We start from the raw sequence: 115343 nt of genomic DNA, 5'->3' as shown, positions 1-115343 counted from the left end.
CACGCGCTGGCCAGCGGTCGGCCGGGGCGCAACCTGGATCCGGTACTCGTCGGCGCGGATCTGATCGGTCCGTTGTTTCGGTACGGCTCGCGTGGGTGCGACATCGCGGTCGTCGAAGGTGTGATGGGCCTGTTCGACGGAAAAATCGATCCCTCGTCACCCGACCCGACCGCCGCAGGATCCACCGCTCAGGTTGCGGCCCTGCTCGGTGCGCCGGTTGTGCTCGTCGTCGATGTGCGCGGACACAGCCAGAGCCTTGCGGCGTTGCTGCACGGGTTTGCCACCTTCGATCCGAACGTGCGTCTCGGTGGTGTGATCCTCAATCGCGTCGGCAGTCCACGGCACGAGCAGGTGCTTCGCGACGCGGCGGCCCGCGTCGGTCTGCCCGTGTTGGGTGCGCTACCGCGGATGGCCGAATTGGCAGTTCCCTCACGACATCTCGGATTGATTCCGGCGATCGAACACGGTACCGAAGCGGTCGACGCCGTCGACGCCATGACTGCGCTCGTTGCCGCACACGTCGATGTGGAAGCCATCGCCGGACTTGCGCTCGGTGGCGTCACCGGGCCGCAATGGGATCCCGCTGCGGCAGTTGGTGATGCGGTATCGGCGGCGCCGCGGATTGCGATCGGCGGTGGGGCTGCCTTCACGTTCGGCTACGCAGAACATCGCGAACTGCTAGAGGCAGCAGGCGCGGAGGTCGTGACCTTCGACCCACTGCTCGACGAATTGCCCGACGACACAGGAGGTCTCGTCCTGCCCGGCGGATTTCCCGAGGAGCACGCCGCGGCCCTGTCGGCCAATGTGGTGCTGCGTCAACAGGTCCGGAGTTTCGCCGACGCGGGGATGCCCGTGCATGCGGAGTGTGCCGGCCTGCTGTATCTCGCCGCCAGCCTCGACGGCCATCCGATGGCAGGCGTCGTCGACGTCGAAGCAAAGTTCGGCCCGCGGCTCACGCTCGGTTACCGCGACGCTGTCGCACTGTCCGATTCGCCGCTCTGGACAGCAGGCGAGCGGGTGACTGGACACGAGTTCCACCGCACCGAATTGGTCGGCACCGGAGCATCGATCCCAGCATGGGGCTGGCGCAAGGACCATGGTGAGGTCGTCCGCGAAGGGTTCGCGAGCGCCAACGTCCACGCGTCCTATCTGCATACGCACCCCGCCGGCAATGCCTCTGCGGTACGCCGATTCGTGGGCGCCGCAGCGGCTTTCAGCCACCCACGCCGTGGCGGCTGACCTCGTCGTCGGCTTGGGTCTGCGGCCGTCGACCGAAGCCGCAGCAATACTCGACGCAATAGCAGTTGCGGTCGGCGACGAACCGATCCGTTGTCTGGCAACCATGGATCGCAGAGCGGCGGATCTTGGGTTGCGCACTGCAGCAGCGACTTTGGGAGTATTCATCGTTGCTTTCGATCCGGGCGAGCTGGCCGAGGTCGACGTCGAATCCCCGTCGACACGGGTGCAGGACGCACTCGGCACACCGAGCGTGGCCGAAGCCGCGGCGCTACTCGCGTCCGGGCACGGTCAGCTGGTTGTCGCGAAGCGTGTGGTGAATGGTGTCGTCGTCGCTGCTGCCCGTAATGTCTGAGCCGTGTTGCCCGAGACCCAGCCAGCTGACGAGCCCAACCACGAGCCCACCGACGTTACTGCCGACGAGACGAACTATCTGGTCGGCTTGAACCTCACCGACCGGCGCGTCGTCGTTGTCGGCGGTGGCACCGTCGCCCAGCGGCGGCTCGGACTCCTCGTCTCCTCTGGCGCCAAGGTTCATGTGATCAGTCGTGTCGTGACACCTGCGGTTGAAGGTATGGCAACCGCAGGCCAGATCACCGTCGAACTCCGGCCCTACCGCGACGGCGACCTCGCCGATGCCTGGTACGCGATTGCCTCCACCGACGAACCGGAGACCAACGCAGCCATCGTCGCCGAAGCCGAACGTCGTCGAGTGTTCTGCGTCCGCGCGGACATCGCTCGCCTCGGCACTGCCGTGACGCCCGCAAGCGCCCACTACGACGGACTCACGATGGGCTTCCTTGCCGGTGGCCAGCATCGCCGTTCGGCCGCCGTCCGAACAGCCGTGCTCGAAGCGTTGCAAGCCGGGGTTGTCACCGACAACACCGAACCCGTCGAACCAGGCGTTGCCCTCATCGGCGGTGGACCCGGTGATCCCGACCTCATCACCGTTCGTGGCAGGCGCCTGCTCGCCCGTGCCGACATCGTCGTCGCCGATCGGCTCGCGCCGCCGGAATTGCTCGCCGAACTGGGTCCGCACGTCGAGGTGATCGACGCCGCCAAGATTCCGTACGGCCGCGCGATGGCGCAGGAAGCGATCAACCAGGCGCTGATCGACGGAGCGAAAGCAGGGAAGTTCGTCGTTCGGCTCAAAGGCGGCGACCCCTATGTGTTCGGTCGGGGTTTCGAAGAACTGGAAGCGTGCGTCGCGGCGGGCGTGCCGGTGACGGTTGTGCCAGGGATCACCAGTGCGATCTCGGTGCCATCAGCAGCCGGTATCCCCGTTACGCACCGAGGCGTGACACACGAGTTCGTCGTCGTCAGCGGACACGTCGCACCGGACCACCCGGATTCCCTTGTCGACTGGTCGGCGCTGGCAAAGCTGAAAGGCACGCTTGTGCTGCTGATGGCGGTCGAGCGGATCGGGCAGTTCGCCGACGTGTTGATCGCGGGAGGTCGGGCCGCCGAGACTCCTGCGACGGTCGTTCAGGAAGGAACGCTGCGGACGCAACGTGTCCTTCGGGCCGACCTCGCGACCGTCGCGGCGCGCGTGCGTGAGCAGAACATTCGGCCGCCCGCCATCGTCGTGATCGGGTCGGTGGCTGGTTTCTCCAGCGACGCGCAGTAACGTCAACCACCGTGTCAGACCACAGCGACGTGAAATACCCGGTGACCGACCGAGCCTTCGGGCTCGCCCTGATCGTGCTCAGTGGCCTGCAATTGATGGTCGTGCTCGACGGAACGGTCGCCAATCTGGCGCTCGCCCGGCTGCAGGACGACCTCGGTCTCAGTGACGCTGGCCGCAACTGGGTGCTGACGTCGTACGCCCTCGCATTCGGCGGGCTGATGCTGCTCGGCGGCCGAATCGGCGACGCCTTCGGTCGCAAGAAGATGTTCATCGCAGGCGTATCGCTGTTCACGGTGTCGTCGCTGCTGTGCGGCCTCGCCTTCAACGAAGCCACGCTCGTCGCGGCTCGCGCCCTCCAGGGAACAGGTGCTGCGATCGCGTCGCCGACCGCCTTCGCGCTGGTTGCCACGACGTTCGCGCCGGGTCCGGTCCGCAATCAGGCGATCGCGGTTTTCGCGGCGATGACCGGTATCGGGTCGATCGCGGGCCTGATCATCGGCGGCGCGCTCACCGAGTTCTCGTGGCGCTGGATCTTCCTCATCAACGTCCCGATCGGCATCGCCATCGTCGCGCTCGCTGTCGTCGCGCTTCGCGAGACCGCACACGAGCGGCTGTCCCTCGACATTCCGGGCGCTGTTCTCGCGACGCTCGGCTGCACGGCGATCGTCTTCGGCATCAGCGAAGGACCCGAGATGGGCTGGGCATCGCCGGCCGTGATCGGCAGCCTGATCGCCGGTTTCGCCTTGCTCGGCATGTTCCTCGCAGTCGAGCGCACGGCCGACAATCCGCTGCTGCCGTTCTCGTTGTTCAAGGACCGCGATCGCGTCGCGACCTTCATCGCCATCTTCTTCGCCAGTGCCGTCATTTTCTGTATGGCCGCCTACGTCGCATTGTTCGTGCAGGACATCCTCGGTTATTCACCGCTCAAGGCAGGCCTGGCGTTCATTCCGTTCGCGGTCGGTCTCGGCAGTGCCGCATTCGTGTCGTCGAAGCTCGCCGTACACATCCAGCCGCGCTGGCTGGTCGTCGCCGGTGCCCTGATCATGGTCCCCGGGTTGCTGTACGGATCGACGCTCGACGGCACGGCGACCTACTTCGGAAACCTGTTCGTGCTGGTCATCGGCATCGGGTTCGGCGTAGGGCTCGCGGTCGTTCCGTTGCCGCTCTGTGCGGTCGCTGGTGTCGGACCCGCCGAGATCGGCCCACTCACGGCCATCGCGCAGGTCGCGCAGACCCTCGGCGGTCCGCTTGCGCTTTCGGTCGTCGGCGCGATGGCCACGTCGCGGACGTTGTCGCTCGGCGGCACGAACGGCGCGGCTGTGGACATGAACCCGACCGAACTCGCCGCACTGGGGGAGGGCTACACGTTCTCACTCGTCGGCTGCGCGGTCTGCGCCGTGATCGCGGGCATTGTCGCGCTGTTCATCCGCTTCACCCCGCAGCAGGTCGCTCAGGCCCACGAGGCGCAGGAGGCAGCGCAGCGGGGGTAGTGACGGTGCCTCAGTGCGTGAGGACAACCAGTTCGGTCGGCGAGGCAATCTCCACCCGCAAGCCCGCCTTCGCTGCTACCCGCGCGACACCCTTGACGTCGCTCGGCTCCGCACGCGACAGGACAAGTGCTCGCGCGAGCAGACCCTTGTGGTGCTTGTTGAAATGGCTTACGACGGTTCGTGATCCGTCCGGTCCCTCGGTCAGTACCGTCGCGGTGACAGCTCCCGGAACCTTGCCGAGTTGCTGGTAGGTCCCAGAGCGCAGATCGACGACCAGTCCGCCGTCGGCTTCGTCGAGCAGCGCGTCGGTGAGGTCGGGCTTCCACACGGACCCGAGAGTGCCGAAGCCGGGGAGCTTCGATCCGCCGGACAACCGGTAGGCGGGTATCGGATCCTCCGCGCGGACCGCTCCGAACAGCGCCGACCCGATGGCCAGTCGGGCATATGCCTTCGTCCGCTGAGCTTTCGTGAAGCTCTTCGCGGCCAGCGCGTCGAACAGGACTCCCGTGTAGCGATACAGGGCGGGTGCGGTCGGGCTCGTCCACAGCGCGGAGTTGCGCCTGACCTCGTCGAGTTGGCTCGGTCCGAGGCCGAGCACGCGAAGCGATTCGTCGGGATCGGCGGCAAGGTCAACGACAGCACGGACCAACGCTTCGCGGGTCGCGGTCAGCTTCGGCATCGACAGTGTCGTGAGGTCGAGGGGAGCGAGTCGTCCACCGTCGGCCTTGGTCTCGGAGGGAGGCAGCAATACCAGCACGGGTAGGCAGCGTAGCCTGGCTGTTCGTGATTACCCGTCTCTCACAGCTGTTCCTGCGTACCTTGCGTGACGATCCCGCCGATGCCGAAGTGCCGAGCCACAAATTGCTCGTGCGTGCCGGCTACGTGCGTCGTATCGCGCCCGGCGTCTACTCGTGGCTCCCGTTGGGCCTTCGGGTGCTTCGCGAGGTCGAGCGGGTCGTCCGCGAAGAGATGAATGCCATTGGCGCACAGGAGATCCTGCTACCGGCGTTGCTGCCGCGGGAACCGTACGAGTCGACCAAGCGCTGGACCGAATACGGCGATGCACTCTTCCGTCTGAAGGACCGAAAAGGTGCCGACTACCTGCTCGGCCCGACCCACGAGGAACTGTTCGCCCTGATGGTCAAGGGTGAATACAACTCCTACAAGGACCTTCCGGTCATGCTGTACCAAATTCAGACGAAGTACCGCGACGAGGAGCGGCCGCGGGCCGGCATCCTGCGTGGCCGCGAATTCGTCATGAAGGACTCGTACTCGTTCGACCTCGACGATGACGGTCTCGAGAAGTCGTACCACGCTCATCGTGAGGCCTACCAGCGCATCTTCGCCCGCCTCAGCGTCAAGTATGTGATCGTGGCCGCGACGTCGGGTGCGATGGGTGGCAGTGCATCGGAAGAGTTTCTCGCCGAGAGTCCGGTGGGCGAGGACACCTATGTGCGGTGTGTCGAGTCGGGCTATGCCGCCAACGTCGAAGCCGTCGTCACGCCTGCTCCCGCGCCGCTGCCGGTCGACGGTTTGCCGGACGCCGTTGTCCACGACACCCCCGACACCCCGACGATCGCAACACTCGTCGAGTGGGCGAACGGCGCGCTTGGCCGTGAGGTCATCGCTGCGGACACCCTCAAGAACATCCTCGTCAAGCTGCGCTACCCGGACGGCAAGACCGAACTGCTCGGCATCGGCGTGCCGGGGGACCGCGAGATCGACGAGAAGCGACTCGGCGCATCGGTCGAACCTGCGGAATTCGAACTGATCACCGAAGCGGACTTCGCTGCCAATCCGTTCCTCGCCAAGGGTTACGTCGGCCCGAAGGCGCTGCTGGACAACGGTATTCGCTACCTCGTCGATCCGCGAGTCGTCACGGGAACGTCGTGGATCACGGGTGCGGACGCACCGGGCAAGCACGTCGTCGGGTTGGTCGCCGGTCGTGACTTCACACCCGACGGAACGATCGAGGCCGCCGAGGTTCGTGACGGCGATCCGTCACCGGACGGTGCTGGTCCGCTGGTCGCCGCCCGCGGCATCGAGATCGGTCACATCTTCCAACTCGGGTACAAGTACACCGATACGTTCAACGTCGACGTTCTCGGCGAGAACGGGAAGCCGGTGCGCCTGATCCAGGGCTCCTACGGAGTCGGCGTCTCGCGACTCGTCGCCGTCATCGCCGAGCAACAGCACGACGAGAAGGGCCTGCGTTGGCCGGCCGAGGTGGCCCCCTTCGACGTCCACGTCGTCATCGCGAACAAGGACGACGCTGCCCGAGCCGGTGCCGAGTCCCTGGCGGCGGAGCTCGATGCAGCAGGTCTGTCGGTCGTTCTCGACGATCGCAAAGCCTCACCCGGCGTCAAGTTCAAGGATTCCGAGTTGATCGGCGTTCCGCTCGTCGTCGTCGTCGGCCGTGGTTGGGCAGAGGGCAATGCCGAGATCCGCGACCGCTTCACCGGCGAGAGTGTCGAGGTTCCTGGCTCCGAGGTTGTCGCGCGGGTGCAGGCGCTCCGCGCCTCGTGAGTCTTTTCGGAGGGTCCGCCCGCCGAAAAGACTCACGAGCGGCGTAGCCGCAACAAGTTACTCGCTGCTAGGGTCGTGGCGATTCCTACGAAAGGCGACGCTGTGGCCACCTCGGGCGAGCTGCTGTTCAACCCCATCAAATCCGACTATTCCGAGTTCGATGCCGAGACGCGCAGGCAGTTGCTCGCCCTCATCGAATGGTTCGAGAGTCGCGGAAAGACACAACTCCTGCAGGACGATCTCGACGCGGTCTGGGTGTCGGACTTCCTCGAATTCATCAAGCAGGAGAAGATCTTTGCTACTTTCCTGACGCCGTCGGCCTACGCGAACGGCGACCCGAACAAGCGCTGGGACGCATCACGCAACGCGGCGCTGAGCGAGATCTTCGGTTTCTACGGACTCGCCTACTGGTACGCCGAACAGGTCACCATCCTGGGCTTGGGCCCGATCTGGATGAGCGCCAACGAAGATGCGAAGCGCAAGGCCGCGCAGCAGCTCGAAGACGGCGGCGTCATGGCGTTCGGTCTGTCCGAGCGGGACCACGGCGCGGACGTCTACTCGACCGACCTCATCCTCACCCCAAGCGACGAAGACGGCATCGCCTTCCGCGCGAGCGGAACGAAGTACTACATCGGCAACGGAAACGTCGCAGGCATGGTGTCGGTCTTCGGTCGACGTAACGACATCGAGGGTGCGGACGGCTACATCTGGTTCGCCGCGGACAGCCAGCACGACGCGTACGAACTGATCGACAACGTCATCCACGGTCAGTTGTACGTTTCGACATTCACGCTGCACGACTACCCGGTCCGCGAAGAAGACATCTTGCACACCGGGCCCGAAGCGTTCTCGTCGGCACTCAACACGGTGAACATCGGCAAGTTCAACCTGTGCTCGGGTTCGGTCGGCATGTGCGAGCACTCGTTCTTCGAGGCAATCACGCACTCGCAGAACCGGATTCTCTACGGCAACCCCGTCACCGACTTCCCGCACGTTCGCGGCAACTTCGTCGACGCCTACAGCCGCCTGATCGCGATGAAGCTGTTCAGCGCTCGTGCCGTCGACTACTTCCGCAGCGCAAGCCTCGAAGATCGTCGCTATCTGCTGTTCAACCCGGTCACCAAGTCCAAGGTGACGTCCGAGGGTGAGAAGGTGATGACGTTGCTGCTCGACGTCATCGCGGCCAAGGGTTTCGAGAAGACGACCTACTTCTGCGAAGCAGCCCGCTACATCGGCACGCTGCCGCGACTCGAAGGCACTGTGCACGTCAACGTTGCGCAGATCCTCAAGTTCATGCCGAACTACCTGTTCAACCCGGCGGAGTACCCCGAGATCGGGACTCGCAACGACCCAGCGGACGACGTCTTCTTCTGGGCGCAGGGTCCCGCTCGTGGCGCGGCCAAGGTGCAGTTCGCCGATTGGCTGCCCGTCTACGAGCGCAATTCCGAGATTCCGAACGTCGGGTTGTTCTTCGAGCAGGCCAAAGCCTTGAAGGAACTGCTCGCTACTGCGGCGCCGGATGCGGCTCAGCAGAAGGACCTGGACTTCCTGCTCAACATCGGGCACCTGTTCTCGCTGATCGTGTACGGCCAGCTGATTCTCGAGCAGGCCGAGATCACCGGCCTCGATCGTGACGTCGTCGATTCGATCTTCGACTTCCAGGTGCGCGACTTCTCGGCGTACGCGATCGCCGTTCACGGCAAGGCGTCCTCGACCGATGCTCAGCAGGAGTGGGCCATCGGCGCGGTTCGCAAGCCCGCAGTCGATCAGGAGCGTTTCGATCGAGTGTGGGCGCAGGTCAAGGCGTACGACGGCGCGTACGAGATGCGTCCGTAAGAACTGGTGACAACGGGCTCGTGAGCGGAAAGTCGCCCCCAACGGACGACTTTCCGCACACCAGCGCGTTGGTCCCGCCCCCAGCGAAATTGGTCGATCGACCATAACGATTCAGTGACGGTCGCACAAGTCGTCGTCGTTTTGCGAGGAAAATCGACGAACCTACCAACGGCCTGCTGGACAGCTGTCCTGGTGTCACAATCGACGTCATGACGACACCGAGCTGGGGCGATGTAGACAACTATCTCGTCGAGACGCTCGTCGGCGACGATCCGACGCTGACCGACGCACTTGCCGCAAATGCTGCCGGTGGTTTGCCGGCGATCGACGTATCGCCTGCGCAGGGCAAATTTTTGCACCTGCTCGCCAAATCGATCGGTGCGCGGCGGATCCTCGAGATCGGCACCCTCGGCGGGTACAGCACGATCTGGCTGGCTCGGGCAGTAGGCCCGGACGGCAAAGTCGTGACGCTCGAATACAGCCCGCAGCACGCCTCTGTTGCGCGCGCGAACCTCGGCCGTGCGGGGGTCGGCGACCGCGTCGAGGTCCGTGTCGGAGCCGCACTCGAGACGTTGCCGGTTGTGGCTGCCGACATTTCCACCGACGGATCAGGTCCGTTCGACCTCGTGTTCATCGACGCGGACAAGGTCAACAACTCCAACTACGTGAACTGGGCGCTGCGGCTGACCAGACCGGGGTCGGTGATCGTCGTCGACAACGTCGTTCGCAACGGTGGGGTAGCAGACCGGGAGTCGGCAGATCCGAATGCCGAGGCGAGCCGCGATGTGCTCGAATTGCTTTCTGCGGAGCCGCGATTGGAAGCTACGGTCGTGCAGACCGTCGGATCCAAAGGTTGGGACGGCTTCGCCTATGCCCTTGTGATCGGCTAGGGCGCTCCGCGCCTCGTGAGTCTTTTCGGCGGGCCCAACCACCGAAAGGACTCACGAGGCCGAAGGCCCCAACGTGTCCCCGAAGGCGCAGGACGACAGCTCGGCAAGGGCTGGATCCTGGTGCGCGTGCTCCGGCGCCTGCATGGCGAGCAGCACATTCAGCAGCATGCCCTGAGCGATGAATTCCCGCGCGCGCTCGGGCGTGCAACCGGTCCTTCGGACGAGTTGCTGATAGATAGCTGACATGCAGTCGCGAGCCTGGGCGCCGATCTCGGGCACCGCACCACCGGTGAAACCGTGCATCATCACCAGAAGGAGGTCGCGGTCGGTGACGAGTTCACTGTAGGCCGAAGCAAGGGCATCCCAGATTTCATCTCGATGCGGGTCGGCCTCGAGTTTGTCGAGCTCGGCATCGAACGCTGCCATGATCGCGTCGCCGGCTCGACGGAACACTTCGAGGAAGAGTTCGACCTTGGATCCGAACATTCGCACGACGTAGGGCTGGGACACGCCGGCCTCGCGTGCGACGGCATCGGTGCTGGTGCCAGCGTATCCACCAACGGCAAACGCCCGAGACGCCGCGGCAAGAACGAGCTCACGCCGCTCGGGGGCGCTCATTCTGGTCGCGGGCTTTGTCGAGGTTTCTACGCTTGCCATATTGACATGTTATCAGTTGATTACTACCTTCGACATTACTAGTTATCATTCGATGCTTACAAGGAGTGGTCATGACGATCGTCTCGGATCCACCTGATCTACTGTCGGACCGCGGGGCGTCATCGGACGCTCCCGGAAATCCGTTCGAGCCGTCCAAGCGACGGGTTCCCGTGTGGCTCGCCCTGGTAGCGGCGTCGTTGCCGATGTTCATGGCGACACTGGACAACCTCGTCATGACCAGCGCACTGCCTGTCATCCAGGCCGATCTCGGTGCCACGGTCGGGCAGCTGTAGTGGTTCGTGAACGCCTACACACTCGCTTTCGCGACGTTGATGCTTGCGGCAGCGACGCTCGGAGACAGGCTCGGCCGCCGCAAGCTGTTCGTCGGCGGCATCACGGTTTTCACGCTGGCCTCCATCGCATCCGCACTCGCGACCACCTCGGCAATGCTGATCGCAGCGCGAACAGTGCAGGGAATGGGAGCGGCCGCGATCATGCCGCTGTCGCTAGCGCTGCTCGCCGGTGCTGTCCCTGCAAGCAAACGCGCGCTTGCCATCGGCGTCTGGGGCGGAGTGTCGGGTCTGGGTGTTGCACTCGGGCCGGTCGTCGGCGGAGCCGTCGTGGACGGTGTGTCATGGCAGGCCATCTTCTGGCTCAACGTGCCCGTCGCCGTCGTCGCCATTCCGCTCGCGCTGTACGCACTCGGCGAGTCCCGCGGTCGCAAGGTGCCGCTCGACGTCGTCGGCGTTCTGCTCGCCGGAGCTGGCATCTTCGCCGGTGTCTGGGGCATCATCCACGGCAACGACGACGGCTGGACCTCGACGTCGGTGCTCACGACACTCGTTGCTTCCGGTGCACTTCTTGTCGCGTTCGTTGTCAGGGAATCGAGGATCCGCTTTCCTGTGATGCCGTTGCGGCTCTTCGGATCTCGAAGCTTCTCCATGGCAAACATCATCGGCCTGACGTTCTCGCTCGGCATGATGGGCGCGGTCTTCCTGCTGTCGCAGTACCTACAGATCGTCATGGGATACACACCGTTCGAGGCAGGTGTGCGGACGCTGCCGTGGACCGCGGCGCCCATGATCGTCGCGCCGATCGCAGGCTTGCTCGTCGAACGTCTCGGGCTGCGGACCCTGCTCGTCACCGGTCTCGGACTGCAGGCGGTCTCGCTCGCCTACATGGCTGCGGTGACTGTGCCCGGCGCTACCTACTCCGACTTCGTTCCCGGCTTCATCATGGCCGGCGTCGGAATGGGGCTGACGTTCGCGCCGAGCGCTACCGCCGTTCTCGTCGACATGGCCGAAGCCGACCACGCGACAGCGAGTTCCGCGAACTCCACGATTCGTGAGATCGGCATCGCGCTCGGTGTGGCAGTCCTGACCGCGGTGTTCCTCGGGTCGGACGGTTCGTTGACGCCGACCGGCTACACCGACGCGCTCCGGCCCGCACTCCTGGTGGGCATGGCCTCGGTGTCGGTCGCCGTCGTCGCCGCGTTCTTCGTGCCGAGCCGCCGAGCCGTTCGAGTTGCACTGTGAGCGTCGACAATTGACCTGGATCGTCAGGGCTGACCTGGGAACGGCACCGTCGGGGGTGCCGTTCCCAGTATTGTCTGCCAATTGGCAAGTCGCAGAGTGGCTTCGGTGAGCGCTTCGACACCGGTGCCGCGGGTGTGGTCGGACTGGGCACGCTCGATGACCGAGCGCCATGCGATCGCGGTCTCTGCTTCGACCTCGGCCGCGAGTCGCGCAGCGGAGACCGGATCGACAACCGGGAACGGCACCGTGTAACCCGCTTCGGCGGTCGGCGCGTCGACGCTGGCCGCGGTCAGTGCGTCGATCGTCGCGTCCCGCCGCGCGCGATGTGCCGCGGCATTCGTCGCGATCAGTTCTGCGCGTTCCGGATTGGAGAAGGCGGCCGCGAGACCATAGGCGAACACGGCGGCGTGTTCCGCCTTCAGAGCGTCGACGAGCGCTTGCTGCTCGGTTCCGGTCATCGCAGCAACACCCCGACCTGAGTTGTACAGCAGGCGCTGATCGAGCCGAGTAGTCCTGCCCGATAACCCGATTCGGTTCGAGCGAGATTCGACGCGCTGCGTGCCGATTCGGTGAGCCTGGTACGCAATTCGTCCAGGTTCGGGGGAGTCACGGGCGTAGCGTTGCTGCCGGTGGTCGCGCCGCGGTTGGCCGCGGGCGTCGATCCGTCATCGTATGTCCCTGCTGCTCTTGCTATTTCGGTGTCGAGAGCGTCGCGGTGAGCTGTTCGTTCGGCGGCGATCGACGTGAGTGCCTGCCCACGCTCTGGCATCGTCGCGACCGCCGCGTTTGCGAGGTTCGAGTCTCTGTCTGCTCGATCGCGCTGTGCGATAAGCACATCGACAGGTGCCGGGGCACTGTCGTCGGCACCTGCTCCACAAGCCGGCAACGACGCGACGCCGGCAGTCCCGAGCGCGCCGAAACCCGCGAGCCGCAGGGCGGACCGTCGCGATACCGATCCAGTGGTGAACGAGGTGAGCACGGTTACATCGTGCCAGGAACGCGGGCGTCGACGTAGCGCGGCTGGACACCACACCCTGAAATCAGCGTTAGGCTAGACGTCCGACCAACGCTCGTGAGCACCGCACACAACTGAACCTAGGAGCCTTTTCAGATGCCGATTCCGTCGATCGAGAGGGTGAGCCAACTCGTCGCAGATCCCGTCGCAGCGCACGGATTGGATCTCGAGGATGTGTCGCTGATATCAGCAGGCACCCAATCCACAGTTCGTGTGATCGTCGACCGCGAAGGTGGCGTCAGTCTCGACGCCATCGCAGCCGTCAGTCGTGACATATCCGCTGCTCTCGATGCCGCAGACGAATCGGACGACGACGCCTACACCCTCGAAGTGACCACGCCCGGCATCAATCGTCCGCTCACCCAGCCGCGGCACTGGCGTCGCGCCCGTGGCCGGAAGGTGCGGGTCAGGACACCAACGGAGAAGTTCGACGCACGTGTCGGTGAGGTGTCGGAGGGTCCGGAAGGCTCAGAGGCCTCCGAAGGCTCCGAGGGTGAAGGACCGCACGTTGCGCTCGTCGTCGTCGCCGACCCGAAGGTCGGTCCGGTCCTGCGTACGGTGCTGCTCTCCGAAGTCACCGAGGCTGTTGTGAAGGTCGAATTCTCGCCGCCCAATCCGCGGGAACTCGAGTTGGCGGGCGGCGTCACACCCGGGCGGCCGACACCAGGCACAGTAGACGATTCGATCGAAGTAGAGGAAGCCGACAAATGAATATAGACATCGCCGCATTGCGTGCCATCGAGGCTGAAAAAGGCATCTCGATCGAGACCGTCATCTCGACGATCCAATCCGCACTGCTCACTGCCTACCGCCACACCGAGGGGCACCAGTCGAACGCCCGCATCGACGTCAACCGCAAGTCCGGCGTCGTCCGGGTCATGGCGATCGAGACCGACCAGGACGGCAACCTGATCTCCGAATGGGACGACACGCCTGAAGGCTTCGGCAGGATCGCGGCGACGACCGCGCGTCAGGTAATCCTGCAGCGCCTGCGTGATGCCGAGCACGAGCGCTCGTTCGGCGAGTACTCGACCCACGAGGGCGAGATCGTCGGCGGCGTCATCCAGCGCGACACCCGAGCGAATGCGCGTGGCACTGTCGTCGTCCGAATCGGCAGCGATGCCAACGGCGCCGACGGTCTCATTCCTGCGGCCGAGCAGGTGCCGGGGGAGACCTACGTGCACGGCGAGCGGCTCAAGTGCTACGTCGTCGGCGTCACACGCGGTCAGCGTGGTCCGCAGATCACGCTGTCGCGCACCCACCCGAATTTGGTTCGCAAGCTGTTCGCACTCGAAGTTCCCGAGATTGCCGACGGCTCGGTCGAGATCGTTGCAGTAGCTCGCGAGTCGGGCCACCGTTCGAAGATCGCAGTGAAATCCAACATCAACGGGCTCAACGCCAAAGGTGCGTGCATCGGACCGATGGGACAGCGGGTCCGCAACGTGATGAGCGAACTGGCGGGCGAAAAGATCGACATCATCGACTTCGATGCCGATCCTGCGCGATTCGTCGGCAATGCGCTGTCGCCGTCGAAGGTCGTTTCGGTAACCGTCGTCGACGCAGATGCCCGCGCTGCGCGCGTCGTCGTACCCGACTTCCAGCTCTCGCTCGCCATCGGCAAAGAAGGCCAGAACGCGCGTCTCGCAGCACGGCTGACCGGGTGGCGGATCGACATCCGCAGCGATGCAGCACCCACCGCGGACAGTCCTGCGGGACCCGAAGCAAATCGGGTCCAGGGAGGGATGCGGGATTCTCCGGCGATCAGCGGTAGAGTGGACGATGGTTCAGCACGAGCCTGAAGTTTCTGTGTCACAGCCGTCCCGGTCCCCGGTTCGGACGTGTATCGGATGCCGAGAGCGAGTGCAAGCTGTCGACCTGCTCAGGGTCGTAGCGCGCAAGTTCGAAACCGACGGCAGCACGCAGGCCGCAAGCTTCGAATTGGTGCCAGACCCTAAGCGCAGACTTCCCGGACGGGGTGCTTGGTTGCACCCCGATTCGAGCTGTCTGGCACTTGCAGAGCGGCGCCGAGCATTCGGCAGAGCATTGAGAGTGTCCGGAATTCTGGATAACTCCGCATTGGTTCGGATGATCGACGCCGTACCGGCCGGAGGCCAGGCGCAGTAGTAGGCCCGAGTAACAGATCTCGAGAAGAACAGGCACGAGCACTCATGAGCACACCGTGAAGCACCAGCGATGAACGTCCGTCGGAGATAACCCGAGGTCGTGCGGGCCCCCATCAGTGGGGACGCCACGCTCGACCTCTCAGTGAGGAGAGCAGTGGCAGGCAAGGCCCGCGTGCACGAGTTGGCAAAAGAACTCGGTGTCACAAGTAAGGAACTACTCGCAAAGCTCAAAGAGCAAGGCGAGTTCGTAAAATCGGCGTCCTCGACAGTAGAGGCGCCAGTCGCACGCCGTGTGCGTGAATCTTTCGCCGCACCGAAGGCACCAGCCAACGGCAGCGCAACCAAGCCGAGTGCAACCGCATCGGCACCGTCCACGTCGGCAGCATCGACGACATCGGCCAAGCCCGGCGGACCCCGCCCGGGCCCGAAGCCTGCACCGGCTGCACCGAAGGCTCCGGCCGCGGCGGCACCACAGGCCCCGGTCGAGGCTCCGGTCGCAACCCCCGCAGCGGCAACCGAGGCTCCGGCCCCGAGTCGTCCCGCTCCGAGTGCACCGCGTCCCGCTCCGCGAACCGCAGCCCCTGTTGCCGAGGCTCCCGAAGCGAGCGCAGCTCCCGCCCCGGCGGCAGCAGCTCCGGCCGCTCCGGCCGCACCAGCTACTCCGGGCGGACCGAAGCCGGGTCCCAAGGCTCCTCGCGTCGGCAACAACCCGTACTCCTCTGCACCCACCGAGCGTCCGGCTCCTCGTCCGGCTCCCGGCGCACCGCGTCCGGCTGCAGGTCGTCCGGCACCCGGTGGCACCCGTCCGGCTCCCGGCCAGGGCGGCGCCCGTCCGGCTCCCGGTCAGGGTGGTCCGCGTCCGGCCCCCGGCTCTCGTCCCCCCGCAGGTCAGGGCGGTCCCCGTCCGGCTCCGGGCCAGGGCGGTCCGCGTCCGAGCCCGGGTTCGATGCCTCCTCGGCCGAATCCAGGCGCAATGCCGACCCGCTCGGCTCGTCCCGCACCAGGAGCAGGTAGGCCCGGCGGCGGTCGTCCAGGCGGCGCTCCCGGCGGTCGTCCGGGTGGTCCCGGTGGCGGCGGCGGTGGCGGCGGTTACCGCGGCGGCGGCGCAGGTGGCGGCGGCGGCGCTCCGGGTGCTCCCGGTGCAGGCGCACCCGCAGCAGGTGGCTTCCGTGGTCGTCCAGGTGGCGGCGGCGGTGGCGGTCAACGCCGTGGCGGCGGTGCCGCAGGTGCCTTCGGTCGTCCGGGCGGCGCAGTCCGTCGAGGACGCAAGTCGAAGCGGGCGAAACGCGCCGAGTACGAGAACATGCAGGCGCCGGCAGTCGGTGGCGTTCGGCTGCCACGTGGCAACGGCGAGACCATCCGTCTCGCTCGCGGCGCATCGCTCGTCGACTTCGCAGAGAAGATCGACGCGAACCCCGCTGCATTGGTCCAGGCCCTGTTCAACCTCGGCGAAATGGTCACCGCGACACAGTCGGTCGGCGACGAGACGCTGGAGCTGCTCGGCGGCGAGATGAACTACGTCGTCCAGGTCGTCAGCCCCGAGGACGAGGATCGCGAGCTGCTCGACAGCTTCGACCTCACCTACGGCGAAGACGCAGGTGACGAGGACGATCTCGAACAGCGTCCGCCTGTCGTGACCGTCATGGGTCACGTCGACCACGGTAAGACGCGACTGCTCGACTCGATCCGTAAGGCCAACGTCCGTGAGGGCGAGGCCGGCGGCATCACGCAGCACATCGGTGCCTACCAGGTGCTGACCGAGCTCGAGGGCAACGAGCGTCTCGTGACGTTCATCGACACCCCCGGTCATGAGGCCTTCACGGCCATGCGTGCCCGTGGTGCCAAGGCCACCGACCTCGCGATCCTGGTCGTTGCCGCCGACGACGGCGTCATGCCGCAGACGGTGGAAGCGATCAACCACGCCCAGGCGGCCGACGTGCCGATCGTGGTCGCGGTCAACAAGATCGACAAGGAAGGCGCGAACCCGGACAAGATCCGGCAGCAGCTGACCGAATACGGTCTGGTCGCAGAGGAATACGGCGGCGACACGATGTTCGTCGACATCTCGGCGAAGCAGGGCACCAACATCGATGCACTGCTCGAGGCTGTCCTCCTGACCGCGGATGCCGCGCTCGATCTGCGCGCCAACCCGGACATGGATGCACAGGGTGTTGCCATCGAGGCGCACCTCGACCGTGGCCGCGGACCTGTCGCGACCGTCCTCATCGCACGCGGAACCCTGCGTGTGGGTGACTCGATCGTCGCAGGTGACGCCTACGGACGCGTTCGTCGAATGGTCGACGAGCACGGCGAGGACGTCGCGGAAGCACTGCCTTCACGGCCGGTCCAGGTCATCGGTTTCACTTCGGTGCCAGGCGCAGGCGACAACCTCCTCGTCGTCGACGAGGACCGCATCGCCCGTCAGATCGCGGACCGTCGTAATGCGCGTAAGCGCAACGCGATGCAGGCCCGTAGCCGCAAGCGCATCAGCCTGGAAGACCTGGATGCGGCGCTCAAGGAGACGAGCGAGCTCAACCTCATCCTCAAGGGCGACAACTCCGGAACAGTGGAGGCCTTGGAAGAGGCACTGCTCGGCATTCAGATCGACGACGAGGTGCAGTTGCGCGTCATCGACCGCGGCGTCGGTGGCGTCACCGAGACCAACGTCAACCTGGCGTCGGCGTCCAACGCGATCATCATCGGCTTCAACGTCCGTGCCGAAGGCAAGGCGACCGAGCTGGCGAACCGCGAAGGTGTCGACATCCGGTACTACTCGGTGATCTACCAGGCCATCGACGAAATCGAGAAGGCCCTCAAGGGCATGCTCAAGCCGGTCTACGAAGAGGTGGAGCTCGGCCGCGCCGAGATCCGCGCTCTGTTCCGGTCGTCGAAGGTCGGCACGATCGCAGGTTGCATGGTCACGTCGGGCTCGATCCGCCGCAACGCCAAGGCGCGCTTGCTGCGTGACAACGTCGTTGTTGCCGAGACCGTCACGATCTCCTCGCTCAAGCGCGAGAAGGACGACGCAACCGAGGTGCGCGAAGGCTTCGAATGTGGTCTCACGTTGACGTATTCCGATATCAAGGAAGGCGACATCATCGAGGCCTACGAGCTGCGCGAAAAGCCTCGCGACTAGTCCGTGTCTTGCAGGTCGGCGGGGTCTTCGGACCTCGCCGACCGTGCACGGCTCGACCGGAGGAGGGCCCCACCGCACATGTATCTGGGTGCACTGGAACTCGACATCCTGCTCGGGGATGTCCGCTCGCTCAAGGAAAAACGGTCCGTGATCAAGCCCATCGTCGCCGAGCTGAAACGCTTCGGTGTCTCGGCTGCCGAAACCGGCGAGCAGGACAGATATCGACGGACCATGGTCGGCGTCGCGATCGCCAGCTCGGGCGCAACGCATGTGCACGAAGTGCTCGACAACTGCGAGAGACTGGTCGCACGGCGACCCGAGATTCAGCTTCTCGCGGTGCGTCGACGCATTTTCGGACCAGAGGATTGATTTCGGACAAGTCGGACTCGAAACGGTCCGAGCTTCTGCCCACCGGCAGAATCTTCTAGACTCGAACGCCTGCCCATCGGCAGGTGTTCCACAACTTCGGACACCGCATCACATGGTGGTTCGAGAGGGGGTGATTGCGATGGTCGATCAGGCCAGAGCACGGCGACTCGCCAAACGAATCGCAGCTATCGTCGCAACGGCAATCGAGTACGAGATCAAGGATCCGCGATTGCGTTTCATCACCATCACCGATGCCAAAGTGACCGGTGATCTGCGTGATGCGACGGTCTACTACACGGTGATGGGCGAAGACCTCAATACGCCGCCCGACGTCGAAGCAGCGGCAATCGGACTCGAAAAGGCCAAGGGCGTCCTGCGTTCGAAGGTCGGCGCAGGTACCGGCGTGAAGTTCACGCCGACGCTGGCGTTCGTCGAGGACAAGGTGCCCGACACGGCTCGGCAGATGGAAGAACTGCTCGCCAGAGCGCGTGCTGCCGACGACGAGGTCGCTCGGGCCCGAGCAGGCGCGAAGCACGCAGGCGACGCCGACCCGTACAAGACCGATGCGGACAAGCTGGACGCCGCGTCGGAAAACGCTGCAGATGCCGACTGAGTCCGGCCAGGAGGTGTCCGAACTGTCGGACGCCGATCTGGCCCCCGCCATCGACGCCCTCACCTCGGCGTCGTCGGTGACGGTGCTGTGTCACCTGCAACCCGACGCGGACACCATCGGTAGTGGTTTGGCGCTGGCCATCGCCCTCGATCGGCGCAACGTGCCGGTTCAGGTGTCGTTCGCCGAGCCCGCGATATTGCCGGACTCGCTGCAGACGTTGCCGGGTGGCGATTTTCTCGTCGCACCGGACGAGGTTGCCGACGAGGTCGATCTGCTCGTCACGGTCGACTGCGGCAGTGTCGGGCGACTCGGTCGCCTACGTGACCGGCTCGACGGCGCGCGTCGCACAGTGGTCGTGGATCACCATCGTTCGAATACGTGCTTCGGCGAGATCAATGTCGTCGACGCGGCAGCCGAGTCGACGGCGAGTGTCATTGCGCGACTGCTTGATCTGATGGGTGCCGAGATCGACAAGGATGTCGCCCACTGCCTGTATGCCGGACTTGTCACCGACACCGGCTCGTTTCGGTGGGTCAGACCGGGTACTCACGCTCTTGCCGAACGGCTCCTCGAGACGGGGATCGACGGCGGCCGAATCGCGCGCGCTTTGCTCGACACGCACCCGTTCGGCTGGCTGCCGATGTTGTCCCGGGTACTCGGATCTGCCGAACTCGTGCAGGAATGCGCGCAAGGTCGCGGCCTGGTGTACGCGGTGGTCGAGCGATCCGACGTCGGGGACCTCCGTTCCGAAGAAGTCGAAAGTGTCATCGACATCGTCCGTACGACCTCCGATGCCGAGGTCGCCGCGGTGTTCAAAGAGATGCCCGACGGCGATGCCACCGACGGTCCGCTGTGGTCGGTGTCGTTGCGATCCAAGGACTCTGTCGACGTATCCGCTGTCGCTGCACAGCTCGGTGGCGGTGGGCATCGGTTCGCCGCCGGCTACACGACCCGAGGACCGATCGCCGAGCTGGTGTCGGCACTGACCGATGCCCTCGATTGAGCATTCCGAGGCCGTCGCAACCGGTGCGGTAAAACCACGCCGGATCGCCGAGTTGGCGTTGCCCGCGTTCGGTGTCCTCGTCGCCGAGCCCGTCTACCTGTTGTTCGATCTCGCTGTCGTCGGCAGGCTCGGAGCGCTCGCGCTCGCAGGCCTCGCTGTCGGCGGGCTGATCCTCACGCAGGTCAGCACTCAGTTGACCTTTCTCTCCTACGGCACGACCGCACGATCCGCGCGATTTCACGGCGCAGGCGATCGAAAGTCGGCGGTGAGCGAAGGCGTCTCGGCAACCTGGTTGGCCATCGGAATCGGCGTCACGATCGTCGTCGTCATGCAATTGCTCGCACGGCCGGTGACCGAACTGATCGCGGGTGGATCCGATATCGCTGGCGAAGCAGAGGCATGGCTGCGCATCGCGTTGTTCGGTGCGCCGCTGATTCTGATCAGCATGGCGGGCAACGGCTGGATGCGTGGTGTGCAGGACACGATGCGGCCCTTCCGCTATGTGGTCGTCGGGTTGGCGGTGTCTGCGGTGTTGTGTCCGTTCCTCGTGCACGGCCTGTGGATCGCTCCGCACATGGGTCTGCCAGGGTCCGCGGTGGCCAATGTGATCGGGCAGGGCATTGCGGCCGTGTTCTTCGTCTACGCGCTGATCCGCGATGGCTCGGATCTGCGTCCGCATCCGGCCGCTATGCGTGCCCAACTGGTACTCGGCCGGGATCTGATCGCGCGAAGTCTCGCGTTCCAGGCCTGCTTTCTGTCGGCAGCGGCAGTTGCGGCCCGATTCGGTGCCGCCTCTGTCGCGGCGCATCAGCTGGTACTGCAGTTGTGGAACTTCGTTGCACTTGCCTTGGATTCCCTGGCCATCGCCGCTCAGTCGCTGATCGGCGCGGCGTTGGGCGCTCGCCACGCGGATGCGGCGCGAACGCTGGCGTGGCGGATCACCCGCTGGTCGAGTGTGTTCGCCGTGGTGTTGGCTGCCGGTTTCGCGCTCACCAACTCGGTTCTGCCGGGTGTATTCACCACCGACGACGACGTGATCGCTCAGACCCAGCTTGCATGGTGGTTCTTCGTCGCGATCGTTCCGATCGGTGGTGTCGTCTTCGCCCTCGACGGAGTACTGCTCGGCGCGGGCGACGCACCCTTCCTGCGCACGGCGACGCTCGGCAGCGCGGTACTCGGGTTCTTGCCCGTGATCTGGCTGTCTCTCGCGTTCGATTGGGGGCTGGTGGGAATCTGGGCAGGGTTGACGGCGTTTATGTTGCTGCGGATGACTGCGGTCGTGCTCCGGACCGTCTCGGGTAAATGGGCGATCCCGGGATCCGACATCCAGACCCGAGCTACGGCCGGGGTGGGCGAGCTGCCTGAGACGAAGTAGGGAAAGGTAGGACGAGTGAGTCCCAAGCTGATGGCCGTGAGCGATATCCATGTCGGGCACCGTGGAAATCGCCCGGTAACCGAATCGATCGAGGCTGATTCGCCGCAGGACTGGCTGATTGTCGCTGGTGACGTATCGGAGAAGACCGACGACATTCGGTGGGCGCTCACTCTGCTCCGCAGTCGTTTCGCAAAGGTGATCTGGGTCCCTGGAAACCACGAGTTATGGACCACGGCAAAGGATCCCGTCCAGATACACGGTGCGGCGCGCTACGACTACCTGGTGAACATGTGCCGCGATATCGACGTCATCACCCCCGAGGATCCGTATCCCGTGTGGGACGGAATCGACGGCCCGGTCACGCTCGTGCCGATGTTTCTGCTCTACGACTACTCGTTCCTGCCCAAGGGTGCGAAGACGAAGGCCGAAGGTCTGGCGATCGCGCGTGAGCGCAATGTGGTGGCGACGGACGAATTTCTGCTGTCGTCGGAGCCGTATGCGACGCGTGACGCGTGGTGTCACGACCGCGTCGCCGCCACCCAGCGCCGGCTCGACGAACTGCACCCCGACATGCCGCTTGTGATGATCAACCACTTTCCGCTCGTACGCCAACCGACCGAGGTGCTGTTCTACCCCGAGTTCGCGCTGTGGTGCGGCACCGAACGGACGGCCGACTGGCACAAGCGCTACAACGTGCTGTGCTCGGTCTACGGACATCTGCACATCCCGCGGACGACGTACTACGACGACGTTCGATTCGAAGAGGTCTCCGTCGGCTACCCGAGGGAATGGCAGCGACGCGGGTTGCCCAAGAAGATTCTTCGCCAGATCCTCCCGGTGCCCGAGTACCCACCGGGCTCGCTGAACAGGTTCGGTGGGCATTTCGAGCTGACGCCCGAGATGGAGGCCGAGGCCGCGAAGATCAAAGCCAAAGCGCAGGGGGACCGTACGTGATCGAGGCGATACTGCCTGCAGGCGTGGCGGCAGCCGAATTGTTCGCCGATCCGCCCGGTCTGACGCCGCATCCGCGCGAGGAGTCCCTGATCTCGCGTGCGGTCGAGAAACGTCGGCGCGATTTCATCGGCGCTCGGCACTGCGCGCGGCAGGCGCTGGTACAGCTCGGTGAACCCGAGGTTGCGATCCTCAAAGGCGAGTCGGGCGCACCGATCTGGCCGAAAGGCATCGTCGGCAGCCTGACCCACTGCGACGGGTACCGGGGTGCCGTCCTTGCACACGCGATGGCGTTTCGGTCGATCGGCATCGATGCCGAACCGCACGGTCCGTTGCCGGACGGTGTGCTCGACGCGGTGAGTTTGCCCGCCGAGCGGGACTGGCTTGCAAGCACGTCCGGCGACCTGCACCTGGACCGTCTGCTCTTCTGCGCGAAGGAAGCGACGTACAAGGCGTGGGAGCCGCTGACGGGACGGTGGCTCGGCTTCGAGGACGCGCACATCACCTTCACCGTCGACGGTTCGGGCGGGACGTTTCACAGCGATCTGCTGATCGACGGCAAGACGACCGACGGTGGCGCGCCTTTGGCCTCCTTCGACGGTCGCTGGCTGATCGCCGACGGGCTTGTCGTGACTGCGATCGTGACGCACTAGATGAGCACTCTCGAAGGTGCAGGTCTGTTGATCGTCGACAAGGCCGCGGGTATGACCAGCCACGACGTGGTTGCACGGTGCCGAAAACTGTTGCATACGAAGAAGATCGGGCATGCAGGCACGCTCGACCCGATGGCGACTGGGGTCCTCGTGCTCGGCGTCGACCGAGCGACGAAGATGCTCGGTCTTCTCGCTCTGACGACGAAGTCCTACACCGCGACGATTCGACTCGGCGCGGCGACGACTACCGACGACGCCGAAGGTGAGGTCGTGTCGACCGCGTCGGCGTCGCACATCACCGATGCCGAGATCGCTGGACACGTCGCGGCGCTGACGGGGGAGATCGCACAGGTTCCGTCCAGTGTCAGCGCGATCAAGATCGATGGTCGCCGCGCGCATGCGCTTATTCGTGCGGGCGAAGAGGTTGTACTTCCGCCACGGCAGGTTGTCGTGTCGAAGTTCGACGTGCTCGCTCGGCGCGATGAGGCAGACGGTTTCGTCGATCTGGACGTGGAGGTCGACTGTTCGTCGGGCACCTACATCCGCGCATTGGCGCGCGACCTGGGCACTGCGCTCGGCGTCGGTGGTCATCTGACGGCATTGCGGCGAACAGTGGTGGGACCATTCACGCTCGAGCATGCGCGAACGCTCGAGGAGTTGGCCGACGAACCTGCCGTGAGCCTGGATATCGACACCGCTGCGCTGACCGCCTTCCCGCACAGGACGATCGACGCCGACGAAGCCGAATCACTCAGTCAAGGCAGATGGTTGGAGCCGATCGGGCTGAGCGGCGTCTATGCGACCGTCGACTCCGAAGGCCGTGCCATCGCGCTCGTCCAGGAGAAGGGCAAGCGCGCGGCATCCGTCATGGTCGTGCGGCCGGCGACGTTGCGCTGAATGTGGGGCCTGTCGGGTGGCGTGAGGGGCACCTTGACGCCGTTCGATGGTGGCTGGGGCACCCTCATTCCGCGAGAGGCTGATCGGGTGGAGCCAATGTCGCAGCGGTACCGCATAGGGGTACGAGTGTCACATTCGCTCCGGGTGGGTGGCGCTACTCGTGGACCAGCCAGATCGCCTGGGCTGCAATACTTCCTAGATCGATCGGTGCTGCCGAATCGGAACCGATTCGCACCGAGACAGTGCCCGCGAAGTCGCGTCGCTCGATGATGCAGACGTCGGTGTCGAGCGCGATACCGACCGAGTCGAAGTAGCGCAGCATCGCCGGATCGGAGTCCGAAATTCTGGCCACCCGGCCCGATTCGCCGTCGACGAAATCGCTCAGCTGCTTCGCTGCCGGCGTTGGCACCGCCCCGTCGACCGAGGGGATCGGATCGCCGTGCGGATCACGTTCGGGATAGCCGAGTTTGGCGTCGATACGCGACATCAGCAGGTCCGACACAGCGTGTTCGAGCACCTCGGCCTCGTCGTGCACTTCGTCCCAGCCGTAGCCGAGTTCGTTGACCAGAAACGTTTCGATCAAACGATGCCGACGAACCATCGCGATCGCCGCAGCACGACCTTCGTCGGTGAGGGTGATGGAGCCGTACTTGGCGTGATCGACCAAGCCCTGGTCGGCCAGTTTGCGAATCGCCTCGGACACCGTCGACGCCGACACGCCGATCCGCTCGGCGACGAGTTTGGTGGAGACACGCTCCGGCGACCACTCCTGAGCAGTCCAGATGACCTTGAGGTAGTCCTGCGCGACGGGGGTCAGCTGGGTCGATGGCGTCGCGTTGTCCGTGGTCGACGCAGTGCCGACCGGGGAGGCGTCGTTTCCGCTCGCCTCGTCTGCCGTTGCCTCGCGCTTACCCGCCACGGTTAGAGCTTAGGCAAACCAATGCGGAAAGACACATCGTGACGGGGTGAAAGGTTAGTGTCGCGAACATGATCGCAACGATGCGAGTCCGGGCGAGCGCACTGTTCGTAGTACTCGTCGCAGGTTTGGTGGCTGCGACGGTCCCGGCATCCGCCGAGCCGCCGACCGTCCCGCCGCTCGGGAGTAGCTTTCTGTTCGGCGTCAGCTCGTCGGGATTTCAGTCGGAAGGTTCTGCGCCGGATAGCAATTGGAGTCGCTACGCAGCCTCGGGCAAGGCAAAGGATCCGTACCTGAACTCGGTCGAGTTCCTGAACCGGGCAAGCTCCGATATCGAGCTCGCGAAGGATCTCGGTGTCGGCGTGTATCGGTTGACGGTCGAGTGGGCGAGGGTGCAACCCCGCCCGGGAGTCTGGGTGGACGGTGATTTCGCGTTCTACGACAGCGTGATTCGCCAGATCCGCGCCGCTGGCATGCGGCCGATGATCACTCTCGATCACTGGGTGTATCCGGGTTGGGAAGTCGACCGGGGTGGCTGGCGGAACCCGCAGATGGTTGCTGAGTGGTTGGCGAATATGCGCCGCGTCGTCGATCGATACAAGCAGTTCGATCCGTTGTGGGTGACCATCAACGAGCCAACCGCCTACGTCGGGCAGGAGCTTGCGACCGGCGGATTGGGGCCGCAGGACGTGCCGGCGATGTTCGACCGACTTGTGCAGGCGCACAACGGAATCTACGACTACATCCACAGTGTGATGCCTGGCGCGATGGTGACCAGCAACGTTGCGCATATTCCCGGCGGTGCCGAGCCCGTGATCGCCACGCAGTTCGTCGACCGGGTGCAGCTCGACTACGTCGGCATCGACTTCTACTACGGTGCGTCGCTCACCAATCCGCCGTCGCTCGACCCGTTGATCGGCACGCACTGGGACGCGACGATCGAGCCGGAAGGCATCTACTACGCGTTGCGGTACTACGCCCGCAAGTATCCGACGCTGCCGCTCTACATCGTCGAGAACGGAATGCCGACCGACAACGGCACAACCCGAGCGGACGACTACCACCGTGCCGATCATCTGCGCGACATCGTCTACTGGCTGCAGCGGGCGAAAGCCGACGGTATCGACGTCATCGGCTACAACTACTGGAGTCTGACCGACAACTACGAATGGGGAAGCTACGCATCACGGTTCGGCATCTATACCGTCGACGTCGAGACGGATCCGACGCTGACCCGCAAGCCGACCGACGCAGTGCCCGCATACCGGGAGATCACCCGAAACGGGGGAGTACCGGCGGACTATCGACCGACCCGGGCGCCCGGGCTGTGCTCGATCATCGCGCCGCCCGCGAGCTGTCTGGAACCGGTGCGGTAGAAACCGACTCCCGGCGCCGCAGATAGCGCGGCACGATGCCTTGGTTCGGGCTGAAGAGGTATGCGACGGTGAAGACGGCTCCCTGTGCGAGCACCACGCAGCCGCCGGACGATACGTCCAGGTGATAGCTGACGTAGATTCCGACGACGGCACAGGCGGCCGACACCGCGGGCGCGATCAGCATCATCCGGCCGAAACGGTCGGTCAGCAGATACGCCGTCGCGCCCGGTGTGATCAGCATGGCGACCACGAGAATGACTCCGACCGCCTGCAGCGTGACCACCGTCGTCAAGGCGAGCAGGCCGAGTAGAAGTGCCGACAACACCGGCGGCGACAACCCGACGGCTCGCGCGTGGGTTTGATCGAACGCGTACAGAATCAGGTCGCGACGCTTCAGTACAAGCACCGCAAGGACGAGTAGCCCAAGTCCGAGGACCTGCCAGAGATCCTCACGGGTGACGCCGAGCAGATTGCCGAACAGGATGTGGTTGAGGTCGATCTGGCTCGGATACTTGGAGACGAGGACGACGCCGAACGCGAAGAGTGTGGTGAATACGACGCCGATCGCGGCATCTTCCTTCACGCGAGACGTGTTGCGCACCACGCCGATCGACGACACCGCGACCACGGCGAACACGATCGCACCGATCGCGAACGGCAAACCGAGCAGATATGCGAGCGCAACTCCGGGCAGCACTGCGTGGGAAATGGCGTCGCCCATCAGCGACCACCCGATGAGGACCAGCCAGCAGCTGAGGACCGCACCGACGATTGCGGCGGTCACGGTGACGAGCAAGGCGCGCTGCATAAATGTGTACTGCAGCGGTTCGATCAGAACGTCGAGAAGATTCACAGGTGTTGTCCGTCCGCAGTCGTCCGGTTGTCGCGTGAGCTGCCCGCGAGCGGGTCCGCGCCGAATGCGCGTGCAAGGTTTTCGGGTCGCAGCACTTCGTCGGGCGTTCCGTGCACAAGGACGCGTTTCTGAATCAACACCGCCTCGTCGCACAACTCGGGTAGTCCGTGCAGGTCGTGTGTCGAAACCAGGACCGCGGCACCGTCGGCGGCGAGGCTGCGCAGCAACCGGGTGATCGTCGCTTCGGTGCGTTTGTCGACACCGGCGAAAGGTTCGTCGAGCAGCAGAACCGACGCCTCCTGGGCGATTGCCCGCGCGACGAACGCGCGTTTGCGTTGCCCGCCGGACAGCCGGCCGATCTGACGGTCGGCGAGATCGGTGAGCTCGACCTGTTCGAGCGCCATCGCAACCGCGTCGCGGTCGACCTGACGCGGCCGGCGCAGCCAATTCTGTTTGCCGTAGCGGCCCATCATCACCACTTCGCGCACGCTGATCGGAAACGTCCAGTCGACCGATTCGCTTTGCGGCACATAGCTGACGAGGGCGCGACGACGGGCGATCGCGGGTGCCACGCCACGGATGACGACGTCGCCGCTCGACGGCTTCACGACGCCCATCACGGCTTTGAACATGCTCGACTTGCCCGAGCCGTTCATGCCGACCAGCCCGCAGACGCGGCCCGAGTCGAGCGTCAGCGATGCGCTGTCGAGGGCGAGCACCTCGCGATAGCGAACGGTGAGATCGGTGATGCGCAACGCCGGCTCGGCGCTTCGTGCTGCGGTGTCTTGCGTTGTCGTCATGGCCGAGTGAGTCCTTGGGCGATCGTGTGGGTGTCGAATCGAAGGAGATCGAGGTAGGTGGGGACGGGTCCGTCGGCTCCGGACAGCGAATCGACGTAGAGCTTGCCCGCTATCGGTGCGCCTGTGTCTTCGGAGACGGCGGTCTGGGCTTTGTCGGAGACGGTCGATTCGCAGAAGATCGCGGGAACCTTGTTGTCCCGGACGAACTCGATCGTCGCGACGACCTGCTTCGGTGTGCCTTCGTGTTCGGCGTTGACGGGCCAGAGATACGCCTCGCGAAGGCCGACATCGCGTGCGAGATAGGAGAACGCACCCTCGCAGGTGACGAGAGCGCGCTGGTTCTCCGGTACCGGCGCCAGTTCGCGGACGAGGTCTTCGCGGACCGACCGCAGTTGCGCCTTGTAGGCCTCGGCGTTGGCCCGATAGTCGGCCGCATTGGCAGGGTCGAGATCGGCAAATGCCGTCACGATGTTGTCTACGTAGCGTTGCGCGTTGGTCGGCGACATCCACGCGTGTGGGTTGGCTTTGCCCGAGTACGCGCCGTTGGTGATGGTGATCGGCTCGACGCCGTCGCTGAGTACGGCATGCGGAACCTCGAGATCTGCCACGAACTGACCGAACCACGATTCGAGTCCGAGCCCGTTGTCGAGAATCAACGACGCGCTCGCCGCATTCTTCAGGTCGCCAGGGGTGGGTTCGTAGCCGTGAATCTCTGCGCCTGCCTTGATGATCGACTCGACCCGCAGATGCTCGCCTGCAACGTTGCGCGCGATGTCGGCGAGCACGGTGAAGGTCGTCAGCACCAGCGGACGCGGATCGTTGCTCGATGCTGCGGTAGAGGTCGACGTCGTGCAGCCGGTGCCTACGGCGAGGACGACGGCACCGGCGGCCAGGGCACGGACGAGGGCAAATGCCTTGATTTCAACCCCTCCAAGATAAAAGTTCGGGTTACCGAATTCTGAGTGTAGACGAGTCGAGCCGTCCCGCGAACTCCCCGGTTGGGCAGGTCCGGGGATGACCCGCCCAGAGGCTTTGACCTAGGCTTCGTAGTTGTGCAGAGATGGCGAGGTCTCGACGACGTTCCGGCCGATTGGGGTCGCTGCGTTCTCACGATCGGTGTCTTCGATGGCGTGCACCGCGGCCACAGAGAACTGATTGCCCGTGCGGTCGAATCCGCGCAGCGCCGCGGCATCCCGAGCGCGTTGATGACATTCGACCCACATCCGATGGAAGTTGTTCGCCCAGGCAGTCATCCGGCCCAATTGACGACACTCACCCGACGTGCAGAACTGGCCGAAGAACTCGGCATCGATGTCTTCTGCGTCATGCCGTTCACCCACGAGTTCATGAAGCTCACGCCGGCTCGGTATGCACACGAAGTCCTTGTCGAACGGATCCACGTCGCGGAGGTCGTGGTGGGCGAGAACTTCACCTACGGCAAGAAGGCCGCGGGCACGATCGAGACCCTCGAAGAAGCCGGCCAGCGGTTCGGCTTCGCGGTCGACGCGGTGAAACTGCTCGGCGAGCACGCTGTCACGTTCTCTTCGACCTATATCCGCGCCTGCGTCGACGCCGGCGATGTCGCGTCGGCCGCCGAAGCATTGGGTCGACCGCATCGTGTCGAAGGTGTCGTCGTGCACGGTGACGGTCGCGGGCGGGCGCTCGGCTATCCGACCGCCAACATCGCGCCGCCGATGTACGCCGCCATCCCAGCCGACGGCGTGTACGCGGCGTGGTTCACGGTGCTCGGTCCCGGTCCGACGATCGGTACGGTAACGGCTGGTCAGCGCGCCAAGGCCGCGGTTTCCGTCGGCACCAACCCCACCTTCTCCGGCCGCACCCGAACCGTCGAGGCTTTCGTTCTCGACGGCGAGGCCGACCTGTACGGCCAGCACGTTGCCGTCGACTTCGTCGAACACCTGCGGGGGATGGAGAAGTTCGACTCCATCGACGACCTGATCGGCGAAATGGGTCGCGACGTCGAACGTGCGCGAGAAGTACTCCGCTGAGCTGGTAATATTCTCGGCTGGTGTGCGCTGCGGTCCGCGGTGGCTACACCTGTGTGTGCAAAACCCTGCACCAACCAGCGCGCGGACGTAAACACCAGGAGTAGACGCGTGGCATTGACCACCGAGCAGAAAAAGGCCGTCCTTTCCGAGTACGGAATTCACGAGACGGACACCGGTTCGCCGGAGGCCCAGGTTGCGATGCTCACCAAGCGCATCGTCGATCTGACCGAACACCTCAAGAAGCACAAGCACGATCACCACTCCCGCCGCGGCCTGTTGCTGCTGGTCGGACGTCGTCGTCGCCTGCTGAAGTACGTCCAGAAAGTGGACATTGCGCGTTACCGTTCGCTGATCGAGCGGCTCGGACTTCGCCGCTGATCGAGCTGAGCGGCACGGACGACAAATTTGCGATCTGACACAGAAGCCAACGGGGCAACGCCTAGACTTGCCCCGTTGGCTACTCGTGTTTGTCGAGTAGTTTGTCAACCCAGTTGGACAAATCGAGTCGGTCAGCGACACGTGGGTGGGGGCCATCCACACGCAACACCTGAACACCTGAACACCTGAACGACGGACTCGAGTCCGTAGCTAGAGAAGATGTGGACACGAGTCCACAGCAATGCCGTATGTACCTGCCAGTCGTGGCGTCGGTCTTCGGTAGTGGCTTTTCGGTAGTGGCCGTTCCATCGGGAACGAACCGGCCGGCGAGCTTCGATCGATGACCGCCACCGCGCAGCCGCGTCCAAGGGGACACGAGCCAGGTGCGCGCACCGCAGCCAGGAGGGCTGCGACGCGTCCGCGTGGGTACGGCGAAGACGAGAGGTAAGAGAAACACATATGACAAATGCAGAATCCCCAACAACGAGCGGCGCCGTAGAGGTCGACGAAGGCGTGTTCGAATCGACCGCTGTCATCGACAACGGTAGTTACGGAACCCGCACGGTCCGCTTCGAAACCGGACGCCTCGCCCAGCAGGCCGCAGGCGCCGTCGTCGCGTACCTGGACGAAGAGACCATGCTGCTGTCGGCGACCACCGCAAGCAAGCACCCCAAAGAGCACTTCGACTTCTTCCCGCTGACGGTCGACGTCGAAGAGCGTATGTACGCCGCAGGCCGGATCCCCGGATCGTTCTTCCGTCGTGAAGGACGTCCGTCCACCGACGCGATCCTCACGTGCCGTCTGATCGACAGGCCGCTGCGCCCGTCGTTCGTCGACGGACTGCGTAACGAGATCCAGGTCGTCGTCACCGTCCTGAGCCTCGACCCGAACGATCTGTACGACGTCGTCGCGATCAACGCGGCATCGGCGTCGACGCAGATCGCCGGCCTGCCGTTCTCCGGCCCGGTCGGTGGCGTTCGCGTCGCGCTCATCTCCTCCGAGGAGAACAAGGCCGGCCAGTGGGTCGCGTTCCCGAAGGTCGATCAGCTCGAAAATGCCGTCTTCGACATGGTCGTTGCCGGTCGGGTCGTCGAATCGGGCGATGTCGCGATCATGATGGTCGAGGCGGAGGCAACCGTCGACGTCATCGCGAAGATTGCGGACGGCGCGCAGGCGCCGACCGAAGCGATCGTCGCCGAGGGCATCGAAGCCGCCAAGCCGTTCATCGCTCGCCTGGTCAAGGCACAGCAGGACCTCGCCGAGAAGGCCTCCAAGCCGACCGGTGACTACCCGGTGTTCCCCGCATACCAGGACGACGTCTACGCCGCCGTCGAGGCAGCAGCCTCCTCGGCACTGTCCGACGCCCTGACCATCGCGGGCAAGAAGGAGCGCGACGACAAGACCGACGAGGTCAAGGTCGAGGTGCTCGCATCGGTTGCCCCGAACTTCGAGGGTCGCGAGAAGGAAATCGGCGCAGCATTCCGCTCGCTGACGAAAAAGCTTGTGCGCCAGCGCATCCTGCGCGATCAGTTCCGCATCGACGGCCGTGGCATCACCGACATCCGGTCGCTGTCGGCCGAGGTCGCGATCATCCCGCGCGCACACGGTTCGGCACTGTTCGAGCGTGGCGAGACCCAGATCATGGGCGTCACCACCCTCGACATGGTCAAGATGGCGCAGCAGGTCGACTCGCTCGGACCCGAGACGAGCAAGCGCTACATGCACCACTACAACTTCCCGCCGTACTCGACCGGTGAGACCGGCCGTGTCGGCTCGCCGAAGCGTCGCGAAATCGGCCACGGTGCCCTCGCAGAGCGCGCCCTGATGCCGGTGCTGCCGAGCCAGGACGAGTTCCCGTACGCGATCCGTCAGGTCTCGGAAGCGTTGAGCTCCAACGGTTCCACCTCGATGGGTTCGGTCTGCGCATCGACCCTGTCGTTGCTCAATGCCGGTGTGCCGCTGCGTGCCCCGGTCGCAGGCATCGCCATGGGCTTGGTCTCGGACCAGGTCGACGGCGAAACCCGCTACGTCGCCCTCACCGACATCCTCGGTGCGGAAGACGCTTTCGGCGACATGGACTTCAAGGTCGCGGGTACCAAGAACTTCGTCACGGCACTGCAGCTGGACACGAAGCTCGACGGCATCCCGTCGCAGGTGCTTGCCGGTGCGCTGTCGCAGGCACACGATGCGCGTACGACGATCCTCGAGGTTATGGCCGAGGCCATCGACACCCCGGACGAGATGAGCCCGTTCGCGCCTCGCGTGACGGCCATCAAGGTCCCCGTCGACAAGATCGGTGAGGTCATCGGGCCCAAGGGCAAGATGATCAACTCGATCACCGAGCAGACCGGTGCCAACATCTCCATCGAAGACGACGGCACCGTGTTCGTCGGCGCCACCGATGGACCGTCTGCCCAGGCCGCGATCGACATGATCAACGCCATCGCCAACCCGCAGCTCCCGAAGGTCGGCGAGCGCTTCCTCGGCACGGTCGTCAAGACCACCGCCTTCGGCGCGTTCGTTTCCCTGCTCCCGGGTCGCGACGGTTTGGTGCACATCTCGAAGCTCGGTAACGGCAAGCGGATCGCCAAGGTCGAAGACGTCGTCAACGTGGGCTCCAAGCTCCGCGTCGAGATCGCCGACATCGACAATCGCGGCAAGATCTCGCTGATCCCGGTTCCCGAAGAAGAAACAGCAGAGACTGCGACCCCCGCCGACGCTCCCGTCGCCGACGCGCCAGTCGCAGACGCTCCCGCAGAGACCGTCGAGGCGGCCTCGGCTGAGTAAGAAAACTCGATCGACGGCCCCCTTGCGCAGTTCCGCTGCGCTTGGGGGCCTTTCGGTCACGACGGAGCACGCCGAAGCAGGCGTGCGGCGCACGGTGCTGCCCGGTGGGCTGCGCGTGGTCACCGAACATGTTCCCGGCGTCAGGTCGGCGTCGGTCGGTGTGTGGGTCGGCGTCGGCTCTCGCGACGAAGGCCAGACCGTCGCCGGTGCGGCGCATTTCCTCGAACATCTGCTGTTCAAGTCGACGCCGACGCGGTCTGCGTTGGACATCGCGCAGGTCATGGATTCGGTCGGTGGCGAGCTGAACGCGTTCACCTCGAAAGAGCAGACGTGTTTCTACGCTCACGTCATCGACGACGACCTCCCGCTCGCCGTCGATCTGGTATCCGACGTGGTGCTGCGCGGCCAATGTCGTAGTGCCGACGTGGATGTGGAACGGCAGGTCGTTCTCGAAGAAATTTCGATGCGCGACGACGACCCCGAGGATTTGCTCGGCGACGCGTTTCTGAGCGCTCTGTTCGGTGATCATCCGATCGGACGACCGGTCATCGGCACAGTCGAGTCGATCGAAGAGATGCGACGAGCACAGCTGCACTCGTTCCATACGCGTCGCTACACGCCGGACCGGATGGTCGTCGCGGTTGCAGGCAACATCGAGCACGAGCACACGGTCGAGCTGGTGCATCGCGCTTTTTCGGGCCACTTGAATCCGGCGGTCGAATCGGCTCCGCGACGAGAAGGCACGATCCGGCTCAAGACCCCACCGAGCCTGAGCCTCACCACTCGTGACAGCGAACAGGTGCACATCGCACTGGGTGTGCGGGCGTTCGGACGGCACGAGGGCAAGCATCGCTGGCCGCTGTCGGTATTGAACACCGCGGTCGGTGGCGGGTTGAGTTCTCGTCTGTTCCAACAGATTCGCGAAGAGCGCGGACTTGCCTACTCGGTCTACTCGAGTGTCGACACGTTCGCCGATACCGGCGCTTTCTCCGTGTACGCGGGGTGCCAGCCGGAGAATCTGGTCGAGGTGACCACCCTCGCACGCGAGGTGCTCGCCGAAGTAGCGGCCAACGGCATCACCGATTCCGAATGTGCGCGGGCGAAAGGCTCGTTGCGCGGCGGACTTGTTCTCGGACTGGAGGATTCGGGGTCACGGATGAACCGAATCGGTCGGAGCGAACTGAGCTACGGCAACCATCGCAGCATCTCCGAGACACTGGCACGCATCGATGCGGTCACCACAGAGCAGGTCGCCGACGTCGCAGCCGAGTTGTTGAACCGGCCGTTCGCCGCGGCGGTGGTCGGTCCGTACAAACGTAAACGTGATCTGCCTTCGGCAGTGCGGGGCATCGTCAAGTAGGTCCGCTTCGTGCTGTGGCTAGGGTGGCGGTTATGAAGATTCGTGGCGCCGTGCTCGAAGCGATCGGCAGTTCGCAGCCGTTCGCAGACTCCAAGCCCATCTCGATCTCCGAGCTCGAACTGGACGCGCCAAGGAGCGGCGAGATTCTGGTGCGGCTGGAGGCGGCCGGGCTGTGCCATTCGGACCTGTCCGTCGTCGACGGCAATCGGGTTCGGCCTGTGCCGATGCTGCTCGGTCACGAAGCGTGCGGGCGGATCGAAGAAGTCGGTCCGGGAGTGGACGACCTCGCGGTCGGTCAGCGGGTTGTCATGACCTTCCTGCCGCGCTGCGGCAACTGTGCCGGCTGCGCCGCCGATGGTCGAATGCCCTGTGGCCCAGGCAGTGTCGCCAACAATGCCGGCGTGTTGCTCGAAGGTGGCCGGCGGCTGCACCGCGACGGTGCCGAGGTTCATCACCATCTCGGTGTGTCCGGGTTCGCGACGCATGCCGTCGTCGATCGGCGTTCGGTCGTTGCGATCGACGACGACGTCCCACCGGAGATCGGTGCCGTTCTCGGGTGCGCGGTTCTCACCGGAGGCGGCGCAATCCTCAACGCAGGCAAGCCCGTTGCGGGCAATTCGATCATGGTCGTCGGGCTCGGGGGCGTGGGCATGGCGGCAGTGCTGACGGCCGTATCCCTCGGCCTCGGTGAGGTGATCGGGGTCGACGCGGTGCCTGCGAAACTCGACACGGCGCGATCGCTCGGGGCAACGCAGGTGTATTCGCCCGCCGAGGTCGTCGAGCAGGGCATCGTCGCGGACCTCGTCGTCGAGGCTGTCGGCAACGTCCGCGCGTTCGAGGCGGCGGTCAAGGCGACCGCCCCGGGTGGCACGACAGTGACGGTCGGCTTGCCTGCACCGGATGCAGTGGCGTCCATTTCGCCGTTGGGACTTGTTGCCCAGGCTCGCACCATCGTCGGCAGCTACTTGGGGTCGGCCGTGCCGGAACGCGACATCCCTGCCTACGTGAAGCTGTGGCGGGAGGGCAAACTGCCCGTGGAGAAGCTGATTTCGTCGCAGATCGAACTCGACGGCATCAACGAGGCGATGGACGAACTGGCTGCCGGCAACGCGATTCGACAGGTGATCGTGTTCGATTGAGTGCCGGCAGGGTGTTCGGACCCGCCAAGTAAGCTTTGTCGAATGGACGACAGGGCTAGAGTTCGCGTCGGTGTGCTCGGCGCCAACGGCAAGGTTGGCAAGGCGATCTGCGACGCGGTCAATGCTGCCGCAGACCTCGAGTTGGTAGCCACGGTCGACCAAGGCGACGCCATCGATTCGTTCGTGAACTCCGGAACCGAGGTCGTCGTCGACTTCACTCACCCCGATGTGGTGATGGACAACCTGAAGTTCTTGGTGGAGAACGGCATTCACGCGGTCGTCGGCACCACCGGCTTCGACGACGCCCGGCTCGCTACCGTCACCGAATGGCTCGACGCGAGCCCAGGAACGGGCGTGTTGATTGCACCCAACTTCGCGATCGGTGCCGTCCTGCTGATGCGCTTCTCCGAACAGGCAGCACGTTTCTTCGACTCGGTCGAGGTCATCGAACTGCACCATCCGAACAAGGCCGATGCGCCGTCGGGTACCGCCTACCGGACCGCGGGCTTGATCGCGGAGGCACGTGCGAAGGCCGGCGTTGGCAAGAGTCCCGACGCGACGACAACCGAATTGGAAGGTGCACGCGGCGCCGACGTCGACGGAGTACGGGTGCACTCCATCCGTCTCGCGGGACTCGTCGCCCATCAGGAAGTGCTGCTCGGGACGCAGGGTGAAACCCTCACGATTCGTCACGACTCGATGGATCGGACGTCGTTCGCTCCGGGTGTTCTGCTGGGCGTCCGAGAGATCTCGACGCGTCCCGGTCTCACAGTTGGACTCGACCCACTCCTCGACCTGTGAGTGGCGCGGTCGCCCGCAGAGTCGCGGTCATCGTTGCGCTCGTCGGCGCACTCCTCTTCTACTTCGTCGTACTCGGTAGTCGTGGCATCACGATGATCCAAGACGGTCGGGCGACGTCGATCGGCCTCGGTATTGGTCTGCTGATCCTGCCGTTCCTCGGCCTCTGGATCGTGGTCGCGACGCTGCGAGCAGGTCTGGCGCACCAACATCTGGCGAAGCGCATCTTCGACGAAGGCCGCGAACTGGACGTCTCCGATCTCCCACGCAGACCATCGGGCCGAATCGAGCGCGAAGCCGCCGACACCCTGTTCGCGCAGGTCAAGGCTGAATGGGAAGCCGACCCGGACAATTGGCGGAGCTCGTATCGGCTTGCCCGCGCCTACGACTACGCAGGTGACCGAGGCCGCGCACGCGACACGATGCGCCGCGCTGTGCGCCTGGAACAGCTAGAGGCACGCAAACAGTGAGCAAGACACTGCTCGTCGTTCATCACACGTCGTCACCCGCGATGCGTGAGGTCCTCGAAGCGGTGTTGCGGGGTGCGAACGATCCGGAGATCACCGGCGTCGACGTCCGACATGTTCCGGCGTTGTCGGCGACCGCATCCGACGTTCTCGCCGCCGACGGCTACCTGTTCGGTTCCTCGGCCAACTTCGGGTACATGTCGGGGGCATTGACGCATTTAAGTCACCCAAACTCGCCCGCTATTAATCATTCACCGAGGTCAGCGGCATGACACAGCTCCTGATTGTCCATCACACGCCCTCGCCGTACTGTCAGGCGATGTTCGAGGCAGTGCTCCGCGGCGCAACCGACCGCGAGATCGAGGGCGTCGAGGTCGTGCGCCGACCGGCCCTGTCGGTGTCGGCGAGTGACTTCTTGCAAGCTGAGGGGTACGTGCTCGGCAGCCCCGCGAACCTCGGGTCGATTTCCGGTGCCCTCAAGCACGCGTTCGACCAGAGTTACTACCAGATTCTCGACTCGACTCGGGGCCGTCCGTTTGGGTTGTACCTGCACGGCAACGAGGGCACTGAGGGAGCTGAACGCGCAGTCGATTCGATCACTACCGGCCTCGGGTGGGCGAAGGCGGCCGACAACGTCATCGTGTCCGGCAAGCCTGAGAAGGCGGACCTGGAGAGGTGTTGGGAGCTGGGAGCAACGGTTGCCGCGCACCTCATGGGGTAGTGATCTCGATCCGGATGTCGCACGTTAAACGCAGAGTTATCCACAGGTGTGATGGAGGTTGTCGGAGCCGCCGCTTACGATGGCAACGGCAGGCTTACCCGGGTCTGCTCAGAGACGCCGAAGGCCCTGCCAAAGCGGACTCCGACAGGGCTCGACGCGTATTTGGCGATACGGCTAGAGCCTAGAGGGTGGCCCGCGCCCCGCAGTAAAGGGTCGGTCACATTGGGGTCGGTGATGTCTTGGTCGCGTAGACGCACCAGGAGGATTACCCCTTGTCCGGTGAACCCTTGCCATGTCGAACAGTCCGTGAGTTTTGCCAGCACTACGGCCTGAACCGAAACGCCTACCTCACAGCGCGCGCGAAGGCGAAAGTCAATGCGCGCGACTGGGCCACGCCCCTTTCCGCTGCCGTTCAGCTCAGGCTTCTCCGCCACGTGAGCGTCGACCGCCGCGTCGACCACATCCGTCGCGAACACCGAATTAAGGTGGTAACGACGCCTCGGCGGCCAATCAAGCCGTTGCCGCCGCCTAGACCAGCGATCGACGTCGACGCCGAGATCGAGCGCATGGCTGCGTCGCTGGAGAAGTGGAGCAGGGCGCTCGTCGACCTGACCAAAGAGCACATCACCAACGACGGCACCGGGAAGTGCGGAAAGTGCCACGAGGCCGTACCGTGCAGGTTCGAGCGGACGCTGACCGATCTCGATATGGGTCTCGTCGAGGAGATCACGCTGTGGGAAGCGGGCGGAGGTTCGCCGACCTCGGGTGACCCTGAACAGCGGTTACGGCTCCTTTACGCTGCTCGCAATCGGTGGCGTGAGGTACTAGTCCGGTACACAGTCGACCACATGCTTGAGGGAATTGATCGCAAGTGTGGGGTGTGCCAGACCGATGCGCGGTGCGAGATCAAGACGACGCTGACGCGGATCAACAAGGGCATCGCGCGCCAGATCGAGAATGACTACGCCATCCTGGACGACGAGGAACTGAACGCCGCGTTTCGCATCCGGCGTCGGTTCGACGACGGCGAACGGGAGGCGCAATAGGCGCTGCACCTCTGAACGGCTGGGCGCGACGACCGGTTACGCCTTCGGCGTGCACCCATCGTTGACGTCCTTCTCGTGTGCGGAGGCGATGTAGCCGACGGCGGTGACCACGGCTGGGCAGACCTGGTTCATCGCGTCACCGAGCGGTAGCCAGCGTTCATCACCAGCCGGATCGATGTATCGAAAGACCTGTTCGAATGCGAACGTCGGCACCAGTTCGACCTCGCTCTTGTCTACGGGGCGGATGAACTCGGCCCTTGCTAGAACCACCCCAGGGGAGACGACTCCCTCGTGAACCGCCGACTTCACGCCGCCCGGCGGGTGCGGATAAACGCGGACCTCGCTCATTGCGACGGCGTTGTTCGCAACCACGTTGAGTAGCTGGTGCTTGTCGGTGTTCGAGAGGTACTGGAGGATATGAAGCGGATGGAGTTTGGCAGTTCCGGCATGGTAGGGCTGCTGGGAATCAAGGACCTCGACCACGGTCGGCCCGTACCACGTCTTTCGCTTGCGCAGCCACTTCTTGAACCCTTCCTCCGACGTGTGGAGAGGGAACGCAACATCACGCGGGCAGGTCCCTTGGATTCGCGACGGGGTAACTGCCCAAACAGCGTGATCCATTGCTGCGCGGAGGTTGTGGATCGTGTCGCCCATCAGAAGCGATGACTGCGTGTAGTCAGGCACCTCGTCGAGGGTCCACTCTGCCCAAACTGTGCGGGAGTAGCGCTCTGAGTTGTTGTCACGCCGCGTATACTTTCTGTCCGCGGTCAGGAGTTTTTCGAGCAAGTCTCGCAACTCATCTCGAACCTGGAAAGCGCGACGGATTTTGGCTAGGCCTGCGAGGTTCGAGCCTTCGTCGTCGCTCATCCGCCGATCGTATCGGCTCGTCCACAATGCGTACGCGCAGTTCGGTTCGCTACGAACACGATCAAGATTAGGGCCGGGCCGTAATCAGTCGCCCAACCCCATCTCGACCGTGAAAACGCCAGGGAGTGAACTACGGCAGGGTCCGCAGACCACACCGCATTTCGCGAGATAGATTTCACCACCGGGGTCAGCCGGGACGTCGAGCGCGCGACCGGGATGCAGCTCTCTTTCCTTGGCGGTCTGCTGACCCGGGAGGAGCTCGAAAGGGCACTCCGCAACGGTTCTTCTACTCCTGGTGCAAAGCCCAACCTGGCAGAAGTCACCGCCGAGTCCATCGCCGCCGTTATGCCCAGAGTGCCCGCTGGAAGTGATGATCCCGACGCGCGGATTACGGTTGTGCGCTGAGTACGCGGGTGCTGGCCGACGATAGCCATCAGGCGGCGCGGCCGATTGAGTCGCAGAAGCCCGCGTCGATCGCCCGGCTTATGGAATTGAGCGTCTTTGGGGCTGGGCTCGTCGTCGCTTCTCCTCCATGCCGATACCCAGAAGGGCGAGGGTGCGCGGACGGCATCGGGTCGTCCGCCGTAGTGGCGGTCGCGGTGGGGTTCACATCGTGCGCACTAAGGACCGCGGCGCGGACGCTGTGTACCTCAATCGGCGCTCGCGGATGCCTAGCGGTAGCTACTTGACGTCATGAACACGTCGGCGTTACCAGGTCCAACGAGTTTTTCGACGAGCGAAGAGGTCGCGAACTTGACACTCTCGGGGTGAGCGTTAGGACCGATTCGGACGGAGGGGCGCGGCGTGTCTGGAAAGCACTTGGCGTGGCCATCCATGAAGTCGAACGGGAGGAACACGCGCACGCCGTCTGTGCCTGACTTGTAGCGGAGATCGTCGGCGTCGTGGTCATGGTCAAAAGCCAGTAAACGCCACTCACACTCCGCTTCGAAGGTGGGGTTCTTGATGAAGTGGCCGACGAGCCGGGCCTCCTCGACCATCACGCGGACGGCCTCGGTGACGCCGTCGGTAAAGGAGTCGTTGTCGGGGTCGAAAGGCGCACCGGGGTCGATTGTCGAGAACCACTTCGTCATATGGTGCTCGAACAACTCGCGCATGATGGCTTCGACGTCGGACTCGTCGTAAATGCAGGGGGCTAGCAGCCACCCCGAAGATGACGCGGCGTCTCGGATCAGCACGCCGGGTAAACCTAAGCAGTAGCCGCCGCTGCGGGGACAGTAGGCCCGCCATTGCGAGAGTGAGTCGCCGTCTTGGGAGAGCGATACCAGATACGTCTTTGGTGAGTCTCGCATTAAGTAGCCAAAGTCCTTGTCCGAAGTTCTACCTTCGGCCCAGCTCGCGAAATGCATACGCTCGTCGCGGTCGTCGGACTGCCTCATGTCGAGGTGAAGTCGACCAGCAATGATGTTGAGCCAATGAAATGCACGGGCGACTTCCTCGGCGTCGTTCATCTGCTCCGGTAGCCCACCCCAGATTTGGCCACTGGTGACGATTTGGATCAGCGAGTCCGAATTTGTGTAGTGATACAGCATCTCGGGAACGGCGCGGCGAAGTAGAGAGTTGGCAGTAGGCAGGTGGTCGAGCAGCAGCACATTGAGGACCTTATGCGGCTGATCTGCTGGACGGGCAAGCTTCGTTGCCAGGACGGCGCGAGTTGACGGTGATCGCGTCTGAGGGCTCATGCCAGCGGCCGCGGCCCACGCGGTCGATGGTGATGGTCATGGTCAACCGGTTGAACCCCCGCCGGGCGATCAGGGCAGCTCACCGCACAGCGCCATGGAGCGGAGAAATCGCGTGATCTCGCACCACGGGTCGGTGAACACCGGGGCCGCCTCGGCCTCGACGTCGGCGATCTGTGCCTCCGGCCGCGTCGCAGCCTGCACTCGGCCTCCTGGTCGGCGACCGAGTGCCTACCGGCCAAGTCTCGCGAGATGCGCGTGTGGATTACTTCGCAGGTCGGTGCACGTCGTGAGTCAGTGTAGGTGCTGGTCAGCGGGGCACTTATGGTGAGACAATTTGCGAAACAGGCATTTTGTCGACACCGTCTACTACTCGTGTCTCGACGAGGTGGCCGGGCGACCGTACGGATTGTGGATACACGGCAACAACGACACCGTCGGTGCGGTCCGCTCGGTGACGAAGATCGTGACCGGGCTCGGCCTCGAACAGGTCGCCGAAACCCTCGAGATCGTCGGTCCGATCGAAGCGACGACTCGGGAGCGGTGCTACGAACTCGGTGCGACCGTGGCCGTGACTGTTGCAGGAGACGGGTGACGGAGCGGGAAACCTCTGCCCCCAGTTTTGGCGGGTATTCGGAACCGACATTGTGGACAAGACTGGTTACGGGGTCGGGTAAGCGCCCCGCACGGATGGCTGGTTCATCCGTGCGGGGCCATACACGTGGCCCGTCGTTGGACATTCAGAGCTGAGGAGGGCGCGACATGATCGCCGCCGCGTTGCGTCGAATCGGCTTGGTCGAGGACCACGAATCCGTGATCATCGGCGTGTCTGCGATGTTGTCTGCCGAAGCCGATCTGGAGGTCGTTGCTTCGGCTGGGACGGTTCGCGAGTTGCTCGACCAGACCCACGATCTCGATCTCGTTGTGCTCGACCTGCGTCTGGCTGACGGCTCGGTTCCGGAAGAAAACGTCCGTACGCTGCGCGAACACGGCGTCGAGGTACTTGTCTTCACCGGTGCGGAGAACGCTTTTCTGGTGCGGTCCGCGGCGCGTGCCGGCGTACTCGGCGTCATTCGGAAGTCGGAGGACGCGTCCTACGTCGTCGATGCCGTGCGGCGTGCCGCCTCGGGTGCACAGGTTGTGACCACCGACTGGGCGGCGGCTATCGACGGCGACCCGAGACTGTCCGACGTCGGGTTGAGCCCACGTCAGGAGGAAGTGCTCACCTTGTACGCATCGGGGGAGAAGGCGTCTCGCGTGGCGCGCCTCACCGGTCTGTCGGAACAGACGGTCAACGATTACCTTTCGCGGATCAGGCAGAAGTACTCCGACGCCGGTCGTCCGGCGCCGACCAAAACCGATCTGTACAAGCGCGCAGTCGAGGACGGGTGGCTACCCGTTCCCGAGTCGCCGCATCTGCAGTCTTGAGCGGGCTCCGGGGCATGACAGCCGACACCGACGCCACCGTCTCGACGTACGGCGCGATGCGCGCGAACGAACGTGTCACACGATCGCTCGCCGTCACCATCGGGCTCGGCGGTGTCATCTACGCGGCGATGGACTCGCCGGAGATCGTCCATCAGGCACGGCTGCTCGAATCATGGTGGACGCCAGCAGCCGTCGTGCTCGTCGTCGGTTTCTGCCTCGCGTTGGCCGTTGCCGGGATCAAAGCGCAGCTGAGGACCGTCCGGCGCATTGCGGCAACGCTTGCCGTGAACTATCTGCTCAGCGTGGCGGTGTTCCCGCTTGCCGGTGAGTTCGGCGGACTCGATGGCCAAGCGTCGTGGATCGGCCGCATCATCGCAATCGGTGCCGTCGCCGCCGCACTCGTCTGGACGCCGAAGATCACCCTTGCCTACCTCGTCGTCACATCGATCATTGCGTCGTTCGTCGCGCGCTACGGCGCCGGTGATTCGGCCTTGTTCGATTACGTCCAACATGCGGTTCGCGGCTTCTGCACGGCAGGGCTGTTCGCGTGGGTTGTCGTCTTCGCCGTTCGTGCGACGACCTTGCTCGACACCGAATCCAGTCGAGCGGCACGGGAGGCTGCCGCGATCGCCGCGGTCGCGGCCCGAACCAAGGAACGCGCGAAGTTCGCGGCCCTGATCCACGACGGTGTGCTGTCGACGTTGCTCGACGCCTCGCGTGGTCGCGAATCGGCGATCCTTGCCGAGCAGGCAGGCCGCACGCTGCAGGAGATGAACGAATTCCGGTCCGAGGCAGTCGATCGGTCCGAATACGACGCGGCCGCAGCGATCGGGTTCCTGCGCGCGGCTGCTGTTCAGGTGAATACGCGGGTGATCTTCACGGCGCGCAAGCAGGCCGGTTTCGACGACCTCAAACTGCCTGTTCAGGCGGCGGAGACGATTGCTGCCGCGCTGAGCGAAGCCCTGCGCAACAGCTTGCGGCACGCCGCGGAACCCGGTCGCGACGTGCGGCGCGAGATCGTGGCGACGGTCGGTGCAGGAGGAATACGTGTTGCGGTCATCGATGACGGCGCAGGCTTCGATCCTGCAGCCGTGCCGACCGATCGACTCGGAGTGTCGTTGAGCATTCTCGGCAGAATGCGCGAATTGCCTGGCGGTGCCGCTTTCGTCGAATCGTCGCCGGGACGCGGAACCACGGTCACGTTGGTATGGGGGTCCGATGGAATCCGCTAGCGACGTCGACCTGCGCGGACTGCTCGGACTTCGTGGTAGACCGGCGTGGTTGATGCTCGGGTTGCTGCTGCTCACCGTTCTGATGGTGATGCTGCAGAACCTCGATACGACGAACAATGCCTCGTTGGTCGTCGTGTGTTACGCGGCGATCGGAGTCAGCGCCACGATCGTCGTGTTGTCGCGCCGTGACCCGATCCCGCTGCCGTACACATTTCTGATCTCGATCATCGGGCCCGTCGCGACCTATGCGACGTTGACGAACACCCGCGCTCCCGGTCAGGACAGTCACATTCTCTGGACGGCCTTCGCGTACTCACTTGTGTTGTGTCTGTTGATCATTCGTGGTCGGACCGCCTACGCGTGGATCGGTGTCGCGGCGACGGGCGTCGTGGTCGCCCAGGTGGACCGCGGTACGGACCTCGGGTTGTCCGGCATCGTCGGCGCAACGGCTCCGGTCGGCACCGTCGCTGCTGTCACCGTGTTCATGGTCATCATGCGTCCGGCCATCCAGTCGTTGTCCGATCTGCGCGCGGACGCGACCAGGCGCGCGGCCGCCGAGGCCACGATGGCCGCGCAGAACGAGGAACGCGACAGGCAGCTCGATCGGCTCGACGAGCTGGCCCGCCCCGTGCTCGAGCGGATCGCACGGGGTGAGGCGCTCGACCTGGCCGAACGAGAGGAATGTCGGCTGCTCGAAGCCGAGTTACGCGATGGTCTGCGCGCGCCGCAACTGTCGTCGGCGGAGGTCGTCGCCGCGACGAGGGGCGCTCGCAGCCGCGGTGTCGAGGTCGTTCTGCTCGACGACGGCGGGTTCGCCGATGTCGGCTCGGGGGTACGTAAGACGGTGCTGCGAATCGCCGCGCAGGAACTCGACGGCGCCAACGAGGGGTCGGTGACGGTGCGGGTGCTGCCTCGTGGAAAACGTTTTCTCGCGACAGTGCTGGTCAGCGGACCGGCTGTCGACCGGCGCACCGAATTCGATCGGGACGGCCGTATCTCGACGACGGTCGAGCAGGCCGATCCGGCCTGATCAGGTCCGCAGGCGTGCGTACAGGGCAGGCGCGCCGTCGCCGGTGAACTCGTCCGGTTCGACGGGACGTTGCGCGAACATCAGCAGTATCGCGGCGCTGCTGCCGCTGACCACCGGACCGTCGCCGGTCGACCACTCGAGGTCGTCGGCTTGCAACCGAAGTCCGGCGATGCGCGCGCGGCTGCCGAACTTCGATGCCGTGATGCCGCGACGAGTGAAATCGCGGGCAGCGATGGCGAATGGTTCGGCAGGAATGCCGCGGGGCTTGCCGAGCGGCCGTCGAATGTCGAGGCCGTGCACCAACACGTCGATCAGCGGCGCTGTCTTGGGAATGCCGGGCGGATGTTTGCGCCAACCCGCGACCGAACGCAAGCGAGCCGTGATCACAGCAGGGTCGTCGGCTCCGAGGCGTTTGGCGTCTGCGGCGATCCAGCGATCGAGACTGAATCCGTTGCGCGCGATGCCGAGTACGGTCGGGACCGGGGGAGTCCAGGCGCCGATCGCCAGGTGCGCTGCCACATCGCGAACCAGCCATTCGCCGCACAGCGACGGGGTATTCCACTCCTCGGGTGTGAGGGTGTCGAGGAAGTCGGCAAGGTCGAGTCGTTCGGCTTCGAGGTGACTCCACACGTCGGTCATGGACCCATGATCCATGTGTCGGTGCCTCGTGGCAGGGTTTCGGGTATGCGTCAGATCAGCGCTGCGACGGCGCGCCGAATCGCACTGGCCGCCCAGGGTTTCGCAGGGCGGTTGCCCGCGAGTGCGCCCACCCGTCGAACGGTGCTCGGCGTAGTCGACAAAACACAACTGCTGCAGATCGACTCGGTGTCTGCGGTCGTGCGAGCTCACTATGCACCGGTGTTCAGCAGGATCGGCGAGTGCGACCGGACGTTGCTCGACGATGCAGTGTGGTCGCACAGTGCGCGTAAACCGCGCCAGTTCGTGGAGTACTGGGCGCACGAGGCAGCGCTGCTGCCCGTCGAGGACTGGCCGCTGATGCGTTGGCGCATGCGCGAATTCGAGTTCGGTCGCTGGTCGCACGCACGCAGGGTGAACGAGCGGAACCCCGGTCTCGTCGACGACGTGCTCGCAGCGGTCACCGAGGTCGGGCCTGCGGGAGCCGGAGCGATCGAGAAGTATCTCGAACGCGGCAACAACGGACCCAAGCGGTCGTCGTGGTGGGACCTGAGCGATACGAAAATCGTCTGTGAGCAGCTGTTCGCCTCCGGTGAGCTGTCGGTCGACAAACGAGTTGCCTTCACTCGGCAGTACGACCTGACCGAGCGAGTGATTCCGGCGCACGTTCGCGAACGACACGTCGACGAGGCAGACGCCATCCGTGAACTCGTCACGCGGTCGGCTAGGGCATTGGGGATCGCGACCGAACCCGATCTGCGGGACTACTACCGGCTCAAGCGAATTCAGACCGAACCGGCGATAGCCGATTTGGTCGACAGCGGAGTGCTCGAACCTGTGACAGTCAGCGGCTGGGACAAGCCTGCCTATCTGCATACCGAAGCGCGAGCGCCACGCAAGATCAGCGGGTCCGCGCTGTTGTGCCCATTCGATCCGCTGATCTTCTGTCGCCCGCGGACCGAGCAGATCTTCGGTTTTCATTTCCGGATCGAGATCTACACACCGGAACCCAAACGCGTGCACGGGTATTACGTGTTTCCGTTCCTGCTGGACGGCGAACTGGTCGGCCGGGTCGATCTCCGTGCCGAGCGAGGCACCGGCCGGCTGCTCGTTCCCGCGGCGTTCACCGAGGACGGACACCGAACCGACCGTGTTGCAAGCGAATTGGCGGACGCGCTCCGTCGAATGGCGAAGTGGCTCGAACTCGACGAGATCGTGATCGGTGAACGCGGCGACCTGGCCGCGATGCTCGCCGCCAAGTTCTAGGTCAGCGCGACTCGACGAACTTCGTCAAGCCCTTGCTCGCTGTGTCCATCGCAATGCCCAGGACCTTCTTCACCACAAAGCCGGGCAGTGGGATCTTCGGTTTCAGTGCAAGGTCGAAGTGCACCCGAGTGCCCGTGGCGGTCGGACTCAGCCGGTAGGTGCCTTCTTGGACGGCTTGCAGTGTGCTGTCCTGCAACGACCACGACATGGAATCGTTGCCGTTCCAGGTGTAGTCGGTGATCTGATGGTCGGTGAATCCGACTGCGCTGACGTCGGCGCGAACCCGATTGGGTCGGCCGTCGTCGAATCTGGACTCGACGGTCACCGATTTGTGCGGTCCGGACCACCCCGGCAGGTCTTCGACGGCGACGATCGCCGCCATGACGTCGGCAGGCGTCGCCTTGATGTCGAACTCTTTCGTCCCTGTCACCGTCATTGGTGTGGCTCCGCTCGTCGTGGCAGACAAATCGTCTGCCCGACTCGGAGCCTAGTTCGGATCAACGCCAGGTCGGACCGTTTTTGCCGCCACCCATACCGCCGCCCATGCTGCCCCACTGGTCGCGCAACGCTCCTTGAACCGCTTGCGAGACCCAGGAATTGAGGGATACGCCACTTTGGGCCGCTGCTTCCTCGGCCTTGGCCTTCATCTGTTCCACCAGGCGCAGTGTCACTCGGCTGATGTCGCCCGTCAGTTCTTCGAAGGTCGGATGTTCGCCCGAGTCGTCGGCAGCGGGGTCGGCCTCGGACTTTTCCTTTTCTTTGTGGCGAACGTCGACGACGGCCTCGGTGCCGTGCAGTTCGACGTGCACGGTGCGGTCGCCGAGTGCGTCCGACACTTCTCCGGCGAACGTCGAAAGTGCCGAGAGCAGCATCAATTGCGCAGAAGTTTCGACGGCGCCTGCGAGGGCATCGGCTATCGCGATGGTCTTTTCGTCACCGAGAGCGGCAGCGGCACGGAGGTCGTCGCGCAGGCGGGCGGTTGCTTCACTGAGTTCCATGACACCATCGTGATGTCAAAAGTGACGTCAGTCAAGGAACCGGTTGACGTCACCCAATCCGAACACGCTCACCTACGGCGTTGTGACCCCGTGGTACCGGGTAGCCTTCTGACCATGATTAATGGTGATTCCGCACCGGCTGCCGTGCGCGCCTTCGGAACTGTCTCCGTCGCAATGGTGACCCCGTTCACCTCCGAAGGTAAGTTGGACATCGACGCAGGCGTCCGTCTCGCGGATCATTTGGTAGCCCAGGGCTGCGACGGACTCGTCCTCGCCGGTACAACGGGCGAATCGCCGACCACAACCGAGAACGAGAAGCTCGAACTTCTTCGTGCCGTGATCGCAGCCGTGGGCGACCGCGCCAAGATCGTCGCCGGTGCAGGCAGCAACGACACCGCCCACAGCGTCGAACTGGCGCGAGACGCCGCTCGAGCGGGCGCGCACGGCCTTCTCGTCGTCACGCCGTACTACTCGAAGCCGCCGCAAGCGGGCCTGTTCGCGCATTTCACGGCTGTCGCCGATGCGACGGATCTGCCCGTCGCGCTCTACGACATTCCGCCGCGTTCGGTCGTGCCGATCGAGACCGAGACCATTCGCAGCCTGGCGGAACACCCCAATATCGTCGCCGTCAAAGACGCAAAGGGTGATCTGCTCGCAGGTGCGGAACTCATCGGGACGACAGATCTGGCGTTCTATTCGGGCGACGACGGACTCAATCTGCCGTGGTTGTCGGTGGGCGGAACCGGATTCATCAGTGTTATCGGGCACCTCGCCGCGCCGCGTCTCGTCGAGATGCGCACGGCATACCTCGCGGGCGACATCGTCCGCGCTGCCGCAATCAATTTGAGCCTGACGCCGCTTGTGCGTGCGATGGCTGGACTAGGGGGAGTGGCAATGTCGAAAGCAGGACTTCGTTTGCTCGGCATCGATGTGGGCGAGCCACGGCTGCCGCAGATCGCACCGACCACCGAGCAGATCGATCTGCTCGCGCTCGATCTTGTTGCCGCGGGAGTACTTACGTGACGCAGCAGGGACAGGGCGAGCGGAACGACGGCGGATCCCGTAGGTCACGCGGGCGAGCAACACGCAACGCCGGACCGCCGCAGCATCGCCCGAAGCAGGTACCGCAGAATTCGGCTGCGCAGCGTCGACCGGACGCCCGGCCGAAGAGCACCGATCCGACCGCCCGCCTCGGCACACCACCGAAGGCTCCGCGCAACGGTCTGCGGGTCGTCGCACTCGGAGGTATCGGCGAAATCGGCCGCAATATGACGGTTTTCGAGCATCAGGGCAAGTTGCTCGTCGTCGACTGCGGTGTGCTGTTCCCCGAGGATCAGCAACCCGGCGTCGACCTGATCCTTCCCGACTTCCGCCACATCGAGAACCGGATGGCCGACGTCGAAGCCGTCGTCCTCACCCACGGTCACGAAGATCACATCGGCGCGTTGCCGTTCCTGCTTCGCCTTCGCCCCGACATCCCGGTCATCGGATCGAAGTTCACGCTCGCGCTCGTTGCCGCGAAATGCCGTGAGCACCATCAACGTCCGAAGCTGATCGAGGTGACCGAGGGCGAGCGCACGACGCACGGACCCTTCGAGTGCGAGTACTTCGCCGTCAACCACTCGATCCCGGATGCGCTCGCGGTTGCCATACGCACCGACGCAGGCGTCGTTCTGCACACCGGCGACATCAAACTCGACCAGTTGCCCCTGGATGGTCGGCTCACCGACCTTGCCGGGTTCTCCCGCCTCGGTGACGAAGGTGTCGACCTGTTTCTCGTCGACTCGACCAATGCCGAGGTTCCCGGTTTCGTCACCCCCGAGCGCGAGATCGGCAACGTCCTCGACAACGTCATCGGCAAGGCGAAGCAGCGCGTCATCGTGGCGTCGTTCGCAAGCCACGTGCACCGCATCCAGCAGGTTGTCGACGTCGCTGACCGATACAAGCGGCGGGTGTGCTTCGTCGGCCGATCCATGGTGCGCAACATGGGAATCGCGCAGGAACTCGGCTATCTGAACGTGCCCGACGGCGTCGAGGTCGATATCGACACGGCCGCGGGTATGCCCGACGACAAGCTGGTACTCATCTCCACCGGGTCGCAGGGCGAGCCGCTGTCGGCCCTGTCCCGGATGGCTCGTGGCGAGCATCGACAGATCAACATCCGCGCGGACGATCTCGTCGTTCTTGCGTCGTCGCTGATCCCTGGCAACGAGAACTCGGTGTTCGCAGTGGTGAACGGGTTGGCGCGTCGTGGCGCGACGGTCATCACTCAGCAGAATGCGAAAGTCCACGTCTCCGGGCACGCATCCGCCGGCGAGTTGCTGTACCTCTACAACGCGGTTCGGCCGACGAACGCGATGCCGGTCCACGGCGAATGGCGACACCTGCGCGCCAACGCGGCACTGGCCATTGCAACGGGTGTGCCTGCCGATCGTGTAGTGCTTGCCGAGGACGGCGTCGTGGTCGACATGGTCGACGGCTTGGCCGAGATCGTCGGTCGGGTGCCGGTCGGGCATGTGTACGTCGACGGATTGTCGGTCGGCGACGTCGGTGAATCGACGCTCTCGGACCGCCTTGTCCTCGGTGAGGGTGGCTTCATCTCGATCACCGTTGCGATCGATTCCTCGGGCAAGGCCGTCAGCCCGCCGGAGTTGAACGGTCGAGGATTCTCCGACGATCCGGCCGCACTCAAGGAGGCGGCGCAGCTTGTCGAGGCGGAGATCATCCGGATGGCGGGCGAGGGCATCACCGATACCCATCGCATCGCCCAGGGTGTCCGGCGCATCGTCGGCCGCTGGGTTGCCGACAAGTATCGGCGCCGCCCGATGATCGTTCCGACCGTCATAGGCGTATAGGCGGCTTCGCCGCTCGTGAGTCCTTTCGGAGGTTCTGCCCTCCGAAAGGACTCACGACAGCAGGCGCCAGAGACCGATCAGGCCGAGCACGACGATCGCGGCGCGCAGGGCCGTCGGTGAAAGTCGGCGCCCGTACCGTGCCCCGACGGTGCCGCCGATCAACGATCCGACCGCGATGAGTCCTGCTGCGGCCCAACTGATCCGATCGAACGCAACGAGGGTGTAGGCGGCTGCCGCGACGACGTTGACGACCAGCGACAGCAGATTTTTTGCCGCGTTCATCCGCTGCATCGACTCGGGAAGCAACGCTCCCATCACGCCGATCAGCAGGATGCCCTGTGCCGCAGTGAAATAGCCACCGTAGATGCCGACTGCGAAGGTTCCCACCGTGAGTGCGATGGTGTTTCGTCTGCTCGGGCCCGCTGCCGTCCGGCCTTCGTCCTCGGCACGCTTCTTCGCCCACGCCTGAATGCGTGGACCGGTGACGACGAGGATGAGAGCCCCGATCAAGAGCACGGGAACTATTGTGGTGAAAGCTTTTTCGGGTAGATGCAGCAGCAGGAACGCGCCGACGACCGCACCGGCGAGCGATGCCGGAATCTGCCACCGCAGCCGCGACCATTGACCTTTGAGTTCGCGGCGATAGCCCCACGTGCCCGACACGCCGCCCGCGACCAGACCTACGGCGTTCGACATCGTCGCGATCACAGGTGGATAGCCGAACGCGACCAAGGTCGGGAAGGTGATCAGCGTGCCAGAGCCGACTACCGCGTTGATCGCGCCCGCGCCGAAACCGGCGAGTGCGATGACGATGATCTCCGTTATGGGCACCTCAGGCACGCTACGACAGGTCCGGGTCGGGCGCCGTCGCAGGGGTTGGGCGAACCGGAATAGGTAAGGCTATGCTAATGCTCGGTATTGACCTTGCTGGCGTAGCCGACCAGCTTTCGACGAAGTGGAGTGACGACGTGGCCGTGGTGATCTTGTACGGAACAGAGACCGGAACCGCCGAAGAGATTGCGGACACCATTTCCGACGTCATCGCTCGGCACGCGGACACGTCGGTCTACGGCATGGACGAATACGACGTCGCCGATCTCGACCCCAGCGACTTCCACATCATCGTGTGCTCGACCTACGGCGACGGCGAACTCCCAACCGGCGCGGTCGGGTTCTTCGACGACCTCGACGCCGACCAACCCGATCTCACAGGACTTCGCTTCGCGATGTTCGGGCTCGGCGACAGCATCTACGACACGTTCAACCACGGTAGCGACATCGCCGCCGACAAGTTGATCGCACTCGGTGCGGAGCGGGTCGGCGAACACGCGCGTCACGACGGATCGAGCAAGGTCCGCCCACGTGACCTGGCGAAGGAATGGGCGACGGACATCGCAGCCGTGCTGGCTGGGCGCGCGCTGGAGTCGGTTTCCGGCAACTGAGCAGGTCTGCCGCGTCGGAGTGCGGACTGTGTAGCTTGGCAGCATGAGCTTCGCGCAGCGTGAACGTGGTGCCCTCGTGGTGTCGATGGCCGAGATCGGACCCGACGCGCCGACCCTGTGTGGTGAGTGGACGGTCCGAGATCTCGCTGCTCACCTTGTGATTCGAGAACGCCGCCCCGACGCGTCGCCGGGAATTCTGATCAGCGCGCTCGCGGGGTACACCGAGGGTGTGCGTCGCAAGGCGGCGCAGCGACCGTTCACTGAGCTGCTCGAGCAGGTCCGTGAGGGTCCGCCGATCTGGTCGCCGATGAAGCCGCTGGACGCGGCAGTCAACCTCACGGAGATGTTCGTCCATCACGAGGACGTTCGGCGTGGCACTCCGGGTTGGGAACCTCGCGTTCTCGACCCGTCCGACGAGGCAAAGCTGTGGACTGTCGTGAAGAAGATGGCCCGCATGTCCTACCGGAAGTCGACGGTGTCGATCGTGCTGGAGAAACCGGACGGTGAGCAGGTGACGGTCACCCGGCCGAGCGATCGTTCGGTGACGCTGCGTGGACCGGCGTCGGAACTGTTGTTGCATGCCTTCGGGCGCAACGAGGTCCGACTGGAGACCTCGGGGGCCGGCGCCGACGTCGAGGCGGTTATGAAGCTGGATCGCAGCGTTTAGGGTCCGACGGTTGGATCCGGCGGTCGGCGGTGCCCTCGATGGGGTGCGATGCCACGCCGGGGGAGCCTGATCTGCCAGCGCGGATGGTGTGACTGGTGTTGCAGATGGTCTCGATGGGGCTTTTGCGACTAATCTGACACCCATGGCAGCAAAGTCCGGAAGCCCGACCGCAGCGCGATCGCGATCGGGCGCGCGCGCAACCACGGCATCATCCGGTTCCAGGGCTGGAAGTAGGGCAGCCGATGGCGCGGGCGAGAAGCCGAAGCCGCGCTCTCGCACGACGCGAACCGTATCGACGCCACGCAAGTCCCCGGCCTCACGTTCGGGGTCGGGACGCCCGGCCGCGCGCCGCGCACCTGCGCGGAAGCCGCAGAAGTCTTTTCTCGCGACCATCGGCAAAGGTGTCGGTTCGAGCTGGGCACTGGCCGCCAAGGGAGTCGGAGCTACAACCCGCACGGTCAGCAAAGCCAAGGACATCGAACACGGTCACCGTCGTGACGGCATCGCACTCGGTCTGATCGCGGCAAGTGCGATCATCGCTGCCAGTATCTGGTTCACCGCCGGTGGTCCGGTCGGCCGCTGGATCGACACCGGAGTCAGTGCCGTTCTCGGCGCGCCCGCCGCTGCAATACCGTTGCTGGCCACCGTGATTGCGGTCATCCTCATGCGGTCCGAGCCCAACCCCGAAACCCGCCCCCGACTGGTCCTCGGCTCGTTGCTTGTCGGTCTGCCGGTGCTCGGTCTGTGGCATCTTGCCTCCGGATCGCCACAGGACGCAGCCGGTCGTGCAAGCGGCGCAGGGTTCGTCGGTTACGTCGCAGGCGGACCGATCACCGACGGATTGTCGGTGTGGCTGTCTGTGCCGCTGATGGTGCTTGCGATCCTGTTCGGCGTCCTGCTGCTGACCGGAACAACGGTCCGTGAAATCCCGGACAAGCTACGAATGCTGTTCGGAACCGCATCGGGCGGCGACGAATACGACGATTACTACCCCGACGTCGAAGACATCGAGATCGCGGACGACGGCTATACCGACGATTCCTTCGATGCCGACGGCTACCCGGTCGACGACACCCCCAAGCGCTCCCGTGGCACCCGTCCGTCCGACAACTATCCGACCGACGAGTTCGTCGCCGCCGATTCTGTGACCGAAGTGCTTCCCGTTGCCGCGCCGGTGCCGCCCGCTCCTCCTGCAGCGGCACCGCCGAAGCAGCGCGTCAAACCGAAACCCGTTGTCAAAGAACACGAGCCCGCAAAACCGGACAAGACGGAGTTCGTCGCAGACCGGATCATCGAAGGCGACTACACGCTGCCGCCCGCCAACCTGCTTGTCGTCGGCGATCCACCGAAGACCCGCAGCAAGGCGAACGACGCGATGATCGAGGCGATCACCGAGGTCCTCGAACAGTTCAAGATCGATGCTGCGGTCACCGGATTCACCCGCGGACCGACAGTCACCCGCTACGAGGTCGAACTCGGTCCGGGCGTCAAGGTCGAGAAGATCACGGCCCTTGCCCGCAACATCGCCTACGCGGTTGCAACGGACAACGTCCGGCTACTCGCGCCGATCCCGGGCAAGTCGGCGGTCGGTATCGAGGTCCCCAACTCCGACCGTGAAATGGTTCGCCTCGCGGACGTCCTTTCCGCACCGTCGACGCGCAAGGATCACCACCCGCTGGTGATCGGTCTCGGCAAGGACATCGAAGGCAACTTCCAGAGCGCGAACCTCGCGAAGATGCCGCACTTGCTCGTCGCGGGCTCGACCGGTTCGGGCAAGTCCAGCTTCGTGAACTCGATGCTGGTGTCGCTGTTGTCTCGGGCGACGCCGGACGAGGTTCGGATGATCCTCATCGACCCGAAGATGGTGGAACTCACGCCGTACGAAGGCATTCCGCACCTGATCACGCCGATCATCACGCAGCCGAAGAAGGCAGCTGCTGCGCTGGCGTGGCTGGTGGAGGAGATGGAACAGCGCTACCAGGACATGCAGGTCAACAAGGTCCGCCACATCGACGACTTCAACACGAAGGTGCGGTCGGGGGAGATCACGGCGCCGCTCGGGAGCGAGCGCGTCTACCGTCCGTATCCGTACATTCTCGCCATCGTCGACGAGCTTGCCGACCTCATGATGACGGCGCCGCGCGACGTCGAAGAGGCGATCGTGCGCATCACCCAGAAGGCTCGTGCTGCCGGAATCCACCTCGTGCTGGCAACGCAGCGCCCGTCTGTCGACGTCGTGACCGGTCTGATCAAGACCAACGTCCCGTCCCGCTTGTCGTTCGCGACGTCCTCGCTCACCGACTCCCGAGTCATCCTCGATCAGCCCGGTGCCGAGAAGTTGATCGGTATGGGTGACGCGCTCTTCCTGCCGATGGGTGCGGGCAAACCGACGCGTCTGCAGGGCGCCTACATCTCCGACGAGGAGATCCAGGCCGTCGTCGACTTCACGAAGAACCAGGCCGAACCGGAGTACACCGACGGCGTCACCGCGTCGAAAGTCGGCGAGAAGAAGGACGTCGATCCCGATATCGGCGACGATCTCGATGTGTTCCTGCAGGCAGTGGAACTGGTTGTGACAAGCCAGTTCGGGTCGACGTCGATGTTGCAGCGCAAGCTGCGAGTCGGGTTCGCCAAGGCCGGTCGTCTGATGGACCTCATGGAGACACGAGGAGTGGTCGGCCCCAGCGAGGGCTCCAAGGCGCGTGACGTGTTGGTCAAACCGGACGAGCTCGACGGTCTGCTGTGGTCGATTCGTGGTGGCGCCGAGGGTGACGAAGGTTCAGAGGAGTCGTGAGTCCTTTCGGAGGGTCCGCCCTCCGAAAGGACTCACGAGCGGCTCGTCGCTACTGCCGGGTATGTCCGAATAGTAGGTAAGGTCGTTGCTGTGAATGTTTCTGCACTCGGTTGGTTGATCACCTGCTTGGTAATAGCGGGCCTGTTTATCTTCGATTTCGTCACTCATGCGCGCGTGCCGCACGCGCCGACATTCCGAGAGTCGGCGATCTGGTCCGCCGTCTACATCGGGCTGGCGATCATCTTCGGATTCGTCGTCATGTGGATCTGGGGCGGCACTTACGGCGGTGAGTATTTCGCCGGCTACGTGACGGAGAAGGCGTTGTCCGTCGACAACCTCTTCGTCTTCGTCATCATCATGGCAACGTTCTCGGTGCCACGAGAGAACCAGCAGAAGGTGCTGTTGATCGGCATCGTCATGGCACTGGTCATGCGCGGCGCCTTCATTGCGGTCGGCGCAGCCGCGATCAACGCCTACAGCTGGGTCTTCTACCTGTTCGGCTTCTTCCTCATCTACACCGCAGTCAAGCTCATTCGCGAGCACGGCCACGAAGAGGAGATCGAAGAGGAGCGCGAGAGCAAGATCATCCGGCTCGCGAAGCGCTTCCTCCCGACGACCGACGAGTACCACGGCGGCAAGCTGACCACCAAGATCGACGGCAAACGTGTCGTGACGCCGATGCTGCTTGCACTCGTCGCGATCGGCTTCACCGATATCTTGTTCGCGCTCGACTCGATTCCGGCTATCTACGGCCTGACCGAGGAGGCCTACATCGTCTTCACCGCCAACGCCTTCGCGCTGATGGGCCTACGGCAGCTGTTCTTCCTGATCGGTGGACTGCTCGACCGGTTGATCTACCTGGCGTACGGATTGTCGATCATCCTGGCGTTCATCGGCGTGAAGCTGGTGTTGCATGCCTTGCACGAGAACACCCTCGGGTTCGTCAACGGTGGCGAGATGGTGAGTGTCCCCGAGATTTCGACGGGATTGTCGCTCGCGGTGATCCTCGGCGTGCTCATCGTGACAGCGGTCGCGAGCCTGCTGCGTACACGCCATACCGACGCAAAGACCGCGTCGGAGACAAGCCAGTCGGAGACAAGCCAGTCGGAAACAAGCTAGCCGGAGCCAAGCTAGCCGGAGCGAGTGCGACATCCGAGCCCGTGGTGGGTCGGATGTCGCACTCGTTTACTAGTTCTTGCCAGGAATGAGCGACTCGACGACGGAGAACGGCCACGGCCAACCGTTGCGGTCGCCGTTGAGCTTCTCGATTTCCTTCTCCAGTTCGTCGATGCGGTCCAGCGCTGCCGCGAGGCCGTCGACAAGGGTCAGGAATCCGCCGTCGGGATTGGGTCCGAGTTGCGGCCAGCCCTTCAATCCGGGACCACGAAGCTGAATCTGGATGTCGCGCAGTATTGCGTCCTGTTCGGGTGTCACGTCTGTCTCCTCCGGAGGATTGGGGTTGCCTTGTTGGTCCCCTAAGTAGTCCCACTGTCCGAAATCGGCAGTGAATGCTTCGTTGACGTCGCATGCCACACCGCCGACGTAGACGGTGCCGATGCGCTGGTGCATGTTGCGACGAGTCTCGACATTGCTGCCCGACCACGCCCCGGTCTGCCACGACCACCGTGCGGTGCCGTTGTCGAGTGCTCGGCTCACCGGCCAGTAGCCGCCGTAGATGCCGACGTTCTCCGGACCGAGCACCGACGCCGCACCGCGCAGGTAGTTGTCGATCGGAACCTGCTCGCCCGGAGTGGCGTCGAAGTCGACGGAAAAGTAGATCGGCCGGTCGGCCCGGCCGCCGCAGCGCAGGACCTGGGCGCGGGCAAGGTTGGAATCGTAGACTCCGGCGCCGTAGCCGTCGAGCATGCGGTTCGCCGTCGTCTCCCAGTTGGAGACGATCGAGACGCCGTTCGCGCGCAGGTCAGCGGCCTCGTTGGGGGTAAGAAGCTTGCCGGGCAGGCTCGGCCCACCGTCGGAGAGATACCGAACCACGAAGTCGTAGCCCGCTGCTCGTATGGCAGCCCCGCCGGGGCGTGCTGCCGAATAGTCCAGTCCCAATCGCATTGGCGCAACCTTAGTCGAGCGGTCCGACAACTACCCAGCGACGACAAAAGGGACAAATCGGACTACGTGCTGAGAACCCCCATGACGGGCAACCACTCCGTCACGCGGACCGCATCGATCAGTTCGGCGGTCGCGAACGGGTCTTCGGCGAGCCTGGCGTCGACGGCTGCGCGGTCAACGGCGCTGACGAGGATCAGCGCGCCGGAACCATCGACATACGGACCCGAGGAGACGACGAAGCCGTCGTCCACCTGCCGACCCAGCCACTCCCGATGGCTCGGACGGTGCTCGTCACGTCCGGCGACGGTTGCATCCGAATAGGTGTATTCGACGGCGAAAAGTGGCATCGATTGCTCCTGGGTGATCAGCGGGATCGAAAGATTCACAGAGACAACAACATTCGGGTGTTTCCGAGGGTGTTCGGTTTGACGTAACTGAGATCGAGGAACTCGGCGACACCGGTGTCGTAGGAACGACACATCTCGGCGTAGACCTCCGCGGTCACGGGAGTGCCGTCGATCTCGGCGAAACCGTACTTGCGGAAGAAGTCGACCTCGAACGTGAGGACGAACACGCGCGACAATTCGAGCTCCCGTGCAACCTGGATGAGCTGCGATACGACAAGCCCGCCGACCCCGAGGCCCTTGACCTTCGGATCGACTGCAACGGTACGTACTTCGCCCAGATCGGCCCACAGCACGTGCAGCGCGCCGCAGCCGATGATCTCGCCGTCGCGTTCGGCGACCCAGAACTCCTGGGTGGCCTCGTACAACGTGACGAGGTTCTTCTCGAGAAGGATTTTTCCGGAGTACACGTCGACGAGTCGCTTGATCTCCGGAACGTCCGATGTCCGCGCCCGCCGCACGACTGGCATAGTGTCGCCGGGACTTGGCGGCGAAGATGTCATGCGCGCAACATTAGTCATCCACCAACCCGATAGTCTTGGTTGGTGCCGGTCCGCCCATCTACCCGCCAGCGGGTCACCACGCCCCATCGCGGCTGTTGTAGGCCAAGCCTTGGAGTCGTCGGGTGAGCGCGCAACGCGAGGATCTGGCGAACGACGATCGCGACGATGCCGGCGTCGAGTCCGTGCCCGCAGCGGTGACGAGCGCAGGCAGCGAGGTCGGTCATCCGCCCGCCGGACCCGAAGTACCGCTCCTGAATATTGCGAACGTGCTGACGATGGTGCGAATCGCGATCGTCCCCGTCTTTCTGTGGGCACTGTTCGCGGACGGTGGGCACGACACGAATTGGCGGATCGTCGCTTTCCTGCTGTTCGCTGGGGCGGCTGTGACCGATCGTGTCGACGGCCAGTTGGCGCGCAAGTACGGACTCGTCACCGATTTCGGCAAACTCGCCGACCCGATCGCCGACAAAGCGCTCATCGGTGCAGCGCTTGTCGGCCTGTCGGCGCTCGGCGATCTGAGTTGGTGGGTGACCATCGTCATCGCGGTGCGTGAGTTGGGCATCACTGCCCTGCGCTTCAGCGTGTTGCGCCACGGCGTCATCCCGGCCAGCCGGGGCGGCAAACTGAAGACGCTGGTCCAGGCGTTCGCGATCGGCTTCTACATTCTTCCGCTTCCCGCTGGTCTCGCCGTTGTGAGCACGACCCTCATGGGAATCGCCGTAGCGCTGACCGTCATCACGGGCATCGACTACGTCGTGCAGTCCATCCGGTTGCGTGCCCACGTCCGCGCCCCGCAGCTCCGTCGATCGTGAATCGACCGTGAGTTCGGATTCGTCCGAGCCCGACCCGTTCGCCCACACCGCTGTCGGTGAACTGGTGTCCGAACTGGTGCACGCGGGCCAGACCGTCGCGACCGCCGAATCGTTGACGGCCGGGCTGCTTGCCGGTGCCATTGCAGGCGTACCTGGCGCGAGCGAAGTCCTCCGCGGCGGAGTGATCGTCTACGCAACCGACCTGAAGCACTCGATCGGTGGGGTGGACGCCGACGTCCTTGCAGCACAGGGACCTGTCGCGGCCGCTACCGCCGAGCAACTCGCGCTCGGAGCGAAGACGATATGCACGGCGGACTGGGGCGTCGGGCTTACCGGCGTTGCCGGCCCCGACACTCAGGACGGTCGAGCGGTCGGCACGGTTTTTCTCGGCATCGCTGGACCCGACGGGGTCGAGGCGATCCAGCTGGCGCTGACCGGTGATCGGTGGCAGATCCGGCTCGGCGCGGTCGATTCGGCTGTGTCGGAACTGGTTCATCGCCTTCGCGCGCAGAGATCACGCTAAGGTCGGGAACCAATCGGGTCGGCGTGAGCGTTGAACTGACGAGGTCGGTAGATTTGTGGCGACGGCGGGACGTAGATGGAGGAGCGAGATGGCGCTGCTATTGCGTGAGGCAATCGGTGACAGCCTGCGGCGTACCCGGGTGTCACAGAGTCGGACTCTGCGCGAGGTTTCCAATTCGGCGAGTGTGAGCCTCGGGTATCTGTCCGAGGTCGAGCGCGGCCGCAAGGAAGCATCGAGCGAATTGTTGGCGGCAATCTGCGATGCACTCGCGGTACCGCTCGCGGAAGTGCTGTTCGACGTGAGCGAGAGTATGGCCGATGCGTCCGGACGGACCGCTTCGGTCGCCCAACGGACGGACCGCGATGCAGCAGCCGAAACAGCTGCAGCGGCACGAATCGGCGGGGACACTCGAATCGTCATCCCAGCACCGACGACGCGGGCACTCGCCGCGGCATGACGATGGCCGCATCGGAGCGCTTCGGTTCTTCGTCGAGTAGTCGTTCCGTGCTGTGGACCGACGCAGAAACGGATAGATTCTCTGATGGGCACCGAATGTCGGCCGTGAAGACGGCTTGCGGCCCCGACATTGCAGGGCAGGCCCGAGTATGACTCGGGCAATCAAGACCACGTTCCGGTGCGTGACGGTCGCGTATCGGGTCGCGCTGAGCGCGGCGCAGCAGATGGAGGCGGGATCAACCGATGGCTAATCCGTTCGTGAAGGCCTGGAAGTACTTGATGGCCCTTTTCGACTCCAAGATCGAAGAGCACGCTGACCCGAAGGTCCAGATTCAGCAGGCGATCGAAGACGCGCAGCGTCAGCACCAGGCACTGTCCCAGCAGGCTGCGTCGGTTATCGGCAACCAGCGTCAGCTGGAGATGAAGCTGAACCGCCAGCTCGACGAGGTGGAGAAGCTCAACGCCAACGCGCGCCAGGCAGTCAACCTCGCCGATCAGGCCCAGAATGCGGGCGACACCGAAAAGGCGATCCAGTACACGAACGCCGCTGAAGCGTTCGCTGCGCAACTGGTGACGGCCGAGCAGGGCGTCGAAGACCTCAAGGTGCTGCACGACCAGTCGCTGCAGGCGGCTGCTCAGGCCAAGAAGGCCGTCGAGCAGAACGCGATGGCGTTGCAGTCGAAGGTCGCCGAGCGCACCAAGCTGCTCAGCCAGCTGGAGCAGGCGAAGATGCAGGAGCAGGTCAGCGCGTCGCTGCGGTCGATGGACAGCACACTGTCCGCGCCGGGCAACACGCCGAGCCTGGATGCTGTCCGCGACAAGATCGAGCGCCGGTACGCCAATGCGCTCGGGTCGGCGGAGCTGGCACAGAACTCGGTGCAGGGTCGCATGATGGAGGTCCAGCAGGCGAGCATCCAGATGGCAGGCCATTCGCGGCTCGAGCAGATCAGGGCTTCGATGAAGGGCGACGCATTGCCCTCCGGCGGTGCCACTCCGGCAGTTGCCCCGAAGACACAGGCCGGCCAGGGCGAGACCGCCAACTAGCGGACTCGCCGGCCTACGCACCCACGCGACCCGAGGTAGGCCCACATGCTGCGAGATATCGGAGATTCGGTACTTGTCTCGGTGCGGCGGTGGGCCGATCCGCGTGAGCGTGAAATTCGAAAACGGCGGCGTGCGCGTCGACGCGGCATTCGCTACGGCGCTGCGTCGGGGGTGACGGCACTCGGCGCAGCTGGCCTCGCGGTCGCTGCGGCACCGGTGTGGATCGTTGTGGCGACAACAGGTGGGGCCGCGGTGCTCGTTCTGCCTGCGGCACTTGCCACCAGAAAGTATTTGCGTCTCCGCGATGCGCCGCTCCCGCCCGCGGCGCCTCCGGTGCGGGCACTGCCACCGGCGGGTTCGTCGGCGCGGCCGGCCATTGCGCGTTTGGCGCACGTCGAGCGCAGTTTGCACGACGTGCTCGGTGTCGTGGCGCGACTCTCGCCCGTGCCCGCCGAAGAGTTGGCGGAGACGGCTGCGACAGCGCAGTCGGCAGCTGGGGCACTCGAAGCGCTGGCGGTCGACATCGTCGCGTTGGAGCGAGCCGCACACCGGGTCGGGCGGCCAGGTCCGGAACTGCAGCGGTCGATCGCCTTTGCCCTCGGTGAGTTGCTGTCGGGGTTGAGCGAGTACGAACATCTCCTCGAGGCTGCGGCGCGGATGACGTCGCCGCTCGGCCTCGAACAACGCTCGCCGCTGGCGTCGGCGAATCGCGAACTTCGTGTCGCAGCAGACCGTCTCGACGGCTGGGCCGATGCGCTCGCCGAACTGGCAAATCCCGCCGCGATCGGTCCGGGGCGTCCCTGACTCGCTGCCTGCGCTGCTGCCCAAGAGCCATCAGGGTCAACCCTGATCTTACCCTGATATTGCCTTTGACCTGCTGCTTTGCCGCGAGAGCCGTGCCAGTATCGGTGTTACACGGATCCCAAGATCTGGTGGATTCATCGAAGTTGGAGGCTTAGCGTGTTCTGGAAAATCATTGGCATCGTCGCACTGATCTGGATTGCATTGGCCGTGATCGGCGCGCTCATCAAGGGCCTGTTCCCGATCCTGGTGATCGGCGCGGTCGTGTTCGGTCTCTACATGCTCTACAAGGCGATTTCGGGATCCGACCACAAAGATCTGACCAAGATCTAGATTCGTCCGAATGGGCCGTCCGAGCACCCCAACGGTCTGCTAGACAGATCACCATGGAACCTGTACCAGAAGACTGGCAGCGCGGCATCGTGATCGCCGCGCACCCCGACGACATCGAATACGGCGCCGCAGCCGCTGTCGCCAGGTGGACCGCACAGGGCAAGGAGATCGCCTATGTGCTCGCGACCAGCGGCGAAGCGGGGATCGCGGGCCTGAACCCAGCGGAGTGCGGACCGTTGCGGGAGGCCGAGGAAATTCGATCGGCAGAGGTCGTCGGGGTGAGCGAGGTCGAGTTTCTCGCTCACCCCGACGGCCGTTTGACGGCAGGGCTCGACTTGCGTCGTGATCTGGCGAGGGCGATCAGGCGGCATCGCCCCGACCTCGTCGTTACCCTCCATCACGGTGAGACCTGGGGACCGGGAATGCTCAACAGCTCGGACCACCGGCTGCTCGGACTGGCGACGCTCGACGCCGCCGCCGACGCAGGCAACGAGTGGATCTTTCCGGACCTCGCCGATCTGGATCCATGGACGGCCAGGTGGGTGGCGGTGATGGCACCGAACGGCTCGCATGCCGTCGACGTGACGGATACGGTCGAGCAAGCCGTCGCGTCGCTGTGCGAGCATCGCCGTTATCTGGAAGCGTTGAGCGACGAGCCGGTAGAGGTGCAGGCGCGCAAGCAGATCGAGATGGTGACCGGCCCGATCGAGGGGTTCGCGGCCGAGCGTGCGGTGTGCTTCGAGCTCTACACGTTCATGGGGTGAGTCGACGTGCTGCGATCGCGGTACCGTCGCCGTCGAGGTGTTCGAGTGCGACCGCGCGGCCGGTGAGCAACAGCAACAACGACGCGATCGGTCCGCGAAGTTCGGGACCGGCACCGCGTGACCACTCGACGTCCGTCGCCGCCAATGCGAGCCCGCTGAACCTGCGTCGTGCTCGGTGCGGAAAACCGCTGTCCCACACGTGAGTTGCGGCCTTCGTCGCGGCATCGGTCGGCATATCGATGCACCGACCGAGGGGAAGCGCGATGTCCTGGGTGTGAACGAGGACATCCGCGAGTGGGTCGAGGTGAGTGGTGCCCGGCGGACGACGGCGTGAATCGACCGCCCTACGAAGCTCTTCGACGAGTTGCTCGATCGGGCGCTCGGCTCGCCGCACTGCCGAGTCGTGCACCAAACGGTTGAAACTGCCTCGGGCGCGGATGATTTCGACCACGGCGGTGCCGTAGTCGAACTGCGTCCCCAGAGCGATGTGGGTGACGACGTCGCGAACCCGCCAGCCGTCGCACAGAGAGTCGGCGTCCCATTCGCTTGGAGTGAGCGATTCGGCGAGGTCGACCAATGCGGCACGCGCGGTAGCCGTTGCGGTCCATACCGATTCGATCTCGGAGGCATTTGTGTTCATCGCTCTGTAAACCTCCCGGTCGGAAGATAGTAAGTTACTATGACTATAATAGTCAGAACATCTTACTATTTCAAGGGTTGGTCATGACCGAGCCGAACACCGGACTGTTGCTATTCATCCCGTATCGATACCTGGAGAACGCAGTCTTCGATGCGGTTCGCGCCGCCGGTTACGACGACTTGACGATGGCGCAGTCGCGAATCTTTCAACGGATCTCCGAAAAGGGTTCGCGAGCAACCGACCTCGCCGAACAGGCGCAGGTGACGAAGCAGACCGCCGGGTTTCTAGTCGATCAGCTCGAACGTGCCGGCTACGTCCGCAGAGTTGCCGACCCCGTCGATGCGCGCGCACGTCTTGTCGAGGTGACGCAGCGCGGTAAAGACGCATCCTCCGTTGCCGCGGCAGCACTTGCAGCGGTGGAAACGCAGTGGGAGGCCAAGCTCGGACCGCGGCGAATGCGTGCGCTCCGGGCAGCGCTACTGGAACTTGTCGAGATCACCGACCCGTTCGGCGGTCCTCCGAGCCTGGCGTCCTCCGAGTGAGCAGGTGTGACGGCATCGACGCGGGGTGTCCTGTGGCACTCTGGTGCGATGCGAGTTGCCGTAGTCGCCGGACCCGATCCTGGCCATGCTTTTCCGGCTATCGCGTTGTGCCGCAGGTTTCTCGACGCCGGTGATCAGCCGATGCTCTTCACCGGCGCCCGCTGGCTCGACGATGCCAAGAAGGCGGGCATCACCGCACAGCGACTCAAGGGCCTCGCGCCACGGGTCGAGGACGACGACATGGACGCGGGCCGGCGCATCCACGAGCGGGCCGCCTACATCTCGACCGAGCTGCTGCCGGATCTGAGCGCGACCCTTCCCGAACTCGTCGTCTCCGACATCCTGACCGCAGGCGGTGGCCTCGCTGCGGAGCGCTTGGACGTGCCGTGGGTCGAGCTGTCGCCGCATCCGTTGTATGCACCCTCGAAAGCGTTGCCGCCCATAGGGAGTGGTCTTGCGCCGGGTGAGGGAATCGGCGGTCGGCTGCGGGACAACCTGATGCGAGCGGCGACGGGCCGATCGATTCGGCAGGGTTTGGCGCAGCGCAGCCGGGCACGCGTCGGCGTCGGCCTACCCGAACTCGACCCCGGGCCTTCCGCAAGGCTGATCGCGACACTGCCTGCCCTCGAGGTGCCCAGACCCGACTGGCCTGCCGAGGCCCACGTGATCGGGCCGCTGCACTGGGAGCCGACCGAGGCGGTACTCGAGCTGCCGCCCGGTGCTGCGCCGCTCGTCATGGTGGCACCGTCGACCGCGTTCACCGGAGCGGTCGGAATGGTCGAGGCGACGTTGGCCGGGCTGGCCGACGCCGATGTACGGGTTGCCGTCTCGACCCTGGATCCACCACCTGCGGACCTGCCTGCCTGGGCGACCGCGGGATTGGGGCGTCAGGACGAATTGCTCACCCACGCAGCGGTTGTCGTCTGCGGTGCAGGCCACGGGCTGCTGTCGAAGGCGCTGCTCGCCGGTGTTCCCGTCGTCGCGGTTCCCGGAGGTGGCGATCAGTGGGAACTTGCGAATCGGGCGGCGCGGCAGGGGAGTGCGGTCATCGTGCGACCGCTGTCGGCGGAGGCGGTACGCGCCGCCGTCCTCGAAGTGCTCGGCGATCCCCGGTTCGCCGCCGCTGCTGCGCACGCGGCTGCAACGGCGAACGACGTCGACGACCCGGTCGCGGTGTGCCGGAAGGTGCTCGCAGGCTGAGCGGTCGGAGGTCGTTGCGGTCGGGCGGCGGTCGGGTGTCGCGATCGGGTTCGGCGATTCCGCTACGGTGGCGTGGTGCGACTTACCGATTTCCACGAGCTCGTCCACGGTGAGTTCGGCGTTGCCAGGGGCGATTCCATCCTGACCGACCATGTGCTCGCCTCGATCGCAGGCCGGACCCCGCTGCGCGCGATCGACGACGGCGTCGATCCCCGCGAGGTCTGGCGTGCGCTGTGTGCCGAGTTCGACGTTCCCCGCTCACGCTGGTAGGTCGCGGTCGGCGTCGGGGAGGTGTCCGGCGAAACGGGCGCGAAGTCGTCGGCGTGTCATCGCCGGATGTGTTTGACTCGAACAGGTGTTCCCCTATGCTGGTGGAGAACTGATCGACTGACAGCCAAAGCTGCAGGTCAGACCGAAAACCACGAACTTGTCGGTACCTGGTTCTAACGTAACCGCCATTCGCTGGACGAGTATTCGAGACAAGGGGAACACGATGGCACCACAGGCACACGATCGCGACAAGGCACTGGAACTGGCCTTGGCCCAGATCGACAAGAACTTCGGCAAGGGGTCGGTGATGCGCCTCGGTGACGACGTTCGCCCGCCTATCGGCGTCATCCCGACCGGTTCCATCGCGCTCGATGTCGCGCTCGGTATCGGTGGTCTGCCCCGCGGTCGCGTGGTCGAGATCTACGGCCCCGAGTCGTCGGGTAAGACGACGGTCGCGTTGCACGCGGTCGCGAATGCGCAGGCTGCAGGCGGGATCGCCGCATTCATCGACGCCGAGCATGCGCTGGATCCGGACTATGCGAAGAAGCTCGGTGTCGACACCGATGCCCTGCTGGTCTCGCAGCCGGATACCGGCGAGCAGGCACTCGAAATCGCGGACATGCTGATCCGGTCCGGTGCGCTGGACATCCTGGTGATCGACTCGGTCGCCGCACTTGTGCCGCGTGCGGAGATCGAGGGCGAGATGGGCGACAGTCACGTCGGTCTGCAGGCTCGCCTGATGAGTCAGGCGCTGCGCAAGATGACGGGTGCGCTGAGCAACTCGAACACCACCGCCATCTTCATCAACCAGCTCCGCGAGAAGATCGGCGTGATGTTCGGTTCACCCGAAACGACCACCGGCGGTAAGGCATTGAAGTTCTACGCCTCGATCCGGCTGGACGTGCGCCGCATCGAAACTCTCAAGGACGGCACCGACGCAGTCGGTAACCGCACCCGTGTGAAGGTCGTCAAGAACAAGGTTGCTCCGCCGTTCAAGCAGGCCGAGTTCGACATCCTGTACGGCTTCGGAATCAGCAGGGAGGGTTCGCTGATCGACATGGGTGTGGAGCACGGCTTCATTCGGAAGTCGGGATCCTGGTACACCTACGAAGGCGATCAGCTCGGCCAGGGCAAAGAAAATGCTCGAAAGTTCCTGTTGCAGAACGTCGATGTCTGCAACGAGATCGAGAAGAAGATCAAGGAAAAGCTCAACATCGGTGCCGACGTCACAGCAGTGGAAGACGCGCCTGCTCCGGTCGACTTCTAGGGTCGGCGATGGAGCGGGCTACCCGAACGAACGAGGGTAAGCCCAGCGGTGGCACGGAGGCGCAGGCAAAAGATGTATGCCTGCGCCTCCTCACCGACCGGGCACGCAGCAGGGCCGAGTTGGCACAAAGTCTCGCGAAGAAGGGGTACACGCCCGACATCGCCGAGCGGACACTGGATCGGCTCGCCCACGTCGGACTGATCGACGACGCATCCTTCGCCGAACAGTGGGTACATTCGCGGCACACGTACTCGGGCAAAGGTAAGCAGGCCCTCGCACTCGAACTGCGCCGCAAGGGAATCGAGCAGGAGATAGCGTCGCAGGCGCTGTCGCAGATCTCCCGCGACGACGAGCAAGAACGAGCAACCGAACTCGTCCGACGCAAACTACGGACCCTCGCGGTCCCTGCCGATCCGGCCGAACGCGACAAGATCGTCCGCAGGCTTGTCGGCATGCTCGCACGCCGAGGCTACGGCCAGTCCCTGGCCTTCGGAGTCGTCAAAGCCGAACTCGAACACGCAGGCTCCGACACCGACGATCTACTCGACGGTGACTGAGCAGCAGATCATAGGGGTCCGCCGGCGACCGCGATCGGCTTCTGCGGTCCGCCGGTTCGGGAGAGTCGGCGTTGGATGTATTCGGCAAGTTTGGTGAGACCGTAGTTGAACAAAATGAAGATGATCGCCGTGACGAGATACATCTGAATCGGATTGCGCAGGTTCTGGATCAGGATGCCGCTGGTCCGCATCAATTCCAGATAGCCGCCGAGAATGGCAATGAGCGAGGTGTCCTTGAGGATCACGACGAGCTGGCTGATAAGTGCAGGCAACATCACTCGAATGGCCTGAGGTAGCAAGATCATCCGCAAGCTCTGGCCACGGGTGAGACCCAGTGACAATGCGGCCTCGTTCTGCCCCCTCGGTAGCGACGCGACGCCGGCACGCACGATCTCGGCGATGATGACCGAGTTGTACGCGGTGAGGCCGATAACGAGGAACCACAACAGTTCACCGCCCGGCAGACCCGAGAGGTCGAGACCGGCAGCCTCGGCGATTCGTGAGGTCAGGTAGATCGCAAGAATCACCGGCAGTCCGCGGAGGAGTTCGATGATCGCAATCAGAGGCATGCGAGCGTACTTGCCGGCAGAGATTCGAAGCACACCGATGATCACGCCGATGACGAGCGACAGGACGATCGCAAGACCTGCTGCGGTCAACGTGTTTTTGAGCCCGGTACCGATTCGCTCCCAGACCACAGTGAAATCCGAATTGCTCGGATCGAAGAGTGGTCCCCACTTGTCGTACTCGAACTGTCCGGAATCGTTGAGCTTCTTCGCGGCCAAGGCGAAGATCGCGAGCACGAGAAGGAGAGCAATGACGCTGAAGATGCGCGCCCGTTGCCGTGCCCGCGGACCCGGGGCATCGAACAGCACGGTGGCGCCGGGACTGCTCGCCTTCTTGACCTTCTTCTTCGGTTCGACTGTCGAGACGGTGCTCATCGTGCGATCGCCACCTTTCGCTCGATGACCTGTAGTGCAATTCCGGCCGGGATAGTGATGCAGAGATAGCCGATTGCCACTCCCGTGAACACCGGCAGCGATGCGTAGCCTTGCGCGCTGGCGAGATTCTGGCCGGTGCTCCAGAGATCACCGCCGACTCCGAAAGCGCCGAGAACAGCGGAGTTCTTGAACATCGCGATCAGAACGCTGCCGAGTGGGGGAACCACCGTCCGCAGCGCCTGCGGAAGCACGATGAGAGTAAGCGACTGACCGAACGTCAGACCGATCGAGCGGGCGGCCTCGGCCTGCCCTGCCGATATCGAATTGATGCCCGACCGTACGGCCTCGCACACGAATGCGGACGTGTAGATCACCAGAGCCGCGAGGCCGAAACGGTAGTAACTCGCGTTGATGCCGAGCTCGGGAAGCCCGAATGCGAAGAAAAACAGAACCACCGTCAGCGGAGTGTTGCGCACGATGTTGACGTAGGCCGTTCCCACCCACCGCATGGTGGGGACCGGCGAAACTCGGAGTGCAGCAATGAGTATGCCGAGGATCAGCGATCCAACCAGCCCGAGAAAACAGATCTGTACCGATGTGAGAAAACCGGACCAGTAGAGATCGAAGTTGTCGAATACGACACCCACCGCGTGCACTTCCTCCCGTTGCGTCGATCGAGTGAACCGAGCCGACGCGTGACATCGAGCCTGTGGGGGCCCGATGTCACGCGTCGAAGAAAATCAACTACACGGTGCGGCTTCGGGAAGCGTCGGTGTCTTCGCGCCCTCGACCGAACCCGCGGTGTCCTTCCAAGCGGCTTCGTAGGCACCTGACTCGCTGGCGGACTTCAGTTGCTGATCGATGAAGTTGCAGAAAGCGGTGTCGCCCTTCTTGATACCGATTCCGTACGGCTCCTTGGTGAACTGATCGCCGACCAGTTTGAACGCGCCGTCCGATTGGGCGACGAAGCCGAGGAGGATGACGTTGTCCGTCGTGACGGCCTGTACCTGTCCGGTCCGGAGTGCGTCAGCACACTTGGAGTAGACGTCGAACAGCACGAGTTGCTGATCGGCATTCGCGAGATACGGCTTGATCTGCTCGCTCGGCGTCGATCCCGTGACCGAGCAGACCTTGGTATCGGGATTCGACTTCAACGCATCGGGTCCGGTGATGGTGGAGTCGCCTTCGGCGACCATCAACTGCTGGCCCGCTTCGTAGTACGGACCTGCGAACGAGATGCGCTCCTTGCGAGCGTCGTTGATCGTGTACGTGGCGACGACGAGGTCGACGGAACCGTTTTCGATCAGTTCTTCTCGCCGCTGCGACGGTGCTTCGACGAATTCGATGTCGCCGGGCTCGAGTCCAAGGCCTGCGGACACGATCTTCGCGATCTCGACGTCGAATCCTTCGTAGCCTCCGGACAGGCTTTGCAGACCGAAGCCGGGCTGATCGAACTTGATGCCGACCTTCACCTTTCCGGCATCGGAGAGTCGGGCCATGGTCGATCCCTGCTCGAAACTGGGACTTTCCGCGACCGATACTCGCGATTCCGAATCATCTTTGCTGCTACCGCATGCCGCTACGGAGAGCATCAGGAGCGCAGCACCTGCTGCGACTAAACGACGGTGCATTTTCTGTATCCCGATTCTGTTGTATGCCCGACTGGGCGACTTGTATTGAACTTCAACTACCGACGATCAATGCTCGAGAATTTTGGAGAGGAAGTCCTGGGCCCGCGCACTCTGCGGATTCGAGAAGAACTCGTCGGGAGTGTTTTCTTCGACAATCTGACCGTCCGCCATAAACACGACCCGATCGGCGGCCCGGCGCGCGAAGCCCATTTCGTGAGTGACGACAACCATCGTCATCCCGTCCTTGGCCAGCGCTGTCATGACGTCGAGCACTTCGTTGATCATTTCCGGATCGAGCGCCGACGTCGGTTCGTCGAAGAGCATCACCTTGGGGTCCATCGCGAGCGACCGAGCGATGGCGACTCGCTGCTGTTGCCCACCCGACAGATGCGCAGGCAACTTGTCGGCTTGACTGGCAATCCCGACTCGTTCGAGAAGTTCGGTTGCTCGCGCGGCCGCCTTGTCCTTGTCGATCTTGCGCACTTTGATGGGGCCGAGGGTCACATTGTCGTGAACGCTCTTGTGGGCGAACAGATTGAACGACTGGAAGACCATGCCGACGTCCGATCGAAGGGCAGCAAGCGCCTTGCCCTCTTCGGGCAGTTGCTTTCCGTCGACGGTGATCGTGCCCGAGTCGATCGTTTCCAACCTGTTGATGGTCCGGCACAGGGTCGATTTGCCGGATCCCGACGGGCCGATGACCACGACTACTTCACCGGTGTGGATGGTCAGATTGATGTCTTTGAGCACGTGCAGATCACCGAAGTGTTTGTTCACGTTCTCGAGGACGACCAACGGTGTGCGTACTTGGGCCATGGCTGATGACCCTATGCGGATTCCTGTGAATTGCCACACGAATCGAGGCAGCGAGTCGCAGGCGGTTGAAAATTTTCACCTCGGTGACGTGTGGCGTTGCCGTCCGCGGAGTTTTCGCCGGATCCGTCCGGAGCCGGCGCAAACCACACATCACACCGGATTCGAGCGGTCTGATCGGTCGTCTACCTGTGCAGATACCGGGAGGGGCAACGCCGTGGGCTAGTCTGAAGCGTGTCAACGAAGGTCGACGAAGTCGTAGAAACCGCATCCTCCGAACGTCCCGAACAACCCAGCTCCGAACAACGCAGCTACGAAGTTCGGACGTACGGCTGTCAGATGAACGTGCACGATTCCGAGCGCCTGTCGGGTCTCCTCGAAGAGGCGGGGTACACGAAGGCCGCGACCGGTACCAGCGCCGATCTTGTCGTCTTCAATACGTGCGCGGTCCGTGAGAACGCGGACAACAAGCTGTACGGCAACCTCAGTCAGCTTGCGCCGGTGAAGCAGGAACGTCCCGGTATGCAGATCGCCGTCGGCGGCTGCCTCGCGCAGAAGGACCGTGACGTGGTCGTCCGCAAGGCGCCCTGGGTCGATGTCGTCTTCGGTACCCACAACATCGGATCGCTGCCTGCGTTGCTCGAGCGTGCGCGTCATAACAACGAGGCACAGGTCGAAATCCTCGAATCGCTCGAAGCATTCCCCTCGACCCTGCCTGCGAAGCGCGAGTCCGCGTATGCCGGGTGGGTGTCGATCTCGGTGGGCTGCAACAACACCTGCACGTTCTGCATCGTCCCGGCCCTGCGTGGCAAGGAGGTCGACCGCCGCCCCGGCGACGTGTTGGCCGAAGTGCAGGCGCTGGTCGACGAGGGGGTGCTCGAGGTGACGCTGCTCGGGCAGAACGTCAATGCCTACGGTGCGTCGTTCGCCGATCCCGAGCTCGGTCGCGACCGTGGCGCGTTCGCCGCACTGCTGCACGCGTGTGGTGACATCGACGGCCTGGAACGGGTCCGGTTCACCTCTCCGCATCCGGCGGAGTTCACCGACGACGTGATCGAGGCGATGGCGGCGACCCCGAACGTGTGCCCGCAGTTGCACATGCCGTTGCAGTCGGGCTCGGATCGGGTACTCCGCTCGATGCGCCGCTCCTACCGCAAGACACGCTTCCTCGGCATCATCGAGAAGGTCCGCGCCGCGATGCCGCACGCGGCGATCACCACCGACATCATCGTCGGATTCCCCGGCGAGACCGAGGAAGATTTCGCCGAGACCCTCGATGTCGTTCGCAAGGCACGTTTTACGAGCGCGTACACCTTCCAGTACTCGAAACGTCCAGGAACGCCTGCCGCCGAGATGGCCGATCAGGTACCGAAGGCGGTCGTCCAGGAACGTTTCGAACGGTTGATCGCGCTGCAGGAGGAAGTGTCGCTCGAGGAGAACCGCAAGATCGTCGGGCGGGAAGTCGAGCTACTCGTCGCCGATGCGCCCAACAAGAAGAATGTGGCCGCGGCACGGATGAGCGGTCGCGCGCGCGACGGACGGCTCGTGCACTTTCCCCCGATCGGCGCGATCGACGGAACCGTTCGTCCAGGCGACATCGTTACCGTCGACGTCACGTCGGCCGCACCGCATTTCCTCATCGCGGACGGACTTGTGAAGAGCCATCGCAGAACTCGGGCCGGTGACGCGTTCGAGCGTGGCGTCACACCGAAGACACCACCCATCGGAGTTGGACTAGGACTACCGCAGATCGGCGTTCCGGCGCCGCTGCCTGCGGTGACAGGATGCAGCGCGTGAGCAACTCGGACAAGCGAACCGACCCCTTCGATCAGTTTCGTGATGATGTCGATGCCGTCGAGAAGAAGATGGCGGGTGAGATCGATCCAGGTGTGCGTGCCGTCGTCGTCGCCGTGCTCGTCGTCGTGCTGCTGGCCAGCCTCGCGTTGCCGCACACCGGCGCAGCGAAAGGTTTCGACGTCCTCGCAGGCGACGATGTCGCATTGGCCGAGTACATCGCGTTGCCGTCGCGGCTGTTCGTCTGGTTCGCGCTTGTCTTCGGTGTCGGTTTCTCGACGATCGCGCTGCTGACCCGGCGGTGGGTCCTTGCCTGGATTGCCGTCGCCGGATCAGCCGTCGCGACCGTGTTCGGCATGCTCGCGATCTGGAGTCGCCAGACGCTGGCTCCCGATCATCCGGGCGGTGGCCCCGGAATCGGTCTTGTCCTCGGCTGGATCACCATTGCGGTCCTGTCGTTCCACTGGATCCGTGTCGTGTGGAGCCGGACCGCTCTGCTGCTCGAAGCCGAGGAGCAACGTCGAATCAAGGCGGCAGCGCAGGACCACGGTCCGGACTGGCGTCAGCCGAAATAGCCGAACCAAGCGGATCGAGGGGACCGCTGACGACGGTCAGCGTCGTGAGGGGCCCTTCGATCCGTGAAGGTCAGCGGTTGGTGACCGCGCCTTCGGCGGCTTCGGCCCATTCGCGCCACTGCTTGGCCTGCTCGAGCGCCTTCTCCGCGTCACGGCGCTTGCCCGCTGCTGTTGCTTTTGCGGCTTGCTCCTCGAACGCTGCGACGCGTTCACGGAACTGGGCGGCGCGCGCGACGGCTTCGGGGTCGGTACGTCGCCATTGCGAATCGGCGGCGTCGCGGACACGCTTCTCTATTGCCCGCAGCCGAGCTTCGAGGTCGGCCATCTTCTCCCGCGGGACCTTGCCCGCTGCGTCCCACTTCTCGAGAAGCTCGCGCAATGCTGCTCGCGCGCCGTCGATGTCGGCGACAGGATCGATGTGCGCAGCTTTCGCCAGCAGCGACTCCTTGACCTTCGCGTTCTCTTCGAACTCCGAATCACGTTCGGACGCTTCGGCATTGCGTGCCGCGAAGAACACGTCCTGGGCACCTTTGAAACGCTTCCACAAAGCGTCGTCTGCTTCGCGCGGTGCCCGACCGGCAGCCTTCCATTCGACGAGGAGATCGCGGAACGTCGCCGACGTCGGACCCCACTCGGTCGACTGCGACAACTCTTCGGCCTTGGCGACCAGTTCTTCCTTGCGGGTCTTGGCAGCCGCCCGTTCGCGATCGAGTTCGGCGAAGTGCGCACCCCGGCGCCGGTTGAATCCTTCGCGCGCCTTCGAGTACCGCTTCCACAGTGCGTCATCGACCTTGCGATCGACGCCGCGGATGGTCTTCCACTCGTCGAGGATCTCGCGCAGCCGATCGCCCGCCGTTTTCCACTGCGTCGATTCCGTGCTGATCTGCTCGGCTTCGGCGCACAATTTTTCCTTGCGCTCCGTGTGCTCGTGCCGGACCCGGTCTTTTTCTTCCTTGGCGTGCGCGGCGGCTTCGTCGGAATGCTCGACGATGGCGGCGAGTCGGCGGGCGAGGGAGTCGACGTCGCCGATGACCGCTGCTGTGGGAAGCGCGTCGGCGATCGCTGTCGCTGCCGCCTTGGTTTTGCGTGCGTCGCCGGTTCCCGAGGCCAACCTGGCTTCGAGGAGGGTCACCTCGGTGGCGAGATCGTCGAAACGGCGACCGAAGTGGGCAAGACCTTCGGTCGCGTCGCCTGCCTGCCACGATCCGATCTGACGTTCACCGTCGGCGGTCTTGACCCAGGCCGTGCCGTCTTCGTCGACGCGTCCGAAGAGGCTCGGGTCGCTCGCGGCAGGCACGACAACCGTATGTAGATGTGCTGGACCAGGTTTGGGGCCGGTCGGTTTGACGGCGTGTGGTTTGGGTGCGTCGGCTCGCGGACTCGGACCACCCGGCTTCGGAATGCCGGTGGGCGCGGGACCGGGGCGAGGTCCGCCGGGCTTCGGTGCTCCCGCGGCCGGTGCGCCCGGTTGGCCGGCGTCCGGTGCGGGCGTGGGAACCTCGGCCACCGTTCCGCTCGATTGCGGCGCATCCGTTGCCTGTGAACCGGATGCCAGTGCGCTGATTTCGGGTGTGCCGGTTTCCTCTGCGCCTGCTGCCGGACTGTTCGAGTCGGGTGTCCCTGCTTCGATTCCGCTGCCGTCGGTCATCGCTTTTCCTCGTCTCTGCCGCGCGTCACGGCTGCCTTGTGCGTGTTGCTCATCCCATTAGACCCGGTACGAGCGTTGCAGACCATTGAATCAGGCGAGATCGTGCCGCGTTGCCGCGACGCCTGTCCGAGCTCGCACGCGGTCGCCACTACGGTTGAAGGCGTGTTCACTGCCGCGGCGTTGGTTCCGTCGCCCCTCGTTCTCGTTCCCGAGTTGAACGGCGCGGACGCGTCTGCAACCGAGCAATTGCGCAATGCTGCCCTCGATGCTGCCGCCGCCCTCGGCGAGCGAGCGCAGCGGTGGACGATCGTCGGCGTCGGCGCGACGGAACTCGAAGTGCCCCCGGGAGCGGTCGGCTCGTTCCGAGGTTTCGGCCGCGATGTTCGTGTCACGTTGTCGCCGCAGTCGAGTGGTGAGCCGGACGCCGACCTGCCCGTCGCTGCGCTGATCGGCGGGTGGTTGCGAGGCCGCGCCGCACCGGAGGCGAGCGCCGATGTTGTCGTGGTCGCGGCGGACACCTCACCGGTCTACTGCGCCGAACTCGGTGCAGCGCTCCGCGAGCGATTCGACGGCGACGCCGCCGACCACGGGGTGTTGATCGTCGCCGACGGCGCGAACACGTTGACCCCCAAGGCACCCGGGTCGTTCGATCCGCGTGCGCAGGCGTACCAGGACGAGCTGAGTGCGGCGCTGACGGAAGGTGATTGCGACAGGATCGCCGAACTGGACCCCGTCGTGTGTTCCGAACTCGGCGTTGCGGGCAGGGCCGCCTACCAGGTGCTCGCCGCGATGTTCGCGACCAGCCCGACCACACCGACCTGCACGACCACCTACGACGACGCGCCGTACGGGGTCGGCTACCACGTCGGCCTCTGGCTGCCATGACACCGCCTATCACGCCGATCGTCCCGATTGCTGTTGTCGGTCCGACCGCCGCGGGCAAGTCGGACCTCGGGCTCGACATCGCCCAACGTGTCGGTGGCGAGATCGTCAACATCGACGCGATGCAGCAGTACCGCGGCATGGATATCGGGACCGCGAAGCTTGCTCCCGCCGACCGTCGTGGCATCCCACACCATCGCCTCGACGTTCTCGACATATCCGAGACGGCGACGGTAGCGAACTACCAACGTGCTGCGACGGCCGATATCGAATCCATGTTGGAACGGGGTGTGGTTCCTGTGATCGTCGGCGGCTCCATGCTCTACATCCAGTCTCTGCTCGACGACTGGACTTTCCCCGCGACCGATCCGGCGGTGCGTGCCAAGTGGGAAGCCGTACTGGCCGACGGCGGTGTGGAGGCCGTGCACCGAGCACTGACCGTCGCCGACCCCGCTGCCGCAGCGGCGATACTGCCGAGCGACGGCCGTCGGATGGTGCGTGCACTCGAGGTCGTCGAGCTGACCGGGCAGCCGTTCGCAGCATCGGCGCCGACGATCGGTGAGCCGCGTTGGGGGACGGTCGTGATCGGCGTCGACCGGGAGACGGCCGGTCTCGACGAACGGATCGAACGCCGTACCGACCGCATGTTCGACGAGGGTTTCGTCGCCGAGGTCGAAGGTCTGGTCGAGCGGGGTCTGCGCGAGGGAGTCACCGCGCGACGTGCGATCGGCTATGCGCAGGTGCTCGAATATCTGGACGGCACGGCGAGTCTCGAGGACGCGCGGGAACGCACGCTCATCGGAACACGCAGGTATGTACGGCGACAGCGGTCGTGGTTTCGCCGCGACCGTCGGGTTAGATGGGTCGACGGCGCAGACCCGGACGTTGTGTCCGCGTCGCTGCAACAGCTAGGAGTTCAGTGATAGTCGAAGGGGCGCGAAGCCGCCGTGTCAGTGCTCGCAATGCCGGGTTTCAGCAGTGGCAGTCCTACCTGCACAACCGCAGCAAGCGAACCAAGGCAGGCCGGTTCCTCGTACAAGGCGTGCGACCGATCACGATCGCATTCGACAACGACTGGCCGCTCGAGTCGCTGCTGTACCGGGTCGGTGGGCCGCATCTGTCGGATTGGGCTCGGGGAGTGCTCGATACGACGACGATCCCGACGATCGGTCTCGTACCCGACCTGATCGCCGAGCTCGGCGAGAAGACCTCCACCGCGCCCGAACTGATCGCCGTAGCGAAAACGCGCAGCACGGACCTCGCGACCTGGACACCGACCGGACACGCGCCGGTCGTCGTCGTGTTCGACCGACCGACCTCGCCGGGAAACCTCGGCACTCTGATTCGATCGGCGAACGCCTTCGGAGCCGAGGCGGTCGTCGTGTGCGGGCACGCCGCCGATCAGTTCGACCCGCAATGTGTGCGGGCATCGACGGGATCGCTGTTCGCGATACCTGTCCTGCGGGTGTCCGACGCGCGTGACGTCATCGCGTTTCGCGATCGGATGCAGGCGAGCGGGGTTCCGATGAGCATCGTCGGTACCGACGAGGACGGGTCGAGTGCGGTGTACGACCACGACTTCACCGGCGGCACGATCCTGGTGATCGGCAACGAGTCGCGTGGGATGAGCGCAGCCTGGCGCGAAGGCTGCGACGTGGTCGTCAACATCCCGATCGGTGGTGCAGCAAGTTCGCTCGGTGCGCCGTCGGCGGGAGCGGTCAGCCTGTACGAGATCGCGCGGCAGCGCCGTGAGCCCCTGTGGCGCCTGGAATAGACTCAGCACCATGCAGTTCTCGAAAGGCCACGGCACGGAGAACGATTTTGTCGTCCTACCCGACCCGGATGCCGCGATCGATCTGCGCGCCGAGCGGGTCGCCACTCTGTGTGCGCGTAGCCGCGGGCTCGGTGCCGACGGTGTGCTGCGCGTCGCGAAGGCAGGCGCGCTGATCTCGACCGGCGTGCTCGACACCCTGCCCGACGGTGTGGCAGCCGACGACTGGTTCATGGACTACCGCAACGCGGACGGCTCGATCGCGGAGATGTGCGGCAACGGTGTTCGGGTGTTCGCGCACTACCTCAATGCCAGCGGGCTCGACGACCGGCGGGAGTTCGTCGTCGGTAGTCGAGCCGGCGCGCGCCCGGTTGTGGTGAACAGCGCCAACGGATTTCTCGGCGACGTGACGGTCTCGATGGGCAAGGTTCGTGAGTTGGGATCGTCGGTCGCGACGATCGACGGTAGAGCGTTCGAGGGCATCGGAATCGACGTCGGCAATCCACACCTCGCGTGTGTCGACGGGCAGCTGACTGCCGATGCGCTCGCGGCGCTGAATCTCACGGCAGCGCCTGGCTACGACCCAGGCTTCTTTCCGCACGGCGTGAACGTCGAGGTCGTGACGCGCCTCGATGCCGGTGCCGTGCACATGAGGGTGCACGAGCGCGGTGTCGGTGAGACCCGCTCGTGCGGTACGGGGACGGTGGCCGCGGCCGCGGCGGCGCTGAAGTTCGACGGCGCCGACGAAGGTGAAGTTACGGTCCGCGTGCTCGGCGGCGAGGTCGTCGTCCGTATCGCTGCAGGTGAAGCCGATTTACGAGGGCCGTCCGTACTGGTTGCGTCGGGAACGATCGACGACGACTGGTGGGCGGGTTTGCGCTAGCCGCGATATCCGAATGCGTCTGTCGGTCCAGCGTGGGATCATGGACCCTGTATGACGAAATCAGAGCACTCAGAAGTAGACACAGCAGAAGCAGTTGCGATCGACGGCGACGCGGCCAGTACGGACGCCACGTTCGGCGGCGACACCTACGACGGCGACGACACGACCGAATTCCCCACGTTCGACACCCCGCCCGCGCAGGGTCTGCGCCGTTGGACGGCTCCGTCGGTCGGCGAAATGCAGCTTGCCGACCGCAGCGCGCTGCGTCGCGTCGCCGGGTTGTCGACCGAACTCACCGATGTCACCGAGGTCGAATACCGCCAGTTGCGGCTGGAGCGGGTCGTCCTGGTCGGCGTCTGGACCGAAGGCAGCGCCGCGCAAGCCGAAGGCAGCATGGCCGAGTTGGCAGCTCTCGCCGAGACGGCGGGTTCGGAAGTCCTCGAAGCGATGGTGCAGCGCCGCGACAAACCCGACGCTGCGACCTACATCGGGTCGGGCAAGGCGATCGAGTTGCGCGACATCGTGCTCGCGACGGGTGCCGACACCGTGATCTGCGACGGCGAATTGACGCCTGCGCAGCTGACGGCCCTGGAGAAGGTGGTCAAGGTCAAGGTCATCGACCGGACCGCGCTGATCCTCGATATTTTCGCCCAGCATGCGACGTCGCGCGAAGGTAAGGCGCAGGTCGCGCTCGCCCAAATGGAGTACATGCTCCCTCGCCTGCGTGGTTGGGGTGAGTCGATGTCCCGGCAGGCCGGTGGTCGAGCGGGCAGCAACGGTGGCGTCGGTCTGCGTGGTCCCGGTGAGACGAAGATCGAAACCGATCGGCGTCGCATTCGTGAGCGCACCGCCAAGCTGCGTCGCGAGATCAAGGACATGAAGAAGGCGCGCGACACCAAGCGCTCCCGCCGCCTCGGCAACGGTGTGCCGTCGGTTGCCATCATCGGCTACACCAACGCGGGCAAGTCGAGCCTGCTCAATGCGCTCACCGATGCCGGTGTGCTCGTTCAGGATGCGCTGTTCGCCACGCTCGATCCGACGACACGACGTGCCGATCTCCCCGACGGTCGCGAGTACGTCCTGACCGATACGGTCGGCTTCGTGCGCCACCTGCCGACCCAGTTGGTCGAGGCGTTCCGTTCGACGCTGGAGGAGGTCACCGATGCCGACCTGCTGCTGCATGTCGTCGACGGTTCCGACCCGCTGCCGGACGAGCAGATCAAGGCCGTGCGTGAGGTCGTGACCTCGGTGCTGCGCGAGACCGACTCGCCTGCGCCGCAGGAACTGTTGGTAGTCAACAAGATCGACGCTGCGGATCCGGTGACGCTGACACAGTTGCGTGGGGTTCTCACGGGCGCGGAGTTCGTCTCGGCGCACACCGGCGACGGAATCGATTCGTTGCGTGCGCGGCTCGGCGAGATCCTCGGGCGCCTCGATGTCGAGGTGAGTGTCCTGCTGCCCTACAACCGCGGTGACCTCGTAGCCCGGATTCACGCCGACGGCCGGATTCTCGATTCGACGCACGACGAGGACGGCACTCGCGTGCACGCACGGGTGCCGCAGTCGCTGGCTTCGGTGTTGCACGCCTACGCGCACAGCGGATAGTCCGCCCTGTGGATTCGATCGCTGTCGGTCCTCGACGCCTGCTCGCTGTTCTCGCCGTGCTTGCCGCTGCCCTCGTGTCGGCTGGACCCGCTGCGGCCGCCCCCGCGACGTTCGAGGCATCCTTCGAGGCACTGTGCACGCCGACCGATCGTGGGTTGGAAGAGCTGTCCGGCCTCGCCTTCGATGGCGACGTCATGTACGCGATCGGTGACAGCGGCACCGACGACAAGTTGGCCGTTCTCGACTCCGACTGCAGCGTGACGCGCTGGCTGACCGTGCCGGTCGACCCGTACGACATCGAGGATCTGCAGTTCGCGGGCGGCGCCCTGTGGTTGTCCGACACCGGCGACAATCGGCAGGTGCGCGATACGGTCGCGCTCACCCGGATGAGTCCCGTCGACGGTGCGGGGGAGTTGCATCGGCTGACCTATCCAGACGGCAAGCACGACGCCGAGGCGCTGCTCATCGAAGCGAGTGGACGTCCGGTGATCGTGTCGAAGGAGCTCATCGGGATCGGCGCCGTGTACGTGCCTGCGGGTGACGTCGCTGTGAACGACCTACCGAGCCCGGGGCCGTCTGCGCTGGTCGAGGTTGGTCCGCTGCCGTGGTCGGGTCCGGTCACCGGTGGCGCCGTCAGCGCGGACGGAAAGGTCGCCGCACTGCGCACCTACGGCGAGGTGTACCTGTACTGGGCCGCGGACGGCGATATCGCGAAGGCGTTGACCAGCGGGCCGGGCACGCAAATTGCAGTTCCGCGCCAACCGCAGGGCGAAGCCGTTGCGTTCACTCCCGCAGGCGATCTCGTCATCGCATCCGAAGCTTCTGCCGGCCCGCTGCCGCCACTGCAGATCCTGCGCGGGGCGAGCGATCTGGTCCGTCCTGCGGATGCGACCGAATCGACGACTTCCGGCGAGGCTGCAACGGGATGGGGACCGAAGTGGTGGGCGGTCGTAGCTCTCGGCGTCGCCGCGGTGGTGGGAATCGCGATCGTGTGGGTGCGACTCAGATAACTCTCCTGTTATGTTGATCTCCAACCAAGCGCTCGCTTGGGACGGTGGGACGTCGGGAGGGCTTAGTGTCGAACGGTCGATTGCTGGTCGGAGCCGTCGCTGTCGCGGCATCGCTGATCGTGTCCATAACCGGCCTACCTGCGACGGCGTCGGCGGCGACGTTCACATCCTTCGATGTCGGCTCGGTCGCTGTCCCTCGTGCCGACTGCGGACCGGGGTCACTTCCCGAAACGGGTTTGCAGGGCGACGTTCCTGCCGAGGACCGCAACAGCGGACGCAGCACCGCGGGGTATCGCTGCAACATGTCCCTGATCGGCGGTCTGCAGGATCGCGGCGGTGGCATTCTCTCGGTGACCTACGACCATTGCTCGTACACGAGCACGTTCTTCCCGGGCAACCTGCTCGGACCCGCTCCGGGTGTGCAGGTGCTCGACGTGTCGGATCCGCGCAACCCCGTCGTTACGGCGTCGCTGAACGAACCGGCGATGGTCGGGGGAACGTGGGAAAGCCTCAAGGTCAACAAAGCTCGCAAACTGCTTGCGGCTACGGCGGTTCCAGCCGCAACGGGCGCGGGCTTCTTCTCCGTCTACGACATCTCCGACTGCGCGCATCCCAAGCTGCTCAACCCAGGGCCTGGCACCGATCCGAGGATGCCGCTGCCTTTCCTCTCGCACGAGGGCGGCTTCTCGCCCGACGGAAATACCTATTGGGCGGACGGCGTCTTCCCCGGTTTCGTCAGCGCGATCGACCTCGTCGACCCGGCGAACCCACGCGTGATCTGGCAAGGGCTGCACGGCTTCACGGGCCATGGCTTCGGTATCAGCCCCGACGGCAACCGCATGTACCTGTCGAATCTGGGCGGTCTCACGATCCTGGACATCAGTGCGGTCCAGCGGCGTGATCCGTACCCGGTCGTGCCGCAGATCGCCACCTACCTGTGGACCGACGGGCACTTCAATCAGCACAGTATCCCGGTGACCTACGACGGCAAACCCTATTTCTTCACCGCTGACGAGGCCGGTTCCGGTGGGGTCAAAGTCTTCGACATCACCGACGAAGCCAACGCCACGGTCGTGGCGAAGATCAAACTCGAAATCAACCTGCCCGACAACATCGATGCAAACGTACGGTCGTCGTCGGGTGGCTCCCTTTTCGCCTACGAGTCGCACTACTGCGCCGTCGATCGGCCGAACGATCCGACCACCCTTGCCTGCTCGTGGATTTCGTCGGGCATCAGGGTGTTCGACGTGCGAGATCTCGACAACATCAGGGAGATCGCGTATTACAACCCGCCCGCGCAGAAGAGCAAGAACCTCACCCTGACCAACTCGGTCCACGCCGTTGCGTCGATCGTCGGTGTGCCGGTATTCGACTTTCTACCGCTGGCCCGCTCGATACTCGAAGGCAAAGTCGATCCGAACGTCGCCATCGGACCGCGGACGGGTCAGGTCGCGTTCGGTGATCTGACCTCGGATTGGTGCCTGTCACCGCCGGAGTTTCACGGCGATCAGATCTGGACCTCGTGCAGCGACAACGGATTTATGGCGCTGCAACTCGACAACGGTGTGTACGAGGTTCCGGCGGACCAGGATTCGACAGTTGGCTCGTAACCGGTTGGTGCGTCCCGTCGGCATTGTTTTGGCTCTGCTGGTGGTCCTTGCATTCGGCGTCGCGCTGGGGGATCGGTTGGCTACCTCGCGAACCGCGGACGAAAACACTGTGCGACTGTCCGCGACAGACATCGGCTACGCCCAAGACATGTCGGTGCATCACGAGCAGGCGATACAGCTTGCGAACACGTTGACGAGGGACTGCGATCCGCAGGTCCGCGTGCTCGCCGACCGGATCTCCGCCGCACAGACCGCGGAGATCGCGACGATGCGTGGCTGGCTGGGCCTCCTCGAATTGCCGTTCGTGCCTGCGCATCCCATGCAGTGGCTGGACGACGACGAACCGCACGATCACGGCGGCGCGACACCGATGCCGGGTATGGCCAGTGTCGACGAGATCACGCGGCTGTCGACGCTGCGAGGAGCCGAGGCGGAAGTGTTGTTCCTGCAGTTGATGATTCGCCATCATCAGGGTGGTATCGCGATGGCGCGGTCGGCGGTCGATCTCGTCGACTCGGAACCGATTCGTCGCCTCGCTCGGTTGCTCGTGGCCGATCAGGGCAACGAGATCGGCGTCATGACAGCGATGTTGACGGTTAGAGGCGCAACGCCGCTGTCCTATCCATAGAACGACGGTGCCGCACCCGGTTGTGGGTGCGACACCGTGACGGTGAACTGCCGGAGAGGTTTACGGAGCTGCGTCCAGATCTGCCGCCACCAGCGTTGCGATGGTGTTCAGCACGTCCGGATCGTCGCAACTGACGATCACTTCGGTGCCCGTTGTTGCGCCGAGCGTCATGATCATCAACGCCGATCCGGCATCCACGGGCTCGTCGTCGTCATCATCGGCGTCGACAAGGGCGAGGGTGACTTCGACTCCGGCCTCTTCGACTGCTTCGGCGATGATGGCGGCGGGACGGGCGTGCAATCCGATCGACGATCCGACGACGACTGTTGTGCTTGGCATGGCGAACTCCTTGGTTTCGGTGGGGGCGGTTTGGTGAATCAGGCTGCTACTGCGGCAAACTCGGTGTCATTGACGGCCGGCTTGCGGTGGATCAGTTCTTTGGCGAGGACGACGCACGTCGCACCGATGGCAGTTCCGATCGCGAGGGAGATCAGGAACCAGGCGAGCTTCCCGATTGCGAAGAAGACGAAGATGCCGCCGTGCGGGGCGCTCAGGGTGGTGCTGGTTGCCATGATGAGTGCACCGGTCACAGCGCCTCCGGCCATCATCGACGGGATAACTCGGAACGGGTCTGCTGCGGCGAACGGGATGGCTCCTTCGGAGATGAACGTTGCGCCGAGAAGCCATGCGGCCTTGCCGTTTTCGCGTTCGGCCTCGCTGAACAGCCGCGGTCGGAGCGTCGAGGCAAGTGCCATGGCGAGCGGCGGAACCATCCCGGCTGCCATAACCGCGGCCATGATGCGCAGCGATGCTGTGTCGTTGACGTTGAGACCTGCGACGGCGAACGCGTAGGCCGCCTTGTTGACCGGACCGCCGAGGTCGAAGCACATCATCAGGCCGAGGATGATGCCGAGCAGGATGACCGAACTGCCGGACAATCCGTTGAGCCAGTTGGTCAATCCGCTCGTGATGGCGGCGAGTGGCTTGCCGAGGACGATGAACATCAGGGCGCCGACGAGCAGAGTCGCGAACAGCGGGATGACCACAACCGGCATCAGTCCGCGGGCCCACTGCGGTACGGCGATCTTGGAGATCCACAGCGCGGCGAAACCGGCGACGATACCGCCGACGAGGCCACCGATGAAGCCGGCACCGACGAACACAGCGACCGCACCGGCCGTGAAACCTGGTGCGAGACCTGGCCTGTCGGCGATCGCGAAGGCGATATAGCCGGCAAGTGCGGGGACAAGGAAGCTGAACGCGAGTGAGCCGAGTTGGAACAGTACGGCGCCGAGATAGGTGGCGAGACCGCCTTCGGGGAGTGCGGTCAGCGAGTTGTCGAGGACGATGTCCTTGGCTTTGTCGGTGATCTCGTAGCCACCGAGCAGGAAGCCGAGTGCGATGAGCAGGCCACCGGCAGCGACGAACGGAATCATGTAGCTCACACCGGTGAGCAGGATCTGGCGTAGGCGAGTGCCCCAGCCGATCGTCCCTGCGGCGTCGGCGGTTCCCGCTGCGACAGCCGTGCCACCCACCTTTGCCGCGGCCGGGTTGAGGCTTGCGCGCAGCGCCTCGGTGATCATGGTGTCCGGCTCGTTGATCGCCCGCTTCACGCCGGAGGAAATGACCGGCTTGCCTGCGAAGCGTTCCTTGCCTTTGACGCCGACGTCGGTGGCGAAGATGACAGCGGCGGCGGAGGCGATGAGGTCGGGACTCAGCGGCGTACTTCCGCTGGAGCCTTGGGTTTCCACGTGGACCGTGACGTCGGCGCGTTCGCCTGCGGCGACGAGCGAATCGGCGGCCATGTAGGTGTGCGCGATGCCGGTGGGACACGCGGTGATCGCGACGATGTGTTTGCGTGCCGGTGCTGCCGCGACAGGCTCAGCGGTAGGCGCACTGGTGGTGGCAGGAGCCGCGACCTTCTTCGGCTTCGGCTTCAACACGTCCTCGACGAGGGTCACGATCTCTGCCGGACTTTTCGCTGCCCGCAAGCCTGCGACGAAGGCCGGCTTCACCAGGGCACGCGCGAGGCTGGAGAGCAGCTTCATGTGCGCGGCCCCTGCACCTTCGGGCGCGGCGATGAGGAAGACGAGGTCGGCGGGTCCGTCGGGAGCGCCGAAGTCGACCTTCGGATCGAGTCGCGCAAAGCCGAGCGACGCCGTCAGCACGGACTCGGATCGGCAGTGGGGGATTGCGATTCCGCCGGGCAGCCCTGTCGCGGACTGCTCTTCGCGAGCATGTGCGGCCGCGGCGAGATCGGCTGCGGCGCTTGCGCGTCCGGCGTCAGCGAGGCGCTGGGCGAGCGCCGTGATGACGGCATCCTTCGACGTGCCGAGCGAGGTGTCGAGGCTGATCAACTCGGGGGTGATGATCGGCTGGGGCGTGGGATCGGACATGGCGGTTCCTTTGTCGGTGCTCGGGGTCTGGGCGGTCATGCGATGACCGGTGCGTGTTGTGCCGGAATGGCGACGGGGGTGACGACGACCGACGCGATGTCGACGTCGGCCGGTGTGGGTAGTGCCGTGCCGGGAAGGGCCGCCGCCGCACAGCCGTATGCGACGGCGCGTTGCAGGCACTGCGCAGGCGCTGCGCCTTCGATCTGGGCGAGTAGATAGCCCGCGAGCGAGGAGTCGCCTGCTCCGACTGTGCTACGCGGAATCATCGGTGGAGATTGTGCGTACCACGCTCCTGTGCTGTCGACGAGTACGGCACCGGCTGCACCGAGTGTCGCGAGGACGGTTTCGACACCCTGCTCGACGAGAGTGCGGCACAGTTGCACCGCGAGGGTCGGATCGCCCTGCGCAGCAGCACTTTCGATGTCTTTTGCGGAGGCTCCGGTCAGTTGCGCCAACTCCTCCGAGTTGGGCTTGAGGAGGTTCGGAGTCGACATCGACAGTCCGCGAGCGAGGGCCAGCAGCGGCTCCTCCGACGTGTCGACGGCGATGCGGACCGGCAGATGTGCCAGCGTTCGGCACAGCTCCGCGTACCAGTTGTCCGGAACCCCCGGTGGCAGCGAGCCGGCGAGGACGACCCACGCTGTCTGGCCTCCTGCCAACTGCCGCAGCCGGTCGGCGAGGTGACGGCGCGACTCGGTCGAGAGGACGGCGCCGGGTTCGTTGATCTTGGTAGTCGTGCCGTCCGGTTCGGAGATCGTCAGATTGATCCGGGCAGGTGAGGCGACGTCGACGCGGCGGTAGTCGATGTTGTGGTCGTTGAGCGAGGTGAACAGCGGATCGTCGGCGCTGCCGGGCAGCAAAGCGATCGCGGGTACTCCCGCGGCGGTGACGACTCGGGCGACATTGACACCCTTGCCGCCGGGGTCTGATACCGCTGCTGCCGCGCGGTGGACCGAGCCTCGTTCCAGTGGCGATGTGAGAGTGACGGTCCTGTCGATACTCGGGTTCGCCGTCAAGGTGACGATCATGCTGTGACGACCTCTATTCCTTTGTCTTCCAACTCTTTCCGGTGTTCCGGATCGATGTCGGTATCGGTGATCAACACGTCGATGGAGTCGATGTCGCCGAAGCTGATCAGGTGTTCACGGCCGATCTTGGAGGAATCTGCGACCACGACGACGTGCCGGGCGCTGTGCAACATCGCCCGTTTCACCGCTGCTTCGTCGGTGTCCGGTGTCGACAGACCGTGTCCGACACTCAGCGCGTTGGTGCCGATGAAGGCGACGTCGAGCCGAAGCGTTGCGAGGACACGCAGCACGTCGTCGCCGACGGCGGCGTGGGTGAGGCCACGAACTCTGCCACCGAGAACGTGCAGAGCGACGCCGCCGAGGCCTGCCACCCGTGCCGCGATCGGGATCGAGTTGGTTACCAGAGTCAGATCCCGATCGGAGGGGAGCAGTGCGGCGACTCGCCCAGTCGTGGTGCCCGCATCGAGGAGGACGCTGCCACCTGCGCCCGGGAAAAAGTCGACGGCCGCGGCAGCGATGCGATCCTTCTGCTCGGCACGGCTGTGTTCGCGTTCCGCTATACCGGGTTCGATCGCGGCCAGCGCGGTTGCCGGTACGGCGCCGCCGTGTACACGTCGCACAACACCCATGCGGTCGAGCGCTGCGAGGTCGCGGCGCACCGTTTCCGTGGTGACTCCGTACTGCTCCGACAGGTCCGCCACGGCAACCCGGCCACGCACTCCGATCAATGCTGCGATTGCCTGTTGGCGTTCTTCTGCGTACACGGTGTGACCTCCTTCATGTTGTTTCATGTTGCTTCATATTGTTTTACGCCCGTTTGTGTTGCTTTGTCAACGGTTCTGAGTTAACTTGGTCACATCGAGTTGAAAACGCGGAGGAGATCACATGTCGCACGCACAGGTTCACGACGGTCAGGTCCAGGACGTAGAGGTAGAGGACACACGCACCGTCCTGCGTGGAACGCCGGTCGTGCCAGGTGTCGGATACGCGCGGGTCATTCGACCGGGCGCTCGACCGACACCCGTCGTCGACGATCGCGAGATCGACGCGGCCGACCGGACGGCCGAAGGCGAGAAGTTCCGCGCTGCCGCCACGGTCGTCGCCGAGCGGCTACGCGATAGGGCAAGCCGGTCGTCGGGTGCAGCAGCAGAGGTACTTGCCGCAAACGCGGCAATGGCGACCGACCGCGGTTGGATCTCTGCGGCGGACAAGTTGATCAAGTCGGGCCGGCCGGCGACGGCGGCAGCGTCGGCAGCGACGGACAAGATCGCGGCGATGCTGACCAAACTCGGCGGGTTGATGGCCGAACGGGTCACCGACCTGCGCGATGTCCGCGATCGGGTGCTCGCCGAGCTCGAAGGCGCGCCCGAGCCCGGTGTTCCGGCACCGTTGGAGCCGTCGGTGCTGCTGGCCGACGACCTTGCGCCGGCCGATACCGCCGGGCTCAATCCCGCGTTGATCGTCGGACTCGCCACGTCTCTCGGTGGGCAGACGAGTCACACCGCGATCATCGCGCGGCAGTTGGGCATTCCGTGCATCGTCGCGGTCGGCGGGCTCGACGACATCGCAGTAGGAACGTTGGTATTGCTCGACGGATCGACGGGCGAGGTCGTCGTCGATCCCGATCCCGCAACCTCACGCGCCGCCGTCGCAGCCCACCGCGTCGAAGCAGCAGCCGTTGCGCGCTGGCAGGGTCCGGGGCAGACGGCGGACGGGCATCGAGTCGACGTTCTCGCCAACGTCCAGGACGGCCTGGGTGCGCGTGCAGCAGCTGCGACGGCCGCGCAGGGAGTCGGCCTGTTCCGAACCGAACTGTGCTTCCTCGATCGCGACACCGAGCCGACGGTCGCCGACCAGGCAGGCATCTACGGCGAGGTACTCGCAGCGTTCGCAGGCAGCAAGGTCGTCGTACGTACGTTGGACGCGGGCTCGGACAAGCCACTGCGATTCGCCAACCATCCCGATGAGGCGAACCCAGCGCTCGGGATCCGTGGTGTTCGTATTGCGCTGCAGGACAGCGGAATACTGGACCGACAGTTGGACGCGATCGCGGCGGCGGCAACGTCGGCCGGTGCGAGCCCATGGGTGATGGCGCCGATGATCTCGACACCTGCCGAGGCCGAATGGTTCGCTGCGAAGGTTCGCGAACGTGGACTCGTGCCCGGCGTCATGATCGAGGTTCCCGCGGCAGCCCTGCTCGCCGAACAGATTCTGGCGCACGTGGATTTCCTGTCGGTCGGCACCAACGATCTCGCGCAGTACACGATGGCGGCGGATCGGATGTCCTCGGAGCTCTCCTCGTTCACCGATCCGTGGCAGCCGGCCGTGTTGCATCTGGTTGCACGGACGGCCAAAGCCGGCGCGGACCGAAACAAGCCGGTCGGCGTATGTGGTGAAGCGGCCGCAGATCCACTGTTGGCGTGCGTACTGGTCGGGCTCGGCGTCACGTCGCTGTCCTGCGCCGCGGCCGCAATCGCCTCGGTCGGTGCCAAGCTCGGCACCGTGACCCTCGCCGACTGTCGACGCGCAGCGGCTGCCGTACTCGAGACCGCCGATCCGATGGCCGGTCGCGCCGCAGCGACGGCGATCCTCGGCTGAAGGCTGGCTTGGAGCCCGTAATCGTCGCGCTGGCCCTACTATTCGCTTCGTGGCTGACAACCGGACTCTGACCCGACTGACTCGACCATTGCGGTGGACGGTGCACGGCGACGGCACGACACCGGCGCCGGGTGCTGTCGTCGCACCCGACGAGCGGCTGAGCTGGCCGAGGACGGTCGGGATCGGGATGCAGCACGTGATCGCGATGTTCGGTGCGACGCTGCTGGTTCCGACGATCACCGGATTCCCCGTCACGACGACGCTGCTGTTCTCCGGCGTCGGCACCGTGTTGTTCCTCGTGATCACGGGCGGTCGTATTCCGAGCTATCTCGGGTCGTCGTTCGCGTTCATTGCGCCGCTGACGGCGTCGGCGTCCGACGGTCCTGCCGCGCAGCTCGGTGCCGTCCTCGCGGTCGGTGTGGTGCTGATGGCAGTTGGCGTCGTGGTGCGCGTTGTGGGCGCTCGACTGCTCGATGCTGTGATGCCGCCCGTCGTCACAGGTGCGATCGTCGCGTTGATCGGGCTGAATCTTGCGCCTGCCGCGACCGCGTCGTTCGAAATGCAGCCACTCGTCGGTGCGGTAACCCTCGTGGCCATCCTCCTTGTGACGGTGCTCGGCCCAGGGCTGTTGGGACGCTTGGGAATTCTGGTCGGCGTCGTCATCGGTTGGGTTTTCGCGGCAGTGACCGGCGCGCTCGCCGACACCAGGGTCGACGCCCTGCGTGCAGCGGACTGGATCGGTTTGCCCGAGTTCCGCGGTCCGAGTTTCGATCTGTCGGTCATCGTGTTGGCATTGCCGGTCGTCGTCGTCCTCGTCGCGGAGAACGTCGGGCACGTCAAAGCCGTTGCAGCCATGACGGGTCGGTCGCTCGACGACGTCGCGGGCAATGCCCTGATCGCGGACGGTCTGGCAACGACGCTTGCAGGTGCGGGCGGTGGGTCGGGCACGACGACCTACGCCGAGAACATCGGTGTCATGGCGGCGACTCGGGTCTATTCGACCGCTGCCTACTGGGTCGCGGCGGCCACGGCCATCGTGTTGTCGTTCTCGCCGAAGTTCGGCGCGTTGGTCTTCACGATTCCCGACGGCGTGATCGGTGGTGCCACGCTGGTGCTCTACGGGCTCATCGGCCTGCTCGGTGTCCGCATCTGGTTCGAGAACAGGGTCGATTTCACCGATCCGGTCAATCTCACCGTCGTGGCGGCCGCGTTGGTGGCAGGGATCGGTGATCTCACGGTGAAGGTGGGCAGTGCGGAGCTCGGCGGAATCGCGTGGGGATCGATCGGCATCTTGATCGGGTATCCGGTGCTCCGACGGCTGGCGCAGGTGAGTGGTGGGAAGTCCGGGTAGTCGAGCGCCGAGCTTGCTGGCGTACGGTCAATAGGACGCTTCAACTATTGCCGAGTACCGAGGAGCCACAGGTGGAACGCACCCTGTTCGAGCCGGAACACATCATGTTCCGCGAGTCTTACGTGAAGTTTCTGGAACAGCGAGTTGCCCCGAATCACGCCAGGTGGGAAGAGCAGCACATCGTCGATCGTGACGTCTGGCTCGAAGCGGGGAAGCAGGGTTTCCTCGGTACCGCTTTCCCCGAAGAGTTCGGTGGGGGTGGCGTAAAAGACTTCCGCTACAACACTATTGTCGCCGAAGAGAATCACCGTCGAGGGTTCACCGGCCTCGGTTTCTCGCTGCACAACGACGTCGTCGCGCCGTATTTCCTCGACCTCGCCACCGACGAGCAGAAGCAGCGCTGGTACCCCGGCTACGCGTCCGGTGAGCTGATCGGCGCGATCGCGATGACCGAACCCGGCACCGGCAGCGACCTGCAGGGCATCAAGACCCGCGCGGTCCGTGACGGCGACGACTGGATTCTCAACGGCGCGAAGACCTTCATCACCAACGGCATCAATTCCGACCTGATCATCGTTGTCGCGCGCACCGACCCCGATGCGGGTTCGAAAGGCTTCAGCCTGCTCGTCGTCGAACGTGGCATGGAAGGCTTCGAGCGTGGACGACACCTGGACAAGATCGGCTTGCCTGCCCAGGACACCGCCGAGCTGAACTTCGACAACGTCCGTGTACCCGGCGCGAATCTGCTCGGACAGGAGGGGATGGGGTTCGTCCACCTGATGCAGAACCTGCCGCAGGAGCGGTTGTCGATCGCGGTGATGGCCGCGGGCGCAATGGAGGGTGCGCTCGACATGACGCTGCAGTACTGCCGCGATCGCAAGGCCTTCGGCAAGCCCATCGGATCGTTCCAGAACACTCGGTTCGAACTGGCCGATCTCGCTACGGAGACGGCCTTCGTTCGTGTGTTCGTCGACAAATGCATCGAACTGCTCAACGAGGACAAGCTCACCGTCGCCGAGGCTGCGATGGCGAAAATGCGAAGTACCAAGGCACAGATCGATGTGATCGACCGCTGCGTGCAACTACACGGTGGCTACGGCTACATGCGCGAGTATCCGATTGCCAAGGCGTACTTGGACGCTCGTGTTCAGACGATCTACGGCGGAACGACCGAGATCATGAAGGAGATCATCGGGCGCAGCCTGAACGTCGGCTGACCAACGGCGTACCGATTCGGGTCGGTGTGCACCCCCTCGGGTGCACACCGACCCGAATCTCTGCACGGTGTCAGATCTTTCGGATGACCGTGACGACCTTGCCGAGCACCGCGGCGTTGTTGCCGGGGATCGGTTCGAACAGCGGATTGTGGGGGAGCAGCCACACTTCCTTGCCGGTCCGCTTGAATGTTTTGACCGTCGCTTCACCGTCGATCATCGCGGCGACGATATCGCCGTTGTCCGCCACGTTCTGCTGCCGGACCACAACCCAGTCGCCGTCGCAGATCGCTGCGTCGACCATGGACTCGCCGACCACCTTCAGCAGGAACAGCGATCCCTCACCGACCAATTCTTTCGGCAGCGGGAAGATGTCTTCGACAGCCTGCTCTGCGAGGATCGGGCCACCCGCGGCGATCCGGCCGAGTACGGGCACGAACGTCGGTGTCGGCAGATTGGACTGCTCCGCGGCGTCGTCCAGCATCGGCTCGCCCGCATCGCTCATCGCCTCGTCGAGGCCTCGCACGTCGACAGCGCGTGGCCTGTTGGGATCGCGCCGCAAGAAGCCTTTGCGTTCGAGCGTGCGCAGCTGATGCGCCACCGACGACGTCGAGGTGAGGCCGACGGCGTCGCCGATCTCACGGATGCTCGGCGGATAGCCCCGCTCGGTCACCGAGGCGCGGATGACCTCGAGTACCTTGCGCTGCCGATCGGTGAGTCCGGCGGCGATGTCTGGAGTCGCCGCGCCTTCTTGGCTGCCGTCGTCCTTCATTGCCGACCGTCTTTCATCGTGACCGTCCTTCTCTGGATTGCTCATGGTGGGGTGTTGCGGGAAACGAGTCCGGTGCAATGTTGCTGTGCGGTCTTCGGTGCGTTCGGAACTGCTTCTGTTCGAACTGAATGTAGCCGCATCTACGTTGCGTTTCAAACACCTGTTCGACACGTGTCGCGGAAACTAGAGACTTTGTCGGTGGGGCATGGTAGAAAATTCGAACAGACGTTCATCGAACGCGTGATCGAACGTCGGCAGTGCGGCACGACAATCAAGGACAAGCAGAGCACCACCAACGACACCAGCGCACACGCCGCTGGCGACGCAGACGGAGGATCCGATGAGCATCACAATGAACGAATACGCGGGACTCGACGCGCATTTCGGTGGCATCGCCGGCGTCGGCTCGGACACCGCTGTCGGCACTACGCGTGCCGACGAGGGTCTGCGTCCGGTGCGGACGCGTCGGCGCGAGTTGGCGACGAGCGACAGTCGCGGTCCCGCCAACGGCTCGTTCGATTACAGTTCCGTGGGCCTGCGGGTGCTACCGCGCCTCGACGACGAGGACGTTCGAAGCGAGCAGTACGGGTTCGGCACGGTTATAGCCACGATGTTGCTGACCGCTATCGCGGTGGTCGGGCTGCTCGGTCTGTGGAACCTGCGCACGGGTGGTCTCGAGAGCGTTCCGAGCACTACCGCCGTTGTGCACGTCCAGTCGGGTGAGACCCTGTCCGACGTGGCGGCTCGCGTTTCGCCGGATGCACCGGTCGCCGAAGTCGTCGAACAGATTCTGCGGCTCAACGACATGAAGTCGGCAGGCGTTGCACCCGGTCAGGCTTTGATCGCACCCGTAGCGCCCTGACACCGACCATGTTCGAATCCTTGGCGCAACTGCGAGCTGAGCTGTCACCGCTGGTGATGGGCGATATGTCCCGGCCAAGTGGGCGGCGGGTATCCTCGGAGGCTGTTGGTCACGCCACGCCGAGTGGTCGCATCGAGATCGCATATTGCACGCACGAATCCAGCCCGATCGGTTCGTCGCAGAGCGCGGTCGAGTTGTGCGAGCTTGTCGGCATCGAAAAAGGATTCGACATGCACTGCCCATTCTGTCGACACCCGGACTCTCGCGTGGTCGACTCCCGCGAGGCAGAAGAGGGGAGCGCGATTCGCCGACGGCGATCATGCCCCAGCTGCGGTCGTCGATTCACAACTGTCGAGACGGCGGTCCTTGCCGTCGTGAAGCGAAGTGGTGTCACCGAACCGTTCAGCCGCGAGAAGCTTATGCGCGGCGTTCGTCGCGCCTGCCAGGGCCGCGACGTCGACAACGACTCGCTGAACCTGCTCGCGCAACAGGTCGAAGACACCGTCCGAGCGTCCGGATCCGCCGAAATCCCCAGCCACCAGGTCGGCTTGGCCATCCTTGGACCCCTGCGAGACCTCGACGAGGTCGCCTACCTGCGATTCGCCTCGGTGTATCGCTCGTTCAGCTCCGCCGACGACTTCGAGCGTGAAATCGAAGAGTTGCGTGCCCACCGGCTTGGTGCGGCGACCGAATAGTGCTCCGGACCGCGGAGCGAATGTGGCATTCGTCCCGCTGAGGGGTACCAATGTGACATTCGCGCCGGCTAGCTAGCGCCGAATCGCGGCTATGGCCTTGTCTATCCGCTGCTCCGAGATCGGGAACGGTGTGCCGAGCCGCTGGGCGAACAGATTGATCCGCAACTCCTCGATCAGCCAGGAAATGTCGACGACAGCCGCTGAGCCGCGACGTTCCTCAGGCAGGGAGTCGAGGAGTCGGTCGTATTTCGCATAGACGCGGTCGAGCACAGCCATCCCGTTGCTGTCGCGGATCGCACCGGCTGGAAGTGCCTCCAGCCGAACGATGGCGCCGTGCAGATAACGCGGCAGGTGAGCGAGCCGCTCGCCACCGAACTCGGAGACGAATCCCGCGAACACCAGTCCGTCGCGCTGCTGCGTCACGTCGTCGGCAACCTCACCGCGTCGCCCGTCCAAGGCGGCCGACAATTCGCGAGCACGGGCCAGCACCGGCAATACCGCCCGAATCAGTTCGCGGACGCGACCACCCAGCTGTGGACGGACCCGCGCAACCAGGGCGTCGAACTCTGCGGGGGTCTGAACCGGACCACCTGCGGCGTCGATGAGTTCGTTTGCGGCGCAGGCCCTGCAGTCCTCGATCAAGGCGTCGATCGACGGATAGGGGTTCTGGCTGAGGGTAAGTCGCTCGGCGGGCGTCAGCCCTGCCGTCACCTGTTTCGTCGGTGTCGGTACTGCTCGCAGGACAAGTTCACGCGTGCCGGTCCGCATCGCCGCACGTTGCTGGGTCGGTGTGCTCAAGACCCTCACTGCGACTCCGTTCGCTTCGGCGACAAGTGCCGGGTAGCCGGTCACCTGGTGGCCGTCGACGGTTCGAGTGACGGTGGGCGCCAACGTACCCAGCGATTCCGACGTCCACACCGTCGCCGACGGTCGTTCGATGCCCGACGCGGCAGCGGCGACCGCCTTGGCAACCTGCGGTGCCAGAGCAGTTTTCAGCGCGGCGAGGTCCTTGTTCTTCGCCGCGACCGTGCCGGAGGGGTCCGTCGCTGTGAACGTCATCCGCAGGTGATCGGGTAGGGCTGCGAGGTCGAAGTCGTTCGGTGAGATCGGTGTGGACGCGAGGCGGGTCAGCTCGCGTGCGATGGCCGCGGTGAGTGGTTCGGAGCGGGGCTTGACCGCTGCGAGTGCGGCACGTGCGAAGTCGGGTGCGGGAACGACGTTGCGGCGCAGTTGCTTCGGCAACGTCTTGATGAGTGCCGTGACAAGTTCCTCGCGCATTCCTGGCACCAACCAGTCGAACCCGACAGCTCGCACGTGTGCGAGTTGGGCTATGGGAATGCGGGCGGTGACGCCGTCGTCGTCGGTGCCTGGCTCGAACTGATAGGTCAGTGGGAACTGGATCTCGCCCTGTCGCCACGCGTCGGGATAGTCACCGCCGACGACGGCTACGGCGTTGTCGTGGACGACGGTGTCGATGGTGAAGTCGAGTAGAGCGGGATTGGCGCGCCGTGCCTTCTTCCACCAGGTGTCGAAGTGCCGCGCCGACACGACGTCGCTACCGACACGTTCGTCGTAGAAGGCGAACAGCGCCTCGTCGTCGACCAGAATGTCGCGCCTGCGCGCCCGATGTTCGAGTTCTTCGACATCGTCGAGCAATGCGCGGTTGCGTGCGAAGAAGGCGTGATTCGTCGTCCATTCCCCCTCGACGAGTGCGTGTCTGATGAAGAGTTCGCGCGAGGTCTCCGGATCGATGGGTCCGTAGTTGACAGCGCGCCCGGTGACGAGCGGTATCCCGTACAACGTGACGCGCTCGTAGGCCATCGCCGACCCACGCTTGCTCGACCAGTGCGGCTCCGAGTAGGTCTTCTTGATCAGATGCGGCGCAAGCTTTTCCGCCCACTCCGGCTCGATCCGCCCGGCCATGCGACCCCACAGCCGCGACGTTTCGACGAGTTCGGCAGCCATCACCCAGCGCGGCGGCTTCTTGAACAGCGACGAGCCGGGAAAGATTGCGAACTTGGCGCCGCGAGCACCGAGGAAGTCTCTGGTTTCCGCATCACGTAGTCCGATGTGCGACAGCAGGCCTGCCAACAAGGCCTGATGAATCGAATTCTCCGAAGCCGCAGCGGTATTGGGCTCCCAACCGAGTCCTCGGGTGATCGTGCGGAGTTGCCCGTGTAGGTCCTGCCATTCTCGGATGCGCAGCCAATGCAGGAATTCGTTTCGGCACATCTTGCGGAACTGGTTCGACGACAGCGTCTTCCGCTGCTCGTTCAGGTACTCCCACAGTTTCCCGTAGGCAAGGAAGTCCGAGTTCTCGACGACGAAACGCGCGTGTGCGTTGTCGGCTGCCTGTTGGTGATCGGCGGGTCGCTCTCGGACGTCCTGAATTGCCAACGCGGAGACGACGATCAGCATCTCGGTCAAACACCCCGAGCGGTGCGCCTCGGCGAGCATGCGCGCCATTCGCGGATCGACGGGCAGTTGCGCCAACTCGCGGCCGACCGGTGTGAGGGCGAGCCCGCCGGTGGTTGTGATCGCGCCGAGTTCTTCGAGGAGGGCGACGCCGTCGCGTATGCTGCGTCCATCGGGTGGTTCCAGGAACGGAAAGTTCTCGATCTCGCCCAGTCCGAGTGAGGTCATCTGCAGGATGACGGCTGCCAGATTGGTACGCAGAATCTCCGGTTCGGTGAACGGTGGCCGTGAATCGAAGTCTTCCTCGGAGTAGAGCCGGATGCAGATACCGTCGGCAACACGACCACAACGCCCGGCACGCTGGCGTGCCGACGCCTGCGAGATGGGTTCGATCGGCAGACGTTGGACCTTGGTGCGCAACGAGTATCGCGAGATCCGCGCGGTCCCGGGATCGACCACGTACCGGATGCCGGGGACGGTGAGCGACGTCTCCGCGACATTGGTGGACAGCACGACCCGGCGTCCCGTGTGTGGGGTGAACACCCGATGTTGTTCTGCGGCAGACAGTCTGGCGTAGAGCGGAACGACCTCGGTGCGAGCGAGCTTCAGATCGTTCAAAGCATCTGCGGTATCACGGATTTCACGTTCACCGGAGAGGAAGACCAGGACGTCGCCGTCGCCGGCGGAGAAGAGTTCGGTGACGGCTTCGCACACCGCGTCGACGGGGTCGAGGTCGATCGTCTCGTCGCCGACCTGCAGCGTCGTCGGTCGGTAGCGGATCTCCACGGGATACGACCGACCTGACACCTCGACGATCGGTGCCGGGACGCCCCCGGTGGCGAAATGCCGCGCGAACAGTTCGGGATCGATCGTCGCCGAGGTGATGATCACCTTGAGATCTGGCCTGCGCGGCAGCAATTGGGCGAGGTAGCCGAGGAGGAAGTCGATGTTGAGACTGCGTTCGTGCGCTTCGTCGATGATCAGTGTGTCGTAGCGGCGCAACAACCGGTCGCGCTGGATCTCGGCGAGCAGAATGCCGTCCGTCATCAGTTTGACGAGTGTATTTTCCGACGCGTGATCGGTGAACCTGACCGTATAGCCGACCGTTGTGCCTAGTTCGGTGTCGAGTTCTTCGGCGATTCGCTCGGCGACCGTTCGCGCGGCGATACGCCGCGGCTGGGTGTGGCCGATGGTGCCGCGGATGCCACGGCCGAGTTCGAGACAGATCTTCGGAATCTGCGTCGTCTTGCCGGATCCTGTCTCGCCTGCGACGACGACGACCTGATGTTTCGCGATGGCGGCGGCGATGTCTTCGCGGCGCGCGGTGACCGGCAGTGCTTCGGGATAGGTGATCGTCGGTACCGCTGCACGCCTGTCGAGGATCCGCAGTTCTGCGGCGTCGATCTCGCGCGAGAGGGCAGCGAGAGCACCGGGGGTCCGGGCACGTTCGAGACGGCGTCGAAGGCGATATTCGTCTCGAAAGGTGAGTTCGCCGAGGCGGTTGCGGAGGTCGCGAATGGTCTCGGAAGTATCGGTCGGTGTGCTGGGCATGACTGCTACAGAGTATCGAACGAAGAGTTGTGGTCGGTTGCACGTGGCTACGGCGCCCACGTGCGACGATATGCCGGTGACCACTGCAGATGTCGGTTCATCGCCAGCGTCGGACCCTCGAGCGTCCACTCCGATCGTGATCCGGGTGCTCCGGATCGGCTTCGCCGTACTCGGCGCGGTTGCGCTCGCGTGGATTCCGCTGCGAAACATCGACGTCGAGGCATTCTCCGTCGCAAACTATTTCAGCTACTTCACGATTCTGAGCAACGTCGCCACCATCGTGGTCCTGCTCGTCGGTGGTGTGCTCGATCCCGGCAGTCGGGCGTGGCAGAGCGTGCGCGGCGCGGTCACCGTCTACATGGTGATCACGTGTGCCGTATATGCGGTCCTCCTGGCCAACATCGACGTGATGCTCACCGATCGCTGGATCAACGATGTGATGCACAGGCTGCTTCCCCTCGTGCTGCTGGCGGACTGGATCCTGGCGCCGCCGCGCACGAAGATCGAAGACAGCCAGGTGCTGCAGTGGCTGGCATTCCCGGCTGTGTACGGGGTGTACAGCCTGATCCGCGGCGAATTCGTCGACTGGTACCCCTACCCGTTCCTCGACCCACGTGAACAGGGCTACGTGTCTCTTGCCATCGGGCTCGTCGTACTGACTGTCGCGCTGACCCTGCTCGCGCTCGCCGTCGGTGCGGTCGGCAGACTAGCGGCCCGGTGGCGCTACCGAAACGACGCGCACGCTAGTTTCGTCTGAAGCGATTGTGGAATGAGGGGCGCGTAATGGGTTCACTGTGGCACGGTTTCGCGGACATGGGTGCCGTCGACAAGGGTGCTTTCGTCATTGCTCGTGGCGAAGGCGCCTACATCTGGGACGCCGCAGGCAACAAGTACATCGACGCCACGGCGGGATTGTGGTTCGCGAACGTCGGGCACGGCAGGCGTGAGATCGGTGACGCGGTCGCCGAACAACTTGCGACCGTTGCCCACTACTCGAATTTCGGCGACTTCGTTCCGGCCGTGACGGCAACGCTCGCCGAACGGCTGGCGGAGATCGCGCCGGTCCCCGGCAGCAAGATCTTCTTCACGTCGGGCGGCTCGGATTCCATCGACACTGCCGCGAAGCTCGCGCGCCGCTACTGGGGTGAGGTCGGCAAACCGTCCAAGCGCATCATCGTCGGCCGCCAGAAGGCCTATCACGGTATGCATGTCGCCGGAACCGCACTGGCGGGGATCCCGCCGAACCGTGAAGGGTACGGCGAGTTGATGGCCGATGCGCGGACCGTCGAGTGGGACAACGCGAAAAGCCTGCTCAGCCTGATCGAGGAGCTCGGTGCGGACAACATTGCCGCGTTCTTCGCCGAGCCGATCATCGGTGCGGGCGGCATCTACCTGCCCCCCGAGGGTTACCTCGCGGAGGTCCGTGCCATCTGCCGCGATCACGACATCCTTTTCGTCGTCGACGAGGTGGTGACCGGCTTCGGCAGGATCGGTGGATCCTGGTTCGCGTCTTCGCGATTCGACCTGCAGCCGGATCTGATGACGACGGCGAAGGGCTTGACGTCCGGCTACGTCCCGATGGGTGCCGTTTTCATCGCCCCGCACATCGCCGAGCCGTTCTTCGCGGGCGGTGTCTGGTGGCGGCACGGCTACACCTACGGCGGGCACGCGGGCGCTGCCGCGGCCGCAATGGCGAACCTCGACATCATGGAACGCGAGAACCTGCTGGACGAGTCCAAGCGTCTCGAAGGCTCACTGCACAAACATCTTTCGCCGCTGGCCGATCATCCTCGCGTCCAGGAGGTGCGCAGCGGACTCGGGGCTGTCGCCGCTGTGCAACTCGCCGATCCCGCCGAGGCCTTGCCGTTCGTCAAAACACTCCGTCAGCACGGTGTTTCGGGACGAGCAGCGGGCGTCGGCGCGATGCAGTTCTCGCCGTCGTTCGTCATGACGGACGAGCAGGTGGCAGAGCTGGCGGAGCGGGTGCTGGCAGCGCTCGGCTGATCAGGCTCGAGACTTTTTGCGACGCAGGAACGACACACGTTCGCGCAGTGTCGGTTTGCTCGGCTGCGCGATGGTGGTCGGTGCTGACGCGGCACGGGCATATCGTGCGTGCAACTGTTCCCGAACCTCGTCGGGGGTATAGGCGCGCCGCGCGCGTTCGTTGCGCGCAACGACAACTCCGGTTGCGACGACGCCGACCGCTCCGGCGAGACCTGCGAGCTTCAGTGCCTGTGCGCCGGTGAGCCTCATCGCCTTAGGCTAAGGCCATGACTCCGCGAATGCACGCATCGCAGGTGAGCTTGTCGGACGCGGTCGAGCAGACGCGCACGGGCGACATCTGGATCTTCCGCGGCCATTCCGGCCCTGACCGCGCAATCCGGACCCTCACCAACAGCCCGGTCAATCATGTCGGGATGTCGGTCGTCCTTGCCGATCTGCCGCCGTTGATCTGGCATGCGGAGTTGGGGAAGTCGTTGCAGGACATGTGGACCGGTCGGTTCCAGCGAGGTGTCCAGTTGCACGATCTTCGCGACGCCGTGCAGGTGTGGGGCGGCCGCTACAAGCAGCGCGGCTGGCTGCGGCAGTTGGAACCGGCCGTGTCGAAGGAGCAGGAGGACGCGCTGCTTCGGGCCATCGCGCGCCTGGACGGTACCCCGTTTCCGTCCACTGCGAAGGTGACGGGTCGGTGGTTCGCGGGCCGCCTACCTGGCCGTAAGGCAGATGCGCAGAAACTCGAGAGTGCCTATTGCGCAGAGGTTGTCGGGACGACCTACGAGGCCATGGGTCTGTTGCGCAAGCAACATCGGTCCAACTGGTACGACCCCGGAAAGTTCTGGAGCGGTGACAGACTGCCGCTGGCGACGGGGTTCGATCTGGGGCGTGAACTCCAAGTTGTGTTGACGGAAGCCGAACTCGCCGCGGGCGCACCCATCCCGACTCGTCGGTCTACACGCTGAACGTGCGTTCGGCGACCGATCTGCCGCCGACGTGGACCCAGCCGTCGGCCGCGTAGTCGGTGAAGATTTGCGAGCCGAGTCCCTGGGTGATCGTGAGATCGCGCTCCAGTAGCGCAGTGATTCGAACAGCGGCCGCACCTGTTGCCTCGTCTTCACGAATTCCCAGGACGGGGGCGAACATTCGTGAGCGAATCGCTCCCGCGGCTTCGTCGGTCCACGCCCAGGCGTAGTGCAGTGCGTCGGTGAAGCGGGCAGGATCGAGCGCCTCGACCTCGGCAGCGGAGGCCAGATCGTGGAACGTGAAGTCGGTCGCCCAGTCCGCGCGTGCGCGAATCTTCGTGAGGCCGTTGGTGCGTGTGACCTCGACACGTCCGGCAGGTACGTCGATGGCGTCGACAGCGAACCCGAGTTCGCTCAGCCACCATCCGAGGCCGACCGTAGGGTGCCCCGCAAAGGGGAGTTCGGTTGCGGGGGTGAAGATCTGCGCTCTGGTCGTGGTGTTGCCGCCGGGAAGTTCGACGAAGATGGTCTCGCTGAACCCGAGATGCGCTGCGAGAGATTGCCTGTCGGACAACGGAACAGCTGCTGCATCGACGATGCCGAGCGCGTTGCCGAACTCACCGGCGGCGTTGGTGAACACCCGAACGACGGCGACGTCCACACTCATTCTCGATCCCTTCCATCCATAAAGAAAACTATAGGCGGCTACGCCGCTCGTGAGTCTTTCCGGTGGTTCCGCCCTCCGAAAGGACTCACGAGCGGCGGAGCCGCATTAGCCTGCGGTGACCGTCATGTCCTCGAACACGATCTCGCCGAGGGCATCCGATTCCTCGATGTCGACGACGGCATCGATCGACCAGCCGTGGTCCTCGTTCGGGTCGTCGAGGACTTGGCGGACCGAACACATGTCCGCGTCGCGCACCAGGGTGAACAGCTGCGGTCCACGTGCCGACGGACCCGTTCCGATCGTGCCGTATTCGTCGAAGTAGTCGGCCAGCAACAGTTCCCAGCCCTCGGCATCGGGACCCGCCCCGAGGTCGGCAAGCGCATCCCAGCGCCGCAGCGCCGCGAGTTCGACCCGGCGGAACATCGCATTGCGGACGAGCACCCGGAACGACCGAACATTCGCCGAGATCGGCCGCGGTGCACCGGCATCGAACGCCGTCTGGTCGGTGTCGATCTCCGCGCCCGGATTGGTGAGCTGTTCCCATTCGTCGAGCAGGCTCGAATCGACCTGTCGTACAAGCTCGCCGAGCCACTCGACGATGTCGTCGAGCTCCTCGGTTCGGGCTTGGTCGGGGACGGTCCTGCGCAGCGCGCGGTAACCGTCGGCGAGGTAGCGCAGGACGAGCCCCTCCGACCGGGTCAGACCGTAGTGGCTGATCAATTCGGCGAACGTCATGGATCGCTCGATCAGGTCGCGGACCACCGACTTGGGTGACGGCGCGAACTCCGACAGCCAAGGATGGCCACCGCGATAGGTCTCGTACGCCGGAACGAGCAACTCCTCCAAAGGTTTCGGCCACGTCACCTCTTCGAGGAGTTCCATCCGTTCGTCGTATTCGATGCCGTCGGCCTTCATTCTGCCGATCGCCTCGCCGCGCGCAGCGTGCTGCTGGGCCATCAATAACTGCCGCGGATCGTCGAGGGTCGACTCGATCACCGAGATCACATCGAGTGTGTAGGTGGGGGAGTCGCGGTCGAGCAATTCGAAGGTCGCCAACGCGAACGGCGACAGCGGCTGATCGAGTGCGAAGTCGCGTTGCAGTTCGACGGTGAGTCGCGCCATGCGACCGAACTCGTCGGGTTCGGAGAGTTGCTGCACGACACCGGCATTCACCAGTCCTCGATACAGGCTGATGGCGCGGAGGATGTGCTTGCGTTGGGCAGGTCGCGGCTCGTGATTGTCTTCGAGCAGGTGACGCATCGCGACGAAGCAGTTGCCAGGGCGCGCAATGACGTTGAGCAGCATCGAGTTCGTCACCGCGAAGCGGGACACCAACGATTCCGGTGACGCCGCGACGAGTCTGTCGAACGTCTGCGCACTCCACGACACGAAACCTTCGGGTGCTTTGCGGCGCTGGACTCTCTTGAGCTTCTTCGGATCGTCACCTGCCTTTGCGACGAGGCGGGCATTTTCGACTTCGTGCTCGGGTGCTTGGACGACAACGGTTCCCATGGTGTCGTAGCCGGCCCTGCCCGCGCGTCCAGCGATCTGGTGGAACTCACGAGCACGCAACTGGCGCGTTCTGACGCCGTCGTACTTCGTCAGACCTGTGAGCAGTACCGTGCGGATCGGCACGTTGATGCCCACACCGAGGGTGTCCGTACCGCAGATGACTTTGAGCAGACCGTCCTGCGCCAACTTTTCGACGAGTCGACGGTATTTGGGCAACATGCCGGCGTGGTGGACGCCGATCCCGTGTCGGACCAAGCGCGACAACGTCTTTCCGAAGCCGGTCGCGAAACGGAAGCTGCCGATCGCGTCGGCTATCGCGTCTTTCTCCGCTCGCGAGGAAAAGTTGATACTGGTCAGCGCTTGCGCCCGTTCCAATGCAGCGGCCTGGGTGAAGTGGACGACGTAGACCGGTGCCTGATGGGTGGTGACCAGTTCCTCGATCGTTTCGCCGATCGGGGTGAACACATACGAATAACTCAGCGGCACAGGACGTTCGGTGCCTGCGACCACCGACGTTGGTCGGCCGGTTCGGCGGGTCAGATCGTCGCGGAAGAAGTCGACCTCACCGAGAGTTGCCGACATCAACAGGAATTGGGCGTTCGGTAACTCGATCAGCGGCACCTGCCAGGCCCAGCCACGGTCGGGTTCGGCGTAGAAGTGGAACTCGTCCATCACCACCTGTCCGACGTTTGCGTCCGCGCCCTCGCGTAGCGCAAGGTTCGCAAGAATCTCAGCTGTCGCGCAGATGATCGGCGCCTGCGCATTGACCGAGGCGTCACCGGTCACCATCCCGACCTGATCGGCGCCGAAAATATCGCAGAGCGCGAAGAACTTCTCGCTGACGAGTGCCTTGATGGGTGCCGTGTAGTAGGTGCGCTGGCCGCGGGCGAGTGCGGCGAAGTGCGCTCCGACTGCGACCATCGACTTCCCCGAGCCGGTCGGGGTGGCAAGGATGACGTTTGCACCGGAGACGAGTTCGATCAGCGCTTCGTCCTGCGCTGGATAGAGTTCGAGTCCTCTGTCTTCGGTCCACGACGTGAAAGCGTCGTAGAGCCAGTCGTCTTCGACAGCCTCGCTGGGGTCGCGATCGTCGATGAGGCTCCGTAACAGCACGGCTACAGGCTATGCCTCAGGTCGCGCTGCGCTCCGAGGCGCTCGCCACGTCGCGCATCTTCTCCTCCAGCGGAGGTGCAGCCAACGCAGTGGGATGCATGGTCCGGCGGGCAAGTTCGTTCGAGGCGCTCATGCCGATGGTGAGTGCGGTCCGCCAGCGCTCGTGGTCGTAGAGAGCCTCGTCGGTCGAGTCGAGAAAACGCTGAACGACGCCGATGAAACGCAGTAGTTCGTCGCGAAACGGGAAATGTGCGGAGTCGGCGAAGATCTCTAGTCGAGACCCCGGCATCGCCGCATAGGCCAGGTGCGCGTGTGCGACGGGCAGGACGGCATCGCGTTCACCCCAGATGATCTGCACGGGGATCTGCTCGTTGAGATAACAGCGGTCGAGGATCGTAATTGCCTGACCACGCCAATCTGCGCCTGCCCGCAACGTCCTGACGAAAGCCCGGTGCCCCATCCGATCGGATTGATCGGCAAGTACCCGCATGATGTCCACGGCGTCGTGACCGACCGAAGCACCCGTATGCCCGGTGGCGTCGTAGATGCCTGCCAGCGCCCGACCGACGACGTCGAGCGCTCGACGTGCCCCCGGTAGCTGCAGCACCTGCAAAGCGGCACTGAGCCCGGGTACCGATGCGGCTCGCAGCACAGGGTGGACCTCGCGATGGATGCCCGCGGACGACACGATGACGAGACGATCGACCATGTGCGGATATTGATACGCGAACTGCATCGCGACGCCGCCGCCGAGCGAGTGGCCGATGATCGTTGCCCGTTCGACCTCGAGGACCGTCAGCAGATCGCGCAAGCCGTTGGCGTAGGCCGAAATCGAGTAGTCGGCCCGTGGTTTGTCGGATCGACCGTGGCCGAGCAGGTCCGGTGCAATCACGGTGTAGTTGGCCGCCAGGTGCGGTATGACGTCGAGCCAGGTTTCGGAGTTGTCTCCGATGCCGTGGATCAGCACGATCGGTGGACCTTGGCCTGCTACTCGGATGGCACGCCGATACCCGTGGACAGTCCGAAAAGTAAGCCGCGGCTCGACCTGTGAGACCGGTCGCAGCGGCCGCATGTTCGTCATGGCGACTCCTGTGTCACGCGATGTGTGAACGGTGCACAACGCTGCAGATGTTCGGGATTGTTCGGGCGGGAACGGATGCAGGGGAGTCTACGATCCATCACCCGGCCCTGCAGTGCGAGCGACAAGTGCATCGCTCTCTCATCGTTCAGGTGGCGCTGCGTTCGGCGGCGTCGAGTGCGTCCAATACGGTCGATCGGGTTGCCGCTGCGCCTGCGATCGCGCGGTCGGAGGTGCCGGAGCGCAACGATTCTCGCCAACGCTGCTGGTCGAACGTCGCGGGTTCGGTCGTCGACATAAACGTCTCGATGACGCGCAGATAGCGGAGCGGGTCGGTGTGAAACGGGTAGTGCCCGGTGCCGGCGAATATTTCGATCCGCGATCCAGGCATGGCCGCGTGGGCGATGTGAGCGTGGCTCACCGGGAACACAGAATCCCTTGCACCCCAGATTATTTGAGTCGGAATGTCGTTGGTCAGATAGCAGCGATCGAGGAGCGTGATCACTTGACCGCGCCAATCCACCACTGCGCGAAGCGTCTTCAAGAATGCGAGGTAGGCGGTCCGATCGTCGAGATCACCGACCATTCGCATGATGTCGGGCGTCTCGTCGAGGACGGCGCTCGGCCGTAGCGTCGCACCGTGCAGACCGATGGCGACGTTGCCCGCGATCTTCGCGACCGGACGTCCGCCGGGAAGCCGCAGGAATCGCAACGACTCGTTGATCATCGGCATCGACAGCACCCGCAGCAGCGGATGGATGTCTTTCGTCACGCCGCTGGACGAGGTCAGCACGAGCCGATCGACCAGGTGTGGAAACTGATAGACGAACTGCATCGCCACCGCGCCGCCGAGCGAATGCCCGACCACCGTCACTCGACCGATGCCGAGAACTGCGAGCAGATCGCGCATTCCATTCGCGTAGGCCGCAACCGAATAGTCTGCGCGCGGTTTGTCCGAGCTGCCGTGCCCGAGCAGGTCGGGAGCGATGACGGTGTGTTTCTGCGCCAGGTGCGGGATGAGGTCGCACCAGGTCGCGGAACTGTCACCGATGCCGTGGATCAACAGGATCGCCGGACCGCTGCCCGCGATCCGGAACGCACGCCGGTAGCCGTGGATCGTGCGAAAGGCGAGCCGACTTTCCGTGTCGGGAACGCGCCGGAGCTTTCGTGCCTGCGATCCAGCCATCGTCGCCTCCTACCGAGAATTCCGACCAGCACCGACGAGCGTATGCGGCTCGCAGTGCTGGTCGGTTCGGTAGCGGTTACATCGATGTTTCGACTGGCGAACAGTCGTCTTACGCGTCAGGGAGTTGGGTCGACACTGTCCTCGCCGTCGTACCCGCCCTGCTCGGCAAGGAACTTCTCGAATTCCGCACCGAGTTCGTCACCGCTCGGGAGCGGGGTGTCGCTGGCGAGAAGAGTGGACTGCTGCTCCTGGCTGCTCACGAACGTGTCGTACTGCCGTTCGAGCGCCGACACGACGGCCTCGACCTCGGCGTTGCCCTCGATGTGCTCGTTGACCTGCTCGCGGACGCGTGCTGCCGCCTCGCCGAGTGCGGCGAGCGGCAGTTCGAGATTGCCCATGGTCGCGACGCTCTCGAGCAGGGTCTGTGCGGCTTCCGGATAGTCGGTCTGGGCAAGGTAGTGCGGGACGTGGACGGAGAAGCCCATCGACTCGTGCCCGTGCTGCGCCATCCGATATTCCAGCAACGACGACGCGCTGCCGGGAACCTGAAGTTCGCCCGCCCACCGCTGGCTGTCCTTGACCAGGTCCTTGTTCGACGAATGTGCTGTCATGCCGAGTGGGCGAGTGTGTGGGATCGCCATCGGAATCGCGTTGAGGCCGATGGTGCGACGCACACCGAGTTGCTCGGCCAACAATCGAACCGCTGTCGTGAAGCGTTCCCACTTGAGGTCGGGCTCCATGCCTGCAAGCAGAAGGAACGGTGTGCCGACCGTGTCGCGCAACGCGTACAGGTTGAGCTCCGGCTCCGCGTACTTCGAGAAGTGATCGCTCTTGAAGGTCATCGTCGGGCGCCGCGACCGGTAATCGAGCAATTCGTCGACGTCGAACGACGCGACGAGTTCGCTTTCCAGGCTCTCGCGCAGATGGACCGTCGCGAGCCGGACCGCATGGCCTGCGTCGGTGAAGCCCTCCAGCCCGTGCACAAGGATCGGCCCTTCGCCGTCAGCGGACGACAGTTGTGGCGCCGGGAACTCCAGCTCGTACATCCTCGACTTCTCGTCCATCGCTCGGACCCCTTCCTTGTGGAACCACTTTCCAGTGTCCACTACGAATCACATACCCGACCCCGGTCGCGCGCAACCGGGTCGCCCATCACCAACGGGCAACGCCGAACGTGCGTGACGAATTCCCGAAACGGACCTGAGCCATATATCGCAACCCGCGCATGGATTGTGGAACTGTGGGACTTCAGACAACACGTTCGTCGAAGATCCGGAGGCAAGTTGTGACCCAGCGAGTTCAAGGTGTCGTATCCCGCGCACAAGGCGAGCCCGTCAGCTTGGAAACGATACTGATTCCCGATCCGGGTCCGGGTGACGTCGTCGTCACGATCCAGGCGTGCGGGGTGTGCCACACCGACCTGCACTACCGCGAGGGCGGCATCAACGACGAGTATCCGTTCTTGCTCGGCCACGAGGCAGCCGGTGTCGTCGAGGCGGTCGGGGAAGGGGTCGATCGCGTTGCGGTCGGCGATTTCGTCGTCCTGAACTGGCGCGCGGTCTGCGGTGTCTGTCGAGCGTGTAAACGCGGTCGACCGTGGTACTGCTTCGACACCCACAACGCGAGCAAGAAGATGACGCTGGAGGACGGCACCGAACTGTCACCCGCGCTCGGCATCGGTGCGTTCGCCGAGAAGACGCTCGTACACGAAGGACAGTGCACGAAGGTCGATCCGACGGCGGATCCCGCGGTCGTCGGCTTGCTCGGCTGCGGCGTGATGGCAGGCCTCGGCGCTGCGATGAACACCGGCAACGTCGGTCGAGGTGATTCCGTTGCCGTCATCGGTTGTGGTGGAGTCGGGTGTGGCGCCATCGCAGGCGCGCGGCTTGCGGGTGCCACCACGATCATCGCCGTCGATCTCGATCCCGGAAAACTCGCGTGGGCAACCGATCTCGGCGCGACCGACACCATCGACGCAAGTTCCGGTGACGTCGTGGAAGCCATTCAAGCGTTGACCGACACCTTCGGAGCCGACGTCGTTATCGATGCGGTCGGCCGCCCCGAAACCTGGCTGCAGGCTTTCCACGCCAGAGACCTGGCGGGAACTGTTGTCCTGGTAGGTGTTCCGACCCCGGACATGAAACTCGAACTGCCGCTGATCGACGTGTTCAGCCACGGTGGCGCCTTGAAGTCGTCGTGGTACGGAGATTGCCTGCCCGAGCGCGACTTTCCGATGCTGGTCGATCTCTATCAGCAGGGTCGCCTGCCGCTCGACAAGTTCGTCACCGAGCGGATCGGCCTCGCCGATGTCGAGGCCGCGTTCGCGACGATGAAGAAGGGGACCGTACTGCGCTCGGTCGTCGTCCTGTGAGCGGGCTGCGCATCGATCGTGTCGTGACGTCGGGAACGTTTTCACTCGACGGCGGCACCTGGGACGTCGACAACAACGTCTGGCTGATCGGCGACGACTCCGAGGTCGTCGTCGTCGACGCAGCACACACCGCGGCGCCGATCGTCGACGCCGTCGGAGGTCGGCGGGTCGTTGCGATCGTCTGCACACACGGCCACGACGACCACGTGACGGTCGCTCCGGAACTGGCTGCAGCCCTCGATGCTCCGGTGTATCTGCACCCGGCCGATGACATGCTGTGGGAACAAACACACGCAGGCACGTCGCACCTCGCGCTGGAGGACGGGCAACGCATCGCAGTCGCGGGAACCGACATCCTCGCCCTGCACACCCCCGGCCACTCGCCAGGATCGACGTGCCTCTACCTGCCGGAGGCAGGAGAACTGTGCACCGGAGACACCCTGTTCGCAGGCGGGCCCGGCGCGACCGGCCGCTCGTTCTCCGATTTCGGGACGATCATCGACTCGATCACCGCACGCCTGTTCGCGCTGCCCGCGGAGACGAGGGTTCGGACCGGACACGGCGACGGCACGACGATCGGCTCCGAAGCGCCCCACCTGGAGGAATGGATAGCGCGCGGACACTAGAACGTCGGCATCCGGCCTGACTCGCCCCGGCGGCGGGTTCGCGGGTATCTGCGCACGTGTGTGCGACAGTGGAACGAGGGCGTGTGTCACTACGCGCCGACTCGTTCAGGAGGATGTGAATTGACGTTGCGCCGACGGCACTGCCTCGCTCCGGCGGCGCTCGGGATGGTTCTAGCGCTGTCGGGGTGTGGCTCGACGATAACCGGTGAGGCCGTTGCAGATTCGTCGACGGCGCAGCGTGCGATACCGGGCGAGCTCGCCGACCTCCTGCTCGGTCCGGGTGACTTCTCGGCACCGTACGAAGCTGTCGTCCTGCCGCCGACGGCGATGAAGGACGCAGGTTCCGACCTCGACATCGTCGACGGCGCCGAGGTCGATCCGCCCGATTGCGGGGACAGGCCGGGCAATCAACCCACCCCAGGTGCGATCATCGTCGGCACAGCGTCGGACGCCGCGAAGAAGCCGATCTCGACGATCACGATCGGGCTCACCAGGACGACACGATCCACCGAAACCCTCGCCGCACGGCGCGACCGGCTCGACCGCTGCCCGGACGTGACGGTGACGACAAAGGACGGTGTCACCGTGAAGCTGCGCAACGAGGTCACACCGGCGCCCCCGATCGATGCCGACGACACCCTCGCCGTCAAGCAGACCGCCACATCGGGATCGGCGGAGAAACCGTTCGTTCAGGAGTTGAGCACCTTGTCTGCGCAGGTCGGCGATGTGGTTGTCGAGGCGGTGTTCTTGACCTACACCGGCGCGAAGCCCGATATGGCTGCGCTCGATCAGCTCTTCACCGATCAGGTGACCAAGATTCGCGCGGCAGAGTAGCCCGCGCGGTTTATAGCACACACCTCCGACCGACCGCCGTTCTCCAGACCCCGAAATGGGCACTGCGAGGCGAGATTTTCACATTCGACCCGGTTGTCCACAGGCCACGCAAAACCGCAGGTCGGCCACGTTGGACCGCCGGCGATGTGCGCCAGGCTCTCGCCATGACATCCTCGGCTTCCCAACACGACCCGCTGGCCATGTGGCCAGCAGTCCGCATCTCCGATCCCGGCGACCTACTGGCGGCTGTGCCCGCGCTGCTCGGGTTCCCGCCGCAACGTTCGCTCGTACTCGTCTGTGTCGGAGGACCGGCGGGAACCACGATCGGTCCGGTCGTTCGGGTGGATCTCGTGCTCCCCGGCGAACTCTCGCCCATCAACCAGGGAGGCGACGATTTCGAGCCGTTCGTATGGGGGCGCTTCGACTCGCTGACTGCGCCGGTGCTCGCGTCCATCGACCAGCTCGGCGAGCTGTGCGCCAGAGAACGGGTACACCACGCGATCGCGTTGATCGTCGACGACCGCATCGAATCGTTGATCGGACCGGACCTCGGACCGGGACCGCTGTTCGACAACGTGAACTTCGGTGGGGACTTCTGTGGCGATTTCGACGGTGAAATCTGCGGCGACGCGTTCGACGATCCGGCCGAAGACGGTCGAGACGACGACTTCGATATCGGCGAGGTCTACGAAGAGATCGCTGACGCACTCGGCGCCGGACTCGCCGCGCACGGAACAATATTGGTCGGCGCGCACATCACGATGGAGATAGCGGCGGGGGAGTTCTGGTGGAGTCTGCTCGGCGATCGTCGAACCGGGTTTCTCCGCGACCCGGGCTCGTCCACCGCGGCGGCAACGAACGTGCTGCACGGTCGCCAGATTCGCGGATCACGTGCAGAGGTCGCCGCAGTGCTGGAACCGGGCGATCCCCTCGAGCGGATCGAGGTAGCGAAGCTCATCGCCGATGCTGCGGAAGCGGCGTTCTCGGCGCGACGACGCGCTGCGCGAGCGGGCACAAAGGATGCACACAGCCGAAACGAGTTGGTGCGCGTTCTGTTCCAGGTCGAGAACGTCGCGACCGGTGCCGTTCTCGGACCTGCGGAAATCGTGGAACTCGGTGTTGCGTTGACGAACGTCGACGTCCGCGATTGCGCCCTGGTGCTGGCGACCGGTGATCAGGCAGACGCTGCCGAACAACTGTGGCTGACGATGGTGCGACTACTGCCTGATCCGTACTACGCCGATGCCGCCGCCCTGCTGGGCTACAGCTGCTACGTGCGCGGCGACGGACCACTCGCCGGCATCGCCTTCGAGGCTGCCCGGCGATCCGAACCCGGCCATCGGCTCGCGAACCTGCTCGACGGTGCACTGCAGAACGGTGTGTCACCGCAGGTGATGCGATCACTCGCCGACACGAGCTATGCCGTTGCGAAACGTCTCGGTGTCATCCTGCCGCCGCCGCGGCACGACTGAAGCGAGGTCAGTGCGCTGGACGCGCGGCGTGCGAACGATCTCCGAGGCCTTGGAAGTAAGACCATGCGTCGGAGACGATCTCGTCGAGGTCGGTGTGCACGGGTCGCCAGCCGAGCTCGTCGGTTGCCCGATCACTCGAGGCGACGAGGACCGCAGGATCACCCGCGCGCCGTGGCGCGTCCTGCGCCGCGATCGACTTTCCGGTCACCCGCTCACACGCCGAAATCACCTCGCGCACAGAGAATCCGGTGCCACTTCCGAGGTTGTAGATGCGATGCTCGCCTGCGGTGCATGACTCCAGCGCGAGGATGTGTGCGTCGGCGAGATCGCGGATGTGGATGTAATCGCGAACCGCCGTGCCGTCGTTCGTCGGCCAGTCGGTGCCGAAGACCGAGATCTTGTCACGAACCCCCGCCGCGACCTGAAGCACGAGAGGAATCAGATGTGTTTCGACAACCCGGTTCTCGCCGAATCCCGCATACGCGCCCGCGACGTTGAAGTACCGCAGACTCGTCGCCGCCAGACCGTGTGCAGCCGCGTACGACGTGATCACATGATCGATGGCCAACTTCGACGCACCGTAGGGATTGGTCGGGCGGGTCGGCGCCTCCTCACGGATAGGCGAGGATTCGGGTTCACCGTAGGTGGCTGCGGTCGAGGAGAACACCAACCGAGGAGTGCCGGTGGCACGCATCGCTTCGAGTAGATCGAGTGTCTTGACGACGTTGCCGTACCAGTACTTCTCGGGCTGCACGACCGATTCGCCGACCAGCGACTGTGCAGCGAAGTGCGCGACGCCGTCGAAGGAACCACCGGCGAGCACTTTCTCGGCCACCGCTGCGACGTCGCCTTCGACGAACTCCGCGCCCTCGGGAACGGCGTCGGCATTACCGGTCGACAAATCGTCGACGACGACGACGTCGTGGCCGCGTTCGAGGAGGACCTGTGCGCAGACGCTTCCCACGTACCCGGCTCCGCCGGTCACCAGTAGTTTCACTGAACGAGCTTCACCTGCACCGCGTGCGCCATCTCTTCCGACAGGTCGAATTCCTCGTGACCCGGGACGGTGATGGCAACCATTCCGCCTGGTTTGACCTCGACGGTGACTCGCGCGTCCGGCACCACACCGGCTTCACGAAGACGCCCGATCACCTCGGGGTCGGTTTGAATGTGCTCGGCGAGACGTCGAACGACGACAGCAGCAGGCTTGCCGACCGCGACGTCGGTCAAACGGACGAGCACCTCGTCCGCATCGGTCGGCTTGTCCATGCCGAGCTCGTCCAAGCCGGGGATGGGGTTGCCGTACGGCGATGTCGTCGGATTGTTGAGCACGACGACGAGGCGGCGTTCTACTTCCTCGCTCATCACGTGCTCCCACCGGCATGCTTCGGCGTGGACCTGCTCCCAGTCGAGCCCGATGATGTCGACGAGAAGTCGCTCGGCGAGGCGGTGCTTACGCATCACCGCGATGGCCAGATTGCGGCCTTTCGCAGTCAGTTCGAGATGCCTGTCGCCGGCAACAAGAAGCAACCCGTCACGTTCCATCCGTGCGACCGTCTGGCTGACCGTGGGACCGCTCTGCTCGAGGCGCTCGGCTATCCGCGCCCGCAGTGGAACCACACCCTCTTCCTCGAGGTCGTAAATGGTACGGAGGTACATCTCCGTGGTGTCGACTAGATCCTTCACCCTCACACCCCTTCGTCACAGAAATTCTACCTATACTGGGCATCCGTTTGTGGTGCCATGGATTTCTACTGCGCGAGTCGCGTTCGTAGACGCCCGCGAACAACAGCGATCGACCGCGGACGAGCCGCGTACAGGCGAACCTCACCAGGTGGAACGCGCCGATAGCCGCGATCCTTCCCCAGGGCACAGTAGCGTGGTGGACATGCCCGCGTTGCCACCGCAGGAGACGTCACAGCCCGGGCCGAAGTCTGCGGCCAGGTCGAGCGCCGTCGTGTGGAGTCCCAGCTATCTCGGCTACACCTGGACCCGCGGACACCCGATGAATCCCACGCGTCTGGACCTCACGATGCGGCTCGCGCGAGCAATCGGGCTGCTCGACGGCATCGAGGTGATCGAACCGTCGGCGGCGAACGACGCCGATCTGTTGCGCATCCACACTCCCGACTACATCGCTGCCGTCAAGACCGCGAACACCCATCCGGTACCTCTCGATGCGCTGGATCCGCCGTTCGGACTCGGCTCCGCCGACAATCCGATCTTTCCGAACATGCACGAGGCCGCCTCGATCATCACCGGCGGCACCCTTGCCGCGGCTCGCGAGATCGCAGCGGGACGCACCAGGCGCGCGGTGAGCATCGGTGGTGGTATGCATCACGCCATGGCCGGGTCCGCCGCGGGATTCTGTGTGTACAACGATGTCGCTGTTGCGATTTCGTGGTTGTTGGACAACGGCTACGACCGGATCGCCTACATCGACGTCGATGTCCACCATGGCGACGGCGTGCAGCGCGCGTTCTACGCCGACCCACGTGTGCTCACCGTCTCCGTGCATCAGCATCCGGCGACGCTGTGGCCGAGCACCGGCTATCCGAGCGAGTGCGGCGTCGGCGCTGCAGAAGGCACGTCGATCAACCTGGCGGTGCTGCCGCAGACATCGGATGCCATGTGGCTCCGCGCATTTCACGCGGTCGTTCCCGGTGCCGTCGAGTCGTTCCGGCCGCAGATCATCATCAGCCAGTGTGGTGTCGACACCCATCGGGAAGACCCACTCGCCGACCTCGCGCTCACGGTCGACGGTCAGCGCGCCGCGTTTCTCGCCATGCGGGACCTTGCCGACACCCATGCCGAGGGACGCTGGCTTGCTGTCGGTGGCGGCGGCTACGGATTGATCAGGGTGGTGCCGAGGTCGTGGACGCATCTGATCGCGGCCGCCCTCGATCGCACGATCGATCCGAATACCCCGATACCGTCGTCGTGGAGCGATTACGTCGCGACTATCGCGCCGTCGGTGCAGCTTCCCGACACGATGGGTGAAGGTGGCGACATCGCCTACCGACCGTGGGACGGCCCCGGTGGCGCTGCCGAAACCGGTATCGCCGAACAGGATCGAGCGATCCGGGCGATCGATACAGCAATCCTCGCCACGCGCAGAGCCACCTTCCCGCTACTCGGACTCGACCAGGACGACCCACGTGACTGAGCCGACCCCGT

The 115343-nt window shown here is 64.5% G+C and carries 111 protein-coding genes and 3 pseudogenes (1 of these 114 only partly in view); 76 read left to right on the top strand and 38 right to left on the bottom strand.

Annotated features, from left to right (window positions below; translation table 11 throughout):
• The 4 genes in view from JGU71_RS21835 to JGU71_RS21820 are tightly spaced (at most 11 nt apart) and all read left to right on the top strand, a layout consistent with a single transcriptional unit that may run on beyond the window.
• Positions 1-1239, top strand: partial view of a cobyrinic acid a,c-diamide synthase CobB gene (locus tag JGU71_RS21835; protein WP_199706466.1) — the 3' portion only. The gene continues 192 nt to the left of window position 1, outside the view; the window shows 1239 of its 1431 coding nt (coding positions 193-1431); its start codon lies beyond the left edge, outside the window; the stop codon is at positions 1237-1239.
• Positions 1229-1591 (top strand): cobalamin biosynthesis protein, encoded by a 363-nt coding sequence (locus tag JGU71_RS21830; RefSeq protein WP_307829756.1) that lies wholly within the window; start codon positions 1229-1231, stop codon positions 1589-1591. Before JGU71_RS21835 ends, JGU71_RS21830 begins: the two co-directional genes overlap by 11 nt.
• Positions 1592-1597: 6 nt before the next feature.
• Entirely contained in the window at positions 1598-2863 is a 1266-nt protein-coding gene (cobA, locus tag JGU71_RS21825; RefSeq protein ID WP_199706557.1) for a uroporphyrinogen-III C-methyltransferase, read from the top strand.
• Positions 2864-2874: 11 nt separating this feature from the next.
• Entirely contained in the window at positions 2875-4353 is a 1479-nt protein-coding gene (locus JGU71_RS21820; protein WP_307829755.1) for an MFS transporter, read from the top strand.
• 10 nt (positions 4354-4363) lie between these two features.
• On the opposite strand, the gene yaaA is transcribed toward JGU71_RS21820, so the two are convergent.
• Positions 4364-5110, bottom strand: coding sequence for a peroxide stress protein YaaA (gene yaaA, locus JGU71_RS21815; protein WP_199706462.1), 747 nt, complete (start codon positions 5108-5110; stop codon positions 4364-4366).
• A gap of 26 nt (positions 5111-5136) precedes the next feature.
• On the opposite strand from yaaA, the gene JGU71_RS21810 reads away from it, so the two are divergent.
• The 3 genes from JGU71_RS21810 to JGU71_RS21800 all read left to right on the top strand — a co-directional run bounded on the left by JGU71_RS21810 (position 5137) and on the right by JGU71_RS21800 (position 9605).
• The gene (locus JGU71_RS21810) at positions 5137-6879 is read left to right on the top strand and encodes a proline--tRNA ligase (RefSeq protein WP_199706461.1); all 1743 of its coding nucleotides are present in this window, start codon (positions 5137-5139) and stop codon (positions 6877-6879) included.
• Between the two features lie 102 nt (positions 6880-6981).
• Positions 6982-8715 carry an acyl-CoA dehydrogenase family protein gene (locus JGU71_RS21805; RefSeq protein ID WP_199706459.1) on the top strand — a complete coding sequence of 578 codons (1734 nt, stop codon included), beginning with the start codon at positions 6982-6984 and terminating at the stop codon, positions 8713-8715.
• A gap of 209 nt (positions 8716-8924) precedes the next feature.
• Positions 8925-9605 (top strand): O-methyltransferase, encoded by a 681-nt coding sequence (locus tag JGU71_RS21800; protein ID WP_199706457.1) that lies wholly within the window; start codon positions 8925-8927, stop codon positions 9603-9605.
• A gap of 51 nt (positions 9606-9656) precedes the next feature.
• Here JGU71_RS21800 and JGU71_RS21795 read toward each other — a convergent pair whose 3' ends face one another.
• Positions 9657-10262 carry a TetR/AcrR family transcriptional regulator gene (locus tag JGU71_RS21795; RefSeq protein WP_233529862.1) on the bottom strand — a complete coding sequence of 202 codons (606 nt, stop codon included), beginning with the start codon at positions 10260-10262 and terminating at the stop codon, positions 9657-9659.
• A 203-nt stretch (positions 10263-10465) separates the two neighbouring features.
• On the opposite strand from JGU71_RS21795, the pseudogene JGU71_RS21790 reads away from it, so the two are divergent.
• Positions 10466-11797 (top strand): annotated as a pseudogene (locus JGU71_RS21790) (DHA2 family efflux MFS transporter permease subunit).
• Between the two features lie 23 nt (positions 11798-11820).
• Here the strand turns inward: JGU71_RS21790 and JGU71_RS21785 are convergent.
• Positions 11821-12255: a ferritin-like domain-containing protein gene (locus JGU71_RS21785; RefSeq protein WP_199706455.1), complete on the bottom strand. Its 435-nt coding sequence runs from the start codon at positions 12253-12255 to the stop codon at positions 11821-11823.
• The gene (locus tag JGU71_RS21780; RefSeq protein WP_199706453.1) at positions 12252-12776 is read right to left on the bottom strand and encodes a hypothetical protein; all 525 of its coding nucleotides are present in this window, start codon (positions 12774-12776) and stop codon (positions 12252-12254) included. The genes JGU71_RS21785 and JGU71_RS21780 overlap by 4 nt, the downstream gene beginning before the upstream one ends.
• Before the next feature lie 132 nt (positions 12777-12908).
• Here JGU71_RS21780 and rimP point away from each other — a divergent pair, with 132 nt between their 5' ends.
• From rimP to truB, 11 genes are all read left to right on the top strand, one after another.
• On the top strand, positions 12909-13523 hold the full coding sequence (gene rimP / locus JGU71_RS21775) for a ribosome maturation factor RimP (RefSeq protein WP_199706451.1): 615 nt from the start codon (positions 12909-12911) through the stop codon (positions 13521-13523).
• Positions 13520-14611: a transcription termination factor NusA gene (nusA, locus tag JGU71_RS21770; RefSeq protein WP_233529861.1), complete on the top strand. Its 1092-nt coding sequence runs from the start codon at positions 13520-13522 to the stop codon at positions 14609-14611. Before rimP ends, nusA begins: the two co-directional genes overlap by 4 nt.
• Positions 14592-14936 carry a YlxR family protein gene (locus JGU71_RS21765; RefSeq protein WP_199706449.1) on the top strand — a complete coding sequence of 115 codons (345 nt, stop codon included), beginning with the start codon at positions 14592-14594 and terminating at the stop codon, positions 14934-14936. The genes nusA and JGU71_RS21765 overlap by 20 nt, the downstream gene beginning before the upstream one ends.
• Before the next feature lie 153 nt (positions 14937-15089).
• Positions 15090-18071: a translation initiation factor IF-2 gene (gene infB, locus JGU71_RS21760; protein ID WP_199706447.1), complete on the top strand. Its 2982-nt coding sequence runs from the start codon at positions 15090-15092 to the stop codon at positions 18069-18071.
• Between the two features lie 78 nt (positions 18072-18149).
• Positions 18150-18440 (top strand): DUF503 domain-containing protein, encoded by a 291-nt coding sequence (locus JGU71_RS21755; protein WP_199706445.1) that lies wholly within the window; start codon positions 18150-18152, stop codon positions 18438-18440.
• 139 nt (positions 18441-18579) lie between these two features.
• Positions 18580-19053, top strand: coding sequence for a 30S ribosome-binding factor RbfA (gene rbfA / locus JGU71_RS21750; RefSeq protein WP_199706551.1), 474 nt, complete (start codon positions 18580-18582; stop codon positions 19051-19053).
• Positions 19043-20056, top strand: a complete 1014-nt coding sequence (locus JGU71_RS21745) for a DHH family phosphoesterase (RefSeq protein WP_199706443.1) — start codon at positions 19043-19045, stop codon at positions 20054-20056. Before rbfA ends, JGU71_RS21745 begins: the two co-directional genes overlap by 11 nt.
• Positions 20043-21431 carry an MATE family efflux transporter gene (locus tag JGU71_RS21740; protein WP_199706441.1) on the top strand — a complete coding sequence of 463 codons (1389 nt, stop codon included), beginning with the start codon at positions 20043-20045 and terminating at the stop codon, positions 21429-21431. Before JGU71_RS21745 ends, JGU71_RS21740 begins: the two co-directional genes overlap by 14 nt.
• Before the next feature lie 15 nt (positions 21432-21446).
• Entirely contained in the window at positions 21447-22385 is a 939-nt protein-coding gene (locus JGU71_RS21735) for a metallophosphoesterase family protein (protein ID WP_199706439.1), read from the top strand.
• On the top strand, positions 22382-23035 hold the full coding sequence (gene npt, locus JGU71_RS21730) for a 4'-phosphopantetheinyl transferase Npt (protein WP_199706437.1): 654 nt from the start codon (positions 22382-22384) through the stop codon (positions 23033-23035). Before JGU71_RS21735 ends, npt begins: the two co-directional genes overlap by 4 nt.
• Complete coding sequence (gene truB / locus JGU71_RS21725; protein WP_199706435.1) at positions 23036-23932, top strand: tRNA pseudouridine(55) synthase TruB; 897 nt, start codon at positions 23036-23038, stop codon at positions 23930-23932.
• 154 nt (positions 23933-24086) lie between these two features.
• Here truB and JGU71_RS21720 read toward each other — a convergent pair whose 3' ends face one another.
• Complete coding sequence (locus tag JGU71_RS21720; protein ID WP_199706549.1) at positions 24087-24749, bottom strand: metal-dependent transcriptional regulator; 663 nt, start codon at positions 24747-24749, stop codon at positions 24087-24089.
• A 170-nt stretch (positions 24750-24919) separates the two neighbouring features.
• Between JGU71_RS21720 and JGU71_RS21715 the strand changes: the two genes are divergently transcribed.
• Positions 24920-26224: a family 1 glycosylhydrolase gene (locus tag JGU71_RS21715; RefSeq protein WP_199706433.1), complete on the top strand. Its 1305-nt coding sequence runs from the start codon at positions 24920-24922 to the stop codon at positions 26222-26224.
• On the opposite strand, the gene JGU71_RS21710 is transcribed toward JGU71_RS21715, so the two are convergent.
• From JGU71_RS21710 to JGU71_RS21700, 3 genes are read right to left on the bottom strand one after another with little or no spacing between them, the layout of a single operon-like run.
• Positions 26184-27077 carry a metal ABC transporter permease gene (locus tag JGU71_RS21710; RefSeq protein ID WP_199706431.1) on the bottom strand — a complete coding sequence of 298 codons (894 nt, stop codon included), beginning with the start codon at positions 27075-27077 and terminating at the stop codon, positions 26184-26186. The genes JGU71_RS21715 and JGU71_RS21710 overlap by 41 nt on opposite strands.
• On the bottom strand, positions 27074-27877 hold the full coding sequence (locus JGU71_RS21705) for a metal ABC transporter ATP-binding protein (RefSeq protein WP_199706429.1): 804 nt from the start codon (positions 27875-27877) through the stop codon (positions 27074-27076). Before JGU71_RS21705 ends, JGU71_RS21710 begins: the two co-directional genes overlap by 4 nt.
• Entirely contained in the window at positions 27874-28797 is a 924-nt protein-coding gene (locus JGU71_RS21700; RefSeq protein WP_199706547.1) for a metal ABC transporter substrate-binding protein, read from the bottom strand. The genes JGU71_RS21705 and JGU71_RS21700 overlap by 4 nt, the downstream gene beginning before the upstream one ends.
• A gap of 132 nt (positions 28798-28929) precedes the next feature.
• Here JGU71_RS21700 and JGU71_RS21695 point away from each other — a divergent pair, with 132 nt between their 5' ends.
• From JGU71_RS21695 to JGU71_RS21650, 10 genes and pseudogenes are all read left to right on the top strand, one after another.
• Positions 28930-29886: a bifunctional riboflavin kinase/FAD synthetase gene (locus JGU71_RS21695; protein WP_199706427.1), complete on the top strand. Its 957-nt coding sequence runs from the start codon at positions 28930-28932 to the stop codon at positions 29884-29886.
• Between the two features lie 108 nt (positions 29887-29994).
• Entirely contained in the window at positions 29995-30264 is a 270-nt protein-coding gene (gene rpsO / locus JGU71_RS21690) for a 30S ribosomal protein S15 (protein ID WP_199706425.1), read from the top strand.
• 459 nt (positions 30265-30723) lie between these two features.
• Entirely contained in the window at positions 30724-33051 is a 2328-nt protein-coding gene (locus JGU71_RS21685) for a polyribonucleotide nucleotidyltransferase (RefSeq protein ID WP_199706423.1), read from the top strand.
• Positions 33052-33073: 22 nt separating this feature from the next.
• Positions 33074-34411, top strand: coding sequence for a M16 family metallopeptidase (locus JGU71_RS21680; RefSeq protein WP_233529859.1), 1338 nt, complete (start codon positions 33074-33076; stop codon positions 34409-34411).
• 32 nt (positions 34412-34443) lie between these two features.
• Positions 34444-35550, top strand: a complete 1107-nt coding sequence (locus JGU71_RS21675; protein ID WP_199706421.1) for an alcohol dehydrogenase catalytic domain-containing protein — start codon at positions 34444-34446, stop codon at positions 35548-35550.
• A 42-nt stretch (positions 35551-35592) separates the two neighbouring features.
• Positions 35593-36351: a 4-hydroxy-tetrahydrodipicolinate reductase gene (gene dapB, locus JGU71_RS21670; RefSeq protein WP_199706419.1), complete on the top strand. Its 759-nt coding sequence runs from the start codon at positions 35593-35595 to the stop codon at positions 36349-36351.
• Positions 36348-36818 (top strand): hypothetical protein, encoded by a 471-nt coding sequence (locus JGU71_RS21665; RefSeq protein WP_199706417.1) that lies wholly within the window; start codon positions 36348-36350, stop codon positions 36816-36818. Before dapB ends, JGU71_RS21665 begins: the two co-directional genes overlap by 4 nt.
• 41 nt (positions 36819-36859) lie before the next feature.
• Positions 36860-37033, top strand: a pseudogene (locus JGU71_RS21660) (flavodoxin); the annotation flags it as partial.
• 50 nt (positions 37034-37083) lie between these two features.
• Positions 37084-37536, top strand: a complete 453-nt coding sequence (locus tag JGU71_RS21655; protein ID WP_199706415.1) for a flavodoxin family protein — start codon at positions 37084-37086, stop codon at positions 37534-37536.
• A gap of 272 nt (positions 37537-37808) precedes the next feature.
• Positions 37809-38582 carry a hypothetical protein gene (locus JGU71_RS21650; RefSeq protein WP_199706413.1) on the top strand — a complete coding sequence of 258 codons (774 nt, stop codon included), beginning with the start codon at positions 37809-37811 and terminating at the stop codon, positions 38580-38582.
• A 36-nt stretch (positions 38583-38618) separates the two neighbouring features.
• On the opposite strand, the gene JGU71_RS21645 is transcribed toward JGU71_RS21650, so the two are convergent.
• The 3 genes from JGU71_RS21645 to JGU71_RS30245 all read right to left on the bottom strand — a co-directional run bounded on the left by JGU71_RS21645 (position 38619) and on the right by JGU71_RS30245 (position 41350).
• Entirely contained in the window at positions 38619-39449 is an 831-nt protein-coding gene (locus tag JGU71_RS21645) for a hypothetical protein (RefSeq protein WP_199706411.1), read from the bottom strand.
• 671 nt (positions 39450-40120) lie between these two features.
• A complete protein-coding gene (locus JGU71_RS21640) occupies positions 40121-41059 on the bottom strand; it encodes a DUF2971 domain-containing protein (protein WP_199706409.1) in 939 nt (312 codons plus the stop codon).
• A 159-nt stretch (positions 41060-41218) separates the two neighbouring features.
• Positions 41219-41350, bottom strand: a complete 132-nt coding sequence (locus JGU71_RS30245; protein WP_267908450.1) for a hypothetical protein — start codon at positions 41348-41350, stop codon at positions 41219-41221.
• A gap of 142 nt (positions 41351-41492) precedes the next feature.
• On the opposite strand from JGU71_RS30245, the pseudogene JGU71_RS21635 reads away from it, so the two are divergent.
• The 4 genes and pseudogenes from JGU71_RS21635 to JGU71_RS21620 form a co-directional block, all read left to right on the top strand.
• A pseudogene (locus JGU71_RS21635) lies at positions 41493-41741 on the top strand (flavodoxin); the annotation flags it as partial.
• A gap of 167 nt (positions 41742-41908) precedes the next feature.
• Positions 41909-42574 carry a response regulator transcription factor gene (locus JGU71_RS21630; RefSeq protein ID WP_199706407.1) on the top strand — a complete coding sequence of 222 codons (666 nt, stop codon included), beginning with the start codon at positions 41909-41911 and terminating at the stop codon, positions 42572-42574.
• Between the two features lie 14 nt (positions 42575-42588).
• A complete protein-coding gene (locus JGU71_RS21625; RefSeq protein WP_199706405.1) occupies positions 42589-43806 on the top strand; it encodes a sensor histidine kinase in 1218 nt (405 codons plus the stop codon).
• Positions 43793-44836 (top strand): DUF8320 family protein, encoded by a 1044-nt coding sequence (locus JGU71_RS21620; protein WP_199706403.1) that lies wholly within the window; start codon positions 43793-43795, stop codon positions 44834-44836. Before JGU71_RS21625 ends, JGU71_RS21620 begins: the two co-directional genes overlap by 14 nt.
• Here JGU71_RS21620 and JGU71_RS21615 read toward each other — a convergent pair whose 3' ends face one another.
• On the bottom strand, positions 44837-45475 hold the full coding sequence (locus JGU71_RS21615; protein WP_199706401.1) for a maleylpyruvate isomerase family mycothiol-dependent enzyme: 639 nt from the start codon (positions 45473-45475) through the stop codon (positions 44837-44839).
• 45 nt (positions 45476-45520) lie between these two features.
• Here JGU71_RS21615 and JGU71_RS21610 point away from each other — a divergent pair, with 45 nt between their 5' ends.
• On the top strand, positions 45521-46738 hold the full coding sequence (locus tag JGU71_RS21610) for a winged helix-turn-helix domain-containing protein (RefSeq protein WP_199706399.1): 1218 nt from the start codon (positions 45521-45523) through the stop codon (positions 46736-46738).
• A 1-nt stretch (position 46739) separates the two neighbouring features.
• Here the strand turns inward: JGU71_RS21610 and JGU71_RS21605 are convergent, their stop codons facing one another.
• The gene (locus tag JGU71_RS21605; protein WP_199706397.1) at positions 46740-47174 is read right to left on the bottom strand and encodes an SRPBCC family protein; all 435 of its coding nucleotides are present in this window, start codon (positions 47172-47174) and stop codon (positions 46740-46742) included.
• 61 nt (positions 47175-47235) lie between these two features.
• Positions 47236-47736 (bottom strand): toxin-antitoxin system HicB family antitoxin, encoded by a 501-nt coding sequence (locus JGU71_RS21600; protein ID WP_199706395.1) that lies wholly within the window; start codon positions 47734-47736, stop codon positions 47236-47238.
• Between the two features lie 114 nt (positions 47737-47850).
• Between JGU71_RS21600 and dapA the strand changes: the two genes are divergently transcribed.
• Complete coding sequence (gene dapA / locus JGU71_RS21595) at positions 47851-48759, top strand: 4-hydroxy-tetrahydrodipicolinate synthase (RefSeq protein ID WP_199706393.1); 909 nt, start codon at positions 47851-47853, stop codon at positions 48757-48759.
• Positions 48756-50591, top strand: coding sequence for a ribonuclease J (locus tag JGU71_RS21590; RefSeq protein ID WP_199706391.1), 1836 nt, complete (start codon positions 48756-48758; stop codon positions 50589-50591). Before dapA ends, JGU71_RS21590 begins: the two co-directional genes overlap by 4 nt.
• A 51-nt stretch (positions 50592-50642) precedes the next feature.
• On the opposite strand, the gene JGU71_RS21585 is transcribed toward JGU71_RS21590, so the two are convergent.
• Positions 50643-51422, bottom strand: coding sequence for a sulfite exporter TauE/SafE family protein (locus JGU71_RS21585; RefSeq protein WP_199706389.1), 780 nt, complete (start codon positions 51420-51422; stop codon positions 50643-50645).
• Positions 51423-51559: 137 nt separating this feature from the next.
• On the opposite strand from JGU71_RS21585, the gene JGU71_RS21580 reads away from it, so the two are divergent.
• The 4 genes from JGU71_RS21580 (at position 51560) to JGU71_RS21565 (ending at position 56613) form a co-directional block, all read left to right on the top strand.
• On the top strand, positions 51560-52033 hold the full coding sequence (locus JGU71_RS21580; RefSeq protein ID WP_199706543.1) for a flavodoxin domain-containing protein: 474 nt from the start codon (positions 51560-51562) through the stop codon (positions 52031-52033).
• 43 nt (positions 52034-52076) lie between these two features.
• On the top strand, positions 52077-52700 hold the full coding sequence (locus JGU71_RS21575) for a TIGR03085 family metal-binding protein (RefSeq protein WP_199706386.1): 624 nt from the start codon (positions 52077-52079) through the stop codon (positions 52698-52700).
• 142 nt (positions 52701-52842) lie between these two features.
• Complete coding sequence (locus JGU71_RS21570; RefSeq protein WP_199706384.1) at positions 52843-55494, top strand: DNA translocase FtsK; 2652 nt, start codon at positions 52843-52845, stop codon at positions 55492-55494.
• Positions 55495-55584: 90 nt separating this feature from the next.
• Positions 55585-56613: a TerC family protein gene (locus JGU71_RS21565; protein WP_199706382.1), complete on the top strand. Its 1029-nt coding sequence runs from the start codon at positions 55585-55587 to the stop codon at positions 56611-56613.
• Between the two features lie 69 nt (positions 56614-56682).
• Here JGU71_RS21565 and JGU71_RS21560 read toward each other — a convergent pair whose 3' ends face one another.
• From JGU71_RS21560 to JGU71_RS21550, 3 genes are all read right to left on the bottom strand, one after another.
• Positions 56683-57558, bottom strand: a complete 876-nt coding sequence (locus JGU71_RS21560; RefSeq protein WP_199706380.1) for a DUF1906 domain-containing protein — start codon at positions 57556-57558, stop codon at positions 56683-56685.
• Positions 57559-57620: 62 nt separating this feature from the next.
• The gene (locus JGU71_RS21555) at positions 57621-57905 is read right to left on the bottom strand and encodes a YciI family protein (RefSeq protein ID WP_199706541.1); all 285 of its coding nucleotides are present in this window, start codon (positions 57903-57905) and stop codon (positions 57621-57623) included.
• Between the two features lie 35 nt (positions 57906-57940).
• Positions 57941-58465 carry an amino-acid N-acetyltransferase gene (locus tag JGU71_RS21550; protein ID WP_199706378.1) on the bottom strand — a complete coding sequence of 175 codons (525 nt, stop codon included), beginning with the start codon at positions 58463-58465 and terminating at the stop codon, positions 57941-57943.
• 182 nt (positions 58466-58647) lie between these two features.
• Here JGU71_RS21550 and pgsA point away from each other — a divergent pair, with 182 nt between their 5' ends.
• From pgsA to JGU71_RS21515, 7 genes are all read left to right on the top strand, one after another.
• Positions 58648-59277, top strand: a complete 630-nt coding sequence (gene pgsA / locus JGU71_RS21545) for a CDP-diacylglycerol--glycerol-3-phosphate 3-phosphatidyltransferase (RefSeq protein WP_307829760.1) — start codon at positions 58648-58650, stop codon at positions 59275-59277.
• A 7-nt stretch (positions 59278-59284) separates the two neighbouring features.
• Complete coding sequence (locus JGU71_RS21540) at positions 59285-59800, top strand: CinA family protein (protein ID WP_199706376.1); 516 nt, start codon at positions 59285-59287, stop codon at positions 59798-59800.
• An 88-nt stretch (positions 59801-59888) separates the two neighbouring features.
• Entirely contained in the window at positions 59889-60257 is a 369-nt protein-coding gene (locus JGU71_RS21535) for a helix-turn-helix domain-containing protein (RefSeq protein ID WP_199706374.1), read from the top strand.
• Positions 60258-60499: 242 nt separating this feature from the next.
• Positions 60500-61300 (top strand): PspA/IM30 family protein, encoded by an 801-nt coding sequence (locus tag JGU71_RS21530; RefSeq protein ID WP_199706372.1) that lies wholly within the window; start codon positions 60500-60502, stop codon positions 61298-61300.
• Between the two features lie 45 nt (positions 61301-61345).
• Positions 61346-62104: a phage shock envelope stress response protein PspM gene (gene pspM, locus JGU71_RS21525; protein ID WP_199706370.1), complete on the top strand. Its 759-nt coding sequence runs from the start codon at positions 61346-61348 to the stop codon at positions 62102-62104.
• Positions 62105-62260: 156 nt separating this feature from the next.
• The gene (locus tag JGU71_RS21520) at positions 62261-62434 is read left to right on the top strand and encodes a hypothetical protein (RefSeq protein WP_199706368.1); all 174 of its coding nucleotides are present in this window, start codon (positions 62261-62263) and stop codon (positions 62432-62434) included.
• A gap of 53 nt (positions 62435-62487) precedes the next feature.
• Positions 62488-63198: a PIG-L deacetylase family protein gene (locus JGU71_RS21515; RefSeq protein ID WP_199706366.1), complete on the top strand. Its 711-nt coding sequence runs from the start codon at positions 62488-62490 to the stop codon at positions 63196-63198.
• On the opposite strand, the gene JGU71_RS21510 is transcribed toward JGU71_RS21515, so the two are convergent.
• On the bottom strand, positions 63188-63838 hold the full coding sequence (locus JGU71_RS21510; RefSeq protein ID WP_199706364.1) for a maleylpyruvate isomerase family mycothiol-dependent enzyme: 651 nt from the start codon (positions 63836-63838) through the stop codon (positions 63188-63190). The genes JGU71_RS21515 and JGU71_RS21510 overlap by 11 nt on opposite strands.
• Before the next feature lie 83 nt (positions 63839-63921).
• Here JGU71_RS21510 and JGU71_RS21505 point away from each other — a divergent pair, with 83 nt between their 5' ends.
• The 5 genes from JGU71_RS21505 (at position 63922) to recX (ending at position 67674) form a co-directional block, all read left to right on the top strand.
• Positions 63922-64380: a MarR family winged helix-turn-helix transcriptional regulator gene (locus JGU71_RS21505; RefSeq protein WP_199706362.1), complete on the top strand. Its 459-nt coding sequence runs from the start codon at positions 63922-63924 to the stop codon at positions 64378-64380.
• A 48-nt stretch (positions 64381-64428) separates the two neighbouring features.
• Positions 64429-65580 (top strand): glycosyltransferase, encoded by a 1152-nt coding sequence (locus JGU71_RS21500; protein WP_199706360.1) that lies wholly within the window; start codon positions 64429-64431, stop codon positions 65578-65580.
• A 75-nt stretch (positions 65581-65655) separates the two neighbouring features.
• A complete protein-coding gene (locus JGU71_RS21495) occupies positions 65656-65850 on the top strand; it encodes a DUF3046 domain-containing protein (RefSeq protein WP_199706358.1) in 195 nt (64 codons plus the stop codon).
• A 223-nt stretch (positions 65851-66073) separates the two neighbouring features.
• A complete protein-coding gene (gene recA, locus JGU71_RS21490) occupies positions 66074-67117 on the top strand; it encodes a recombinase RecA (RefSeq protein ID WP_199706356.1) in 1044 nt (347 codons plus the stop codon).
• Between the two features lie 8 nt (positions 67118-67125).
• The gene (gene recX, locus JGU71_RS21485; protein WP_199706354.1) at positions 67126-67674 is read left to right on the top strand and encodes a recombination regulator RecX; all 549 of its coding nucleotides are present in this window, start codon (positions 67126-67128) and stop codon (positions 67672-67674) included.
• Between the two features lie 8 nt (positions 67675-67682).
• Here recX and JGU71_RS21480 read toward each other — a convergent pair whose 3' ends face one another.
• The 4 genes from JGU71_RS21480 to JGU71_RS21465 all read right to left on the bottom strand — a co-directional run bounded on the left by JGU71_RS21480 (position 67683) and on the right by JGU71_RS21465 (position 71062).
• Positions 67683-68615 (bottom strand): amino acid ABC transporter permease, encoded by a 933-nt coding sequence (locus tag JGU71_RS21480; RefSeq protein ID WP_199706351.1) that lies wholly within the window; start codon positions 68613-68615, stop codon positions 67683-67685.
• Complete coding sequence (locus JGU71_RS21475; protein WP_199706349.1) at positions 68612-69262, bottom strand: amino acid ABC transporter permease; 651 nt, start codon at positions 69260-69262, stop codon at positions 68612-68614. Before JGU71_RS21475 ends, JGU71_RS21480 begins: the two co-directional genes overlap by 4 nt.
• 93 nt (positions 69263-69355) lie before the next feature.
• The gene (locus JGU71_RS21470) at positions 69356-70114 is read right to left on the bottom strand and encodes a glutamate ABC transporter substrate-binding protein (RefSeq protein ID WP_233529857.1); all 759 of its coding nucleotides are present in this window, start codon (positions 70112-70114) and stop codon (positions 69356-69358) included.
• 198 nt (positions 70115-70312) lie between these two features.
• A complete protein-coding gene (locus JGU71_RS21465) occupies positions 70313-71062 on the bottom strand; it encodes an amino acid ABC transporter ATP-binding protein (RefSeq protein WP_372433212.1) in 750 nt (249 codons plus the stop codon).
• 231 nt (positions 71063-71293) lie between these two features.
• Between JGU71_RS21465 and miaB the strand changes: the two genes are divergently transcribed.
• Positions 71294-72856 carry a tRNA (N6-isopentenyl adenosine(37)-C2)-methylthiotransferase MiaB gene (miaB, locus tag JGU71_RS21460; RefSeq protein ID WP_199706345.1) on the top strand — a complete coding sequence of 521 codons (1563 nt, stop codon included), beginning with the start codon at positions 71294-71296 and terminating at the stop codon, positions 72854-72856.
• Complete coding sequence (locus tag JGU71_RS21455) at positions 72844-73428, top strand: Rv2732c family membrane protein (protein WP_199706343.1); 585 nt, start codon at positions 72844-72846, stop codon at positions 73426-73428. The genes miaB and JGU71_RS21455 overlap by 13 nt, the downstream gene beginning before the upstream one ends.
• Positions 73429-73498: 70 nt before the next feature.
• Here JGU71_RS21455 and JGU71_RS21450 read toward each other — a convergent pair whose 3' ends face one another.
• A complete protein-coding gene (locus JGU71_RS21450) occupies positions 73499-75076 on the bottom strand; it encodes a DUF349 domain-containing protein (protein ID WP_233529856.1) in 1578 nt (525 codons plus the stop codon).
• A gap of 162 nt (positions 75077-75238) precedes the next feature.
• On the opposite strand from JGU71_RS21450, the gene JGU71_RS21445 reads away from it, so the two are divergent.
• The 8 genes from JGU71_RS21445 to JGU71_RS21410 all read left to right on the top strand — a co-directional run bounded on the left by JGU71_RS21445 (position 75239) and on the right by JGU71_RS21410 (position 83465).
• On the top strand, positions 75239-75961 hold the full coding sequence (locus JGU71_RS21445) for a class III extradiol ring-cleavage dioxygenase family protein (RefSeq protein ID WP_199706341.1): 723 nt from the start codon (positions 75239-75241) through the stop codon (positions 75959-75961).
• Positions 75962-75969: 8 nt separating this feature from the next.
• Positions 75970-76881, top strand: a complete 912-nt coding sequence (miaA, locus tag JGU71_RS21440) for a tRNA (adenosine(37)-N6)-dimethylallyltransferase MiaA (RefSeq protein ID WP_199706533.1) — start codon at positions 75970-75972, stop codon at positions 76879-76881.
• Complete coding sequence (locus JGU71_RS21435) at positions 76878-77732, top strand: TrmH family RNA methyltransferase (RefSeq protein ID WP_307829753.1); 855 nt, start codon at positions 76878-76880, stop codon at positions 77730-77732. Before miaA ends, JGU71_RS21435 begins: the two co-directional genes overlap by 4 nt.
• A gap of 10 nt (positions 77733-77742) precedes the next feature.
• Complete coding sequence (gene dapF, locus JGU71_RS21430) at positions 77743-78612, top strand: diaminopimelate epimerase (RefSeq protein WP_199706337.1); 870 nt, start codon at positions 77743-77745, stop codon at positions 78610-78612.
• A 51-nt stretch (positions 78613-78663) separates the two neighbouring features.
• A complete protein-coding gene (gene hflX, locus JGU71_RS21425) occupies positions 78664-80217 on the top strand; it encodes a GTPase HflX (RefSeq protein WP_199706335.1) in 1554 nt (517 codons plus the stop codon).
• Positions 80218-80225: 8 nt separating this feature from the next.
• The gene (locus JGU71_RS21420; RefSeq protein WP_307829752.1) at positions 80226-81227 is read left to right on the top strand and encodes a hypothetical protein; all 1002 of its coding nucleotides are present in this window, start codon (positions 80226-80228) and stop codon (positions 81225-81227) included.
• 65 nt (positions 81228-81292) lie between these two features.
• Positions 81293-82837 carry an LVIVD repeat-containing protein gene (locus tag JGU71_RS21415; RefSeq protein WP_307829751.1) on the top strand — a complete coding sequence of 515 codons (1545 nt, stop codon included), beginning with the start codon at positions 81293-81295 and terminating at the stop codon, positions 82835-82837.
• Complete coding sequence (locus JGU71_RS21410) at positions 82827-83465, top strand: DUF305 domain-containing protein (RefSeq protein WP_233529854.1); 639 nt, start codon at positions 82827-82829, stop codon at positions 83463-83465. Before JGU71_RS21415 ends, JGU71_RS21410 begins: the two co-directional genes overlap by 11 nt.
• A 60-nt stretch (positions 83466-83525) precedes the next feature.
• Here JGU71_RS21410 and JGU71_RS21405 read toward each other — a convergent pair whose 3' ends face one another.
• The 4 genes from JGU71_RS21405 to JGU71_RS21390 are packed head-to-tail and all read right to left on the bottom strand — an operon-like array spanning position 83526 to position 87653.
• The gene (locus tag JGU71_RS21405) at positions 83526-83804 is read right to left on the bottom strand and encodes an HPr family phosphocarrier protein (protein ID WP_199706333.1); all 279 of its coding nucleotides are present in this window, start codon (positions 83802-83804) and stop codon (positions 83526-83528) included.
• A gap of 38 nt (positions 83805-83842) precedes the next feature.
• The gene (locus tag JGU71_RS21400; RefSeq protein ID WP_199706331.1) at positions 83843-85861 is read right to left on the bottom strand and encodes a PTS fructose transporter subunit IIABC; all 2019 of its coding nucleotides are present in this window, start codon (positions 85859-85861) and stop codon (positions 83843-83845) included.
• A gap of 35 nt (positions 85862-85896) precedes the next feature.
• Positions 85897-86889, bottom strand: coding sequence for a 1-phosphofructokinase family hexose kinase (locus JGU71_RS21395; protein WP_199706329.1), 993 nt, complete (start codon positions 86887-86889; stop codon positions 85897-85899).
• Entirely contained in the window at positions 86886-87653 is a 768-nt protein-coding gene (locus JGU71_RS21390; RefSeq protein WP_199706327.1) for a DeoR/GlpR family DNA-binding transcription regulator, read from the bottom strand. The genes JGU71_RS21395 and JGU71_RS21390 overlap by 4 nt, the downstream gene beginning before the upstream one ends.
• Before the next feature lie 121 nt (positions 87654-87774).
• Between JGU71_RS21390 and ptsP the strand changes: the two genes are divergently transcribed.
• From ptsP to JGU71_RS21375, 3 genes are all read left to right on the top strand, one after another.
• Positions 87775-89487, top strand: coding sequence for a phosphoenolpyruvate--protein phosphotransferase (gene ptsP, locus JGU71_RS21385; RefSeq protein ID WP_199706325.1), 1713 nt, complete (start codon positions 87775-87777; stop codon positions 89485-89487).
• A gap of 49 nt (positions 89488-89536) precedes the next feature.
• On the top strand, positions 89537-90838 hold the full coding sequence (locus JGU71_RS21380; RefSeq protein ID WP_372433211.1) for a uracil-xanthine permease family protein: 1302 nt from the start codon (positions 89537-89539) through the stop codon (positions 90836-90838).
• 71 nt (positions 90839-90909) lie between these two features.
• Positions 90910-92055: an acyl-CoA dehydrogenase family protein gene (locus JGU71_RS21375; protein ID WP_199706323.1), complete on the top strand. Its 1146-nt coding sequence runs from the start codon at positions 90910-90912 to the stop codon at positions 92053-92055.
• 70 nt (positions 92056-92125) lie between these two features.
• On the opposite strand, the gene lexA is transcribed toward JGU71_RS21375, so the two are convergent.
• A complete protein-coding gene (gene lexA / locus JGU71_RS21370) occupies positions 92126-92824 on the bottom strand; it encodes a transcriptional repressor LexA (protein ID WP_199706523.1) in 699 nt (232 codons plus the stop codon).
• 340 nt (positions 92825-93164) lie between these two features.
• Between lexA and JGU71_RS21365 the strand changes: the two genes are divergently transcribed.
• Together JGU71_RS21365 and nrdR are read left to right on the top strand one after the other, a co-directional pair.
• On the top strand, positions 93165-93686 hold the full coding sequence (locus JGU71_RS21365) for a LysM peptidoglycan-binding domain-containing protein (RefSeq protein WP_199706321.1): 522 nt from the start codon (positions 93165-93167) through the stop codon (positions 93684-93686).
• A gap of 230 nt (positions 93687-93916) precedes the next feature.
• Positions 93917-94381, top strand: coding sequence for a transcriptional regulator NrdR (nrdR, locus tag JGU71_RS21360; RefSeq protein WP_199706319.1), 465 nt, complete (start codon positions 93917-93919; stop codon positions 94379-94381).
• Positions 94382-94453: 72 nt separating this feature from the next.
• On the opposite strand, the gene hrpA is transcribed toward nrdR, so the two are convergent.
• Entirely contained in the window at positions 94454-98347 is a 3894-nt protein-coding gene (gene hrpA / locus JGU71_RS21355; RefSeq protein ID WP_199706317.1) for an ATP-dependent RNA helicase HrpA, read from the bottom strand.
• A gap of 70 nt (positions 98348-98417) precedes the next feature.
• Between hrpA and JGU71_RS21350 the strand changes: the two genes are divergently transcribed.
• The gene (locus JGU71_RS21350; protein ID WP_199706315.1) at positions 98418-99104 is read left to right on the top strand and encodes a Pr6Pr family membrane protein; all 687 of its coding nucleotides are present in this window, start codon (positions 98418-98420) and stop codon (positions 99102-99104) included.
• 26 nt (positions 99105-99130) lie between these two features.
• Positions 99131-100351, top strand: coding sequence for an aminotransferase family protein (locus tag JGU71_RS21345; protein WP_199706313.1), 1221 nt, complete (start codon positions 99131-99133; stop codon positions 100349-100351).
• On the opposite strand, the gene JGU71_RS21340 is transcribed toward JGU71_RS21345, so the two are convergent.
• Complete coding sequence (locus tag JGU71_RS21340) at positions 100352-100600, bottom strand: hypothetical protein (RefSeq protein ID WP_199706311.1); 249 nt, start codon at positions 100598-100600, stop codon at positions 100352-100354. It abuts the gene before it with no gap.
• 17 nt (positions 100601-100617) lie between these two features.
• Here JGU71_RS21340 and JGU71_RS21335 point away from each other — a divergent pair, with 17 nt between their 5' ends.
• Positions 100618-101307 (top strand): hypothetical protein, encoded by a 690-nt coding sequence (locus JGU71_RS21335; protein WP_199706310.1) that lies wholly within the window; start codon positions 100618-100620, stop codon positions 101305-101307.
• Here JGU71_RS21335 and JGU71_RS21330 read toward each other — a convergent pair.
• From JGU71_RS21330 to JGU71_RS21310, 5 genes are all read right to left on the bottom strand, one after another.
• Positions 101297-101974, bottom strand: coding sequence for a PhzF family phenazine biosynthesis protein (locus JGU71_RS21330; RefSeq protein WP_199706309.1), 678 nt, complete (start codon positions 101972-101974; stop codon positions 101297-101299). The two genes, JGU71_RS21335 and JGU71_RS21330, sit on opposite strands and share 11 nt — an antisense overlap.
• Before the next feature lie 105 nt (positions 101975-102079).
• Positions 102080-104599, bottom strand: a complete 2520-nt coding sequence (locus JGU71_RS21325) for a DEAD/DEAH box helicase (RefSeq protein ID WP_307829750.1) — start codon at positions 104597-104599, stop codon at positions 102080-102082.
• A 16-nt stretch (positions 104600-104615) separates the two neighbouring features.
• Entirely contained in the window at positions 104616-105680 is a 1065-nt protein-coding gene (locus tag JGU71_RS21320) for an alpha/beta fold hydrolase (RefSeq protein ID WP_199706308.1), read from the bottom strand.
• 145 nt (positions 105681-105825) lie between these two features.
• Complete coding sequence (locus tag JGU71_RS21315; protein WP_199706307.1) at positions 105826-106863, bottom strand: alpha/beta fold hydrolase; 1038 nt, start codon at positions 106861-106863, stop codon at positions 105826-105828.
• A gap of 116 nt (positions 106864-106979) precedes the next feature.
• A complete protein-coding gene (locus JGU71_RS21310) occupies positions 106980-107927 on the bottom strand; it encodes a proteasome assembly chaperone family protein (protein WP_199706306.1) in 948 nt (315 codons plus the stop codon).
• Positions 107928-108148: 221 nt separating this feature from the next.
• Between JGU71_RS21310 and JGU71_RS21305 the strand changes: the two genes are divergently transcribed.
• The 4 genes from JGU71_RS21305 to JGU71_RS21290 all read left to right on the top strand — a co-directional run bounded on the left by JGU71_RS21305 (position 108149) and on the right by JGU71_RS21290 (position 112166).
• Positions 108149-109234 carry an S-(hydroxymethyl)mycothiol dehydrogenase gene (locus JGU71_RS21305; protein WP_199706305.1) on the top strand — a complete coding sequence of 362 codons (1086 nt, stop codon included), beginning with the start codon at positions 108149-108151 and terminating at the stop codon, positions 109232-109234.
• The gene (locus tag JGU71_RS21300) at positions 109231-109860 is read left to right on the top strand and encodes an MBL fold metallo-hydrolase (RefSeq protein WP_199706304.1); all 630 of its coding nucleotides are present in this window, start codon (positions 109231-109233) and stop codon (positions 109858-109860) included. The genes JGU71_RS21305 and JGU71_RS21300 overlap by 4 nt, the downstream gene beginning before the upstream one ends.
• Before the next feature lie 120 nt (positions 109861-109980).
• Positions 109981-110694 carry a sensor domain-containing protein gene (locus tag JGU71_RS21295; RefSeq protein WP_199706303.1) on the top strand — a complete coding sequence of 238 codons (714 nt, stop codon included), beginning with the start codon at positions 109981-109983 and terminating at the stop codon, positions 110692-110694.
• A gap of 164 nt (positions 110695-110858) precedes the next feature.
• Positions 110859-112166 (top strand): DUF4192 domain-containing protein, encoded by a 1308-nt coding sequence (locus JGU71_RS21290; RefSeq protein ID WP_199706302.1) that lies wholly within the window; start codon positions 110859-110861, stop codon positions 112164-112166.
• A gap of 7 nt (positions 112167-112173) precedes the next feature.
• Here JGU71_RS21290 and galE read toward each other — a convergent pair whose 3' ends face one another.
• Together galE and JGU71_RS21280 are read right to left on the bottom strand one after the other, a co-directional pair.
• On the bottom strand, positions 112174-113163 hold the full coding sequence (gene galE, locus JGU71_RS21285; RefSeq protein ID WP_199706301.1) for a UDP-glucose 4-epimerase GalE: 990 nt from the start codon (positions 113161-113163) through the stop codon (positions 112174-112176).
• Positions 113160-113852: an iron-dependent transcriptional repressor DtxR gene (locus JGU71_RS21280; protein ID WP_199706300.1), complete on the bottom strand. Its 693-nt coding sequence runs from the start codon at positions 113850-113852 to the stop codon at positions 113160-113162. Before JGU71_RS21280 ends, galE begins: the two co-directional genes overlap by 4 nt.
• A 202-nt stretch (positions 113853-114054) precedes the next feature.
• On the opposite strand from JGU71_RS21280, the gene JGU71_RS21275 reads away from it, so the two are divergent.
• The gene (locus JGU71_RS21275) at positions 114055-115332 is read left to right on the top strand and encodes an acetoin utilization protein AcuC (RefSeq protein WP_199706299.1); all 1278 of its coding nucleotides are present in this window, start codon (positions 114055-114057) and stop codon (positions 115330-115332) included.
• Positions 115333-115343 lie beyond the last annotated feature (11 nt).

The organism is Antrihabitans stalagmiti, from assembly GCF_016482825.1.
Taxonomy (GTDB): Bacteria; Actinomycetota; Actinomycetes; order Mycobacteriales; family Mycobacteriaceae; genus Antrihabitans; species Antrihabitans stalagmiti.
This window is presented reverse-complemented; position numbering and strand designations above follow the sequence as displayed.

Bases quoted from the DNA above. Each gene is read 5' to 3' on its own strand.
- JGU71_RS21685 (WP_199706423.1), top strand. From the start codon at position 30,724: ATGACAAATGCAGAATCCCCAACAACGAGCGGCGCCGTAGAGGTCGAC.
- JGU71_RS21510 (WP_199706364.1), bottom strand. From the start codon at position 63,838: ATGAACACAAATGCCTCCGAGATCGAATCGGTATGGACCGCAACGGCT.
- JGU71_RS21755 (WP_199706445.1), top strand. From the start codon at position 18,150: ATGTATCTGGGTGCACTGGAACTCGACATCCTGCTCGGGGATGTCCGC.
- nrdR (WP_199706319.1), top strand. From the start codon at position 93,917: ATGCACTGCCCATTCTGTCGACACCCGGACTCTCGCGTGGTCGACTCC.
- JGU71_RS21610 (WP_199706399.1), top strand. From the start codon at position 45,521: ATGCGTCAGATCAGCGCTGCGACGGCGCGCCGAATCGCACTGGCCGCC.
- JGU71_RS21575 (WP_199706386.1), top strand. From the start codon at position 52,077: ATGAGCTTCGCGCAGCGTGAACGTGGTGCCCTCGTGGTGTCGATGGCC.
- JGU71_RS21675 (WP_199706421.1), top strand. From the start codon at position 34,444: ATGAAGATTCGTGGCGCCGTGCTCGAAGCGATCGGCAGTTCGCAGCCG.
- JGU71_RS21620 (WP_199706403.1), top strand. From the start codon at position 43,793: ATGGAATCCGCTAGCGACGTCGACCTGCGCGGACTGCTCGGACTTCGT.
- rbfA (WP_199706551.1), top strand. From the start codon at position 18,580: ATGGTCGATCAGGCCAGAGCACGGCGACTCGCCAAACGAATCGCAGCT.
- JGU71_RS21605 (WP_199706397.1), bottom strand. From the start codon at position 47,174: ATGACGGTGACAGGGACGAAAGAGTTCGACATCAAGGCGACGCCTGCC.
- JGU71_RS21470 (WP_233529857.1), bottom strand. From the start codon at position 70,114: ATGGCCCGACTCTCCGATGCCGGAAAGGTGAAGGTCGGCATCAAGTTC.
- recA (WP_199706356.1), top strand. From the start codon at position 66,074: ATGGCACCACAGGCACACGATCGCGACAAGGCACTGGAACTGGCCTTG.
- JGU71_RS21275 (WP_199706299.1), top strand. From the start codon at position 114,055: ATGCCCGCGTTGCCACCGCAGGAGACGTCACAGCCCGGGCCGAAGTCT.
- recX (WP_199706354.1), top strand. From the start codon at position 67,126: ATGGAGCGGGCTACCCGAACGAACGAGGGTAAGCCCAGCGGTGGCACG.
- lexA (WP_199706523.1), bottom strand. From the start codon at position 92,824: ATGAAGGACGACGGCAGCCAAGAAGGCGCGGCGACTCCAGACATCGCC.
- JGU71_RS21655 (WP_199706415.1), top strand. From the start codon at position 37,084: ATGACACAGCTCCTGATTGTCCATCACACGCCCTCGCCGTACTGTCAG.
- JGU71_RS21625 (WP_199706405.1), top strand. From the start codon at position 42,589: ATGACAGCCGACACCGACGCCACCGTCTCGACGTACGGCGCGATGCGC.
- JGU71_RS21400 (WP_199706331.1), bottom strand. From the start codon at position 85,861: ATGTCCGATCCCACGCCCCAGCCGATCATCACCCCCGAGTTGATCAGC.
- truB (WP_199706435.1), top strand. From the start codon at position 23,036: ATGAGCACTCTCGAAGGTGCAGGTCTGTTGATCGTCGACAAGGCCGCG.
- JGU71_RS21800 (WP_199706457.1), top strand. From the start codon at position 8,925: ATGACGACACCGAGCTGGGGCGATGTAGACAACTATCTCGTCGAGACG.
- JGU71_RS21465 (WP_372433212.1), bottom strand. From the start codon at position 71,062: ATGGCCCAAGTACGCACACCGTTGGTCGTCCTCGAGAACGTGAACAAA.
- JGU71_RS21745 (WP_199706443.1), top strand. From the start codon at position 19,043: ATGCCGACTGAGTCCGGCCAGGAGGTGTCCGAACTGTCGGACGCCGAT.
- dapF (WP_199706337.1), top strand. From the start codon at position 77,743: ATGCAGTTCTCGAAAGGCCACGGCACGGAGAACGATTTTGTCGTCCTA.
- dapB (WP_199706419.1), top strand. From the start codon at position 35,593: ATGGACGACAGGGCTAGAGTTCGCGTCGGTGTGCTCGGCGCCAACGGC.
- JGU71_RS21315 (WP_199706307.1), bottom strand. From the start codon at position 106,863: ATGGCTGGATCGCAGGCACGAAAGCTCCGGCGCGTTCCCGACACGGAA.
- rimP (WP_199706451.1), top strand. From the start codon at position 12,909: ATGCCGATTCCGTCGATCGAGAGGGTGAGCCAACTCGTCGCAGATCCC.
- JGU71_RS21630 (WP_199706407.1), top strand. From the start codon at position 41,909: ATGATCGCCGCCGCGTTGCGTCGAATCGGCTTGGTCGAGGACCACGAA.
- dapA (WP_199706393.1), top strand. From the start codon at position 47,851: ATGATTAATGGTGATTCCGCACCGGCTGCCGTGCGCGCCTTCGGAACT.
- JGU71_RS21705 (WP_199706429.1), bottom strand. From the start codon at position 27,877: ATGACGACAACGCAAGACACCGCAGCACGAAGCGCCGAGCCGGCGTTG.
- nusA (WP_233529861.1), top strand. From the start codon at position 13,520: ATGAATATAGACATCGCCGCATTGCGTGCCATCGAGGCTGAAAAAGGC.
- JGU71_RS21335 (WP_199706310.1), top strand. From the start codon at position 100,618: ATGACTCCGCGAATGCACGCATCGCAGGTGAGCTTGTCGGACGCGGTC.
- JGU71_RS21320 (WP_199706308.1), bottom strand. From the start codon at position 105,680: ATGACGAACATGCGGCCGCTGCGACCGGTCTCACAGGTCGAGCCGCGG.
- pspM (WP_199706370.1), top strand. From the start codon at position 61,346: ATGCTGCGAGATATCGGAGATTCGGTACTTGTCTCGGTGCGGCGGTGG.
- JGU71_RS21560 (WP_199706380.1), bottom strand. From the start codon at position 57,558: ATGCGATTGGGACTGGACTATTCGGCAGCACGCCCCGGCGGGGCTGCC.
- JGU71_RS21345 (WP_199706313.1), top strand. From the start codon at position 99,131: ATGGGTTCACTGTGGCACGGTTTCGCGGACATGGGTGCCGTCGACAAG.
- hflX (WP_199706335.1), top strand. From the start codon at position 78,664: ATGACGAAATCAGAGCACTCAGAAGTAGACACAGCAGAAGCAGTTGCG.
- JGU71_RS21290 (WP_199706302.1), top strand. From the start codon at position 110,859: ATGACATCCTCGGCTTCCCAACACGACCCGCTGGCCATGTGGCCAGCA.
- JGU71_RS21455 (WP_199706343.1), top strand. From the start codon at position 72,844: ATGCAGCGCGTGAGCAACTCGGACAAGCGAACCGACCCCTTCGATCAG.
- JGU71_RS21570 (WP_199706384.1), top strand. From the start codon at position 52,843: ATGGCAGCAAAGTCCGGAAGCCCGACCGCAGCGCGATCGCGATCGGGC.
- JGU71_RS21715 (WP_199706433.1), top strand. From the start codon at position 24,920: ATGATCGCAACGATGCGAGTCCGGGCGAGCGCACTGTTCGTAGTACTC.
- JGU71_RS21500 (WP_199706360.1), top strand. From the start codon at position 64,429: ATGCGAGTTGCCGTAGTCGCCGGACCCGATCCTGGCCATGCTTTTCCG.
- JGU71_RS21330 (WP_199706309.1), bottom strand. From the start codon at position 101,974: ATGAGTGTGGACGTCGCCGTCGTTCGGGTGTTCACCAACGCCGCCGGT.
- JGU71_RS21365 (WP_199706321.1), top strand. From the start codon at position 93,165: ATGAGCATCACAATGAACGAATACGCGGGACTCGACGCGCATTTCGGT.
- ptsP (WP_199706325.1), top strand. From the start codon at position 87,775: ATGTCGCACGCACAGGTTCACGACGGTCAGGTCCAGGACGTAGAGGTA.
- hrpA (WP_199706317.1), bottom strand. From the start codon at position 98,347: ATGCCCAGCACACCGACCGATACTTCCGAGACCATTCGCGACCTCCGC.
- JGU71_RS21310 (WP_199706306.1), bottom strand. From the start codon at position 107,927: ATGGACGAGAAGTCGAGGATGTACGAGCTGGAGTTCCCGGCGCCACAA.
- JGU71_RS21340 (WP_199706311.1), bottom strand. From the start codon at position 100,600: ATGAGGCTCACCGGCGCACAGGCACTGAAGCTCGCAGGTCTCGCCGGA.
- JGU71_RS21395 (WP_199706329.1), bottom strand. From the start codon at position 86,889: ATGATCGTCACCTTGACGGCGAACCCGAGTATCGACAGGACCGTCACT.
- JGU71_RS21615 (WP_199706401.1), bottom strand. From the start codon at position 45,475: ATGACCGACGTGTGGAGTCACCTCGAAGCCGAACGACTCGACCTTGCC.
- JGU71_RS21515 (WP_199706366.1), top strand. From the start codon at position 62,488: ATGGAACCTGTACCAGAAGACTGGCAGCGCGGCATCGTGATCGCCGCG.
- JGU71_RS21450 (WP_233529856.1), bottom strand. From the start codon at position 75,076: ATGACCGACGGCAGCGGAATCGAAGCAGGGACACCCGACTCGAACAGT.
- JGU71_RS21740 (WP_199706441.1), top strand. From the start codon at position 20,043: ATGCCCTCGATTGAGCATTCCGAGGCCGTCGCAACCGGTGCGGTAAAA.
- JGU71_RS21600 (WP_199706395.1), bottom strand. From the start codon at position 47,736: ATGGAACTCAGTGAAGCAACCGCCCGCCTGCGCGACGACCTCCGTGCC.
- JGU71_RS21530 (WP_199706372.1), top strand. From the start codon at position 60,500: ATGGCTAATCCGTTCGTGAAGGCCTGGAAGTACTTGATGGCCCTTTTC.
- JGU71_RS21765 (WP_199706449.1), top strand. From the start codon at position 14,592: ATGGTTCAGCACGAGCCTGAAGTTTCTGTGTCACAGCCGTCCCGGTCC.
- JGU71_RS21785 (WP_199706455.1), bottom strand. From the start codon at position 12,255: ATGACCGGAACCGAGCAGCAAGCGCTCGTCGACGCTCTGAAGGCGGAA.
- JGU71_RS21555 (WP_199706541.1), bottom strand. From the start codon at position 57,905: ATGCCACTTTTCGCCGTCGAATACACCTATTCGGATGCAACCGTCGCC.
- JGU71_RS21505 (WP_199706362.1), top strand. From the start codon at position 63,922: ATGACCGAGCCGAACACCGGACTGTTGCTATTCATCCCGTATCGATAC.
- JGU71_RS21645 (WP_199706411.1), bottom strand. From the start codon at position 39,449: ATGAGCGACGACGAAGGCTCGAACCTCGCAGGCCTAGCCAAAATCCGT.
- JGU71_RS21480 (WP_199706351.1), bottom strand. From the start codon at position 68,615: ATGAGCACCGTCTCGACAGTCGAACCGAAGAAGAAGGTCAAGAAGGCG.
- JGU71_RS21535 (WP_199706374.1), top strand. From the start codon at position 59,889: ATGGCGCTGCTATTGCGTGAGGCAATCGGTGACAGCCTGCGGCGTACC.
- JGU71_RS21795 (WP_233529862.1), bottom strand. From the start codon at position 10,262: ATGGCAAGCGTAGAAACCTCGACAAAGCCCGCGACCAGAATGAGCGCC.
- JGU71_RS21405 (WP_199706333.1), bottom strand. From the start codon at position 83,804: ATGCCAAGCACAACAGTCGTCGTCGGATCGTCGATCGGATTGCACGCC.
- JGU71_RS21350 (WP_199706315.1), top strand. From the start codon at position 98,418: ATGCCGGTGACCACTGCAGATGTCGGTTCATCGCCAGCGTCGGACCCT.
- JGU71_RS21550 (WP_199706378.1), bottom strand. From the start codon at position 58,465: ATGACATCTTCGCCGCCAAGTCCCGGCGACACTATGCCAGTCGTGCGG.